At 67.2% G+C, this 113,277-nt stretch carries 100 protein-coding genes (2 of these 100 only partly in view); 44 read left to right on the top strand and 56 right to left on the bottom strand.

Annotation, left to right across the window (positions count from 1 at the left end; translation table 11 throughout):
* Together arfA and BMZ21_RS26110 are read left to right on the top strand one after the other, a co-directional pair.
* Positions 1-1,311 carry the 3' portion of an arabinosylfuranosidase ArfA gene (arfA, locus tag BMZ21_RS26115; protein WP_091841732.1) on the top strand. The gene continues 225 nt to the left of window position 1, outside the view, so the window shows 1,311 of its 1,536 coding nt (coding positions 226-1,536); the start codon falls outside the window, past its left edge; it ends in the stop codon at positions 1,309-1,311.
* A gap of 80 nt (positions 1,312-1,391) precedes the next feature.
* Positions 1,392-2,369, top strand: a complete 978-nt coding sequence (locus BMZ21_RS26110) for an ArsR/SmtB family transcription factor (protein ID WP_425285474.1) — start codon at positions 1,392-1,394, stop codon at positions 2,367-2,369.
* Positions 2,370-2,458: 89 nt separating this feature from the next.
* Here BMZ21_RS26110 and BMZ21_RS26105 read toward each other — a convergent pair whose 3' ends face one another.
* Complete coding sequence (locus BMZ21_RS26105; RefSeq protein ID WP_091841727.1) at positions 2,459-2,878, bottom strand: Lrp/AsnC family transcriptional regulator; 420 nt, start codon at positions 2,876-2,878, stop codon at positions 2,459-2,461.
* A gap of 104 nt (positions 2,879-2,982) precedes the next feature.
* On the opposite strand from BMZ21_RS26105, the gene BMZ21_RS26100 reads away from it, so the two are divergent.
* Both BMZ21_RS26100 and BMZ21_RS26095 read left to right on the top strand, forming a co-directional pair.
* On the top strand, positions 2,983-3,537 hold the full coding sequence (locus BMZ21_RS26100; RefSeq protein WP_091841724.1) for a cysteine hydrolase family protein: 555 nt from the start codon (positions 2,983-2,985) through the stop codon (positions 3,535-3,537).
* A gap of 277 nt (positions 3,538-3,814) precedes the next feature.
* On the top strand, positions 3,815-4,657 hold the full coding sequence (locus tag BMZ21_RS26095; protein ID WP_167561758.1) for an MOSC domain-containing protein: 843 nt from the start codon (positions 3,815-3,817) through the stop codon (positions 4,655-4,657).
* Positions 4,658-4,669: 12 nt separating this feature from the next.
* On the opposite strand, the gene BMZ21_RS26090 is transcribed toward BMZ21_RS26095, so the two are convergent.
* Complete coding sequence (locus tag BMZ21_RS26090; protein ID WP_091841718.1) at positions 4,670-5,263, bottom strand: TetR/AcrR family transcriptional regulator; 594 nt, start codon at positions 5,261-5,263, stop codon at positions 4,670-4,672.
* A 174-nt stretch (positions 5,264-5,437) separates the two neighbouring features.
* Here BMZ21_RS26090 and BMZ21_RS26085 point away from each other — a divergent pair, with 174 nt between their 5' ends.
* Both BMZ21_RS26085 and BMZ21_RS26080 read left to right on the top strand, forming a co-directional pair.
* Positions 5,438-6,115, top strand: coding sequence for a hypothetical protein (locus BMZ21_RS26085; protein WP_208862373.1), 678 nt, complete (start codon positions 5,438-5,440; stop codon positions 6,113-6,115).
* A gap of 286 nt (positions 6,116-6,401) precedes the next feature.
* Complete coding sequence (locus BMZ21_RS26080) at positions 6,402-7,136, top strand: dienelactone hydrolase family protein (RefSeq protein ID WP_091841714.1); 735 nt, start codon at positions 6,402-6,404, stop codon at positions 7,134-7,136.
* 224 nt (positions 7,137-7,360) lie between these two features.
* Here BMZ21_RS26080 and BMZ21_RS26075 read toward each other — a convergent pair whose 3' ends face one another.
* Positions 7,361-7,981 (bottom strand): DUF7002 family protein, encoded by a 621-nt coding sequence (locus tag BMZ21_RS26075; RefSeq protein ID WP_208862372.1) that lies wholly within the window; start codon positions 7,979-7,981, stop codon positions 7,361-7,363.
* A 425-nt stretch (positions 7,982-8,406) separates the two neighbouring features.
* On the opposite strand from BMZ21_RS26075, the gene BMZ21_RS26070 reads away from it, so the two are divergent.
* Positions 8,407-9,027 (top strand): nuclear transport factor 2 family protein, encoded by a 621-nt coding sequence (locus BMZ21_RS26070; protein ID WP_167561757.1) that lies wholly within the window; start codon positions 8,407-8,409, stop codon positions 9,025-9,027.
* Positions 9,028-9,203: 176 nt separating this feature from the next.
* Here the strand turns inward: BMZ21_RS26070 and BMZ21_RS26065 are convergent, their stop codons facing one another.
* The 4 genes from BMZ21_RS26065 to ftrA all read right to left on the bottom strand — a co-directional run bounded on the left by BMZ21_RS26065 (position 9,204) and on the right by ftrA (position 12,782).
* Positions 9,204-9,962, bottom strand: coding sequence for an SDR family NAD(P)-dependent oxidoreductase (locus BMZ21_RS26065; protein WP_091841710.1), 759 nt, complete (start codon positions 9,960-9,962; stop codon positions 9,204-9,206).
* A gap of 117 nt (positions 9,963-10,079) precedes the next feature.
* Positions 10,080-11,123 carry a carbon-nitrogen hydrolase family protein gene (locus tag BMZ21_RS26060; protein WP_091841795.1) on the bottom strand — a complete coding sequence of 348 codons (1,044 nt, stop codon included), beginning with the start codon at positions 11,121-11,123 and terminating at the stop codon, positions 10,080-10,082.
* A gap of 57 nt (positions 11,124-11,180) precedes the next feature.
* A complete protein-coding gene (locus BMZ21_RS26055; protein WP_091841708.1) occupies positions 11,181-11,624 on the bottom strand; it encodes a hypothetical protein in 444 nt (147 codons plus the stop codon).
* A gap of 138 nt (positions 11,625-11,762) precedes the next feature.
* A complete protein-coding gene (gene ftrA / locus BMZ21_RS26050; RefSeq protein ID WP_091841704.1) occupies positions 11,763-12,782 on the bottom strand; it encodes a transcriptional regulator FtrA in 1,020 nt (339 codons plus the stop codon).
* Positions 12,783-12,865: 83 nt separating this feature from the next.
* Between ftrA and BMZ21_RS26045 the strand changes: the two genes are divergently transcribed.
* A complete protein-coding gene (locus BMZ21_RS26045; RefSeq protein ID WP_091841702.1) occupies positions 12,866-13,267 on the top strand; it encodes a rhodanese-like domain-containing protein in 402 nt (133 codons plus the stop codon).
* Between the two features lie 180 nt (positions 13,268-13,447).
* Here BMZ21_RS26045 and BMZ21_RS26040 read toward each other — a convergent pair whose 3' ends face one another.
* Positions 13,448-14,782, bottom strand: a complete 1,335-nt coding sequence (locus tag BMZ21_RS26040) for a dicarboxylate/amino acid:cation symporter (RefSeq protein ID WP_091841699.1) — start codon at positions 14,780-14,782, stop codon at positions 13,448-13,450.
* A gap of 211 nt (positions 14,783-14,993) precedes the next feature.
* Here BMZ21_RS26040 and BMZ21_RS26035 point away from each other — a divergent pair, with 211 nt between their 5' ends.
* Positions 14,994-16,817, top strand: a complete 1,824-nt coding sequence (locus BMZ21_RS26035) for a sensor histidine kinase (RefSeq protein ID WP_091841696.1) — start codon at positions 14,994-14,996, stop codon at positions 16,815-16,817.
* Positions 16,814-18,181, top strand: a complete 1,368-nt coding sequence (locus tag BMZ21_RS26030; protein WP_091841693.1) for a sigma-54-dependent transcriptional regulator — start codon at positions 16,814-16,816, stop codon at positions 18,179-18,181. Before BMZ21_RS26035 ends, BMZ21_RS26030 begins: the two co-directional genes overlap by 4 nt.
* Before the next feature lie 139 nt (positions 18,182-18,320).
* Here the strand turns inward: BMZ21_RS26030 and paoC are convergent, their stop codons facing one another.
* From paoC to hisD, 8 genes are all read right to left on the bottom strand, one after another.
* Positions 18,321-20,528 carry an aldehyde oxidoreductase molybdenum-binding subunit PaoC gene (paoC, locus tag BMZ21_RS26025; protein ID WP_091841691.1) on the bottom strand — a complete coding sequence of 736 codons (2,208 nt, stop codon included), beginning with the start codon at positions 20,526-20,528 and terminating at the stop codon, positions 18,321-18,323.
* 3 nt (positions 20,529-20,531) lie between these two features.
* On the bottom strand, positions 20,532-21,482 hold the full coding sequence (locus BMZ21_RS26020; RefSeq protein ID WP_091841688.1) for an FAD binding domain-containing protein: 951 nt from the start codon (positions 21,480-21,482) through the stop codon (positions 20,532-20,534).
* 1 nt (position 21,483) lies between these two features.
* Positions 21,484-22,113, bottom strand: coding sequence for an aldehyde dehydrogenase iron-sulfur subunit PaoA (gene paoA, locus BMZ21_RS26015; RefSeq protein WP_091841685.1), 630 nt, complete (start codon positions 22,111-22,113; stop codon positions 21,484-21,486).
* Between the two features lie 438 nt (positions 22,114-22,551).
* Positions 22,552-23,397 carry an ABC transporter permease gene (locus BMZ21_RS26010; protein WP_091841682.1) on the bottom strand — a complete coding sequence of 282 codons (846 nt, stop codon included), beginning with the start codon at positions 23,395-23,397 and terminating at the stop codon, positions 22,552-22,554.
* On the bottom strand, positions 23,394-24,566 hold the full coding sequence (locus tag BMZ21_RS26005) for an ABC transporter permease (protein ID WP_091841680.1): 1,173 nt from the start codon (positions 24,564-24,566) through the stop codon (positions 23,394-23,396). The genes BMZ21_RS26010 and BMZ21_RS26005 overlap by 4 nt, the downstream gene beginning before the upstream one ends.
* Positions 24,563-25,636 (bottom strand): ABC transporter ATP-binding protein, encoded by a 1,074-nt coding sequence (locus tag BMZ21_RS26000; protein ID WP_091841793.1) that lies wholly within the window; start codon positions 25,634-25,636, stop codon positions 24,563-24,565. Before BMZ21_RS26000 ends, BMZ21_RS26005 begins: the two co-directional genes overlap by 4 nt.
* A gap of 86 nt (positions 25,637-25,722) precedes the next feature.
* Positions 25,723-26,775 (bottom strand): ABC transporter substrate-binding protein, encoded by a 1,053-nt coding sequence (locus BMZ21_RS25995; protein ID WP_091841678.1) that lies wholly within the window; start codon positions 26,773-26,775, stop codon positions 25,723-25,725.
* A gap of 125 nt (positions 26,776-26,900) precedes the next feature.
* Positions 26,901-28,208 carry a histidinol dehydrogenase gene (hisD, locus tag BMZ21_RS25990; RefSeq protein WP_091841675.1) on the bottom strand — a complete coding sequence of 436 codons (1,308 nt, stop codon included), beginning with the start codon at positions 28,206-28,208 and terminating at the stop codon, positions 26,901-26,903.
* A 146-nt stretch (positions 28,209-28,354) separates the two neighbouring features.
* Here hisD and BMZ21_RS25985 point away from each other — a divergent pair, with 146 nt between their 5' ends.
* Positions 28,355-28,903, top strand: a complete 549-nt coding sequence (locus BMZ21_RS25985) for a cupin domain-containing protein (RefSeq protein ID WP_091841672.1) — start codon at positions 28,355-28,357, stop codon at positions 28,901-28,903.
* A 142-nt stretch (positions 28,904-29,045) separates the two neighbouring features.
* On the opposite strand, the gene BMZ21_RS25980 is transcribed toward BMZ21_RS25985, so the two are convergent.
* Complete coding sequence (locus BMZ21_RS25980; RefSeq protein ID WP_091841669.1) at positions 29,046-29,543, bottom strand: Lrp/AsnC family transcriptional regulator; 498 nt, start codon at positions 29,541-29,543, stop codon at positions 29,046-29,048.
* Between the two features lie 164 nt (positions 29,544-29,707).
* Between BMZ21_RS25980 and ald the strand changes: the two genes are divergently transcribed.
* Together ald and BMZ21_RS25970 are read left to right on the top strand one after the other, a co-directional pair.
* Positions 29,708-30,823 (top strand): alanine dehydrogenase, encoded by a 1,116-nt coding sequence (ald, locus tag BMZ21_RS25975; protein ID WP_091841667.1) that lies wholly within the window; start codon positions 29,708-29,710, stop codon positions 30,821-30,823.
* Between the two features lie 159 nt (positions 30,824-30,982).
* A complete protein-coding gene (locus BMZ21_RS25970; RefSeq protein ID WP_091841664.1) occupies positions 30,983-31,357 on the top strand; it encodes a VOC family protein in 375 nt (124 codons plus the stop codon).
* A gap of 231 nt (positions 31,358-31,588) precedes the next feature.
* On the opposite strand, the gene BMZ21_RS25965 is transcribed toward BMZ21_RS25970, so the two are convergent.
* From BMZ21_RS25965 to BMZ21_RS25950, 4 genes are all read right to left on the bottom strand, one after another.
* Entirely contained in the window at positions 31,589-33,094 is a 1,506-nt protein-coding gene (locus tag BMZ21_RS25965) for a tripartite tricarboxylate transporter permease (protein WP_091841662.1), read from the bottom strand.
* Between the two features lie 6 nt (positions 33,095-33,100).
* Complete coding sequence (locus tag BMZ21_RS25960) at positions 33,101-33,574, bottom strand: tripartite tricarboxylate transporter TctB family protein (protein WP_091841659.1); 474 nt, start codon at positions 33,572-33,574, stop codon at positions 33,101-33,103.
* Between the two features lie 75 nt (positions 33,575-33,649).
* Positions 33,650-34,618 (bottom strand): Bug family tripartite tricarboxylate transporter substrate binding protein, encoded by a 969-nt coding sequence (locus BMZ21_RS25955; RefSeq protein ID WP_091841656.1) that lies wholly within the window; start codon positions 34,616-34,618, stop codon positions 33,650-33,652.
* Positions 34,615-35,328, bottom strand: coding sequence for a FadR/GntR family transcriptional regulator (locus tag BMZ21_RS25950; RefSeq protein WP_244544012.1), 714 nt, complete (start codon positions 35,326-35,328; stop codon positions 34,615-34,617). The genes BMZ21_RS25955 and BMZ21_RS25950 overlap by 4 nt, the downstream gene beginning before the upstream one ends.
* A gap of 133 nt (positions 35,329-35,461) precedes the next feature.
* On the opposite strand from BMZ21_RS25950, the gene BMZ21_RS25945 reads away from it, so the two are divergent.
* Positions 35,462-36,370 (top strand): dihydrodipicolinate synthase family protein, encoded by a 909-nt coding sequence (locus BMZ21_RS25945; protein WP_091841652.1) that lies wholly within the window; start codon positions 35,462-35,464, stop codon positions 36,368-36,370.
* 63 nt (positions 36,371-36,433) lie between these two features.
* Here BMZ21_RS25945 and BMZ21_RS25940 read toward each other — a convergent pair whose 3' ends face one another.
* The 13 genes from BMZ21_RS25940 to BMZ21_RS25880 form a co-directional block, all read right to left on the bottom strand.
* Complete coding sequence (locus tag BMZ21_RS25940) at positions 36,434-37,609, bottom strand: MFS transporter (protein ID WP_167561756.1); 1,176 nt, start codon at positions 37,607-37,609, stop codon at positions 36,434-36,436.
* 220 nt (positions 37,610-37,829) lie between these two features.
* Positions 37,830-38,537 (bottom strand): ABC transporter ATP-binding protein, encoded by a 708-nt coding sequence (locus tag BMZ21_RS25935; protein ID WP_091841646.1) that lies wholly within the window; start codon positions 38,535-38,537, stop codon positions 37,830-37,832.
* Between the two features lies 1 nt (position 38,538).
* Positions 38,539-39,282, bottom strand: coding sequence for an ABC transporter ATP-binding protein (locus tag BMZ21_RS25930; protein WP_091841644.1), 744 nt, complete (start codon positions 39,280-39,282; stop codon positions 38,539-38,541).
* On the bottom strand, positions 39,279-40,322 hold the full coding sequence (locus BMZ21_RS25925) for a branched-chain amino acid ABC transporter permease (protein WP_091841641.1): 1,044 nt from the start codon (positions 40,320-40,322) through the stop codon (positions 39,279-39,281). The genes BMZ21_RS25930 and BMZ21_RS25925 overlap by 4 nt, the downstream gene beginning before the upstream one ends.
* Complete coding sequence (locus tag BMZ21_RS25920) at positions 40,315-41,205, bottom strand: branched-chain amino acid ABC transporter permease (protein ID WP_091841638.1); 891 nt, start codon at positions 41,203-41,205, stop codon at positions 40,315-40,317. The genes BMZ21_RS25925 and BMZ21_RS25920 overlap by 8 nt, the downstream gene beginning before the upstream one ends.
* Before the next feature lie 64 nt (positions 41,206-41,269).
* Positions 41,270-42,451: an ABC transporter substrate-binding protein gene (locus BMZ21_RS25915; protein ID WP_091841636.1), complete on the bottom strand. Its 1,182-nt coding sequence runs from the start codon at positions 42,449-42,451 to the stop codon at positions 41,270-41,272.
* A gap of 85 nt (positions 42,452-42,536) precedes the next feature.
* Complete coding sequence (locus BMZ21_RS25910; RefSeq protein WP_091841634.1) at positions 42,537-43,340, bottom strand: enoyl-CoA hydratase/isomerase family protein; 804 nt, start codon at positions 43,338-43,340, stop codon at positions 42,537-42,539.
* A 29-nt stretch (positions 43,341-43,369) separates the two neighbouring features.
* The gene (locus BMZ21_RS25905) at positions 43,370-44,914 is read right to left on the bottom strand and encodes an AMP-binding protein (protein ID WP_091841632.1); all 1,545 of its coding nucleotides are present in this window, start codon (positions 44,912-44,914) and stop codon (positions 43,370-43,372) included.
* Positions 44,907-45,437, bottom strand: coding sequence for a (2Fe-2S)-binding protein (locus tag BMZ21_RS25900; RefSeq protein ID WP_091841630.1), 531 nt, complete (start codon positions 45,435-45,437; stop codon positions 44,907-44,909). Before BMZ21_RS25900 ends, BMZ21_RS25905 begins: the two co-directional genes overlap by 8 nt.
* The gene (locus BMZ21_RS25895) at positions 45,425-46,252 is read right to left on the bottom strand and encodes an FAD binding domain-containing protein (protein ID WP_091841627.1); all 828 of its coding nucleotides are present in this window, start codon (positions 46,250-46,252) and stop codon (positions 45,425-45,427) included. Before BMZ21_RS25895 ends, BMZ21_RS25900 begins: the two co-directional genes overlap by 13 nt.
* Entirely contained in the window at positions 46,249-49,191 is a 2,943-nt protein-coding gene (locus tag BMZ21_RS25890; protein ID WP_091841624.1) for a xanthine dehydrogenase family protein molybdopterin-binding subunit, read from the bottom strand. The genes BMZ21_RS25895 and BMZ21_RS25890 overlap by 4 nt, the downstream gene beginning before the upstream one ends.
* A 128-nt stretch (positions 49,192-49,319) precedes the next feature.
* Entirely contained in the window at positions 49,320-50,165 is an 846-nt protein-coding gene (locus tag BMZ21_RS25885) for a helix-turn-helix domain-containing protein (protein ID WP_091841621.1), read from the bottom strand.
* A 123-nt stretch (positions 50,166-50,288) separates the two neighbouring features.
* Positions 50,289-51,068: an SDR family NAD(P)-dependent oxidoreductase gene (locus BMZ21_RS25880; protein ID WP_091841618.1), complete on the bottom strand. Its 780-nt coding sequence runs from the start codon at positions 51,066-51,068 to the stop codon at positions 50,289-50,291.
* A gap of 126 nt (positions 51,069-51,194) precedes the next feature.
* Here BMZ21_RS25880 and BMZ21_RS25875 point away from each other — a divergent pair, with 126 nt between their 5' ends.
* The 6 genes from BMZ21_RS25875 (at position 51,195) to BMZ21_RS25850 (ending at position 57,255) form a co-directional block, all read left to right on the top strand.
* Positions 51,195-52,454 (top strand): ABC transporter substrate-binding protein, encoded by a 1,260-nt coding sequence (locus BMZ21_RS25875; RefSeq protein ID WP_091841615.1) that lies wholly within the window; start codon positions 51,195-51,197, stop codon positions 52,452-52,454.
* A 108-nt stretch (positions 52,455-52,562) separates the two neighbouring features.
* Complete coding sequence (locus BMZ21_RS25870; protein WP_091841612.1) at positions 52,563-53,453, top strand: carbohydrate ABC transporter permease; 891 nt, start codon at positions 52,563-52,565, stop codon at positions 53,451-53,453.
* Positions 53,446-54,306 (top strand): carbohydrate ABC transporter permease, encoded by an 861-nt coding sequence (locus BMZ21_RS25865; RefSeq protein ID WP_091841609.1) that lies wholly within the window; start codon positions 53,446-53,448, stop codon positions 54,304-54,306. Before BMZ21_RS25870 ends, BMZ21_RS25865 begins: the two co-directional genes overlap by 8 nt.
* A gap of 25 nt (positions 54,307-54,331) precedes the next feature.
* Positions 54,332-55,429: a Gfo/Idh/MocA family protein gene (locus BMZ21_RS25860; protein WP_091841606.1), complete on the top strand. Its 1,098-nt coding sequence runs from the start codon at positions 54,332-54,334 to the stop codon at positions 55,427-55,429.
* Positions 55,430-55,441: 12 nt separating this feature from the next.
* Positions 55,442-56,086, top strand: a complete 645-nt coding sequence (locus BMZ21_RS25855; RefSeq protein ID WP_091841604.1) for a ThuA domain-containing protein — start codon at positions 55,442-55,444, stop codon at positions 56,084-56,086.
* A gap of 128 nt (positions 56,087-56,214) precedes the next feature.
* Entirely contained in the window at positions 56,215-57,255 is a 1,041-nt protein-coding gene (locus BMZ21_RS25850) for a LacI family DNA-binding transcriptional regulator (RefSeq protein WP_244544011.1), read from the top strand.
* 12 nt (positions 57,256-57,267) lie between these two features.
* Here BMZ21_RS25850 and BMZ21_RS25845 read toward each other — a convergent pair whose 3' ends face one another.
* Both BMZ21_RS25845 and BMZ21_RS25840 read right to left on the bottom strand, forming a co-directional pair.
* Positions 57,268-59,619 (bottom strand): xanthine dehydrogenase family protein molybdopterin-binding subunit, encoded by a 2,352-nt coding sequence (locus BMZ21_RS25845; RefSeq protein WP_208862371.1) that lies wholly within the window; start codon positions 59,617-59,619, stop codon positions 57,268-57,270.
* A gap of 246 nt (positions 59,620-59,865) precedes the next feature.
* Positions 59,866-60,738, bottom strand: coding sequence for a MurR/RpiR family transcriptional regulator (locus BMZ21_RS25840; protein WP_158673455.1), 873 nt, complete (start codon positions 60,736-60,738; stop codon positions 59,866-59,868).
* 97 nt (positions 60,739-60,835) lie between these two features.
* Between BMZ21_RS25840 and BMZ21_RS25835 the strand changes: the two genes are divergently transcribed.
* The 11 genes from BMZ21_RS25835 (at position 60,836) to BMZ21_RS25785 (ending at position 72,968) form a co-directional block, all read left to right on the top strand.
* Positions 60,836-62,461, top strand: coding sequence for an ABC transporter substrate-binding protein (locus BMZ21_RS25835; protein ID WP_091841598.1), 1,626 nt, complete (start codon positions 60,836-60,838; stop codon positions 62,459-62,461).
* 31 nt (positions 62,462-62,492) lie between these two features.
* Positions 62,493-63,470, top strand: coding sequence for an ABC transporter permease (locus tag BMZ21_RS25830; protein WP_091841596.1), 978 nt, complete (start codon positions 62,493-62,495; stop codon positions 63,468-63,470).
* The gene (locus BMZ21_RS25825) at positions 63,467-64,375 is read left to right on the top strand and encodes an ABC transporter permease (RefSeq protein ID WP_091841594.1); all 909 of its coding nucleotides are present in this window, start codon (positions 63,467-63,469) and stop codon (positions 64,373-64,375) included. Before BMZ21_RS25830 ends, BMZ21_RS25825 begins: the two co-directional genes overlap by 4 nt.
* Positions 64,372-65,355 (top strand): ABC transporter ATP-binding protein, encoded by a 984-nt coding sequence (locus BMZ21_RS25820; protein ID WP_091841591.1) that lies wholly within the window; start codon positions 64,372-64,374, stop codon positions 65,353-65,355. The genes BMZ21_RS25825 and BMZ21_RS25820 overlap by 4 nt, the downstream gene beginning before the upstream one ends.
* Complete coding sequence (locus BMZ21_RS25815; RefSeq protein ID WP_091841588.1) at positions 65,352-66,359, top strand: ABC transporter ATP-binding protein; 1,008 nt, start codon at positions 65,352-65,354, stop codon at positions 66,357-66,359. The genes BMZ21_RS25820 and BMZ21_RS25815 overlap by 4 nt, the downstream gene beginning before the upstream one ends.
* Positions 66,356-67,228, top strand: coding sequence for an alpha/beta hydrolase family protein (locus BMZ21_RS25810; RefSeq protein WP_091841585.1), 873 nt, complete (start codon positions 66,356-66,358; stop codon positions 67,226-67,228). The genes BMZ21_RS25815 and BMZ21_RS25810 overlap by 4 nt, the downstream gene beginning before the upstream one ends.
* Positions 67,229-67,292: 64 nt before the next feature.
* A complete protein-coding gene (locus tag BMZ21_RS25805; protein WP_091841583.1) occupies positions 67,293-67,922 on the top strand; it encodes a Rossmann-fold NAD(P)-binding domain-containing protein in 630 nt (209 codons plus the stop codon).
* 13 nt (positions 67,923-67,935) lie between these two features.
* Positions 67,936-69,195, top strand: a complete 1,260-nt coding sequence (locus tag BMZ21_RS25800; protein ID WP_091841581.1) for an NAD(P)/FAD-dependent oxidoreductase — start codon at positions 67,936-67,938, stop codon at positions 69,193-69,195.
* A 257-nt stretch (positions 69,196-69,452) separates the two neighbouring features.
* Entirely contained in the window at positions 69,453-70,478 is a 1,026-nt protein-coding gene (locus BMZ21_RS25795) for an ABC transporter ATP-binding protein (protein ID WP_091841787.1), read from the top strand.
* On the top strand, positions 70,475-71,464 hold the full coding sequence (locus BMZ21_RS25790) for an ABC transporter ATP-binding protein (RefSeq protein ID WP_091841579.1): 990 nt from the start codon (positions 70,475-70,477) through the stop codon (positions 71,462-71,464). The genes BMZ21_RS25795 and BMZ21_RS25790 overlap by 4 nt, the downstream gene beginning before the upstream one ends.
* 25 nt (positions 71,465-71,489) lie before the next feature.
* Positions 71,490-72,968: an alkaline phosphatase family protein gene (locus tag BMZ21_RS25785; RefSeq protein ID WP_167561754.1), complete on the top strand. Its 1,479-nt coding sequence runs from the start codon at positions 71,490-71,492 to the stop codon at positions 72,966-72,968.
* A gap of 66 nt (positions 72,969-73,034) precedes the next feature.
* On the opposite strand, the gene BMZ21_RS25780 is transcribed toward BMZ21_RS25785, so the two are convergent.
* The 4 genes from BMZ21_RS25780 to BMZ21_RS25765 form a co-directional block, all read right to left on the bottom strand.
* Positions 73,035-74,597 carry an ABC transporter substrate-binding protein gene (locus BMZ21_RS25780; RefSeq protein ID WP_091841575.1) on the bottom strand — a complete coding sequence of 521 codons (1,563 nt, stop codon included), beginning with the start codon at positions 74,595-74,597 and terminating at the stop codon, positions 73,035-73,037.
* Positions 74,598-74,661: 64 nt separating this feature from the next.
* Positions 74,662-75,432 carry a glycerophosphodiester phosphodiesterase gene (locus BMZ21_RS25775; RefSeq protein WP_091841572.1) on the bottom strand — a complete coding sequence of 257 codons (771 nt, stop codon included), beginning with the start codon at positions 75,430-75,432 and terminating at the stop codon, positions 74,662-74,664.
* A gap of 4 nt (positions 75,433-75,436) precedes the next feature.
* On the bottom strand, positions 75,437-76,258 hold the full coding sequence (locus BMZ21_RS25770; protein ID WP_244544009.1) for an ABC transporter permease: 822 nt from the start codon (positions 76,256-76,258) through the stop codon (positions 75,437-75,439).
* 53 nt (positions 76,259-76,311) lie between these two features.
* Positions 76,312-77,253, bottom strand: coding sequence for an ABC transporter permease (locus BMZ21_RS25765; protein ID WP_091841568.1), 942 nt, complete (start codon positions 77,251-77,253; stop codon positions 76,312-76,314).
* A 303-nt stretch (positions 77,254-77,556) separates the two neighbouring features.
* On the opposite strand from BMZ21_RS25765, the gene leuA reads away from it, so the two are divergent.
* Positions 77,557-79,224 carry a 2-isopropylmalate synthase gene (leuA, locus tag BMZ21_RS25760; protein ID WP_208862378.1) on the top strand — a complete coding sequence of 556 codons (1,668 nt, stop codon included), beginning with the start codon at positions 77,557-77,559 and terminating at the stop codon, positions 79,222-79,224.
* A gap of 43 nt (positions 79,225-79,267) precedes the next feature.
* Here the strand turns inward: leuA and BMZ21_RS25755 are convergent, their stop codons facing one another.
* The 8 genes from BMZ21_RS25755 to BMZ21_RS25720 all read right to left on the bottom strand — a co-directional run bounded on the left by BMZ21_RS25755 (position 79,268) and on the right by BMZ21_RS25720 (position 87,694).
* Complete coding sequence (locus tag BMZ21_RS25755; RefSeq protein ID WP_091841563.1) at positions 79,268-80,317, bottom strand: LLM class flavin-dependent oxidoreductase; 1,050 nt, start codon at positions 80,315-80,317, stop codon at positions 79,268-79,270.
* A 9-nt stretch (positions 80,318-80,326) separates the two neighbouring features.
* Positions 80,327-81,247: an ABC transporter substrate-binding protein gene (locus BMZ21_RS25750; RefSeq protein WP_244544008.1), complete on the bottom strand. Its 921-nt coding sequence runs from the start codon at positions 81,245-81,247 to the stop codon at positions 80,327-80,329.
* 70 nt (positions 81,248-81,317) lie between these two features.
* Positions 81,318-82,250: an ABC transporter substrate-binding protein gene (locus BMZ21_RS25745; RefSeq protein ID WP_091841559.1), complete on the bottom strand. Its 933-nt coding sequence runs from the start codon at positions 82,248-82,250 to the stop codon at positions 81,318-81,320.
* Between the two features lie 25 nt (positions 82,251-82,275).
* A complete protein-coding gene (locus BMZ21_RS31035; RefSeq protein WP_091841557.1) occupies positions 82,276-84,090 on the bottom strand; it encodes an amino acid ABC transporter permease/ATP-binding protein in 1,815 nt (604 codons plus the stop codon).
* 40 nt (positions 84,091-84,130) lie between these two features.
* A complete protein-coding gene (locus tag BMZ21_RS25735; protein ID WP_091841555.1) occupies positions 84,131-84,664 on the bottom strand; it encodes a GNAT family N-acetyltransferase in 534 nt (177 codons plus the stop codon).
* 50 nt (positions 84,665-84,714) lie between these two features.
* Positions 84,715-86,058 (bottom strand): LLM class flavin-dependent oxidoreductase, encoded by a 1,344-nt coding sequence (locus tag BMZ21_RS25730; protein ID WP_091841552.1) that lies wholly within the window; start codon positions 86,056-86,058, stop codon positions 84,715-84,717.
* Positions 86,059-86,075: 17 nt separating this feature from the next.
* A complete protein-coding gene (locus tag BMZ21_RS25725) occupies positions 86,076-87,080 on the bottom strand; it encodes an MsnO8 family LLM class oxidoreductase (protein ID WP_091841550.1) in 1,005 nt (334 codons plus the stop codon).
* Positions 87,081-87,097: 17 nt separating this feature from the next.
* Complete coding sequence (locus BMZ21_RS25720; RefSeq protein WP_091841548.1) at positions 87,098-87,694, bottom strand: flavin reductase family protein; 597 nt, start codon at positions 87,692-87,694, stop codon at positions 87,098-87,100.
* A gap of 773 nt (positions 87,695-88,467) precedes the next feature.
* Between BMZ21_RS25720 and BMZ21_RS25715 the strand changes: the two genes are divergently transcribed.
* From BMZ21_RS25715 to BMZ21_RS25690, 6 genes are all read left to right on the top strand, one after another.
* Complete coding sequence (locus BMZ21_RS25715) at positions 88,468-89,343, top strand: sugar phosphate isomerase/epimerase family protein (protein WP_091841546.1); 876 nt, start codon at positions 88,468-88,470, stop codon at positions 89,341-89,343.
* Positions 89,340-90,854 carry a sugar ABC transporter ATP-binding protein gene (locus BMZ21_RS25710; RefSeq protein WP_091841544.1) on the top strand — a complete coding sequence of 505 codons (1,515 nt, stop codon included), beginning with the start codon at positions 89,340-89,342 and terminating at the stop codon, positions 90,852-90,854. The genes BMZ21_RS25715 and BMZ21_RS25710 overlap by 4 nt, the downstream gene beginning before the upstream one ends.
* The gene (locus BMZ21_RS25705; protein WP_091841541.1) at positions 90,851-91,828 is read left to right on the top strand and encodes an ABC transporter permease; all 978 of its coding nucleotides are present in this window, start codon (positions 90,851-90,853) and stop codon (positions 91,826-91,828) included. The genes BMZ21_RS25710 and BMZ21_RS25705 overlap by 4 nt, the downstream gene beginning before the upstream one ends.
* Positions 91,825-92,808, top strand: a complete 984-nt coding sequence (locus BMZ21_RS25700; protein WP_208862370.1) for an ABC transporter permease — start codon at positions 91,825-91,827, stop codon at positions 92,806-92,808. The genes BMZ21_RS25705 and BMZ21_RS25700 overlap by 4 nt, the downstream gene beginning before the upstream one ends.
* 80 nt (positions 92,809-92,888) lie before the next feature.
* Positions 92,889-94,013 carry a substrate-binding domain-containing protein gene (locus tag BMZ21_RS25695; RefSeq protein ID WP_091841539.1) on the top strand — a complete coding sequence of 375 codons (1,125 nt, stop codon included), beginning with the start codon at positions 92,889-92,891 and terminating at the stop codon, positions 94,011-94,013.
* 136 nt (positions 94,014-94,149) lie between these two features.
* Positions 94,150-95,184, top strand: coding sequence for a LacI family DNA-binding transcriptional regulator (locus tag BMZ21_RS25690; protein WP_244544007.1), 1,035 nt, complete (start codon positions 94,150-94,152; stop codon positions 95,182-95,184).
* 6 nt (positions 95,185-95,190) lie between these two features.
* Here the strand turns inward: BMZ21_RS25690 and BMZ21_RS25685 are convergent, their stop codons facing one another.
* The 7 genes from BMZ21_RS25685 to BMZ21_RS25655 all read right to left on the bottom strand — a co-directional run bounded on the left by BMZ21_RS25685 (position 95,191) and on the right by BMZ21_RS25655 (position 104,750).
* Positions 95,191-97,146 (bottom strand): hybrid sensor histidine kinase/response regulator, encoded by a 1,956-nt coding sequence (locus tag BMZ21_RS25685; RefSeq protein WP_244544006.1) that lies wholly within the window; start codon positions 97,144-97,146, stop codon positions 95,191-95,193.
* Between the two features lie 91 nt (positions 97,147-97,237).
* Complete coding sequence (locus BMZ21_RS25680; RefSeq protein ID WP_091841532.1) at positions 97,238-98,122, bottom strand: DMT family transporter; 885 nt, start codon at positions 98,120-98,122, stop codon at positions 97,238-97,240.
* A gap of 78 nt (positions 98,123-98,200) precedes the next feature.
* Positions 98,201-99,490: an ArgE/DapE family deacylase gene (locus BMZ21_RS25675; RefSeq protein ID WP_091841530.1), complete on the bottom strand. Its 1,290-nt coding sequence runs from the start codon at positions 99,488-99,490 to the stop codon at positions 98,201-98,203.
* A 140-nt stretch (positions 99,491-99,630) separates the two neighbouring features.
* Entirely contained in the window at positions 99,631-101,238 is a 1,608-nt protein-coding gene (locus tag BMZ21_RS25670; RefSeq protein WP_091841528.1) for an ABC transporter ATP-binding protein, read from the bottom strand.
* On the bottom strand, positions 101,238-102,074 hold the full coding sequence (locus BMZ21_RS25665) for an ABC transporter permease (RefSeq protein WP_091841526.1): 837 nt from the start codon (positions 102,072-102,074) through the stop codon (positions 101,238-101,240). The genes BMZ21_RS25670 and BMZ21_RS25665 overlap by 1 nt, the downstream gene beginning before the upstream one ends.
* Positions 102,071-103,048, bottom strand: coding sequence for an ABC transporter permease (locus BMZ21_RS25660; RefSeq protein ID WP_091841523.1), 978 nt, complete (start codon positions 103,046-103,048; stop codon positions 102,071-102,073). Before BMZ21_RS25660 ends, BMZ21_RS25665 begins: the two co-directional genes overlap by 4 nt.
* Before the next feature lie 145 nt (positions 103,049-103,193).
* Positions 103,194-104,750: an ABC transporter substrate-binding protein gene (locus BMZ21_RS25655; RefSeq protein ID WP_091841520.1), complete on the bottom strand. Its 1,557-nt coding sequence runs from the start codon at positions 104,748-104,750 to the stop codon at positions 103,194-103,196.
* 177 nt (positions 104,751-104,927) lie between these two features.
* Here BMZ21_RS25655 and BMZ21_RS25650 point away from each other — a divergent pair, with 177 nt between their 5' ends.
* The gene (locus BMZ21_RS25650) at positions 104,928-105,731 is read left to right on the top strand and encodes an IclR family transcriptional regulator (protein WP_091841518.1); all 804 of its coding nucleotides are present in this window, start codon (positions 104,928-104,930) and stop codon (positions 105,729-105,731) included.
* 2 nt (positions 105,732-105,733) lie between these two features.
* Here BMZ21_RS25650 and BMZ21_RS25645 read toward each other — a convergent pair whose 3' ends face one another.
* The gene (locus BMZ21_RS25645) at positions 105,734-106,165 is read right to left on the bottom strand and encodes an Lrp/AsnC family transcriptional regulator (protein WP_091841517.1); all 432 of its coding nucleotides are present in this window, start codon (positions 106,163-106,165) and stop codon (positions 105,734-105,736) included.
* 120 nt (positions 106,166-106,285) lie between these two features.
* Here BMZ21_RS25645 and BMZ21_RS25640 point away from each other — a divergent pair, with 120 nt between their 5' ends.
* The 5 genes from BMZ21_RS25640 to BMZ21_RS25620 all read left to right on the top strand — a co-directional run.
* Positions 106,286-107,413: a saccharopine dehydrogenase family protein gene (locus tag BMZ21_RS25640; RefSeq protein WP_091841779.1), complete on the top strand. Its 1,128-nt coding sequence runs from the start codon at positions 106,286-106,288 to the stop codon at positions 107,411-107,413.
* A 153-nt stretch (positions 107,414-107,566) separates the two neighbouring features.
* Positions 107,567-109,054: a M81 family metallopeptidase gene (locus BMZ21_RS25635; RefSeq protein WP_091841515.1), complete on the top strand. Its 1,488-nt coding sequence runs from the start codon at positions 107,567-107,569 to the stop codon at positions 109,052-109,054.
* A gap of 204 nt (positions 109,055-109,258) precedes the next feature.
* Positions 109,259-110,887, top strand: a complete 1,629-nt coding sequence (locus BMZ21_RS25630) for an amidohydrolase (RefSeq protein WP_091841512.1) — start codon at positions 109,259-109,261, stop codon at positions 110,885-110,887.
* A gap of 241 nt (positions 110,888-111,128) precedes the next feature.
* Positions 111,129-112,721, top strand: a complete 1,593-nt coding sequence (locus BMZ21_RS25625; RefSeq protein ID WP_425285475.1) for an ABC transporter substrate-binding protein — start codon at positions 111,129-111,131, stop codon at positions 112,719-112,721.
* A gap of 229 nt (positions 112,722-112,950) precedes the next feature.
* On the top strand, positions 112,951-113,277 hold the start of the coding sequence (locus BMZ21_RS25620; protein ID WP_091841507.1) for an ABC transporter permease. 609 nt of this gene lie beyond the right edge of the window; only the first 327 of its 936 coding nucleotides appear in the window; it begins with the start codon at positions 112,951-112,953; its stop codon lies beyond the right edge, outside the window.

The following is a 113,277-nucleotide window of genomic DNA, read 5'->3' as shown; positions in this document are numbered from 1 at the left end:
GGTTACAACTGGGAAGATGGCGTCGGTCCGGTCAAGGACCGCCCGGCAAGGCTCGACCTCGCCTGGTTCACCACGGAGCCGAACACCTTCGGGACCAACGAGTTCGTCGACTGGTGCCGCGCCGCGAAGATCGAGCCGATGCTCGCCGTCAACCTCGGCACGCGCGACGGCGACGCGGCGCGCAACCTCGTCGAATACTGCAACCATCCCGGCGGCACCGCCTGGTCGGACCTGCGCATCAAGCACGGCTGGAAGAAGCCGCACGACATCAAGTTCTGGTGCCTCGGCAACGAGGTCGACGGTCCCTGGCAGATGGAGCACAAGACCGCGACCGAATACGGCCGCGTCGCCCATGAAGCCGCGAAGATGATGCGCTGGATCGACCCGTCGATCGAGCTGGCCGCCTGCGGCTCATCCGGACGCAACATGCCGACCTATGGCCGCTGGGAGGACGAGGTTCTCGAGCACACCTTCGACCAGGTCGAGTTCATCTCGCTGCACACCTATTTCAACAATTATGCCGCCGACACCAAGGCCTTCCTGGCCAGCCCCGACCTGATGGATCAATTCATCGAGGAGGTCGTCGCGATCTCGGATGCGGTCGCGGCGCGCCGGCGCTCCGACAAGCGGATCATGCTGAGCTTCGACGAATGGAATGTCTGGTACCGGACGCGGCGCGTGCGGGCGGACCGCGTCAAGGAGGGCTGGCCGGTGGCGCCGCCGATCCTGGAGGAGATCTACTCGATGGAGGACGCGCTCGTCTTCGGCGGCGCCTGCATCTCGCTGCTAAACCATGCCGACCGGGTCAAAGCGGCCTGCCTCGCCCAGCTTGTCAACGTCATCGCGCCGATCATGACCGAGACCGGCGGGCCGGCCTGGCGACAGACGATCTTCTGGCCCTTTGCCCAGATGAGCCGGCTCGGCCGCGGCAGCGTGCTGAAGGCGATCGTTAAGTCCGAGAGCTACCAGGCCGACTATTACGACCCGCGCGGCAAGCAGGACCTCTACTACCCGATCGACGCGCCCTATCTGAAAGCCTCGGTCGTCGCCGACGACAAGGGCGTCTCGCTTTTCCTGCTCAACCGCGATCTGGAGCAGCCCGTCACGGTGACGCTCGATGCCCGAGGCTTCGGCAAGCTCAAGGTCGCGGAGGCGACCGAGCTGCGCCATGCCGACCTGAAGGCCGTCAACAGCAAGAAGGAGCCACTCAAGGTCAAGCCCGCGACCTTGAAGGGTGTCTCGGCGAAGGCGAACGCGATCTCGCTGGAGTTGCAGCCGGCTTCGTGGAATGTGATCAGGCTGGAAGGCTAGGAGCACGCGTCTTCACCACGATGGACGAGAGCCCACCAAGATCGCAGCGCGGTCGCCGGGATCCCGGCGGAGGTGGTCCCGTGCCGGGCGCGGAGGCCCGGCGTGACCGCAGCTTCCTCGTCGTCAATGCCGATCGCCAGTATCAGGTGCTGCGCGGCCTGGCCTCCCCGGTTAGGCTGCGCATCCTGCGGCTGCTCAACCGCCACGGCCCCAAGAACATAAACCAGATCGCCGAGGTGCTCGGCCTGCCGCAATCGACGATCGTGACCAATGTCCAGGTGCTCGAGGAAGCCGAGCTGATCTCGACCTCGCTCGGCAAGGCCGCCAAGGGCCAGCAGAAGGTCTGCGCGGCGCGCTATGCCGAGATCGTCGTCAATCTAGACCCGGAGGATCCGAGCCGGGAGCGCAACGTCGTCGAAGTCGAGATGCCGCTCGGGCTCTACACCAGCTCGAACGTCTCGGCGCCCTGCGGGCTCTGCTCGACCGAGCGCATCCTCGGCGTGCTCGACGTCCCCGAGCTCTTCCTCGATCCGCGCCGGGTCCAGGCAGGGCTGATCTGGTTCGGTCGCGGCTATGTCGAGTACAAATTCCCGAACAATGCCAAGGTCCTGAACCAGGCGATCACCGCGCTCGAATTCGAGATGGAGATGTCGTCCGAGGTGCCGGGGACCAATGCCGATTGGCCGTCCGACATCAGCCTCTGGGTCAATGGCCGCAAGATCGGCACCTGGACCTGCCCTGGCGACTACGGCGACCGCCGAGGGATCTACACGCCGCATTGGTGGAAGCTCGAAGGCTCGCAATACGGCATCCTGACGACCTGGCGCATCACGGCGGACGGCACCTATCTCGGCGAGCGTCGGCTTAGCGATGTCGCCACCACGGATCTCGATCTCGACCTCCACCACTCGATCAAGGTGCGCATCGGCATCGACGAAAAGGAGGGCCGCCCGGGGGGAGTCAACATTTTCGGCCGCGGCTTCGGCAACCACAACCAGGACATCAAGATGCGGCTGCATCTGGAAGGGATGAAGGCCTTGCCGCACGTTCCGATCTGAGATGTGCCTTATGCCGGACATCGTCGAGGCCAACCGCTGTGGCCGGATCATGGGCCGATGCATGAAACCGGGTACCGGCCCTACGCGCGTCAACCGATATGGCGGTCGAGCGTCACGAGCGTCACGACCTCGGCAATTTGGGACAGGCCGGCGAGCGCCTTGCGGACAGCCTCGATCGAATCGATCGAATCTCCATCGGCACGAACGATCATGTCGTACTGGCCGGCAATGGAATGCAGGCAGACGATGCCGGGAACGCGCCGCAGCACGGGAAGTAGCTGGCTGCATGTAAGGCCCGGTCGCAGCTTGGCGAGGAAGTGGGCGCTCTGGCGCTGGCTTGGCTCCCCCTCGACAATGGTGAAGCTCTTGATTGCGCCGGACGCGCGCAGGCGCTCGATCCGTTCCTGGACTGTGCTGCGCGACAGCTGCACTTCGCGCGCCAACGCCACCGCCGAGCGACGAGCGTCGCGCCGCAGTGCGGACAGCAGCATGCGGTCCTTGTCGTCCATGTCGTCCCTCGCTCCCAGGCCCGGCAGATCGCTTGTCCGCCCGACATCATGCCGACTGCATCCGGCGCGGTGTCGCGGCATCTCTGCCATGAGGAGGATGCGCGATGACACTCGATCTGGACAATGCCGTATTGCTGCCGGTGGACATGCAGCAGGCTTTCGACTCCGCGCCATGGCCGCGGCGGTGGAATCAGGACCTCGACCGCAATGGCCTGCGTCTTCTGGATATCTTCCGCCAGGCCGGCCGCCCTATCATTCACGTCCGGCATGCCTCGGTCGAGCCGAACTCGACCTTGCGACCCGAAGCACCGGGGCATGCCTATCGCGACGGGTTCGGCCCGCGAGAGGGCGAGGCGGAAATCGTCAAGAGCGTCAACTCCGCTTTCATTGGCACGGACCTGGACCTGCAGCTGCGGCGTCTCGGCGCCCGGAGCGTCGTGACGTTCGGCGTTTCCACCGACATGTGCGTCTCGACCACGATCCGCACAGGCGCCAATATGGGTTGGCGCATGGTCCTGGTCGCCGACGCCTGCGACTGCTTCGATCTTCCCGACGGAAGCGGCGGAACACTGCCGGCCGAAACGGTGCATGCCGTCCATCTGGCGACGCTACGCGCCGAGTTCTGCGAGGAGGTGAGCGTGCAAGACATGGCCGTCTGACCCCAGTCAGCCCGCAGCACCCGAAGCCGGGCCGGCGCGATCATTCGACAGGACGGCCGGCGGGTGGCACGGGCCGCATTGCGGCGATGCGCGCAAGGCGCCGGCGGCTTGTCGAGGTATGCAAGCCCTTGACGGTGGACGACATCGCCGGCCTCATCGCCCATCTGCCGGACCGCGCCGGCGCGCGGAACCTCGGCCGGATCGAGGAGATCGCGATGCGGCAGGGCTTACCTCCGTCGCCATCGCGCGGATGACGAAACAGGCGAATGGAGACCAGATGTCCGAAGGCGCGATAGGCGAACGTGTGCGTGTCAGTGAACTCTGGATCTATCCGGTCAAGGGTCTGCGTGGGATCAGGCTAGAGACGGCCGATCTGGAGCCGTGGGGCCTGCGGGACGACCGCCGTTTCATGATCGTCGATGCGAATGACCGCTTCCTGACCCAGCGCGAGGAGCCGCGGCTCGCCACGATTTCGGCGACGCTCTCCGATGGCAAGCTGCTCCTGCAGTCGGCGGCATCGCAGCAACCGGCCATCGAGGTCGCGAGGCCAACAGCAGGGGCGACACACCGCGTCAGCGTCGTGATCTGGCGTGACATGGTCAGCGCCGTTCATGTCTCTCCGGCGGCCGACCGTTGGCTGAGCGCGGTCGTGGGGCGCGCCTGTCGCCTCGTCTACATGGATCGGCCGGAGCAGGCGCGGCCGGTCGATCTGGCATTCGGACGAGCCGAAGACCGCGTCAGCTTCGCCGACGGCTTTCCGCTGCTCGTGACCAACCGGGCCTCACAACTGGCGCTGGCGGCCATGCCCGGCTGTGCCGATGTGACGATGCAGCGCTTCCGGCCGAACGTCGTCGTCGAGGGGCCGGCGGCCTGGTCGGAAGATCATTGGCGGATGCTGACCGGGGACGGCATCGGTCTGCGCATCGTCAAGCCTTGCGCGCGTTGCGTGGTGACCACCATCGATCAGGAGACCGCTGTCAAATCGCCTGAGGCCGAGCCGTTGCGCAGCATGGCGACCTTTCGCAGGGACGGCAGCGGGAAGGTGATCTTCGGTCAGAATGCAATTCCGGATGGGACCGGGCGCCTCTCCGTCGGCGATGTGTTCGTCGTCGGATCTTGACCGGACCCGCGATCAGCCGCGCTTCAGGTCGGCGAGGACGCGCGCGAAGGCTGCTTGAGCGCGCGCCTTGGCGCGCGGATCGCCAAGCAGCTTGGTTGCATGCTGATAGGCCAGCGCGGCGCCCAGGATCTCGAAGACGGCATGCTGCGGATCGACATCCTCCCGGAAGACACCGGATGCGACACCTTCGCTGATGATGGAGCCCAGGAATTCGCGCCAGTCGAGCTGGGACGCCACCAGCCTGTCGCGGACGAGACCTGGCCGGTCGTCGAACTCCTGCGCCGCCGTCATGAAGAGGCAGCCGCCATCGTCCTGCTCTCCTCTGATCCAGACCAGATAGCGTTCGAACAGCGACCGCAGGCGCCTGTCTGGCGCCTCGCGCCGCGTGCCGGCGGCGATCACCTCGCGCTTGAAGCGCCCGATCGCTTCCTCGAGAATGTTGAGCTGCAGCGCCTCCTTGGATTTGAAGTGCGCGAAAAGCCCGCTTTTCGTCAGCTCGAGCTTTGTCGCCAGGGGGCCGAGCGACAGCCCTTCGAGACCGATCCGCGACGCCTGCCGCAGCCCCTCGTCGACAATCGCCGCGCGCGTCGTTTCACCCTTGCTCATGCCCAAAATTTAGCACGAACGATCATAAAAGAAAATGTTGCCGGAGCGTGCCGTCGATATAATGTGTATCTACACTATAAGCTCCTGCTGTGATCACAGCCTTGGAGCGGCGCCGACCGTATCGGCGGAACACGATGCCGAAGGTACTCCATGATGCTAGACGCCGTATGGACTGTGCTTCTTGTCGCATGCTGGCCGGTCGCCGTCGTACTGATCGTGTCGGGGCTGCCGGAGAGACGTCATAGGGGCATAGCGGTCGCCGGCCTGCTCGCCATCTGGTTCGCGATGACCGCCGCGACGCGCGTACCAGGCATCGCCGCACTACCCGACGGCGCCTTGGGAATATTGCTGCCGGTCCTGATCGGCAGCGTCATGCTGGCGGCGACCCGCGCAGGGCGCGCCATCGTCGCCGAACTGTCGCTGGCGCCGCTGGTAGCGCTTCATGTCGCCCGGTTCGCGGGCGGAGGCTTCCTGCTCCTTCATGAAGCGGGCCGCCTGTCGAACCCGTTCGCGGCCTATGCCGGCTGGGGCGACATCCTGGCGGCAGGCCTGGCCATCCCGACCGCGGTCTTCGCCGCAAGACGCCTACGCGGCTGGCTTCCCCTCACCCTGATCTGGAACATCGTCGGCTTCGCCGACTTCTGCTCTGCGATCTTCCTCGCCACCACCTCGCAGCCGGGCTCGCCCCTGCGCCTCTTCCATGAGCCGCCGGGCACCGCAGTCATCATGGACCTGCCATGGCGTTTCATTCCGGGCTTCTACGTGCCTGTCCTCCTCCTGATCCATGTCGCGATTTTCCTTCATCTGCGGCATGTCTTGCGCAGTCGTCGATCCGCTGAATCATCCCAGTAAAGGCATGGTCGACCAGGCCTCGCGATCAGCCTCGGCTGCACGCACTGGCGCCGGCGATCCATGCCGTCGCGTGGAATGAGGCGGCCCGGTCTGAGATCTCGGCGGCTCCTCGACCAGCGGTGGAAAGCCGTGCTTCGTGCTGCGACACCCTATCGGCCGGCCTGCGGCGACATCGCCTGCCCGCGGCAAACGACATTGGCGGTTTTGAAACGCCTTTTGACGGCCCGCCGGCATCGCGGTGGCTTATGGATTGACGCCCGATCGTGGCGTCTGCAGCGGAGCATCCATGTCGACCGGCAATGGCAGAATATTTGAGTACTTCCACGGCGGTGAACTCTTTGAGGGGTATGTCGTCGAGCCTGACGTGAGCCTGGGCGGCCAAAGACCTTGCGTCCTCGTTCTTCACGACTGGAGCGGCGTCAACAGCGGCATGCACGAGGTCGCCGAGCGCGTGGCCGGCCTCGGCTATGTCGCCTTTGCTGCGGACGTGTACGGCAAGGGCCGGCGCGGCGGTGAAACGGACGACAACAGCAGCCTGATGAACCCGCTTGTCGGCGATCGCGCGTTGCTGCGCCAGCGCCTCCTCGCCAGCCTTCGCGCTGCCTGCCAGCACCCCCGCGTCGATGGCGACCGCATCGCCGCCGTCGGGTACTGTTTCGGCGGACTATGTGCGCTGGATCTCGCCAGGGCTGTTCCGGCTGGCCTTCGTGGCGTCGTGAGCGTCCACGGCGTGCTGGCCCCGCCTCAGCTTGGGCCGCAGGCCGACATCCAGGCGAGCATCCTGCTGCTGCACGGGTGGGAAGATCCGTTTGCTCCCCCGGCTCACATCGAGACGTTCGCCCGTGAATTCACCGATGCCAAGGCTGACTGGCAGGTGCATGCCTATGGGCACGCCATGCACGCATTCTCGTTTGAGCGCGCCGCAAAGCCGGAGCAAGGCATCGCCTATGACGCAGCCGCGGCGCGGCGTTCCTGGCAGGCGATGCAGGACTTCTTCGGGGAAATCTTCGCCGGCTCCTAGGGCGGGGGTTGCTCTCGATAGCGTCAAGGATCGGGCCGAACTGCGAGTTCTGCGGCAAGGACCTGGCGTTCGACGCGACGCATGCCTTCCAAAGCACCTGTCGAATGCGCTGTCTGCGCGGACTGCGGTGTTCGATCGTCCACGCCTGCTCGCGCGCCCATCGCCGCGCAGTCGTGGCGCATCGGGCATATCCCGCCGGAGGCGCAGTGCCTCGCGCCTGCACGCTAGCAATCGAGATGCTGGACCGAGCTGACATAGTGCATACAGTCGGGTATTGCCGACCGGATCACCAGTTCGGCAGGCGGATGCGAGGCGGTTTGCCTGGATGGCGGGCGTGGCTCCTCGGCAATCCAGCCCTTCTCCAGCCAATCGCCATAGGGAACGAACGTCCCTGGCCCGCGCGCCGCAGCCCGCCTCATCGCCGAACCGGTGTTGAATGCGGTGACGAAGGCATCGGCACGATAGGATTGCGCCAGAGCTTCGCCATCAAGCTCGATCAGAACCTGCGGACCTTTCAGGGCCCGCAGATGTCGACGCAGGCGCGCTGGATCGAGCCAGAAATAAACTCCGCGATTGATGAGCGCGTACCAGTCGGAGCTGCTCAGCCCCCCGACCAGGCAGCGATCGAGAGCGGCCGGCGGCATCGGTTCCTGATCGCGCAATCTCACGCCGTAAGGCAGGAGCGTCTCGCCTCGCCTGCGCTGGCTGCGAAGGAGCGCTTCACTGTTGCTGCCATGAGCCCGCCTGACGAGCATATCCGCCGGTAGCAGCCCTTCGGCCTGGACCGCGGCCCAATTGGCGCGATCGACGATGTGGTAGATGCACGCAAGCCGTCGCCTCGTCACCGTAAAAGTCTCCCGGATCTCTCCGTCTCGATATTAGCACGATCGTTCGATTTATAAAATCCAGGCCAGCGACGCTGTATGATTGAAAATACGGGCTTTCAAGACAATTTACAATATGACCGATCGTGCTATTAACGAGTTCAATCATGGTACAGGAGAGGCCGGCATGTGCGAAGTCATCATCATTCTCGCGGGTTTCGCGCTGGAGCCGATCGCCGCGATCATCCCTCCGTCCGAGCCGCCATCACGATCATCGCAGTCGACTGCGGCGCCAGGCAGCAGCCTTTCGGCATACGCGCCGCCGCGCCGCGTACGTGCGTCTCGCCCCTGACCAAGCGGACGGAGGAGGTAGCCAAGATGCTTCCGAGCGGCCGGATGCGCGAGGCGGCAGAGCTGCATCATACCTGCGACGATCACCCCTCTCCATGTTGAAGAACATGACGCAGGCGCGAACGATTTGGGCCCGCCGCCACGCCCTTCAAGGCCGGAAACTCAGCCTTCACCCGCTGTTCGAGAAAGAGAGCTCACGCATCATGACAACCGCAATGGGCATACCAAAAGAACGGACGGTCGGTCCTGTCGGTGGTAGCGAGCACGTCGTCATCGATACCATGACGGGCCAGACCGGGAGCTATGCCGACTGGGTCGCCGCGTTCGCGGAACGATGGGCTGATGGCAAGGCCAATCTGGACCGGTTCATGCAAATCCTCGGTCCGGACATCGTCCTGAAGGCGCCCGGCCTGCGAACCACGCGCGGCCGTGCGGCCGGCTACCGAGCCTTCGCCGGCACCTTCGCGGCGCTGCCCGATCTGACAGGGAAAGTCCTGCGCTGGAGCGCCAGCGAGGATGTCCTGTTCATCGAGATGACCTTCTCGGCGACGATCGGACGCCAGCTCATCTCCTGGAACGACGTCGACCGGATCCGCTTCGAAAACGGAGTCGCCGTCGAGCGCGTCGCCTATTTCGACCCGTCGCGCATCCGGCGCGCTTATCTCGGAAGCTTTGCCGGCTGGCGTCAGCTCTGGCGCATTCGGCGTATCCGGTAAGGCCGCGAGGGCAGTGGTTGCCCGCCGCGATCGCGCAGCGCATACGACCAGCGACCGCGCGATCCCTCGATCCGGCGTTCGCGCGAGACAGGCGCTCCCGACCGAGGCGCCGGAGCGCCGGAAGGCCTCGCATGCACCGTCAGGGGCGGCTTGCCCGATCGGGCGCACGCCTTCGCTCAATGGAAATAGGAGGCGCCATTGATGTCGATCGTCGCACCTGTGGCGTGTCGCGCGAGCCCGGATGCCAGAAATGCGATGACATTCGCGACGGCGTCCGGCGTGCACATCTCTCCGAGAGGCACGTCACGAAGCATGTCTGCCTCGCCGCGCGTCGCGATGACGGCCTCCTGCCGCTCCGTCCGAACGAACCCCGGCGCGACGATATAGGCCGTTATTCCGTCGGCCGCGAAATTCTTGGCGATGCTTCTCGTCAGGGCGACCAGTGCGCCTTTCGACGCGGCGTAGTGCATCAGGTGGGTTTCGTCACCGCGAAACGCCGCGCGGCTGGCGACAGCGACGATCGAGCCGCCCCCGATCAGGAAATGCGGCAGGGCGGCACGGTAGAGATCAGCGATCGCACGCACGTTGACCTGCATCGTATCCGCCCAGACCCGGTCCCATTGCTCGTCGGCCGCGTCCAGCATCAGCGGAGCAACGAGGGCCGCATTGCAGACCAGGAGGTCGATCCTGCCGAATGCCTCGACCGACGCCCTCCACAGCTCGGCTGCGGCACCGCGGCGCCGCAGATCCGCGCGAACCAGGGCGCACGAATCCGAACCGATGTCGGCTGCGAGCCTCTCCGCCTCGGCCTGTCCGCTCGAATAGTGCAAGACGACCTTGGCGCCCGAACGCGCGAGCAGGCGTATGCTGGCGGCGCCTATGCCCTTGGAGCCGCCGGTAACGAGCGCAATCTTGCCGGAGAGGTCGACGAGCATGCTGTCGAAAATCCCTTCGCAAACGAGGGAATGAACCGAGGGCGCCCTCCCAGTTCCTGGCGATGCGCCGACGGGAAGATGCCCGGCCGGGTGATGTCGGCCAGGGCTCGAGGCGGGTCAGCCTGTCTGCGAGCCGGGCCTCGGCCTGTCGGCACCGTGGGATTGCAGCTGTTCGGGCTCGCCACTCTCGTCGCCACCGCCGGAGGCCAGGATCACGCCGGCTTGGCGCGGAGCGCCGCGGTTGAGGCGAAGATCGAAGATATCGGGGCGGGCGTAATGCCCGGCGATGTCGTTGACCGCCTTCGCCGCCCGCACGTTGCGCAGATCGATGCGCGCGGTCAGGACCGTCTCCTCGCCGTTGGGCGCAAGCGCGATGATCTCGCCGCGCGGGTCGATGATCGCGCTGTCGCCGGTATAGGTGAAGTTGACGAGTTCCTTGTAGCGCTCCGGCATATCCGAGGGTTTCAGCAATCCGCCGGCGCAGATCACATAGCAGGCCGCCTGGGCCGCGAAGGCCCGGGAGAGCAGATGCTGCCGCGGCCATTGCGGGTTCGGCGCATCCGGCGCCGCCGCGAGCTCGCGGCCGGGCCAGGCTCCGACGTGAATCTGCGTCCCGCCCGCGACAAGCGCGAAGCCGGGCAGCATCATGTTGTGCTCCCAGCAGTTCAGCCCGCTGATGCGACCGTAGGGGCGCTGATGCACCACCAGGCCTTGGGCGTCGCCCTGCCCCCAGGCGACGCGCTCATAGGCCGTCGGCCGCAGCTTGCGGTGGCGCCCGAGAATGACGCCTTCGCGACCGATGAACAGCAGCGTGGCGTAGACGGTGCCCTGGGTCTGCGTATCCAGTTCGACGACGCCGATCACGACATCGGTGCCAGCCTCCCGTGCTGCCTTGCACAGCCGGTCGGTCTCCGGTCCCGGGATCGCGATCGCCTGATCGAGATACGCCTCGGCGGCATCCCACCAGCCTGGTGTCGATTGCGGCCGCCAGGCGAAGCCTGGATAGCCGGGCAGCCAGGTCTCTCCGAAGCCGGCCAGAACCGCGCCCTGGGCGCCAGCCTCCGCGATCAGCCGGCAGGCCTTGGCAGTCGAGGCCTCGCGATCGAAATAGACGGGGGTGGCCTGGATTGCGGCGACAATGATGGAGCTGGCGCTGGGCATGGGCGTGTCATCCCGATTGAAGGTCATGCGCGCGGGGCGGCGAACTGCGGAACTGCTCTAGCGCGGCAGGAAGCTGCGGATGCGGTCGAGATACCAGCCGGGGAACCCGAGCGCGGTCGCGGGCTCGAGGAGGTTGGTCACGTATTGCGCCTCGGCTTGCCCAGGCTCGAGCTTGGGCAGGAGGTAACAGAGTGCGGCCCGCTCGCGACCCTCGCGATCGCGCGCCAGCACGGGATACGGATAATACTTCGCCTTCAGCTGGCCATAGACGTGCGCGATCTCGTCATGCGTCAGCAAGAGAAGGAGCCCGTACGCCGCCTGCCGGTCGTTGCGGACGAGGTTCATCAGCGGCGAGATCTGCAATTCATAGCCAGGCAGCATGGCAACGTCCTGCGCCGCAGGCGCCATCCCGAGCTGCTGCATAACCTTCGGATTGATGAGGCCGCCATAGTAGAAGCCCCAGACGCGTTCCGGCTTGTCGCCGGCGGATCCGCTCGTCACGTCATCTCTCCTTTCGACGCTCTCGTCCGCAACCGATATGCGCGGCGGGCCTCGATCGGAAAGTGGCAGTACTGACAATGACCGCATGAATCCTGCCACACGCTGGAAGCAGGCGATCAGGGCTCGCGGGAACCGCCGCTACATGATCGATTGCCGGGCGGATGGGAGGCCTGCGAGGTTGCGTCCGGTGCCGAACCGACGCCTGTACTCGGTCGGCCCGATCCCGACCGACTTGCGGAAATGCATCCGCATCGTCGCGGCACTGCCGAATCCGGCTGTCGCTGCAATCTCCTCGACCGGCAGAGACGGCCCTTCCAGCATCTGCTTTGCGGCCGCCAGCCGCTCCTCGAGCAGCCAGGCGGCCGGTGTCAGGCCTGTCATCTCCTTGAAGCGCCGCAGGAAGGTGCGCTCGCTCATCGCGGCTTGCTCGGCCAGATCCGCAACGGTCATGGTCTGGTTCAGCCGCGCCCGCATGGCGTCGAGCAGGAAGGTCAGCTTTCCGTTGGGCCGCCTGGGAACGGGTCGCTCGATGAACTGGGCTTGCCCGCCGTCGCGATGAGCCGGCATGACCAGTCGCCGGGCGACGCTGTTGGCGGCGTCCGCACCGAAATCGCGTCGAACGATGTGCAGGAGAAGGTCGATGCCGGCCGCGCTGCCTGCCGATGTCAGGACGTTGCCTTCGTCGACATAGAGTACTTCCGGGATCAGCGTCACCTTGGGAAATGCCGCCTTGAAAGCATCGGCGTAGCGCCAATGGGTCGTGGCGCTGCGCCCGTCGAGCAGGCCTGCCCCCGCCAGGGCGAAGGCGCCCGAGCAGATCGACACGATCCGCGCGCCCCGTGCGTTCGCCCGCTGCAAGGCCGAGATCAACGCCGGAGGGGGTGCCAGGTGGGTCTTCCAGCCCGGCACGATGATGGTCCCGGCCTCGTCGAGAGCATCGAGCCTGGCAGTGGCGGAAATGAAGATGCCGCCCCCCGCCCGCAGCGGACCATCCTCGATCGCGCATGTCACCATGCGATACCAGTCCTCGCCCATTTCGGGGCGCGCCAGGCCGAAGATCTCGGTCGCTATGCCGTACTCGAAGGTCGCCAGCCCGTCATAGATCAGGACGGCGACGAGGCGATTGGGCTTTTGGTCCGGGTCAGATGCGTTTGGCATGATCGTTACGCTAGTTGGCGATCATGCCAATTGCCACAAGACGACCGCGACTGCAAAACCGGGTTCGCAACAGGGAGAATTCGATGACGACAAACGGTGTGACCCAGATCCCCGCGGCGGCGCCCGAAGATGCCGTCGCACACTTTTCGGCCGAGTTCACGTTCGAGGCCGATTGCTGGGATGTTCATGATGCGCTGAAATCTGCCGAGCCCGGCTTCGTGCTCCTCGACGTCCGGAGCCCCGACCTTTTCAAGCAGGGGCATGTCGCAGGTGCGATCAACCTTCCGCATGGCAAGCTCATTCCGTCGAAGCTTGAACAATGGCCGAAGGACACCCTGTTCGTGACCTATTGCGCCGGCCCGCACTGCAACGGTGCCGCGCGGGGCGCCCTTCGGCTGGCCAAGCTCGGCCGCCCGGTCAAGATCATGGCAGGCGGTGTCACCGGGTGGATCGACGAGGGATTCACACTTGCCCCTGGCGAGTGAGAAACACCCTAAGACAGCATCGTTCGACACGACCTCAAAATTCGATCTTGCCGTCCGGGCGAACGATCGGGCGGCAAGGTTTCTGGTGTGCCGCCCGCTTCCGCGGCGCCAGTGTGCCCTGTCGATCGAAACCGGCTGCACCATTGGGGCAGCCGGTGGCCGTTGCCGCGAGCCGGCCGATCACTCGGCTGGGGTGAGGAGCGGCTCGTCGAGCAGGTCCGGCAGCTTGCCGCTGAGGGCGGCCTGGAGCTGATCCTGGTCGAGCTCACCCTCCCAGCGGGCCACCACGATCGTCGCGACAGCGTTGCCGATGAAGTTGGTGACGGCGCGGCATTCCGACATGAAGCGGTCGATGCCGAGGATCAGCGCCATGCCGGCGACCGGCACAGCGGGGACGACGGAGAGGGTGGCAGCAAGCGTGATGAAGCCCGCACCGGTGATGCCGGCCGCGCCCTTCGAGCTCAGCATGGCGACGAGCAGCAAGAGGATCTGGTCGCCGAGCGGCAGGTGGATGTCCATCGCCTGGGCGATGAACAGCGCCGCCAGCGTCATGTAGATGTTGGTGCCATCGAGATTGAACGAGTAGCCGGTGGGCACCACCAGGCCGACGACCGAGCGCTTGCAGCCTGCGGCCTCCATCTTCTCCATCAGGGTCGGCAGCGCCGCTTCCGACGAGGAGGTGCCGATCACCAGCAGGATCTCCTCCTTGATGTAGCGGATCAGCGCCAGGATCGAGAAGCCGTTATAGCGAGCGACGGCCCCGAGCACGACGAAGACAAAGATCGCCGAGGTCAGGTAGAAGGTGCCGATCAGCATCGCGAGGTTGGCGACGGAGCCGATGCCGTAGCGGCCGATGGTGAAGGCCATGGCGCCGAACGCGCCGAGCGGGGCGGCCTTCATCAAGATCGCGACCAGCTTGAAGATCGGGATCGACAGCGTCTGCAGGAAGTCGGTCACCGGCTTGGCGCGCTCGCCGACCAGCGAGAGCGACAGGCCGAACAGCACCGAGAAGAACAGCACCTGCAGGATGTCGCCGGAGGCGAAGGCGCCGACGATCGTGTTCGGAATGATGTTCTGCAGGAAGCCGACGATGCTGGAGTCATGCGCCTGGGTGGCGTAGCCCTGCACCGACTTGGCATCGAGGCTGGCCGGGTTGATGTGCAGGCCACTACCCGGCTGGACCAGGTTGCCGACCACGAGCCCTACAATGAGCGCCAGCGTCGAGAAGGTCAGGAAATAGATCATCGCCTTGCCGGCGACGCGCCCGACCTTCTGCATGTCGCTCATCCCGGCGATGCCGGTCGAGACGGTCAGGAAGATCACCGGCGCTATGATCATCTTCACCAGCTTGATGAAGGCGTCGCCGAGCGGCTTGAGTGCCGCGCCCTGGTCAGGCCAGAAATGTCCGAGCAGGATGCCGGCCGCGATAGCCGCGAGCACCTGCACATAGAGATGCTGGTAGAATTTCCGGGGACGAGCCGGCTGGGCCGGCGCCTTGTCAAGCGTGATCGCCATGGTTTCCTCCTTGGGGCCTAGCTCGCGGGTTCTTGCTGTTCTCGACGCCGCTGCTGCCAGGTTGGCAATCGCCGTGCCAGCTTCGGAGTTTAGGATTTATCTAGTAATTTCAATAATTTGCGAGGTATTCATGTGGACCGGGCTTGGACGTAGTGGCGATCGTCCGCACGGGGATGGGTTGATTGGTGCGAAAATCCGCACATGATGGCGCATGAGTAACATCCCGTCGGATGAGCGTGATCGCTGGGGCGCCAAGCGCCGCGTCTGGATCGTCTTCGTGCTCATGGTCGTGGCGATTGCCACCGGCGGCTTGCTGGGCGCGGGAGATGCTGGCCGCGCCCGCGCCATCGCGGCGATGCGCAACCGCGCTGCGGATGCCGGCACGCTGGCGCTCGCCATCCTGCGCGGCGAGCTGGAGAAGCAGCGCGCGCTGCCGGTGATCCTGGCGCGGGACCCGGATGTGCGCTCGGCGCTGAGAGGCGGCGACACCCACGCGCTAGACCTCAAGCTGGAGGCGATCGCCCGCGAGACCCGCGCGGCGGTCATCTATGTGCTGGGGAAGGATGGCGTCGCGATCGCGGCCAGCAATTGGCGGGAGCCGACGAGCTTCGTCGGCAACGACTATGCGTTCCGGGACTATTTCAGCGGCGCGGTTTCAGGCGGGACCGCGGAGCAGTTCGCGCTCGGCACGGTCAGCAAGCGTCCCGGCCTCTACATCACCAGCCGCGTCGACGATGGCGGGGACCAGCTCGGCGTCGTCGTGGTCAAAATCGAGTTCGATCAGGTCGAGGCCGACTGGCGAGCGCTGGGTGGCCAGACCTATGCCGTCGACCGACGTGGCGTCGTGCTCATCTCTACCGTGACCGATTGGCGCTTCCAGACGGAGGTCGCGCTCGCACCGCAGACGGCAGCGGAAATCCGACAATCGCTGCAATTCGGCGCAGCGCCGCTGGCGCTGCTGCCGTTGCGGCGGGATGGCGAGATCGTGCGCGGCACGGGCGCTGCGGCGGGCACGCATGTCGCCTCGCGCAGCCCGGTCCCAACCACGAACTGGCAGCTCGAGGTGCTGATGCCGGTCGGCGCAGCGATCCGTGACGAGCAGGTCCGCCTGCAGACACTGGTCGCGCTCGTGCTCATGCCCGGCGCCGCCCTCGGTGCATTTGCGCTGCGGCGGCGCCAGGTCAATCTCGCCCGCCGCAATGCCGAGGCAAAGGTCAAGGCCGAGTTGGAACGGCGCGTCGCGGAGCGTACGCTTGCGCTGGCGGGCGCGAACGACCGGCTCGTCGAGGAGATCGCGGAACGCGCGAGGACGCAGGAACGGCTGTCCGATGCGCGCGAAGAGCTGGCGAAGGCCAATCGCCTGGCGACGCTCGGCCAGGTCACGGCCGGTGTCGCCCATGAGATCAACCAGCCGCTTGCCGCGATGCGCACCTATGCCGAGAACGCCCGCGCCTTCATCGGCAGAGCCGATGCGGCTGGCGCGGATGGCGCGCTGGTCAAGGTCGTGGGGCTGACCGAGCGGATCGGCGCCATCACCGAGACGCTGCGTGGCTTCGCCCGGCGCGGCGGCGGGCCGCATGGGCCGGTCGATCTTGGCGAGGCGATCGACGGCGCGCTGATGATCCTCGACGCCGCGCTGCGCCATGCCGGCGTCGCTCCGAAGCTGCCCGCGCCGGCAGAACCGGTCTTCGTGCTCGCCCGGCTGGTCGAGCTGGAGCAGGTTCTCGTCAACCTGATGCGCAATGCGATCGAGGCCATGGCGGAGGCGCAGCACGGGCGCGCGCCGAAGCTCACCATCGATGTCGCGATCCGGGGAGAGCAGGTCGACATCGCCATCAGCGACAACGGGCCGGGCCTCGACGAGGCCGCGCTCGCCGCGCTCTTCGCGCCGTTCCGTACCACCAAGCCGCGCGGTCTCGGCCTGGGGCTGGTGATCTCGCAGGACATCGTCACCTCCTTCGGCGGCACGCTCTCCGCGACCAGCCGCCCCGGCGAGGGCAGCACCTTCACGATCAGCCTGAAGAGAGCCGCATGAGTGCTCCTGCCAGCGACCAGAGCGCCATCGAGGTCGCCTTCGTCGACGACGATCCGGACCTGCGCGATGCTAACGCCCAGGCGCTGCGCCTTGCCGGCTTCGCCGCGATCCCGCTCGCCTCGGCCCAGGCGGCGCTCGACCGCATCGGCCCGGACTATGCCGGCGTCGTCGTCACCGATGTGCGCATGCCCGGCATGGACGGCATCGCGCTCTTCCGGCGGCTGCGGGCGCTGGATGCCGATATCCCGGTGGTGGTGATCTCCGGCCATGCCGATGTCGCCATGGCGGTCGAGGCGATGAGCGAGGGGGCCTACGACTTTATCGCCAAGCCCTATTCGACCGGCCGCCTGGTCGAGACCCTGAGGCGGGCGGTCGAGAAGCGTGCGCTCGTCCTCGAGAACCGGCGGCTGCGCTCGCTCGCGTCGGCGCCGGAGGAGGAGACCGCCCTGCTCGGCGAGGCGCCGGCGATCGTCCGCCTGCGCCAGACCATTCGCGACCTCGCCGATGTCGATGTCGACGTGCTCGTCCTGGGCGAGACCGGCACCGGCAAGGAGGTCGTCGCCAACCTGCTGCACCAGCAGGGCCGTCGCCGCGGCAGGCCCTTCGTCGCGCTAAATTGCGGGGCGCTGCCGGAAAGCGTGATCGAAAGCGAACTGTTCGGCTACGAGGCCGGCGCCTTCACCGGTGCCCAGAAGAAGCGCGTCGGCCGCATCGAGCATTCCAGCGGCGGCACGCTCTTCCTCGACGAGCTGGAAAGCATGCCGCCGGCGGCGCAGGTCAAGCTGCTGCGGGTGCTCGAGGGGCGTGAGATCTCGCCGCTCGGCTCGAACGAGCGCCGCCGGGTCGATCTGCGCGTCGTCGCCGCAAGCAAGCTCGATCTCGGCGATCCCGCCCAGCGCGGCGATTTCCGCGAAGATCTGTTCTATCGCCTCAACGTCGTCACCTTGCGGATCCCGCCGCTGCGCGAGCGCCGTCGCGACGTGCCCTTGCTCTTCGCCCAGTTCCTCGCCCGTGCGGCGCGCAAATACGGGCGCGGCGTGCCGGCTCTGGATCGCAGCGTCGAGCGCCATCTCGTCGAGAACGCCTGGACCGGCAATGTCCGCGAGCTCGTCCATTTCGCCGAGCGGGTGGCGCTCGGTCTTGTCGCCGACCTGCCGGCGGCTCCCGTCCAGGGCGAGGTGGCGGCGGCGAGCCTGCCCGAGCGCCTGAACATGATCGAGGCCAACCTGATCCGGGAAGCTCTGGAGGCCAATCGCGGCAATGTCCGTGCGACCCTCGAGATGCTCGGCATCCCGCGCAAGACATTCTACGACAAGCTCGCCCGCCACGGCATCGACCGCGCCTCGTATGCCGCCACGGAGTAGAGATTCACGGTAGCTTCGTTTTTGAAGTCCGCTTTCCGGCAATGCGTCGATGTCTGGTTATGGCGCCTGCCACTGCTCGCTCCGGCAACCGTTGCATGCAATGGTTGGCTTGGGAACGGCTGGGAATGACCGAGGTCACTCAGGCAGCATCCGGCATCCGCGCCAGCAGCTTGTCGAGCGTTATAGGATAGTCGCGCACACGTACTCCGGTCGCGTTATAGATGGCATTGGCCACTGCCGCACCAACCCCGCAGATGCCGAGTTCGCCGACGCCTTTTGCCTTCATCGGCGAGGACATCGGGTCGGTCTCGTCCAGGAACACCACGTCCTGATGGGGGATGTCGGCATGCACCGGAACCTCGTAGCCGGCGAGGTCGTGGTTGACGAAGAAGCCGCGGCGCTTGTCGACCGCCAGTTCCTCTATCAGCGCCGCGCCCACCCCCATGGTCATCGCGCCGATGACTTGGCTGCGCGCCGTCTTCGGGTTGAGGATGCGCCCGGCCGCGCAAACCGCCAGCATGCACCGGACCCGCGTCTCAGCCGTGGCCACATCGACGCCGACCTCGACGAAATGCGCGCCAAAGGTGGACTGCTGATGCGTTTCGTCGAGATCGCCATATTCGATCGTGTCCTCGCCGCTCAGCGGCCCGGCCTCCGCGGCGCTCGCCACGGGCAGGCTTCGATTGCCGGCCTTCACTTCACCGCCCGAGAACACCGCCTCGGTAGAGTTGATGCCGAGCTTCTGCGCGATGGCCTCGCGTAGCTTGACACAGGCGGCATAGACGCCGGCGGTCGAGCTGTTGCCACCCCATTGGCCGCCGGACCCCGCCGAGACGGGAAAGTCGGAATCACCAAGCTTGACCACGACCTTGTCGAGCCCGACGCCAAGCATCTCGGCCGCGGTCTGGCCGATGATGGTGTAGCTGCCGGTGCCGATATCGGTCATGTCGGTCTCGACCGTGACGATGCCGTTGGCATCGAGCCTGACGCGTGCGCCGGACTTCATCACCAGATTATTGCGGAAGGCCGCCGCGACGCCGATGCCGATCAGCCAGTTGCCATCGCGAATCCCGCCTGGCCGCGCCGAGCGGCGCGACCAGCCGAAGCGCTCGGCCCCGACTTTGAAGCACTCGTCGAGGCGCCGCATCGAGAACGGCCGCTCCGGCTTTTCAGGATCGACCTGCGTGTCGTTGAGCAGGCGGAAGGCGATCGGGTCCAGCCCGAGCTTCTCCGCCATCTCGTCCATCGCCATTTCGAGCGCCATCAGGCCGGGGGCCTCGCCGGGTGCACGCATGGCGTTGCCTTCCGGAAGGTCGAGCTCGGCCAGGCGCATCGCCGTCATCCGGTTGGCGCCGGCGTAGAGCAGCCGGGTCTGCTGCACCGCGACCTCGGGCCCGCCGCCTTTCAGATCGCCCGACCAGCTCTCGTGGCCGATCGCGGTGATCTTGCCCTCCTTCGTCGCGCCGAGGCGTATACGCTGGATCGTCGCAGGTCGATGGGTGGTATTGTTCATCATCAGCGGGCGCGTCAGAGCGACCTTGACCGGCCGCCTGGCCGCCCGCGCACCCAGCGCCGCCAGCAGCACATCAGCCCGCAGGAACAGCTTGCCGCCGAAGCCCCCGCCGATGAAAGGCGAGACGATGCGGATGTTCTGCTTGGGGATACCGAGGGTCGTCGCCATGTCGGTGACGCCCCAGGCGACCATCTGATTGGCGGTCCAGAGCGTCAGCTTATCGCCCTTCCAGGCGGCAAGCGTCGCATGCGGCTCCATCATCGCATGGCTCTCGTCGGGGGTCGTATAGATCTCGTCGAGCTTCACCGGCGCAGTCGCGAAGGCGCCTGCGAAATCACCGACATGGGTATCGTCGAGGCTGGGATCGTCGCCCTCGGGCTTGACGGCCTTATCCTTTGCCGCCTTGAGGTCGAAAGCACCCTTGGCGGCCGCATACTCCACCCTGATCAGGCTGGCCGCAGCGCGTGCCTGCTCGAAGCTCTCTGCCACCACTAGCGCCACCGCCTGATGGTAATGCTCCACTTCGGGCCCCGCCAGCAGGCGGGCAGTGTTGCGCTTGCCCTTCTTCAGAGCGCCGGCTTCCTTCGCCGTCACTACGGCGAGCACGCCCGGAGCCTTGCGCGCAGCGTCGAGATCGATCGAAGCGATCCGGCCCTTGGCGATGCCGGCGCCCAGCACATAGCCATAGGCCTGGTTCGGCACGACATCGTGCTGCTCATAGGCATAGCGCGCGGTGCCGGTGACCTTGCGGGCGCCGTCGATGCGGTCATGCGGCTGACCGACCACCTGCAGGCGGTCAATCGGATTGTCGGTAGCGGGCTTGTCGAATTTCATGGCCTAGCCCTTTGCTTGCGCCAGCACCGCGTCGAGCGTGCGCTCAACCAGCGGCAGCTTGAATGCGTTCTCATCGGTCGGTTTGGCCCCCGCGAGCATGGCCGCCGCAGCCGCCTTCGCCCCGCGAGGCAATTCGGCTTCCGCCTTCTCGACGCGCCAGGGCTTGGGTGCGACGCCGCCGAGCGCGATCCTGCCGGTGCCATCGCGCTGCACGATGGCAGCGACAGAAATCAGGGCGAAGGCATAGGAAGCCCGGTCGCGCACTTTGCGGTAGATTTGCGTGCCGCCGACAGGCTTGGGCAGCGTCACAGCCGTGATCAGCTCGCCCTTCTCCAGCACCGTCTCGAGATGCGGGGTGTTGCCGGGCAGGCGGTGCAAATCCGCTACGGGGATCGAGCGGGATGAGCGATCCGGCTTCACCGTTTCGACCGTGGCGTCGAGCGCGCGCATCGCAACGGCCATGTCGGAGGGATGCGTCGCGATGCAGGCATCACTGACGCCGATCACTCCCAGCTGTCGCGAGAACCCGCCGATCGCCGAGCAGCCGCTGCCCGGCTGGCGTTTGTTGCAGGGCTGCGCCGTGTCGTAGAAATAGGGGCAGCGTGTCCGCTGCAGCAGGTTACCGGCCGTGGTGGCCCGATTGCGCAATTGCCCGGACGCACCAGCCAGCAGAGCGCGCGGCAGGACAGCATAGTCGCGCCGCACCCGCTCATCTGCCGCAAGAGCGGTGTTGCGCACGAGCGCGCCGATGCGCAGGCCGCCATCCGAGGTTGGCTCGATCTTGTCGAGGCCGAGCCCGTTGACGTCGATCAGATGAGTCGGAACCTCGATCTGGAGCTTCATGAGGTCCAGCAGATTCGTGCCACCCGCGATAAACTTGGCGCCGGGGCTCTCCGCCGCAGCCGCTGCGGCCTCGGCCGGCGAGCCTGCCTTTTCGTAGGAGAATGCCCTCATCCTAGCCTCCCGCCACTTCGATCATCGCTTCGACGATGTTCGAATACGCGCCGCAGCGGCAGATATTGCCGCTCATCCGCTCACGGATTTCGGCCTCGGTCGCCGTCATGGCGCCGGTCAGATCGGCGCTGACATGGCTGGGAATGCCTGCCTTGATCTCTTCCAGGACAGCGACGCCGGAGCAGATCTGGCCGGGCGTGCAGTAACCGCACTGGAAGCCGTCATGCTTCACGAAAGCCGCCTGCATCGGGTGCAAGTTATCGACGCCGCCCAGCCCTTCGATGGTGGTGACCTCAGCGCCCTGGTTCATGATCGCCAGCGTCAAACAGGAATTGACCCGCTGTCCGTCGACCAGCACCGTACAAGCGCCGCATTGACCGTGATCGCAGCCCTTCTTGGTGCCCGTCAGGTGAAGATGCTCGCGCAGCGCATCCAGCAGCGTCGTGCGCGTATCGAGTTCGAGCTGGTGGCGTCGGCCATTCACGCTGAACGAGACCTCGCTCAGCACCGGCTTTCCGACTGGTGCCGGCTGCGCCCGGGTGCCTGTAGCAGCGGCCGAAATGGCGGCGCAGGCGCCGGCGACGACCATCAGATCACGCCGGTTCATTTCCAATTCTCTGGGAGTTGGCATATCCGCCTCCGATTTCGACAAGTCGCAGTTGGTACCCGCTCCCGAGCCAGCTGCATCTGCAAAGGAGAACGGCCGAAGCGGCGGGTAGTTCATTCTCATTCTAAAATGCCGCAAACACGAGATCGTCAGCGCTTGTGAATCGTTCGATCAAAGGATTGGTGTGCGAGACTCACCCCATTGAGAACGTCTGCTGTCCTGCACGGGTTGAATGTCAGCTTGGGCGCTTCGCAACAGCGCGACTGTCCCGCGTCAAGGACGATTGGGTTGATCAGCTTCGCAATTGGGCGCAGGACGAAACTCACCAACCCTGGCCGGATTCCTTCCGCTCGCCCTCCTGGCCGTGATCAGGCTCGGAACGGCAGTGTTGCCTCCCTGACGGCGTCTCAAACATCGGCAATGGGCGCATTTGCACCCCAGCTGAGATGGTTCCTCGGCAATCTAGGTTTGCTGAGGTCGTTGCTTGTTGCGCTGCGGCCGGAACAGCGAAGCGCCCTTCACGACAAGAAGCAGCGCGAAGGTCAGGACGATGATGACGAACGCGGCGGCCGCGATGGCGGGGCTGATGTTCTCGCGCAGCGAGGCGAACATCTGGCGCGCCATGGTCGTCTGGTTTGGCCCGGCGACGAAAAGCGTGATCACGACCTCGTCGAGCGAGGTCGCGAAGGCGAAGACCGCGCCGGTGAGAATGCCGGGCATCGCCAGCGGAAGAGTGACATTGCGGAAGACCGCCGTTGGCGGCGCACCCAGGCTCGAGGCCGCCTTCTCCAGAGCCGGGTCGATACTCGCAAGCGAGCCTGAGACGTTGACCAGCACGAACGGCACGCAGAGCACCGCATGGGCGACGATCACGCCGAGATAGCTGCTCGCCAGGCCCATGCGGGCGTAGAGGATCTGCATGCCGACGCCGAGCACGACGGCCGGCACCACCATCGGCAGCAGGAAGATCGAACGCAGCACGCCGGAAAACGGCACGAGCTCGCGCCGCAGGCCGAGCGCCGCGAGCGTTCCAACCACCGTGGAGAGAACCGTCGCGCCGGAGCCGATGATCAGCGAATTGACGATCGAGCGCTTCCAGGCATCGCTCGTCGCCAGCGTCTCGAACCAGCGCAGTGAGGGACCACTCATCGGATAGGTCAGAAAGACGCTGTCGGTGAAGGCGAGCGGCAGGATCGCGACCAGAGGCAGCAGCAGGAACGCCACCACCAGCGCCCCGAAAGCCAGCCGCACCGCGCCGAAGGCGAGCGCGCCGGGCGTACCCGGAAGGTTTGGCGAAGCTGCGCTCATGCCTGCCCCAGGGGCGTGCGCGAGAGCCGGCCATAGACGATGTAGAGCAGGGTCGTCGGCACCAGCAGGAAGAGGCCGAGCGCGCCGGCCATGCCCCAATTGGCGGTGCCGGTCGCGTAGAAGGCGATGACGGAGGAGATCATCTGGTCGCCGGCGCCGCCGGTCAGCGCCGGCGTGATGTAGTAGCCGAGCGCCACCATGAAGACGAGCAGCGAGCCCGAGAGCAGGCCGGGCATCGCCAGCGGCAGCAGGACATGGCGGAAAGCCTGCCAGGGGCGGGCTCCGAGCGCGGCCGCCGCCGGCATCAGGTTGCGCGGGATCGCGATCAGGCTGGCATAGATCGGCAGCACCATGAAGGGCAGCAGCACATGCGTCATGGCGATCAGCACGCCGGTGCGGTTGTAGATCAGCGGCAGCGAGGCATCGATCAGGCCGAGCGCCTTCAGGATCTGGTTGATCAGCCCCTGGTCCTGCAGGAGGATCATCCAGGCGGCGGTGCGGACCAGCAACGAGGTCCAGAGCGGCAGCAGAACCGCCAGCAGCAGAAAGTTGCGCTTCCAGCCGCCAAGGCTCGCCGCCAGCATGGCGAAGGGCAGCCCGATCGCGGCGCAGGCCAAAGTCACCTGGGCGGCGATGATGAAGGTCCGCAGCATGATCGCACGGTTGACCGCCATGTCCGGCGCGACATGCGCGATCGTGCCGTCATCGCCGCGCTTCAGATCGACGGCCGCGAGCAGGTTGGCGTCCGTATAGGCCGGCATGCCGCGCTTCAGCGCGAGCCAGAAGGACGGCTGGCTCCAGCGCGGATCGATGCGCTCGAGCTTCGGGGTGGCGTCGGCACCGGCATTGCGCAGTGCCGTCATGGTGCGAGGCAGCAAGGTGCGGAAGCCGGCCTGCTGGCTGTTCAGGCTGCGCACGGCGTCGCCGAACACCTCCTGCACGACCTCGGCGCGCAGATCCTGGATCAGCGCCGCCTGAACGTCCGGAGACGGCAGGCCGTCGCCGTTCCACTGCGCGATCGCGACGGCCGTGGCCGGGAAGGCCAGGCGCACCGTGCCGCCCTGCACAGACGTCGCGATCATCATCCAGAGCGGCCAGATGAAGAACAGGCCGAGGAAGACGATCAGCGGCAGGACGAGGAGCGACGCCTTCAGGCGCGCAATGGTCATGGCGCCACCAGCGTGCAATCGTCGCGGTTGAAGCTGGCGAAAGCCTGTGAGCCGACCGGCAGCACGACATCGCGGCGCCCGGCCTTGGCGACGAGCCGCTGGCCCTGGCAGGAGAGATGCACGCGGACATGGTCGCCATGGTAGACGTCATCCTCGACCGTGACCGGCAGCGCGTTCAGGACTGCCGGGTCGTTGCCGAGATGCAGCATTTCCGGCCGGATCGAGACGAGGGCCGGGCTGCCGATGGCAAAGCCGTCCGGCGCCGCACAGGAGATCGAGCCACCATTGGCAAGGACGACCGTGGCAACGCCGTCCGTCCGGGCTGAGACGGTGCCTGCGAGCAGGTTGGTCTCGCCGATGAATTCGGCGACGAAGCGCGTGCGTGGACGGTCATAGAGGCCCGACGGCGTATCGAGCTGCTCGATCTTGCCGCGATTCAGCACCGCGACGCGATCGGACATGGTGAGCGCCTCCCCCTGGTCATGGGTCACGAAGATGACGGTCAGGCCGAGCTTGCGGTGCAGCTCGCGGATCTCGAGCTGCATGTGCTCGCGCAGCTGCTTGTCGAGCGCGCTCAGCGGCTCGTCCATCAGCACGACTTTCGGCTCGTAGACGATCGAGCGCGAGAGAGCGATGCGCTGCTGCTGGCCGCCTGATAGCTGCGCGGGCTTGCGATCCTGGAGATGGCCGAGCTGGACGAGATCGAGCGCGCGTGTCACCCGCGCCTCGCGCTCAGCCTTGCCGACACCGCGCATCTTCAGCGGGAAAGCGATGTTCTCCGCCACGGTCATATGCGGGAAGAGCGCGTAATTCTGGAACACCACGCCCATGTCGCGCTTGTAGGGCGGCAGCCGTTCGACGCGCTTGCCATCGACATGGATCGCGCCGCCCGTCGGCGCCTCGAACCCGGCCAGCATCATCAGCAGCGTGGTCTTGCCCGAGCCGGACGGGCCGAGCAGGCTGACGAATTCGCCCTGGCCGACATGAAGGTCGAGCGCGTCGACGACCTTGGCTGTTCCGAACGCCTTGCTGACGTTCTCGAACTGGATGAACGCTGCCGAACCGGGCAAATGGAAGTCCTTCACCTGAATGGCTGGCGCGCAGCGCCAGCCATTGTGACCACAGGTCTCGGTTGCGCCAAGCCTTAGGGCCCGGACTACTTGCCGAGCCAAGCGTTGAAGCGCTTGGTCAGGTCCTCGATGTTGTCGTTCCAGAAGTCGATGTCGATCGAGATCGCGCCCGAGAGATTGGCGGGTGAGGTCGGCAGATCAGCGGCAAGATCGGCCGGCACTGCTGCGGCAGCAGCCTTGTTGGGCAGGCCATAGGCGATGTCCTGCGGCAGCTTCGACTGGTTTTCCGGCAGGCTGGCGAAGGCGATGAAATCCATCGCCGCATCCTTGTTCGGGCTGCCCTTCAGGATGACCCAGCTGTCGACGGCATAGATGCTGCCGGGCCAGACGGTCTTGAACTTGGTGCCCTCGGTCTTGTTGATGCCGGTGATGCGGCCGTTATAGGCCGAAGTCATCACGACCTGGCCGGATTTCAGGAGCTGCAGCGGCTGGGCGCCGGACTCCCACCAGATCATGTCGCCCTTGATCTCGTCGAGCTTCTTGAAGGCGCGATCGATGCCGCCGGCGGCCCGCAGGGTCGCGTAGACGTCCTTGGCAGCGACGCCATCGGCCATCAGGGCGAATTCCAGGGCGTATTTGGGGCCGCGGCGCAGGGCGCGCTTGCCCGGAAACTTCTTGGTGTCCCAGAAATCGGCCCAGGAGGTCGGCGCGGTCTTCAGCTTGTCGGAATCATAGGACAGCATCGTCGACCAGACGATGGCGCCGACGCCGCAATCACTGACCGCACTGTCAAGGAACTTGTCCTTGCCGCCGAGCTTGGCCCAGTCGATCTTCTCGTAGATGCCGTCGGCGCAGCCGATCGCGAGCTCGTCGGCCTCGACCTGCACGGCATCCCAGTTCGGCACGCCAGCCTTGACCTTGGCCTGCACGACGCCGACGCCGCCATCCCAGGATTCGTCGAGCACGGGCTTGCCGGTCTTCTCGGCAAAAGGCTTGAAGTAGATCTTGCGCTGGGCGTCCTGATAGTTGCCGCCCCAGGACACGACGGTGAGGTCACGCGCGGAGGCTGCCCCCAAAGCCGACAGCACCAACCCCGCCGCAAGACCGGCGGAGCCTATCACCTGTTTGAAACTGGCCATGTTGGTCTCCCTTGTGTTTGCCGCCCCGGAATTCGCCCCTCGCGAACGCCGAACCAGTCCTTGCCGATCATTGGAACCTCGATCGCATTGTCGCGCCAGAGGCCCTGCAGACCTGTCGGTCGAATTCAGGCACCGATCTCCTGCAGCAATTGCGCGGGAGCCAGCCGCAGGGCGGCGGCGCGACGATGGCCCTCCAGCCCCTCGCTGGCGCTCTGGCGCATGGCAGGCGGCGCGACGGCCGCGACACCGCGCTCGTCCAGCCATTGATGCGTGCAGGTCTTGAGATAGGAGCCCACCCAGAGGCCGCCGGTATAGCGCCCCGCAGCCATCGTCGGCAGCGTGTGATTGGTGCCGCAGCACTTGTCGGAATAGACCACGCTGGCGGCGACACCGATGAAGATCGAGCCGTAATTGCGCAGTTTCCCGGCAGTGGCCCGGGCGTCGCTTGTGTGGACCTCGAGATGCTCGGCAGCGATGTGGTCGGAATAGGCCAGCATCGCGGCCTCGTCTGCGCAGAGGACGATCTCGCCATAGTCGCGCCAGGCCTCGGCCGCCACGCCGGCGGTCGAAAGGTTGCCGAGTTGGCGCTCGACCTCGGCCAGCGTCGCCTCCGCGAGCGCCCGGTCGGTCGTGATCAGGCCGACGCGGGTGCGCACATCATGCTCCGCTTGGGCCAGAAGGTCGACCGCGATGGTGATGGCGTCGCCTGTCTCGTCTGCGACGACGAAGATCTCGCTGGGGCCGGCGAGCTGGTCGATGCCGACGAGCCCGAAGACCTGGCGCTTGGCCTCGTTCACATAGGCGTTGCCGGGCCCGACGATCTTGTCGACCGCCGGGATGCTCTCGGTGCCGAAGGCCATGGCAGCGATCGCCTGCGCACCGCCGACGCGGAAGATGCGGTCGGCGCCGGAAAGATGGCAGCCGGCGATCATCGCCTGGTGCGCTCCCGGCGGCAGGCAGGCGATGACCTCGTCGCATCCGGCGACCTTGGCCGGAACGATCGTCATGATCGGCGCCGACAGCAGCGGGTAGCGTCCGCCGGGCACATAGGCGCCGACGCGGGCGATCGGAATGATGCGATGCCCGAGATGCAGGCCGGGCAGCGGCTCGACATCGAGCGGCAGGATCGTATCGCGCTGCGCCTGGGCGAACGATCGCACGCGTTCGATCGCGAATTCAGTGTCGGCGCGGGTCTGTGGGTCCAGCGCCGCGACGGCCTCTTCGCGCTCCCGGGTACTAACCTCGAACGTCTCGATCTCGACCTTGTCGAACTGGCGGGAATAGTCGCGCAGCGCCGCGTCCCCGGATTGGCGGACTGCGTCGAGGATCTGCTTCACCGTCGCCTCGACCGGGGCATTGTCGCTCCATGCGCTGCGGCCGGGCTGCTTGATGTATGTCAGCCGGCTTGCAAGCTGTGGGTCGAGTTTCGTCATGAAGGTCCGCCTGGGTCTTGGGGAAGCGCTGACATTGACGGCGCTTCCGGTACAGCACGCAAGACGGCGCGGCACTCGTGTTGAGGATATTCACCGTTCGCTCTAGATGTGCGGGCTGACAAAGGGGCATTCGGAGGCGAAGGGCGATCATGAAAATCGGCGACAGGCTGCGCGAATTGCGCTCGCGCCGCAAATTGAGCGTGCGTGCGGTCGCGCTGCGGTCCGGGATCTCGCATTCCTCGATTTCGCTGATCGAGCGCGATCTGATCAGCCCGTCGCTCGACACGCTGCACGCCGTCCTCGACGCGCTCGGCACGACTCTGTCGGGCTTTTTTCTGGATTTTCAGACTGTGTCGCCGCCGAATCCCTTCTGCCGCGCAGCAGACATGACAGAGATCGGCCGGGTCGACGCCATATCCTATCGCGTCATCGGATCGGGCTTTCCCAACCGATCAATGCTGATGCTGCACGAAACCTATGCTCCGGGGGCCGACACAGGCGAGGCCTTCTCCCATTCGGCCCAGGAAGGCGGCATGGTCATCCGCGGAGCGGTCGAGGTGACCGTTGCCGGCCGGACATCGATCCTGGAGCCCGGAGATGGTTATTATTTCGACAGCCGGGAACCACACCGTTTCCGCAATGCCTCGAAGGAGCAGAGCGAAATCGTAAGCGCGATCACGCCCCCCACCTACTAGGGAGGCTGGCTCCAACCCGCTGATGCAGCGGGGGCCTACGGCATCGCTGCTTTCCCACATCCAGGCGCAAGCCTTCTCAAAACCCAGCTCAGCGCGTTCGTGCACCGATGGCCTATCGCGTCGTCTGCCGGGGGGCCCTTCGCTAACGGTCCGCCTGGCCAACGCGTCCGTCTGCTGACCGAAACGGAGGCAGCACGGGCCGCTCTATGACCTGACGGAGTGCGAAGCTTGATTGGATCCGCGCGACGTGCGGCAGTCGGGACAATTGCGTCTTGTGAACATGCTCGAAGTCCTCGACGTCTCGGGCGACGACAGTGAGCAGATAATCGTCCTCTCCCGACATCAGGAAGCACCTCAGAACCGAGGGGCATTTTGCAACGGCCTTTTCGAACGCAGACAGGGCGTCTTCACTCTGGCTGTTCAGAGCCAATCTGACGATGACGGTTACCCCTAGACCGAGCACCTTCTGGCTCAATCGTGCGTGATAGCCGACGATCACGCCTTCCTCCTCCAGGGCGCGTTGTCGTCGGGCGACTGCTGTGGCGGACAAGCCGATGCACTCGGCGAGCTTGATATGGCTTGCACGGCCATCTTCCACGAGTTCGGACAAAAGGATGCGCGACAGATTATCGAGAGTCATGTTGCTGCGTTCCTGCGGCCACGGTCGATCTTACGCACGATACTAGCGTCATATCCATAATTGTCGCTTGAATCCGATGAACTTGGTGGGAATTACACCGCAATTCGTCGAAATCCGATCAAGCTCCTGCGCTACTATCGCCTCTCCAAACGCGGGAGGATCGGATGCGCGTCGGCGTTCCCAAGGAAATCAAGGTTCATGAATACCGGGTCGGCCTAACCCCGGAAGCCGTGCGAGAATATGTGTCGGCGGGGCACGAGGTGCTTGTCGAGACGAATGCCGGCGCTGGCATCTCCGCCTCAGATCAGGCTTACGAAACGGCCGGCGCACGCATCGTGGCGACCGCGGCCGAGATTTTCGCCAAGGCCGAGATGATCGTGAAGGTCAAGGAGCCCCAGCCGTCGGAATGGACCCAGCTCCGCGAAGGACAAATTCTGTTCACGTACCTGCACTTGGCTCCGGATCCGGAGCAGACGGCAGGCCTGCTGAAGTCCGGCGTCACCGCGGTCGCCTATGAAACGGTGACGGATCGCTTTGGCGGCCTCCCGCTGCTCGCTCCCATGAGCGAAGTTGCCGGTCGACTTTCGATCGAAGCGGCGGGATTGTGCCTGCAGCGGCATTCGGGTGGCCGGGGCATGCTGATCGGAGGCGTGCCGGGCGTAGCGCCTGCGCGCGTTGCCATCATTGGCGGTGGCGTGGTTGGGACGCACGCCGCCCGGATGGCGGCTGGGCTTGGAGCTGACCTTGTCATTCTCGATCGGTCTCTCCCCCGCCTCAGGCAGCTGGACGAGCATTTCGGCGGTCGCGTGAAGACGCGCTTTTCCACCCAGCAGGCCATCGAAGAAGAGGTGCTCGCGGCCGATGTGGTGATCGGGGCCGTCCTCATTCCGGGGGCCGCGGCCCCCCGTCTGGTGTCCCGCGAACAGCTTTCCGGGATGAAGCGCGGAGCGGTGCTCGTCGATGTTGCGATCGATCAGGGCGGCTGTTTCGAAACATCTCGCCCGACGACGCACGCTTCGCCCACCTTCGAGATCGAAGGGGTCATTCATTATTGCGTCGCCAACATGCCCGGAGCTGTCCCGCTTACATCGAGTTACGCCTTGAACAACGCCACGCTGCCGTTCGGCCTGGCATTGGCGGCACGTGGCCTGAAGGCGATTGAAGAAGACCCGCACCTCGCCGCCGGCCTGAATGTGCATCGAGGGCGGATCACAAATCCGCAGGTCGCCGAGAGCCTCGGCAAGCCATACGAGCCGGCTCAAAAGGCGATTGCCGCCTGATGATGGGGCTCCAGCTTCAAAGGACGGCAGGGGGCGGAAGCGCACTGTGACCCTGCCCATCCCGTGTCCCCGCAAGGTCTGAAACGCCTCTTTCGGACCGCACTGGGGCATGCGAACACAGGCAGACAGTCCGGATCGGCCCATTTCGGAGACGAAGGCATGTTCACTCACGTCATGATCGGCAGCAACGACTTGGAGCGGGCCAGAGCTTTTTACGACGCCACGTTCGCTGCGTTGGGAGGCGAGCCGGGCGAGATGGATGCCAGGGGCAGGCTGATCTATGCGCACAACGACGGCCGGTTGATGATCACGAAGCCGATCGACGGCAATCCAGCGACCGCAGCCAACGGTGGGACTATCGGTATCGCCGCTGCGAGCCGCGACCATGTCCTCGCATGGCACAAAGCGGGCACGACGCATGGCGGAACGGCGATCGAGAGCCCACCCAGCGAGCGCCCGAATGGAGCGTTCGTCGCCTACCTTCGTGATCCCGACGGAAACAAGCTGACCGCGCGCTCTCGGCCGACGAAGTAACGTAATCGGCAGCAGCCGCGCCGGAGATCATCCCGGATTTCTGGAAATCCGCCGGCAAGCTGCCGGCCCCGATCTCGGCCTCTCCTTTCGAATCTTTTTCGCGGCCCTGGCGAGCAGTCTGTAGATCGCCTGGCGCAGCTGACCCTGACTTGGCGAGGCGACGAGGCCGGCTCTGCTCCAGACTCAAACCCGCTGGAGAGTTCCCTTCAGTGCCCGCGCCGGGCGCGCAGCTCACTCGCCGGCGAGTTTCTCCGTTCGGCTGGACGCTCGTATCGAGGCGATGATCGTCCAGCCGATGATGCCGATCGTGATCGCGGCGAGGACGGCGGCGATCGGCCGGTCGACCAGCCCGATCAGCCGGCCGTCGGACTTGATCATCGAGTTGATGAAGTACTCCTCCAGCAATGGCCCGAGCACGACGCCGAGGATCACCGGCGCCACCGGAAAATCGTTCTCCTCGAGCACGAAGGCCAGGACGCCGAAGGCGAGCATGACGCCGACATCGAACAGCGAATTGTTGATCGCGTAGGAGCCGACGATGGCGAAGAGCAGGATGATCGGCATCAGCACGCGCCGCGGCACGGAGAGCACGCGCGTCGCGATCTTGATGATCGCCCAGCCGAGCGGCAGCATCAGAAGGTTGGCGATGACGAAGACCAGGAAGAGCGCATAAACATTCTCGGGATTGTTGACGAAGATCGTCGGCCCCGGCGCCATGTTCTTCATCATCAACACGCCGATGGCGATCGCGGTGATCGAGTCGCCGGGGATACCGAAGACCAGGGCCGGGATCCAGGCGCCCGCCAGCGAGGAGTTGTTGGAGGCGCCGGCCTCGATCAGCCCTTCCGGATGGCCGGTGCCGAACTTCTCCGGCTCCTTCGAGAAGCGCTTGCTCATCGCATAGGACATCCAGGCCGCCATGTCGGCGCCGCTGCCGGGCTGGATGCCGATGATCGTGCCGAGCGCGCTGCCGCGGATGAGCTGCCAGGGATACTGCTTGGTCAGTCGCCACATATTGGCGAAGATCGGCCCGATCTTCTGGACCACGGCGTGCGGGGCGCTGCCGTCGGAGACCATGTGCCGCATCACCTCCGAGCAGGCGAACATGCCGACCATCATCGGGATCAGCGAGACGCCGCCGAGCATCTCGGTCGACTCGAAGGTGAAGCGCGGCTGGCCGGCCGGGTTGTTCATGCCGACCATCGCGATCAGCAGGCCGATCAGCAGCGAGATGCAGGCTTTCAGCGGCGTCGAGGAGCCGATGAAGACGGCGCCGCCCAGGCCGAGCATGACGATCCAGAAGAACTCGACCGAGCCGAAACCGAGTGCGAAATCGGCGATGGCCGGCGAGGCCACCATCATCACCGCCGTACCGAACAGCCCGCCGAGCACCGAGAACCACAGGCCGATGCCGAGCGCCAGCTCAGGCCTGCCCTTCAGCGTCATCTGGTAGGAATCGTCGACATAGGCCGCCGAGGCCGGCGTGCCGGGGATGCGCAGGAGGCAGCCGGGAATGTCGCCGGAGAAGATCGCCATGGTCGAGGTCGTGACGATCGCGGCGATCGCCGGCACCGGCGGCATGAAGAAAGTCAGCGGCACCAGCAGCGCCGTCGCCATGGTTGCCGAGAGGCCGGGGATGCAGCCGACGACGAGGCCGTAGATCGCCGAAGCGGTGATGACGAAGAGCACATAGGGATCGAGCACCATCCCCAGCGCGGTGACATAGGCGTCGAGCATGGCGGCTTACCAGCGCAAGGGTTCGAGCGGACCCCAGGGCAATTGCACCCCGAGGGCCAGATAGAAGATCGAGTGGATGACGAGCGCGGCCGCGAGCGAGAGCCCGACCGCGTGCAGCGGCTTCGTGTGGCCGGCGAGGAACAGGACGACGAGGATCGCCGTCGCGCAGATCAGGAAGCCGAGGGTCTCGGCGAAGAGCATGTAGAAGATCACCGCTGCCGGGACGAGCAACAGGCGCAGCAGCGCGCCGCCGCTGCGGGCCCAGTCCGAGAGGCCGATCAATGGGCCGGCCTGCGTGGCCCGGGCGCCGCTGATGGCGAGAAGCGCGGCGCAGAGCGCCAGCAGGCCGGACAGGATCAGCGGGAAGGCCGACGGACCGAGCGGCTGCTGCGACGGGTTCGGCAGGTTCCACGAGGCGAACGCGACCAGGCCCGCGAGGGCGAGGAAGGCGAAGCCTCCGAAGAGATCGTTGAACTTCATGACGGGCTCGGTGTGCGCGATGGAAACGGGCGCGGCGTAGGCCGCCGCGCCCCGGTCATTGCGAAGAGCGACCGACTACTGGCGCAGGCGCAGGCCGAGCGCGCCCATGATCTCGCCGTTGTTCTTGTGCTGGGTGGCGAGGAAGGTGCCGAAGGCCGGCCCCTTGGCAAAGGCATAGCCGAAGCCGCGCTCGGCCAGGAAGGACCTGTAGGCCTCGGAGTTGGCGACCTTTTCAGTCGCCTCGACCAGGCGGGCCGTCACATCCGCCGGCAGGCCGGCCGGGGCGGCAAGGCCGCGCCAGGTGCCGCCCTCATACTCCTTGCCGATCGCGTCCTTGACGGTCGGCACGCTCGGGAAGGCGCCGATCTTCTCCTTCGACATCACCGCCAGAGACTTGACGCGGCCGGCATCGAACATCGCCTTGCCTTCCGGCAGGGAGGACGGGACGATCTGGACGCCGCCGGACGCCAATTCCTGGAAGCCGGGGGCCGCGCCTTGGCTCGGCACCACCGTGACGCTCTTGGGATTGATGCCCTCGAGCTGAAGCAGGCCGGCGAAGGCGAGATGATAGGCGGCGCCGGCCGCCATGCCGGAGAGCTTGTAGTGGCCGACGGGCTGCTTCTTGATGTCGTCGAGCGCGGCGCGCAGGTCCGCCCAGGGCGAGTTCGTGGCGACGTTGAAGGCGGCCGAGTCGAAGTTCACCAGCGCGACCGGCGTGAGCTTCTCATAGGTGAAGGGAGCGGTGTTCGACCAGTAGTAGGTCGTGACCTCCGCCGTCGCGAGGCCGATCGTGTAGCCGTCGGGCTTGGCGTTGACCATCTCGGTATGGCCGACCACGCCGCCGCCGCCGGTGCGGTTGACGACGTTGACCGGCTTGCCGAGTTCCTTCTCCAGCCCGGCCGCGAGGATGCGGGCGACCGCATCGGTGCCGCCGCCGGCGGCCCAGGGCACGACCAGCGTGATCGGGCGCTCGGGCCAGGCGGCGAAGGCGGGCAGCGACACAGCCGCCACGGCGGCAGAGAGCAGCAATTTCGTGAGTTTCATGGCGTTTCTCCCGGAACGGTTTTCTTGTTTGGGCTGGCTCCATCCGCCAGCGCGGCGCTGGAGAGCATGTGGCCGCGCGTGTAGCCGAGCACCTGTCGCATCGCCTGGCGGGCCTGTTCGGGCTCGCCGGCGGCGATCGCCTCGACGACTGCGGCGTGGTTGGCGAGGTTGCCGGCGAAGACATCGACGGTGAAGTCGAACATCGCGCTCAGAATCGTATCGATCGCGCCGCGGAAGCTGCGCAGGATCGGGTTGTTGGTGGCGTCGAGGATCGCAAGATGGAAACGCTTGTCGGCGGCGATGGCGGCCTGCGGATCGTCCTGACCGATTTCCATCTCGGACAGTGCCGCGCGGATGCGCGCGAGATCCTCCGGGGTGGCGCGGGTCGCGGCCAATGCCGCTGCCTCCGGCTCGATGATCTCGCGCGTCTCTTCAAGAGCGAGCAGCAGGCCGCGGTCGAGCCCATCCTCGCTGCGCATCCAGCCGAGCACTTCGCGGTCGAGCAGCGTCCAGTCGTGCTGCGGGCGGACCTGCGTGCCGTGCCGAGGCCGCACCGTGAGCAGGCCCTTGGCGACGAGGGTCTTCACGGCTTCGCGGACGACACTGCGGCCGACGCCATAGCGTTCGGCGAGATCAGGCTCGGCCGGCAGCACGGTACCCGAAGCGATCTCGCCGCGCACGATCGCGGCGCCGAGCGCTGCGACCATCATGCCGATCTTTCCTGGCTTGCTGCCTCGCGCCATGACCCGTTTTCTCTCCCGCGGCGGGAAACTGTCACGTCCGGGGCTTGCGCGCAAGCATTCATCTGATGTTTAACATCTGATCATTGAAGCGAGGCACGCCATGACCACTGAGACCGCGTTCACCGGCATCCATGCGATCCTCTACGCGCTGTTCGACACGCAGGAGCGGCTCGATCGGCAAGCGATGCGACGGCAGGTCGAGATCTGCCTGGAGCACGGCGCCCATGGCATCGCCGCGCTCGGTCTTGCGACGGAAGTCTCCAAGCTGACCGTGCCGGAGCGGCGCACGGTGATGGAGTGGACCTCGGAGGATGTCGGGGGCGTTAAGCCGCTCGGCTTCACCATCTATGGCACCTCGGTGGCCGAGCAGGTCGAGCTGGTTCGAGCGGCGGAGGAAGCCAAGGCCGATTGGGTGATCCTGCAGCCGCCCATGGTCGGCAGTTTCGCTGCAACCGAATACATCCGCTTCTTCGGCCGCATCGCGGATGCCACACACCTGCCGGTCGCGATCCAGAACGCCCCCGCCTATATGGGCCGCGGCCTGTCGGCGGAGGATATCCGCAGCCTCGTCGCGCAGCATCCGAACATCCGGCTGGTCAAGGGCGAGGGGCCGGCGACGGAGATTCGGCAGCTGATCGACACGACCGAGGGCCGCCTGCCTGTGATGAACGGCCGCGGTGGGCTCGAGCTGATCGAGAACCTGCGCGCCGGCTGCGTCGGCATGATCCTCGCGCCCGAACTGATCGACCTCACCGTGGCGATCTATGAGTGCTTCGTCTCGGGCGACGAGGTCACGGCCGAGGCCAGCTATCGCGAGGTACTGCCGACGATCGTCTTCATCATGCAATCGTTGGAAAGCCTGATCTGCTACGGCAAGCGCCTCTTCGGCGTGCGTGCAGGCATCGAGATCCATGATCGCGCGCCGGCCATGCGGCCGACGGCCTTCGGACTGGAGCTCGTTCGCGGCCATGCCCGGCGGGCTGGATTGTTCGAAGCCAGCCGTCGCTAGGAGAGGCCCTCGTCGACCATGCGGGCGGCAACGAGGAGACGAGCCCCCGCAGTGGCTGGAGCCTCAACGCCAGCTGCGGCGCCAGAGCACGAAGATGCCGCAGGCGGCCAATTGCGCGGCGACCAGCAGATAAGGCCAGTCGAAGCTCGCCGTCCGGCTGGCGATGAAGGCGAAGATCAGGGGCCCGCAGAACGAGCCGGTGAAGCCGAAAAGATTTGCGGCGGAGGTGACGTCGCCGATCTGCGTCGGCGGCGCCAACCGCGCCAGCTCGGCCATGTAGACCCCGTTCCAGCCCAGCGACGTCGCACCGATAAATGCGACCGAGCAGTACAGGGCCCATGACGGACCCGCTGCCGACCAGACGAGCAGGACGACCGCAGCGCTCGCGGCGAACAGAAGCAGGCCGAGCAGGAGCAGGCCCCGGCGCCAGCGATCCGCCAGCCAGCCCAGGGCGATCCGCGAGACCGTGCTGGCGGCGAGCAGGACGGCCATGAAGTAGCCGGCCTCCGCCAGGCTCTTGCCGTGCTGCGTCACCAGATAGGTCGCCGTGAAGGCCTGGACGCTGGTCTGGGCGACCGAAAACGAGATGCCCATGCCGGTGAGCAGCGGCAATGTCGGGTGCGTGCGGATGACTTCCGCCGCGCGGCGCAGGGCCGAGGGCGACAGGAACGTCCGGGCCCATTGCCGATTGGTAGGCCCCCTCTCCACATCGAGCCGCTTCTGGAACGGCTGCACAGCCAGCAGGCTGAGCAGGACGATGGCCGCGATCAGCCAGATCGTATGGGTAAAGCCCAGCCCGATGACGGCCGGAGCCACCGAAAGACCGGCGATCGTTCCGCCAAGCGGGACGCCGGCCTGTCGGATCGAGAAGATCAGGTTGCGATGCGTGGGCGGCGCCGTCCGCATCAGCATCGTGCTGCCCGCCGGATTGTTGGGCGCGGTACCAAGGCCGAGCACGAGCGCGCCGGCGAAGCCGAGGATGGCGATCGGTTGCGACAGCAGGATCAGGCCGAGGCACATTGCTGCGAGGCCGATCTGCAAGGTCCGGATCGGGCCGTGATGGTCGAGCATCGGGCCGCCGCAGGCCAGGCACCAGCAGATGCCAATCGAGACAGCGGAGGACACATAGCCAATGCTCTCCGGCGGCAGGTTCCAGCGCTGTGTCAGGATCGGACCGAGAAGGGGAACTGCTGCGGCAGCGAAGGAGCTTACGATCTGCACGAGGAGCGTGGCGCTCAAGGCGCTCCCCCACAAAGGCAGCTTCAACGCGATCTCCTCCCGACGCCGTCACCACATTTCCCGGCCAGCAAACCGCCTTTCGGCGGCGCTGTGCACGATGTCGGCTTGCGTTGGTCTTCCGTGAATCCGCCGTTGCGGTCGAGGGCCAGGCACGCCTTGCCTGACCTGCAGGATTTGCATGCAACCGCCTCACCACGGCCGAGATGGCTAGCGCCAGGCGTCAGACCGCCAGAGCCGTCAGCAGGCGCGCGCGGTCCGTTTCGTCCTCGGCGTCGCCGCTGAGGACGATCCGTCCGCGCTCGATGACGACGAAGCGATCTGTCACCGACAGCGCCTCGTGCACGTTCTGCTCGACCAGAAGCACGATGCAGCCGCGCTCGCGCAGTTCGCGCACGATGGCGAAGACCTCGGCGACGATCATCGGCGCCAGCCCTTCGCTGGGTTCGTCGACCAGCACGAGCCTGGGCTCGCCGACCAGCACGCGCGCCATGGCGAGCATCTGCTGCTCGCCGCCCGACAGCGTCGTGCCGAGCTGGCGGCGGCGCTCGCCGAGGCGGGGAAAGCGGTCGTAGATCTGGTCGATGGCGGCGCGCTCGGCTTTGGCTGCCCGGCCCCGTACCTGCAGCAGGCCGAGCTGCAGGTTCTCCTCGACCGTCAGGCCGGGGAAGATGCGCCTGTCTTCCGGCACCAGCCCAACGCCGGAGAGGCAGATCCGGTCGGGCGCGAGCCCGTTCAGGGATTGCCCGCCGAGCGTGATCGCGCCCTCGCTCGGTTTCACCCAGCCGGCGATCGTCTTGAGCAGCGTCGTCTTGCCGACGCCGTTGCGGCCGAATATGCCGATCACCTCGCCGGGCGCCGCCGAGAGGTCGATGCCCTGGATGACGTGGCTCAAGCCGTAATGGCTGTGTAGTCCGTTGATCGCGAGCATGTCAGTGATGTCCGAAATAGGCGGCCTGCACGGCCGGATCGGCCCGCACCATGGCGGGCGGCCCCTCGGCGAGCTTGCGGCCCTGATGCATGACGACGACATGGTCCGAGAGGTCCATGACGAGCCCGATATCGTGCTCGATCAGCAGCACGCTGACATCGCGGCTGAGCTCGCGCACCAGCTTGGCGGTGTCGGCCGTGTCGGCATGGCTCATGCCCTGCGTCGGCTCGTCGAGCAGCAGGATCTTCGGCTCCGACGCCAGGCAGACCGCGATCTCGAGCCGGCGCTGGTCACCGTGCGAGAGATTGCCGGCGAGCTCATCGCGCTTGTGACCGAGCTGGAAGCGCTCGAGCATCTCGTCGGTCTTGGCGAGCGCCCGGGTCGAGCGGGCGAGCGGCAGGAAGGCGCGGGCCTTGGGCTCCAGCACCTGCGCCGCCATGCGCAGATTCTCCGCCACCGTCAGCTCGAAAAACAGGTTGGTGATCTGGAACGAGCGCGACAGCCCGGCCGCCTTGGTGCGCGACGGCGAGGCGCCGGTCATGTCGACGCCGTCGATCAGGAGCTGGCCGGATTTCGGCTTGAGCGCGCCGCTGATCAGGTTGAACAGCGTCGACTTGCCGGCGCCGTTCGGCCCGATCACCGTGGTGATCCGGTTGCGCTCTGCGCTGACGCTGACCTTGTCGACCGCCTTCAGGCCGCCGAAGGCGATGCCGAGCTCGCGGGTTTCGAGGACGGGACCGGTCATGGCTTGGCACTCCCCGCTTCGAGCCGGGCCGGGGCAAAGGACGGCGCGACCGGCTTTCGCGCACCGGCGAGCAGGCGCGCCTCGATGCGCGGCCGGATGAACCCGACCAGCCCCTTGGGCAGGAACATCACGCAGACCATGAAGATCAGGCCGATCACGATGAGATGGTGCTCGGTCCAGCTGCCGATGATCGACTTCAGCAGGACGAGCAGGACCGAACCGTAGATCGCGCCGATCAGCGTGCCGACGCCGCCGAGGATGACCGAGATCACCGCATTGCCGGAGGTCGCGAAGAACATAAGCTCGGGCGAGACGAAGCCGCGCAGCATCGGGTAGAGCGCGCCCGAGAGCCCGGCGATCAGCCCGGCCAGCACATAGGAGAACATCCGCGCCCGCCAGACCGAATAGCCGAGGAAGGGCACGCGCTTCTCATTGGCCTTGAGCGCGGTCAGCACCCGGCCGAACGGCGTGTCGAGCAGATAGGCGGTGAGCCCGTACAGCCCCATGATGATCGCGAGCACGATCAGGAAGAAGCCGACCGGGTTGCCGGCCGAGACCGAAACCGGGCCGAAGCCGATCTCGATGACGGGAATGCCGATCATGCCGTCGGAAGCGCCGAGCTCGCGGGTGTTGTAGACGACCTTGGCGACGACCTGCGCGAGGCCGAAGGTGATCAGCGCGAAATAGACGCCGCGCACCCGGTTGGCGATCAGGCCGCCGATGATCGAGGCGACGAGCGTCGCCCCGCCTGCCGCCGCCATGGCGAGCCAGAAGGACGGCACCTTCAGCAGGGTCAGCGCCGAGACATAGGCGCCGATGCCGAAATAGAGCGCCTGCCCCAGCGAGAGCGCGCCGGAATAGCCGAGCAGCAGGTCGACCGAGAGGGCGAGCCCCGCAAAGATCAGCGCCTCCGTGCCGAGGCGAAGATAGAAGGTGTCGCCGCTGGCGGCGCCGATCGCGGCGAGCGCGAGCGCGGCAGCGACGAAGACCAGGGCGAGCAGATGGCTCGCGCGCATCGACAAAGTCAGCCGGTCACGCATGGCCGAGCCTCCCGAACAGGCCCTGCGGGCGGAAAACGAGGAAGGCGACCATGGTCCCGAACACGATCGGATCGGTCCAGACCGGCGAGATCACCAGGCTGGCCAACGCCTGCACCTGCGTCAGGAGCAGGCCGGCGACGACGGCGCCCCAGATCGAGCCCATGCCGCCGACGATGACGACGGTGAAGGCGAGCAGGATGAAATCGCGCCCCATGGTGGGGAACACCGAATAGATCGGCGCGAGCAGGACGCCGGCGAGGCCGGCGAGCGCGACGCCGAAGGCGAAGGTGCCGGCATAGACCAGCGCTACCGGCACGCCGAGCGAAGCCGCCATGTTGCGGTCGAAGGCGGCTGCCCGGACCATCGCGCCGAGACGGGTGCGATAAACGACATAGGCGACGGCGCTGACGATCGCCGCGCCGACCACGATCAGGAAGAGCCGGTAGTTCGGCACGATGATGCCGGCGAGCTCGGTCGCGCCGGGGATCGGCGTCGGCGGCCGCTGGGTGTTGGGCCCGAAGGCGACCTTGAGCAGATCCTCGACCACGAGCGCGAGGCCGAAGGTGACGAGCAGCGTGGTGACGTGCCGATCCCGGCTGTCGAAGACCGGCCGGATCAGCAGGCGCTCTGCCGCCATGCCGAGCGGCACCATCAGGACCGGCACCAGCACGAGCAGGAACCAGAAACTGATCCCGGCTGCGCCCAGAGCGAGAGCGGCATAGGCGCCGATGGCGTAGAACTCGCCATGGCTCATGTTGATGACGTCGAGCATGCCGAAGATGATCGTCAGCCCGAGGGCGACCAGCACCACGGCGACCCCGAGCGCGAGCCCGTTGACGACCTGCGGCGCCAGCACGAATTGGAGGTAGTCGAGGGCATTCATGTCATGTGCTTTCGCGAGGGCGGTGTGACCCCTCCCCTGTGAAGGGAGGGGTCGGCGCCTGTCCTCAGAACCTTGTGCAGGCGTCGGGGCCGATCGCCTTGTCGGCGTCGACCTTGTCGATGATGTCGAACTTGCCCTTGGCGACGCGCACCACATACATCGGCTGCATCGCCTGATGATCGCCGGCGCGGATGGTCTTGGCGCCCTGCGGCGTCTGCCAGCTCAGCCCGCGCAGCGCCTCCCGCACCTTGTCGGTCTCGGTCGAGCCCGCCTTCTCGACAGCGGCCTTATAGGCGAAGAGCAGGCCGTAGCTGTCGGCGCCGTAAAGATCGGGATCGGCCTTGTTGGCCGCGCGGAAGGCTGCGACGAACGCCTTGTTCTCCGGTGTGTCGATCTGCGGGGAATAGCCGACGCCGGTGGCGAAGCCCTCGGCCGCCTGGCCGATCGCGCCGATGTTCTGCGAAGTCACGGTGCCGGAAGCGCCGACGACCTGCAGATTGGTGAGCAGGCCGAAATCCTGCAGCTGGGTCAGCAGCCTGACCGTGTCGTTGCCGGCGACGGAGGTGTAGAGCACCTGCGGCCGCGAAGCGCGAATCTGGCCGAAATACTGGGTGTAGTCCTTGGAATCGAGCGGCGCGAACACCTCGCCGCCGGTCGGCGCACCGGATTTCTCGGCGCTGCTCTTGAAAGCGGCGACGGTCGAGCGGCCCATCTCATAGTCGGGGCCAAGATAATAGACCTTGGCCTTCGGCTTCTCCTTGGCGAGCCAGGCGGCGAGCGCGACCGATTGCTGCTCGGCGCGCGCGTTCACGCGGAACATGTTCGGCGAGCATTTGTCGGTGGTGATCGAGTCGGCGAAGGAGACCGTCGTCGCCGCGAGCTTGGCGTTGCGCTCGGCCAGCTGGGCGACGGCGAGCGTCGAGCCGGAATTGACCGTGCCGGTGAGGAAGTCGACCTTCTCGACCTGGAACAGCTTCTCGGCCTTCTGCACGGCGACGGCCGGGTTAGCCTCCTCGTCCTCGAAGACCAGGCTGACCTGCCTGCCGGCGATGCCGCCCCCTGCGTTGATCTCCTTGGTGGCGAGCTCCAGGCCCCAGCGCACCTGCTGGCCGATCGGGGTATAGGTGCCCGAGAGCGGCGTGACGACGCCGATCTTGATCGGGCCGCTCTGAGCGAGCGCACCGTCGGTGAGCGCCGTCGCAGCGAGCAGCCCGGCGGCGACAGTGAGATATCCGGTCGTCTTCATGATCGTTCCCTCGGTTCTGGTTGTTGTTCTGCGGTGTCGATCGGGCGAACCCGCGCGGGCATGCCCGTGCAGGTCATTTGCCGGCTCAGCGGCCAGTGAACTGCGGCGCGCGCTTAGCGTGGAAGGCCTCGACGCCTTCGCGGAAATCGTCGGACTGGCGCAGGCGGCTATAGCAGTGCCCTTCCAGCTCGATCGCGATCGCCAGCGTCGAATCCTCGGTGTCGTTGAGCAGCTTCTTGGCCGTGCGCTGGGCGATCGGCGAGAACGAGCGCAGCTCGTCGACCAGGCGGTCGGTCGCGGCCTCGAGCTCCCCGTCCGGAACGCATTCGGTGGCGATGCCCCAGTCGAGCGCCTGCTGGCCCGAGATGCGCTTGGAGCGCATCACGATGTCCTTGGTCCGGGTGATGCCGACGATCTTCTGCAGGCGGGCCGAGCCGCCCGAGCCGGGAATCTGTCCGAGCTTCTGCTCCGGCAGCGCGTATTGGCAGGTTTCCGAGACGATGCGGAAGTCGCAGGCGAGCGAGATCTCGAAGCCGACGCCGAAGGTGTAGCCGCGGTTGGCGACGATCACCGGCTTGGCGCAGCGCGCCGGGGCGGCGATGTTCCAGGCGAGCTTGGAGACGTGCTCGGGCGAAGCCTCCAGGAAGCCCTTGATATAGCCGCCGGAGGAGAAGTGCTCGCCGACGGCGCGCAGCACGATGATGCGCACGCGATCGTCCTCGTCGAGCGCCTCGAACACCTTGCGCAGCTGGTCGCGCTGGGCCATCGCCACCGTGTTCATCGGCGGCCGGTCGAGGATGACGTCGGCGCGTTCGCGGGCGGAATCGATCTCGACGCGGAAACCGTCGAGACCGGTGAGGCTGGCGTGGATCGGGGTGACTGCGTTCATGGCTTTGGCTCTCGGTTTCAGAGTTGGGATCATTCGGCGGCGAGATCGGGTCGCTCGGGCTCGTACTCGCCGGCGACGAGCTGGCGGCGCAGCAGCTTGCCGACCGGCGATTTCGGGATCGCCTTGACGAACTCGTAGCAGCGCGGACGCTTGAAATTGGCGAGGCCGGAGACCTTGCAGTGCCGGTCGAGCTCCTCGGCTGATACGGCCGAGGCGCGCTGCACGAAGGCGACGACGATCTTGCCCCAGCGCTCGTCGGGGAGGCCGACCACGGCCACCTCCGACACGGCCGGATGCAGCGACAGGCAGCTCTCGATGTCGACCGGCGAGACGTTCTCGCCGCCGGTGATGATCATGTCGTCGACGCGGCCGGTGACGAAGAGGTCGCCGTCCTCGTCGAAATAGCCGGTGTCGCCGGTGAAGTACCAACCGTCGCGCAGCGACTTGGCGTCGGCCTCGGGCCGGCGCCAGTAGCCTTCGAAGGCCTCGTCGCTGGCGGCAAGCGCGATGATCTCGCCTTCCTCGCCGGGCCGGGCCAGCTCCGCGGCCGAGGCCGCTCCGAGACGGACCACGCGGATGAGCTGGTTGAGCCCCGCCTTGCCGGCGCAGCCCGGCTTCGCCGCGGCATTCTGGTCGATGGTGAAGGTGTAGATTTCCGACGAGCCGTAGTGGTTGACGAAGAGCTCGGGCCTGAACGCCTCGGTCAGCTTGCCGAGCAGACCGTCGGTCATCGGCGCGCCGGCGAAGCCAAGCTTGCGGACCGAGGAGACGTCGCTCACGGCAAAGCGCGGGTGATGGACGACGTCGTGATAGAGCGTCGGCACGAGATAGAGATTGCTGACGCGCTCGGCCTCGATGAGCTCCAGCGCCCGCGCCGCATCGAAGCGCGGCAGGCAGACGAAGCTGCCGCCGATCAGCGACATCGCCAGCAGCGAGCGCACCCCCATCGTGTGATAGAGCGGCATGACGCCGAGCGTGCATTCGCCGCTGCCGTAGAGGTTCTGCGCGACATGGGCGAGCGCGGCCATGCGCTCGGCGCGGTGCCGCCGCGGCACGCCCTTGGGCTTGGCCGTGGTGCCGGAGGTGTAGAGCATCAGCGACCAGTCTCCGGCGCCGGCGCGGGGCGTCGCGGTCGGCGCCTCCACGGCGATCATCTCACCGAAGCTGAAGTCTGCAGGCCCGGCATCGCTGCCGACCGCGATCAGCGGCAAGCCGGCGGCAAGCGCGCTCTCGGCCATGGCGTCGGCGGAGACGGCTTCGAAGGCGATCGCTTTGGCGCCGGCATTCTCCAGCACGAAGTCGATCTCATCCGGCTTCGCCCGCCAGTTGATCGGCGTCATGATCAGACCGGCGAACTGGCAGGCCCAATGCAGGCTCGCCGCCTCCCAGCGGTTCTGCATGATGGTGACGAAATGGTCGCCGGGCTTGAGCCCGATGCCGTCGAAGGCGGCGACGAGCGAGGAGATCCGCGCCAGCCATTGTGAATAGCTCAGGCGGACCTCGCCATCGACGATGGCGAGTGCGTCGGGGGTACGCGCCACGCTGGCGGTGAAGCTGGTCCCGAGGTCAAACATCGAGGGGCTCCGCGGCAGTGGACTGAGATGCCTGGCGCAGCAGGGCAGCGGCCTCGCGCCCGGCGGCGATGATCGGGGTGTAGCCGGTGCAGCGGCAGAGATGCCCGCCGACGACCTCGCGCAGCGCGTGCTCGCTCGGCTCCGGCTGCTCGCGCAGGAAGGCCTCGAGCGAGATCAGGATGCCGGCGGTGCAGAAGCCGCACTGCAATGCGTGGTGGCGCCGGAAGGCGGCCTGCAGCACCGAGAGGCGGTCCTGTGCGGGCGCCAGCCCCTCGATCGTGGTGACCTCCCGGCCTTCGAGCTGGACGGCGAGCGTCAGGCAGGCGCGCGCCGGCGCCCCGTCGATCAGGACGGTGCAGGCGCCGCAGGCGCCGTGCTCGCAGCCGACATGGGTGCCGGTCGCGCCGAGGCCGTGGCGCAGCGCGTCGGTCGCGAGCAGGCGTGGCTCGGCCTCGACCACGACGGGCTTGCCGTTCAGCGTGAAGCCGACGCGGTGGCGGTTGGCGGCGCTCAGGCGAGGCATCGGCCGGCCTCCTCGATCGTGCGGCGGCCGAGCGTGCGGACGAGGTCGCGGCGCAGCCTGGCGCTGGCGTGCAGGTCCTCGCGGGCGTCGAGCTCCCAGGCGAAGGCGTTGAGCGCGTCGTCGAGCGCCGAACCGTCCAGGCGCGGCCAGCTCCGGCGCTCAGGCTTGTCGGCGACACCGGCGACCGCGAGATGAATCTGCGCGGCCTCGACCATCGCCGCACAGCCGACGATGGCGAAGTCGCCATGCCGGCGCGCCACCTCCTCGAAGGCATAGCCGGTGCCGGGCCGGGCAGCCGGAAAGGCGACGGCCTCAATCAGCTCGTCATCGGCCCTCTGCGTCACCATCATGCCGGAGAAGAAGTCGGCCGCCTTGAGCACCCGGCGCTTGCGGCGCGAGCGCAGGCGGATCTCACCATCGAGCGCGACCAGGCAGAGCGGGATTTCGGCGCTGGGATCGGCATGGGCGGCCGAGCCGCAGACCGTTCCGCGCGCCCGGGTCTGGTAGTGACCGAGCCAGGGCAAGGCGGCGGCCAGCAGCGGCTGTTCGCTCGCCAGGCCCGGCCGCTGCAACAGCGCCGCCTGCCGAACGCCACCCGGCACCACGATCATCCCGCCCTCACGCCGGACCTCACCGAGCCCGGCGACGCCCATGATGTCGACGAGCAGAGCGGGCTTGGCGAGGCGCATGTTCAGCATCGGCAATAGCGACTGGCCGCCGGCGATGATGCGCGCCTCGGAGCCATGCTCGGCGAGCGCCGCCAGCGCCTCGTCGAGGCTGCCAGCGCGCAGATAGTCGAAGGGCGCGGGCTTCATGCGCGCCTCCCGAACAGGCGGGCGAGCAGGCCGGGTTTGCCGGGCGACGCCTTGCGCGCCAGCGCCGCGAAGAACTGGCCGATGATCGCCTTCGCCGCGCCGTCGAGCAGGCGCCCGCCGATCGCCGCGACCTTGCCGCCGACCGCTGCCTCATAGGCATAGGCGATCACGGTGCCACCTTTGCCGTCCGGCGTCAGCGTCACGCGGCCGAAGCCGCCACCGGTGCCGAGCGCTCCCGAGATCGAGCCGGTCAATGTCGCGGCCTGGGGCTCATCGAGGTCTTCGAGCCTGATCTCGGCCTTGTAGCGTCCCTTCACCGGGCCGACACCGAGCGTGACATCGGCCTTGAAATGCGTCTCGGAGAGCTTCTGCACGCCATGGCAGCCGGGAGTGATCGAGGCCAGCGTGTCGACGTCGAGCAGCATCGCCCAGATCGCCTCGGGCGCGGCACCAACCCTGGCCTCGCCTTCGCCGCGCAGGCTGCGGTCGCCCGGCCTGGCGGCAGGCGCTGCGGCGCGGCTCGTCGCCGGCCGGGTCGGTTCGGGTTCGGCGGCGAGTGCCGCAAGCCTGGCGGGTGTCAGCGGCAGGGCGATGTCGGAGACCCCGAGCGCATCAGCGACCGCATTTGCCAGGCAGACCGGCGTCGACATGCAGTTGCCCTCGCCGACACCCTTGGTTCCGAGCGGCGTGAAGGGCGACGGCGTCTCGATGTGCAGGATCTCGATATCCGGCGTCTCGGTCGCGGTCGGCAGCAGGTAGTCGGCGAAGGTGCCGGTCAGGAAGGCGCCGTCCTCGGCATAGGCGAGCTCCTCGTAGAAGGTCGCGCCGAGAGCCTGGGCGAAGCCTCCGCGGATCTGGCCCTCGACCATGCCGGGATGCAGCACCCGCCCGCAATCATGCATGGTGACGTAGCGGTCGATCCGGACCTTGCCGCTGCTCGGATCGACCTCGACGCCGGCCATGTCGAAGATGAAGCCATGGCAGAGCGAGGAATTGATCTCGTCGCCCTCGCTCGGCGCAGTGAGCTGCGGCGGCGTCCAGAAGGCGGTGTCGCGGATCGTCTGGTCGACGCCATCGGGCAACAGCGCCGGCGACCAATGGCAGAGCGCCGCGATCCGGCCGAACGGGATGGTCTTGTCCGGGTTGCCCTTGGCGAAGACCGCGCCGCCAGCAAAGCCGATCTGCCCGGGCTCGGCCTTGAGCTGGTCCGCAGCGATCAAGGCGAGCTTGTCGCGCAGGCGGGTCGCAGCGAGATGGGCGGCGCCGGCCACCGCCGCGGCAAAGCGGCTGGAATAGTTGCCGGAGGCGATCGACCAGGCGTCCTTGCCGGTGTCGAGATCGGCGACGACCCTGATGTCGCGATGCGGCAGGCCGAAGATGTCGGCGACGACCTGCGCCAGCACGGTGCGATGGCCCTGGCCCTGCGGCGTCGAGGCGACATGGACGCTGACCGAGCCGACCGGGTCGATCGAGACCGTCGCCGTCGCCTGCGCGCCGTTCTTCGGCCCGGCCTTGCGCCGCTCCTCGGCGGTCAGCACGGTGGTGATGTAGCCCATGTTCGAGACGCTGGGCTCGACAACAGCGGCTAAGCCGATGCCGTAGCGCCTGCCGGCGGCCCGCGCTGCGTTGCGGCGCTGCTCGAGCTCGGCGAGACGGCCGGCGACGGCCTGCTCGATAGCCGCCTGATAGTCGCCGGAATCGTAGAGCGCGCCGGTCGCGGTGCGATACGGGAAGGCGCCGGCCGGGATCAGGTTCCGACGGATGACGTCGAGCGGATCGAGCTGCAGTTCGACGGCGATGCGCTGCATCAGCCGCTCCAGCGCGAAATAGACCTGCGGGCCGCCGAAACCGCGCACCAGCCCGGTCGGTGCCTTGTTGGTCAGCACCACGCGGTTGCGCATCGCGACATGCCGGATGTCGTAGGCGCCGGTCATGTTGCCGTGCATCCGGTAGAGCGTGGCCGGCTCCGGCGCACGAGGATAGGCGCCGCAATCCTCGATCTGGTCCCAGTCGAGCGCGCTGATCCGCCCCTGCGCCGACACGGCCGCCTTGAGCGTGGTGACACGGTTGGTCGCCGCCACCGCCGCGCCGAGATGCTCGAGCCGGTCCTCGATCCATTTCACCGGTCGCCCGGCGATCCGCGCGGCGACGCCGATCAGGACGGCATAGGGCGCGACGCCCTGCTTGACGCCGAAGCTGCCGCCGGAGTCCGGCGGCATGCGCAAACGCAGGCGGTTGCCGGGAACCTTCAGCGCGCGCGCCAGCACGGTGTGGATGCTGAACGGGCCCTGGAAATTGGCGAGGATGTCGTAGACGCCCTCATGCGGATCGTACTCGGCGACGACGCCGAAGGTCTCCATCGGCGCGCCGGTATTGCGCGGATAGGCGATGCTGACCGAGATCGTGTGCGCGGCTGCGGCGAAGGCGGGCTCGGGCTCGCCATAGCGGAAGCGGCGATCGCTGACGAGGTTGGCGCCGGCCTTCTCGTGGAGGATGGGCGCCTCCTCCGCCATGCTGGCGACGGGATCGACGACCGCTTGCAGCGGCTGGTACGTCACCTCGATCGCGTCCAGCGCATCCTCGGCGAGATAGCGGTTCTCGGCGACCGCGATCGCGACGGGCTCGCCGACATAGCGCACGCGCTCGACCGCCATCGGCCAGTTCTCCGCGGCGATCTTCAGTCCGGCGACCATCGGCGTGGTCAGCCTGGCAAGATCGCGTCCCGTGACGATCGCCACCACGCCCGGCAGCGCGGCGGCGGCCCCGGTCCCGATCGAGAGGATGTCCGCATGGGCGTGCGGCGAGCGCAGGATCGCGGCGTGCAGCGTGCCTGGCCTGATGCCGAGGTCATCGATGAAACGTCCGCGACCGGTCAGCAGGGCGGCGTCCTCGACGCGCTCCACGGACTGGCCCGTCCAGGAAATGGTTTCAGCCTTCACCGGCGTTCGGCTCCCGTGAGGCGCTCTTACGGAGGCGCCTCACGGGAAGGTTCGGTCATCGGCCGGCCAGGTTCGATCCCGCTCAGTCTCGGGACTTACCGAATAGTCTCAAATTCGAAGAAAATGCCTCAGCGACCGAGGCGCGCCACGCTGCGGAACTCGCTCGGCGCCACCGAGCAATGGTCGCGGAAGAAGCGCGTGAAGTGCGCCGGCGCGCTGAAGCCGAGCCGGTCGCCGATCGCGCTGAAGCTCTCCTCGCCGTCGACGACGGCGCCGACCGCGAGCTCGACCTTCAGTACGTTGAGGAAGACATGCGGCGTCACGCCGGTCGAGGTCTCGAACATCCGAAAGAAATGCGCCCGCGACAGGCCGGCCTCGCTCGCCAGCCGCTCGATCGAGAGCGGCGCGGCCGGATTGGAGCGCATCAGCAGAATCGCCCGACGCACCCGGAAATCGACCGCACTGGAACGCGCGATCTCGCGCAGCGAGGCGCCGATCGAGCGCCAGGGCGTGAAGCGCTCGATCACGGCGATCATCAGTTCCGACAGCAACTCCTCCTGACGGCGGCTGGCGCCGGGCTCGTGCACCATCTCGGCGGCAAGATCGAGCGCGGTCTGGCGGATATGGGCGCTGACTTCGCCCGCCGAGTGCTCGAAGAAGCCGGGCGAACCGCTCGCCGCCCAGTTCGGCCGAAAGCTGCGCAGCCACTCCGGCTCGATATAGAGCGCCAGGATCAGGGCGTTCCTGCGCGAGGGGTCATGGACATAGGCATGCGTCTCCCAGGCATTGACCAGCACGGCGAGATCGTCGGTCAGCGGGGCGACATGATCCCCGACCAGGAACTGCGTATCGTCGCCGTCGACCTTGAGCAGCACATGGCAATGCGGATGCGCGTGCCGGACGAGGCTGCGATCCATGTCGAGCAGCGCCACCCGGCCGAAAGCTCCGTGCGCGATGCGCAGGGCATCCGACATGCCGTTTCCTCACCCGGTATCGTGTCGTAGGGCGGCCAGCCGCCAGAGGCCGGGATATTGGACGGCAGCCGGCCGTCTTTCAAGGCGGACCCGACCAACCGCATTGTCGCGGGTGGCGTAGCCTCACACCCAGCCGCCGTCGACGACATAATGCTGGTTGGTGCAGGCGCCCGCTTCTTCCGAAGCGAAGAACAGCGTCGCGCGCGCAATGTCCTCCGGCACCAGCCGGCGCTTCAGGCACTGGCGCCGCATCAGCTCGGCCTCGCTCTCCGGCGTCAGCCACAGGTCGATCTGGCGCTGCGTCATGATCCAGCCCGGCGCGATCGCGTTGACGCGGATATTGTGCTCGCCGAAATCGCGCGCCAGCGAGCGCGTCAGCCCGAGCACGGCCGATTTCGCCGCCGTATAGGCCGGCATGCCGCCCTGGCCTATCATCCAGGAGGTCGAGCCGAAATTGACGATCGCGCCGCCCTTCTTCGCGATCATGTCGGGCAGGACCGCCTGCGCCGCGAAGAACTGGTGCTTCAGGTTCACCGCCATGCGCTCGTCCCAGTATTCGGGCGTCACGTCCAGCGCATCATGGCGCTCGTCATGGGCGGCATTGTTGATGAGGATGTCGACCGGACCGAGCGTCTCCCGGATCGCGCCGATCGCCTGGCGCAGCGCGGCGATATCGGTCAGGTCCGCACGCTCGAAATGGACGCTCGCACCAGCGGCAGCGAGTTCCGCCGCAATGGCGCGGGACTCAGCCTCCTTCAGGTCGATGAAGCCGACCTTCGCGCCCTGCCGGACGAAGGCGCGAACGATTGCCTCGCCGATGCCGGAGCCACCGCCCGTGACCAGCACCACCTTGCCCTCGAGATCGGGATAAATCGCACCCGCCAAGACCGCCTCCTTCGTCATCGCCGCATCAAGGTCGCAGCGTCCGGCTCCGAATAACATCAAAATTTGAGTTGCGCACCTCAAATCCTGAGCTTACGGTTCGAACCATCAACGGCCCGTCAGCGGCCGACACACGGGAGGACCCTCATGGCTCGTTTCAAAGCCCTGCTCGTCGGCGCCGTCGCCCTCGCCGTCAGCGCAGGCTCTGTCTTCGCCCAGACTACGGTCAAATGGCTGCACATCGAGGCCAATCCCGTCGTCGTGAAGCTCTGGGAAGAGGTGGCGCGCGATTTCGAGGCGAAGAACCCCGGCGTGAAGGTCGAGATGCAATATCTCGAAAACGAGGCCTACAAGGCCAAGGCGCCGACGCTGCTGCAGTCCAGGGACCGGCCCCACATCATCTACAGCTGGGCCGGCGGCGTGCTGAAGTCGCAGGCCGAGGCCGGGGTCCTTGAGGATATCACCCCGGCGATGCAGGGCTACAAGGACAATCTCTCCGCGAGTGCGGTCGACGCCTTCACGGTCGACGGCAAGATCTACGGCGTCCCCTACGGCGTCTCGCAGGTCGGCTTCATGGCCAACAAGGACCTGCTGGCCAAGGCCGGCGTCGATGCCGGCAAGATCGTGACCTATGACGACCTCCTCGACGCGGTGAAGAAGCTCAAGGCCGCCGGCATCACGCCGCTCGCGGTCGGCGGCGCCGACAAATGGCCTGTGCATTTCTACTGGACCAACCTGGCCATGCGCCTCGGCGGCAAGGCTGCGATCCAGGCGGCGCTGAAGGGGCAGGACGGCGGCTTCGAGGGCGAAACCTTCCAGAAGTCGGGCGAGCTCTTCAAGCAGCTCGTCGATCTCCAGCCTTTCCAGAACGGTTTCCTCGGCTTCAAGAGCCAGCAGGCGATCGGCCATTTCGGCGATGGCAAGGCGGCGATGCTGCTCGCCATCTCCAGCTTCTACCACACTCAGAAGGTCTTCGCGGTCGACAAGGCCGGCATCCCCGACGACAAGCTCGCCTGGATCAACTTCCCCACCGTCCCGGGCGGCAAAGGACAGCCGAGCGACACGCTGGGCGGCATCAATGGCTGGCTCGTCACCAAGGGCGCCCCGAAGGAGGCCGTCGCCTTCCTGAAGCACTTCGTCAGCGCCGAGCCGCAGAAGCGCCTCGCGGCCGGCAACTTTATCGTGCCTGTCTACAAGGGCGCCGAAGCGGGACTGGGCAGCGCCTTCATGCGCAACATCGCCCAGAACATCGCCAGTTCGAGCTATCACCAGAACTTCTACGACCAGGATCTCGGCCCCTCCGTCGGCCGCGTCGTCAACGACGCGACCACCGAGATCGCCGCCGGCACGATGACGCCGAAGCAGGCGGCCAAGGCGATCCAGGACGCCTTCCGCCAGGGCAACTGACGACCAGCCAGTCGGGGGACATCGCTCGTCCCCCATCGATCGAAGCGCGAGACGGCGGGTCGATCCCGCCGGCCGACCTCTCCTGCCCGTTCACATCGCGAGGTGATCATGGCTGCGCTCGCCGGACGCAGAGTCGCCGATATCGGCAAGCTCTCGACGATCCTGCTGTTCCTGCCGCCGGCGCTCCTGCTGTTCACGCTGTTCGTGGTGCTGCCGGTCGGCGAGGCCGCCTGGTATTCGGGCTTCAACTGGAACGGCTTCGGCAGGCCCACCAACTGGATCGGCCTCGACAATTACCGCTTCGTCTTCGACAACCGCGCTTTCGGCACCGCCTTCAAGAACAACCTGCTGATCATCGTCGTCTCGCTGGTGATCCAGCTGCCGCTGGCGCTCTCGCTCGCGATCATCCTGGCCGACCGCTTCCGCGGCTCGGTGGCGCTCAGGATGGTGTTCTTCCTGCCCTATATCCTGGCGGAGATCGCCACCGGCCTGATCTTCAGCTTCGTCTATGACGGCGATTACGGCCTGCTGGCGGCGATCTACAAGAGCTTCGGGGCAGAAGCGCCGCATCTGCTGGCGAGCCCGCAGACCGCCTTCGCCGCCATCCTCGTCGTCGTCGTATGGAAATATTTCGGCTTCCACATGATGCTGTTCATCGCGGCATTGCAGACCATCGACCGCTCCATGCTGGAGGCGGCGCGGATCGACGGCGCCAGCCGCTGGCAGAGCCTGCGCTATGTCGTCATCCCCGCCCTGGCGCCGACCATTCGCCTCTCGGTCTTCTTCGCCATCGTCGGCTCGCTGCAGCTCTTCGACCTGGTGATGCCGCTGACGCGCGGCGGCCCCTCCGACTCCTCCCACACCATGGTGAGCTTCCTCTACACCTTCGGCATCACCCGCATGCGCGTCGGCTTCGGCAGCGCCGTCGGCGTGATCCTGTTCCTGATCTGCGTGGTGTTCGCCTTCACCTACAAGCGCTGGATCATGCGCGATGAGTGAGCCCGCCTCCTCCGCCCCCTTCAGCGACGACGGTTTCAGCCCGGCGGCGGTCGGCAAGGCGCTCTATCTGGCGGCCATCGTCCTGTTCGTGATGACGCCGCTCATCGCCACGGTCCTCGGCGGCTTCAAGTCGCTCGGCGAATTGCGCACCAACCCGTTTGGCCTGCCGAGCGTCTGGGAATGGAGCAACTACGCCGACATCCTGCTCTCGCGGCGCTACTGGCAGCTCCTCGGCAACTCCTTCGTCATCGCGACATTGACGGTGGTGCTGACGCTGATCTGCGCGTCGATGGCCGCCTTCGTCTTCGCCCATCTGCACTTCTTCGGCCGCGACATGCTGCTGAACTACCTGACGATGGGCCTGCTCTTCCCGGCCGCCACCGCGATCCTGCCGATGTTCATCAAGGTGCGCGATCTCGGCCTGCTCGACAGCCATATGGGCGTCGTCCTGCCCCAGGTCGCCTTCGCGCTGGCAATGAGCATCCTCTTGCTGCGGCGCTTCTTCAAGGACCTGCCGACCGAGCTGCTGGAGGCCGCGCTGGTCGACGGCTGCTCCTATCCGAAGTTCTTCCGCTACGTGACGCTGCCGCTGTCGCGCCCGATCCTGGCGACGGTCGGCACCATCACCTTCGTGCACAGCTGGAACGCCTATCTGATCCCGCTGGTCATGCTGAACAGCGACCGCCTCTACCCATGGCCGCTCGGCATCATGGTCTACCAGGGCGAATACTCGACCGAGTGGCACCTGATCCTCGCCTTCATCACCCTCACCATCCTGCCCACCATCATCCTTTTCCTCTTCGCCCAGAAGCACATCGTCGCCGGCCTGACCGCCGGCGCGGTGAAGGGCTGAGCATCCGGCTATCAAGGAGCGTCACATGCGAAAGATCGGCGTCGGCATCATCGGATGCGGCAACATCTCGACGAAATACATGACGGCGATGCAGCAGTTCTCGACCATCGAATTGCGCGCCGTCGCCGACATGCGCACCGCCCCGGCCGAAGCGCGCGGCGCCGAGTTCGGCGTGCCGGCGATGCGGGTCGACCAGCTCCTGAAGCGCGACGATGTCGAGATCGTCGTCAACCTGACCGTGCCGCTGGCGCATACCGATGTCAGCCTCGCGGCCCTGCGGGCCGGCAAGCACGTCCACTCCGAGAAGCCGCTCGGCGTCAACGTGGCCGAGGCCCGCAAGGTGATGGATCTTGCGGAGGAGAAGGGCGTGCGCGTCGGCTCGGCCCCCGACACCTTCCTCGGCGGTGGCCACCAGACCGCCCGCAAGCTGATCGACGACGGCGCCATCGGCAAGGTCGTCGCCGGCAACGCCTTCTTCGGCTGCCCTGGCCATGAGCGCTGGCACCCGGCGCCCGGCTTCTACTATCTGCGCGGCGGCGGCCCGATGCTCGACATGGGCCCTTATTACATCACCGACCTCGTCAACCTGCTCGGGCCGATCGCCTCCGTCGTCGGCTTCGCGACGCGGCCCAAGGCCGAGCGCCTCGTCACCAGCCAGCCGATGAACGGCACGCTGATCCCGGTCGAGGTCGCGACCCATGTCACCGGCGTGCTCGAATTCGTCTCGGGCGCAGTGGTCTCGATCACCATGAGCTTCGACGTGCCCAAGCACCGCCACAGCCCGATCGAAATCTACGGCTCGGAGGGCAGCCTGTCCGTGCCCGACCCCAACCGCTTCGGCGGCGAAGTCCTGGTCGCCAAGGCCGGCGGCGACTGGCAGGCGCAGGCCCTCAGCCATGGCAACAGCGAGGGCGAGTTCCGCTCGATCGGCGTCGCCGACATGGCAGCGGCCCTGATCTCGGGCCGGCCGCACCGTGCCAGCGGCGCGCTGGCACTGCATGTGCTCGAAGCCATGGAAGCCTTCCAGACCGCCTCCGACGAAGGGCGGCGCGTCACGCTTGCAACCACGGTCGAGCGGCCGGCGATGCTGCCGCCCGGCCTGCCCACCGGCACTCTGGATTGAACGGGGATCGACATGACAAGGACTGCGCTCATCGTCTGGGGCGGCTGGAGCGGCCATGACCCCGACCTCTGCAGCTCGATGATCCGGGGCTGGCTGAAGGCGGAAGGCTTCGACGTGCGGGTCGAGACCGCGACCTCCGTCTTCCTCGATCCCGCGATCCGGGACTACTCGCTGATCGTGCCGATCTACACCATGTCGAAGATCGAGAAGCCGGAGGCGGCCGCCCTGTGCGAGGCGGTCGCCGGCGGCGTCGGGCTCGCCGGCCATCACGGCGGCATGGGCGACGCCTTCCGCGACGCGGTCGACTACCAGTTCATGTGCGGCGGCCAATGGGTCGCCCATCCCGGCGGCATCATCGACTACACCGTCGACATCACCCGGCCCGACGATCCGCTGATGCAGGGCATCGCCAGCTTCGAGCACCGCTCGGAGCAGTATTACATGCATGTCGACCCCGCCAACGAGGTGCTGGCGACCACGACCTTCACCGGCGAGCACGCGCCCTGGATCGACGGGGTGGTGATGCCGGTGGTCTGGCGCAAACGCTATGGCAAGGGGCGAGTGTTCTACTCCTCGCTCGGCCACCGCGCCTATGAGCTCGACGTGCCGGAGATCCGCACGATCATGACGCGGGGGCTGCTTTGGGCGGCGCGCTGATGGCTGAGGCATCGGGCTGGCCGAACGGCTGGACTTGAGGCCCCCGCCAATGCCAAAGGCCTGCGTCGCGGGCGAAGCTTGACGCCGATCCCATGGCGCAGATGCGAGGAGAGGTCGTGGAGGACGCGGTGGATCGAAGCCGGATCCCGGTCAGGCGAGCGACGCTGGAGGATGTGGCGCGCGAGGCCGGGGTCTCGCTCGCCACGGCCGACCGGGTCGTCAACCAGCGCGAGGGGGTCCGCGCCAAGACCGTCGAAAGCGTCAGGCGCGCCATCGCCAAGCTCGACTACCGGGCCAACCCGGCGGCGGCGCGGCTGGCGCGCGGCCAGTCCTTCCGCTTCGCCTTCATCCTCCCGTCCAGCACCAACGCGTTCATGGCCGGGCTGATGCAGCAGGTGCGCCGGATCAGCGACTGGCTGGAGCCGCAGAACGCCTTCGTCGACATCCTGCAGCTCGACGTCTTCGATCCCGAGGCACTGGCGAGCGGGCTTGCCGGCCTCGCCGACCATTTCCACGGCGTCGCCACGGTGGCACTCGACCATCCCAAGGTCCGCGCCGCGATCGACGATCTCGTCGCGCGCGGCGTGGCCGTGGTGACCTTGGTCTCGGACGCCCCGACCTCCCGCCGCGCCCATTATGTCGGCATCGACAATCCGGCGGCGGGGCGCACCAGTGCCTCGCTGATGGGCCGCTTCCTCGGCGGCCGCAGCGGCAAGGTCGGCGTCATCCTCGGCTCGATGTCGCTGCGCGACCATGTCGAGCGGCTCTATGGCTTCCAGCAGGTGCTCTCCGGCGACTATCCCGGGCTGACTCTCCTCCCGGTGCTGGAGGGACGCGACGAGAGCGAGCGCAACGAGGCGGCGGTCGCCGGGCTCCTCGCGGATCATCCCGACCTGATCGGGCTCTACAATATCGGCGCCGGCAACGAGGGTATCGTCACCGCCCTGGAAACCGCCGGCCGGCCGCTCGTCTTCATCGCGCATGAGCTGACCGAGGCGACACGGCGCGGGCTGCTGTCGGGCACCGTCGCGGCCGTGATCAACCAGGATCCCGGCCACGAGGCGCGCTCGGCGGCGCGCCTGCTGATGGCGGAGGTCACCGGCGAGCCGATCCTGCTCGACCAGGAACGCATCCGCATCGAGATCTTCCTGCGCGACAACATGAGCTAAGGCGACGCAGCCTCAGTCGCGGGCGTGGATGCTCTTCCAGATCGCCAGCGGCGTCGCCGGCATGTCGAGATGGCGCACGCCATGCGGCGCGAGCGCATCGACCACCGCATTCATCACCGAAGGCAGCGAGCCCGCGCAACCGGCCTCGCCGCAGCCCTTGGCGCCGACGCGGTTGGTCGCGGTCGGGACGCCCCGGCTGGCGAAGGAGAAGAACGGCACGTCCGCCGCGCGCGGCAATGCATAGTCCATGAACGAACCGGTCATCAGCTGGCCGGCCTCGTCATAGACGGTCATCTCGTAGAGCGCCTGGCCGATCCCCTGGACGACGCCGCCATGCAGCTGGCCCTCGACGATCAGCGGGTTCACCACCACCCCAAAATCGTTGACCATGACATAGCTGGCGATCTCGACCTGGCCGGTCTCAGGGTCGATCTCGACCTCGGCGATGTGACAGCCATTCGGGTAGGCCGAGGGCGCCGCCTTGAAGACATGGTCGACATCGAGGCTCTGCGGCAGGTCGGCAGGGAAGGGCGTGCCCGTCCGCAGCCGCTCGGCGAGCGCCATGATGCCGATGCTGCGGTCGGTGCCTGCGATCCTGAACTCGCCGCCGGCGAACTCGATGTCGACCGGGGCGGCCTCGAGGACATGGGCGGCGAGCAGCTTGCCCTTCTCGATCACGAGTTCGCTCGCCTCGATGATCGCCGAGCCGCTCGCCATCACCGATTTGGAGCCGCCGGTGCCGCCGCCGGCAATCAGGCGGTCGCTATCGCCCTGGACCAGGCGGATCTTGTCGAAGGGTACGCCGAGCTGGCTCGACAGGATCTGGGCGAAGGGCGTCCAGTGACCCTGCCCGTAGTCGAGCGTCCCGGTGACGATGGTGACGCTGCCATCGGCCTCGAAATGCAGGCCGCCCATCTCGTTGGTCGGCGGCGCCGTCACCTCGAGATAGCAGCCGATGCCGCGGCCGCGCAGCTTGCCGGCCTTGCGGCTCTGGCGCTGCCGCGCAGCGTAGCCCTTCCAGTCGGCGGCTTCGAGCGCCTGCGCGAAGAGGGCCGGGAAATCGCCGCTGTCATAGACGGTGCCGATCGGCGTCGTCCAAGGCAGCTGCGCCGGCTTGACCAGGTTGCGGCGCCGGAGTTCGGCGCTGTCGATCCCCATCTCCCGGGCGGCGGTATCGATCAGCCGCTCCATGAAATAATTGCCTTCGGGCCGTCCGGCACCGCGATAGGCGCCGATCGGCGGGGTGTTGGTCACGGCGCATTTCGCGAGAACCTCGACCAGCGGCGTGCGGTACATCCCGACGCTGTTCTTGCCGATGTTCAGGCTCGCCATCATCGGCCCGACCGGCGAGAGATAGCCGCCCATATTGCCGATGCCGGTGAAGCGCGTCGCCAGGAAGCGCCCGCGCGCGTCGAGCGCGAGCTCGGCCTCGAACACCATGTCGCGGCCGTGATGATCGGCGACGAAGCTCTCGGAGCGATGGTCGGTCCATTTCACCGGCTTCTTCAGCAGGCGGGCCGCGTGCAGCAGCGCGATATGCTCGGGGAAGACCGAGGCCTTCATGCCGAAGGAGCCGCCGACATGGCCGGTGACCAGCCGCATCTTCGCCGCCGGCACGCCCATCGCCGCGGCGAGATTGTTGCGCAGGCCGAAAACACCCTGGCTCGGCGCATGCAGCGTGTAGCGGCCGGCCTTGCGGTCATAGCTCGCGATCGCCGAGCGCGGCTCGATCGGGTTGACCACGACGCGGTTGTTGACGATCCGCAGCCGGGCGACATGGGCCGCCCCGGCAAAGGCAGCGGCGACCTTCCCGGCATCGCCGGACTGGTAGTCGAGGACGAGATTGCCCGGCACCTCGTCATAGAGAAGCGGCGCGCCGGGGGCGAGCGCCTCCTCGCCGGAGGTGACCGCCGGCAGGACCTCGATATCGAGCAGGACGGCCTCGGCGGCGTCCCGCGCCTGCACCGCGGTGCGGGCGACGACGATGGCCACGGGGTCGCCGGCGAAGCGGACCTTGCCGGTCGCAAGCGCCATGCGGACCGGCTTGCGCATCGGCGAGCCGTCGCGGTTGGGCAGGTCGATCTGGCAGCGCAGCGGGCCATAGCCCTGCCCTTCAAGGTCGGCGCCCGTATAGATCGCGACCACGCCCTTCATCGCCGTCGCCGCCGACGTATCGATGCCGTTGAGCAGGCCATGCGCATGCGGGCTGCGCACGAAGGCGGCGTAGAGCTGCCTGTCCAGCGACAGATCGTCGGTGTAGCGCCCCTCGCCGCGCACCAGGACAGGGTCCTCCTTGCGCGGCACCGGCTGGCCGATTCCGAACGGCGTCGAGGAAAGCTCGGCGGGAGCTGCGCGCATATTCATGACGAGGCACCACGATGGGAGGTTGGGCCGATCGACGAGCGATCCCCGCTGCAGAGCGCAGACCGGTTTGCCTGCCTGATTGTCACATGGAAGGCGGCGTGTTTGTCAAATGCGCCCGCGTAGGGGCCGACCCGCGCCATCGGCGCGCCGATCCCTGGCGAAGGCGAGACGCAGAGCCGCTGCGCTGTGCCGGAAACACGTCTCTCTCGAACTATTGTCGCCGAGGTGGCAGGGGCAGCGAACTGTTCAGTAATGGAAGGTCCAGAGCAGGCTCTCGCTCAGGCCCTTCAGCGCCTCGACCGCATCTGGGCGCTCGCGCGCCAGCGTGGTGATCAGCGCATCGGCAACGGCGAAGGCGGCAGTCGGCGAGTTCGGCAGGAAACTGTTGCGGGCGGGGGCGAAGAAGGTCATGTCCGCCAGCGGCACCAGCGGCGATGACGGGCTGTCGGTCAGGGCGACCAGGACGGCGCCGCGTTTCTTGGCGAATCTGGCGAGCTCAAGCGTGGCGCGCGAATAGCGCGGCAGCGAGATCGCGATGACGACGTCCTGGGGCCCGGCCGACAGCATGTGGCGGACGGCGCGCTCGGGCCCGCCACGCGAGGACGCAAAGACGACCTCGGCGTCGAGATAAAGCGCCAGCCCATCCTCGAGGAAGGCTCCGACATAGTGACTCGCGCCGGAGCCGGCGATGAAGATGCGGCGTGCCTTCAGCATCAGGCCGATGGCGCGGTTGACCGTCGCCTCATCGAGCGTCGCGATCGCCTCGTCGAGATTGGCGGCCTCGCCTTTCAGCGTCGTCGCCATGGTGGCGAAGACCGATCCGGCCGTGGCACGTGCGTCGGCGAGCCCCTCGACCGGACCGAGCGCAACCTTGAGCGCCGTCGACAGCGCCGTGCGGAAGTCGCCGTAGTTGCGGTAGCCGAGCGCCCGGACGAAGCGGGTCACGGTCGCGGTCGAGGTGCCGCTCTTCTCGGCCAGGCCCTCGATCGTCACCGTCGCCGAGTCGAGCGGGCTCTGCAGCACGAAGTCGGCCGCCTTGCGATGGCCCTCGCTCAAAGAGGGATAGATCCGGGCGATGCGGTTGGCGAGATCCGTCGTCGGCTTCAGGGCGCGTGACATGGCTCTTCCGGTGATTGACGTCGGATCATTTTCATGTTTGCTACCGCGTGAAAATAAAGCTGTCAAAACCATCAGCTACGGGAACGGAGACCGACCGATGCGTCAGCGCGCATTCATCACCCTTGTGCTCGGCGCCAGCATGCTAAGCGCCAGTCTGCTAAGCACTTCTGCCACGGCGCAGACGCTGCGCATCGCGCTCGCCTCCGAGCCGACCGCTGTCGATCCGCATTATCACGAGCTGACGCCCAACAATGCGCTCGCGGCCCACATCTTCGACAATCTCGTCTTGCAGGACGAAAACCAGGCGCTGAAGCCGGGCCTCGCCACCTCCTGGGAGAACGACGGCAAGAACCGCTGGACCTTCAAGCTGCGCCAGGGCGTCAAGTTCACCAACGGCCAGTCCTTCGGCGCGCAGGACGTGGTTTTCACCTTCTGCCGCACGCTGAAGAACGAGACCAAGGTCTCCGACTCCTTCGCCGACGTCACCAGCAATTTCGCCAAGGTCGAGACACCCGACGCCAGCACGCTGGTGATCGAGACCAAGGTGCCGGAACCGCTGCTGCCCAATCTGCTCTCCAGCCTGCCGATCCTCTCGGCTTCGATCGTCCAGCACGGCGAGATCAGCTACGATGTCGCCAAGAACTGCGGCGTCACCGGTCCCTGGCCGGCAGTCAGCAATTTCAACGACGGCACGATGGCGATCGGCACCGGGCCGTACAAGCTGAAGTCCTATGTCCGGGGCTCGGCGATCGAGCTCGAGCGCAACCCCGACTACTGGGGCGGCGCCCAGCCCTGGGCCACCGTGCGCTTCCTGCCGGTGACCAATGCCGGCCCGCGCCTCGCCGGCCTGCTCGCGGGCGACTATGACGTGATCGAGAACCCGGCGGCGCGCGACCTTGCCCGCATCAAGAGCGACAAGCGCTTCGGCTCGGTCATCACGCCCTCGACCCGCATCGTCTACTTCCAGCTCGACGTCGCCCGCGACGAGAGCCCCTTCGTCAAGGCCCCGGACGGCAAGAACCCGCTGAAGGATGCGCGCGTGCGCAAGGCGATGTCGCTCGCCATCGACCGCGAGGCGATCGTCAAGCGCATCATGGACGGCGCGGCCGAGCCGGCCTACCAGTACCTGCCGACCGGCATGTTCGGCACGCTGCCGAACCCGCCCAAGCTCGCCTATGACCCGGCCGCCGCCAAGAAGCTGCTGGCCGAGGCCGGCTATCCCAACGGCTTCCAGCTGACGCTGTCCTCGACCAATGACCGCTACATCAACGACAGCCAGATCACCCAGGCGGTCGCGCAGTACCTGACCCAGATCGGCATCAAGGCCGAGGTCGACGCGATGACCCGCGCGATCTACTTCCCGCGCCGCGCCAAGAAGGAATTCAGCGTCGCGATCGGCGGCTGGGGCTCGGCGACCGGCGAGGCCGCCTCCTTCCTGCGCCAGTGGCCGCCGACCCCGAACGAGGCCAAGACCCTCGGCGGCTCGAACTATGGCGGCTACAAGAACGACGAGTTCGACAAGGTGATCCGCGCCGCGGTCTCGGAGCTCGACGACAAGAAGCGCGCGGAACTGCTGCAGCAGGGGATGAAGCTGGTCCTCGACGACGGCGCCTTCATCCCGCTCCATTTCGAAAGCGGCATCTGGGCCTTCAAGTCGGAGCTTTCGGTCGCGGGCCGCGCCGACCAGTACATGCTCGCCATGTCGGTGAAGCCGGCGAAGTAAGCCGGCAAGCGCTCGCCCGAGGCTCGGTGCCATGACCGCCTATGTCCTGCAGCGGCTGATCCAGAGCGTGCTCGTGCTGCTCGCGGTCTCGGTCGTGGTCTTCTTCGCCGTCTACGGCATCGGCGATCCCGTCGAGCTCCTGGTCTCGCCCTCGGCCAGCGCGGCCGAGCGCGAGGCGCTGATCCGCCGGCTCGGGCTCGACCTGCCGGTCTGGCAGCAATACCTGACCTTCATGGCCAATGCGCTGAAGGGCGATCTCGGCCGCTCCTTCGTGCATGGGGTGCCGGCGCTGCAGCTGATCCTGCAGCGGCTGCCGGCGACCTTCGAGCTCGTGCTGCTCTCGATGATCCTGGCGCTCGCCGCCGGCATCCCGCTGGGGCTGATGGCGGGCCTGAATCCCGACAGCCGGCGCGCCCGCATCGTCATGGCCGGCACCGTGCTCGGCTTCTCGCTGCCGAGCTTCTGGAAGGGCATGATGCTGATCCTGCTCTTCGCCGTCTGGCTCGGCTGGCTGCCGACCGCCGGGCGCGGCGAGACGGTCTCGCTCCTTGGCGTCCAGACCAGTCTGTTGACACTGGACGGGCTGCAGCACATCGCCCTGCCCGCGCTCAACCTCGCCATCCCGAACCTTGCGCTGATCATCCGGCTCGTCGCTGCCGGCACCACCGAGACGATGACGCAGGACTACGTCAAATACGCCCGTGCCAAGGGCGTCCGCCCGAGGCGCATCGTCAACCGGCACATCCTGCGCAACATCCTGATCCCGGTCGTCACCGTGGTCGGCGTCGAGTTCGGCAGCCTCGTCGCCTTCTCGACCATCACCGAGACGGTCTTCGCCTGGCCGGGCATGGGCAAGCTCCTGATCGACTCGGTCTACCAGCTCGATCGCCCGGTGGTGGTCGCCTATGTCCTCCTGGCGACGCTGCTCTTCGTCACCGTCAACTTCCTGGTCGACGTGCTCTATGCCGCGCTCGACCCGCGGGTGAAGCTCGCCGGAGAGCAGGCATGAGCCCAGGCGCCTCCCGCCTCGCCGGCCCCATCCAGGCCGACACGCCCCTGCGCGAAAAAGTGCTGCGCCATCTGCGCAACCGCCCGACCACGCGCGGTGCCGCGATCCTGCTGGGGATCATGGTAGCGCTCGCTCTGCTGGCTCCGTTCATCACGCCGCAGAATCCGCATGATCTCGGCTCGCTCAGCGTGATGGACAACCGGCTGGCTCCGGGCGAGCGCGGCATGGGCGGCTTCACCTACTGGCTCGGCAGCGACGCGCAAGGCCGCGACATGCTGAGCGCCATCCTCTACGGACTGCGCACCAGCCTGCTCGTCGGGCTCGCCTCGACCGTCGGGGCGCTCTCGATCGGCATCCTCGCCGGCCTCGCCGCGGCGCAATTCGGCGGCGTGGTCGACGCCATCATCATGCGCATCGTCGACTTCATGCTCGGCTTCCCTTCGATCCTGGTCGCGCTCGTGCTGCTCGCCTCGATCGGGCGCGGCGTCGACAAGGTCATCCTTGCCATCGTGCTGGTGCAATGGGCGCAGTACGCCAGGCTGATGCGGGCGGCGGCGCTGGTCGAGCGGCGCAAGGAATACATCGAGGCGGCCGTGAATTTCGGCCTGCCGACCCGCCACATCATGCTGGCGCATCTCCTGCCGAACTCGGTCGGCGCGGTGCTCGTCGTCGCATCGATCAGCATCGCCTCGGCGATCACGCTGGAGGCGACGCTGTCCTTCCTCGGCGTCGGCGTGCCTGTGACGCAGCCATCGCTCGGCCTGCTGATCGCCAACGGCTTCGAGTTCCTGCTCTCCGGCGAATACTGGATCGCCGTCTTCCCGGGTATCGCGCTCGTGCTCCTGATCATGTCGCTCAATCTCGTCGGCGATCGCCTGCGCCGCAGCTTCAACGTGCGCGCATGAGCGAGACTCCTCTCCTCTCCGTGCGCGGCCTCAAGACCGTGTTCCATGCGCAGGACGGCGCCTGGCCGGCCGTCGACGGCGTCGATTTCAGTGTCGCCAAGGGCGAGGTCCTCGGCCTCGTCGGCGAATCCGGTTCCGGCAAGTCGGTCACTGGCTTCTCACTGGTGCAGCTGATCGACCCGCCGGGCGAGGTCGTCGCCGGCGAGGTGCTGTTCGACGGCGATGATCTGCGCGCCGCCTCGCCGGAGCGCCTGCGCCAGCTGCGCGGCGACCGGATCGCAATGATCTTCCAGGATCCGCTGATGACGCTGAACCCGGTGCTCAGCATCGGCGAGCAGATGAGCGAGGCGATCCTCGAGCATCGCGACTGCAGCCGGCAGGAGGCGTTGGACAAGGCGGCGAAGGCGCTTGCGCGCGTTGGCATCTCCTCGCCGGAGACCCGGCTGAAGCAGTACCCGCACGAATTCTCCGGCGGTATGCGCCAGCGCGTCGCGATCGCGACCGCCCTCCTGAACGATCCCGACCTGATCATCGCCGACGAGCCGACCACCGCGCTCGATGTCACCATCCAGGCGCAGATCCTCTACGAGGTGCAGAAGCTTTCGCGCGAGACCGGCGCGGCGGTCATCTGGATCACCCACGACCTCGCCGTGGTCGCCGAGCTAGCCGACCGGGTGGCGGTGATGTATGCCGGCCGCATCGTCGAGATCGGCGACGTGATGACCGTGCTCGACCGGCCGCGCCATCCCTATACGCTCGGCCTGCTCAATTCCTCGGCGACGATGGTCGAGCCGGGCCAGCGCCTGCACCAGATCGACGGCATGGCGCCGCGCATCGACTCGCGCCCCTCCGGCTGCCCGTTCCGGCCGCGCTGCGAGCGGACGTTGCCCGTCTGCGCCGACGCCGATCCGCAGCCGCAGGCCCATGACGGGCGCACCCTGCGTTGCCACAACCCCGTGCCCGACCAGGTGGCGGCATGAGCGAAACCCTGTTCGAGCTGCGCGGCGTCCGCAAATATTTCCGCGGCAAGGCCAATATCGCCGAGCGCATCCTGACCGCAATCGGCCGGCATGCGCCGCCTGCGACACTGAAGGCGGTCGACGGCGTCGATCTCAGCGTCCGGAAGGGCGAGGTGCTCGGCCTCGTCGGCGAATCCGGCTGCGGCAAGTCGACCCTGGCGCGCATCGCGACCGGCATCCTGCCGCCGACGGAAGGGCAGGTGTTCTACAAAGGGCGCTCGGCCGCGGCGCTGAAGGGCAAGGACCGGCTGGATTATCTGCTCAAGGTGCAGATGATCTTCCAGGACCCTTACGCCTCGCTCGATCCGCGCATGCGGGTGAGCCGCATCGTCGGCGAGGCGCTTGCGGTCCACAAGCTCGTGCCGAAGGCCGAGCTCGACGGCGCGGTCGACCGGGCGCTCAGCGAGGTCGGACTCGATCTCGCCTATCGCGAGCGCTACCCGCACCAGTTCTCCGGCGGCCAGCGCCAGCGCATCGGCATCGCCCGGGCGCTCGCGGTGAAGCCCGATTTCCTGGTCTGCGACGAGCCGGTCTCGGCCCTCGACGTCTCGATCCAGGCGCAGGTGATCAACCTGTTCATGGATGTGCGCGAGCGGCACGGGCTGACCTATCTCTTCGTCAGCCACGATCTCGGCCTCGTCCGCCATATCAGCGACCGCGTCGCGATCATGTATCTCGGCCGCATCGTCGAGATCGGCAGCGCCACCGCGATCTTCGCCGAGCCGGCGCACCCCTATAGCGCTGCCCTGATCAAGGCGATCCCCTCTGCGGCGCGGCGCAAGAGCAGCTTCCAGCCGCTCAAGGGCGAACTGCCCTCGCCATTGGCGCCGCCACCTGGCTGCCCCTTCCACCCGCGCTGCGAGCACGCCATGGCGGTTTGCCGCGAGGTCCGCCCGGACCTTGCGGAGATCGCGCCCGGCCGCAGCGCCGCCTGCCACCTGCATACGACTGCGAAGGCCGCATGAGCACGCTCACACTCGATCCGCCGCAGGGCCGCAGCACCCTGCACTTCCTCGATGCGCGCCATCCGCAACGGCCGCTGGAGGTCAATTTCTACCGGCCGGCGCGTCATCGCCCGGACGACGAAGTCGTCGTCGTCCAGCACGGCATGCTGCGCAATGGCGACGACTATCGCGATTTCTGGATCGAGGCGGCCGAGACGCACAACCTGCTGATCGTCGCGCCGACTTTCGGCAACGCGCACTTCCCCAAGGCAGAGGGCTACAATAACGGCCTCGTTGTCGGCGAGGACGGCACGCCCGCCGCGCAGGACGATTGGCTCTACGCCGTGCCGGCCCGCGTGCTGGCGGCTTTGCGCCAGGCCGGCGTTACCACGCGCGACAAGGTCAGGCTGTTCGGCCATTCCGCTGGCGGCCAGTTCGTCCACCGCCTGCTGGCGACGCAAAGCGAGACGCCCTTCGAGACCGCTTTCGCCGCCAATTCCGGCTGGTACACGCTTCCGACGCTGGAGCGTCGCTTCCCGGAAGGGCTCGGCGGGCTCGGCCTCGGCGAGGCGGACCTCGCGCGCTGGCTCGCCTGGCCGATGGTGATCTTCGCCGGCGACCGGGATATCGTCACGGATGATCCCAACCTGCCGGCTCAGGCGGAGGCGCTCGCGCAGGGGCCGATGCGCTATGCCCGCGCCCATTTCGTGCTCGATTTCGCCAAGGCGGAAGCCGCCAGGCGCGGCCTGCCCTGCAACTGGTCGCTGATCACCGTGCCCGGCATTGGCCATGACGGAGCGGCGATGTCGCGCGCTGCGGCGGCGTGCTGGTTCGAGGGCCGTATCCCCTCGATCGAGGAGCTGAAGCCGGAGGCGACCGCAGTCGCCTGAGGCTCGACCGGGCGAGCCCGATCTGCGACATCTGGCGTCAGGTTCTGGTTGGAGGCCGATCGCGATGAAGCTGCTGCTGGCGGGTGCGACGGGACTGGTCGGCGGCCATGTGCTGGCGCAGGCGCTCGCCGACCCACGCATCGATGCGGTGATCGCCCCGACGCGCCGCGCCTTGGCGGCCCATCCGAAGCTGCTCGCACCGGCCGTCGATTTCGAGGCTCTGCCCGAGGATGCGCCCTGGTGGGCGGCGGATGCGGCGATCTCGGCGCTCGGCACGACCATCGGCAAGGCGGGCTCGCAGGACGCCTTCCGGCGGGTCGATCACGGTTACCAGCTCGCTGTCGCTCGGCTCGCTCACCAGCATGGCACCCCGGCCTTCCTCCTGAACTCGGCGCTCGGTGCCGATCCAGCCTCGCGCATCTTCTACAACCGGGTGAAGGGCGAGCTGGAGCGTGACCTCGCCGGCCTCGACTTCGCCTCGCTCACCTTTGTCAGGCCGGGCCTGATTGGCGGGGAGCGGAGCGAAGTTCGAACCGCCGAACGCGCGGCCCTCATCCTGCTCGGCATTCTCGGTCCGGTGCTGCCGCGCGCCTGGCGCATCAATCCGGCTGGGCGCATCGCCGCCGCGATGATCGAGGCCGCCATAGCGGCGAAACCCGGCAGGCATGTCGTCAGCTCCGCGGCGCTCGTCTGAGCGAACGCGAGCGATGACGACGACGGCGCGACAGACCGATGCGATCGTGCTCGGGGCCGGCATCGTCGGCGTCAGCATCGCGCTGCATCTGCAGGAGCGCGGCCGCACCGTCCTGCTGGTCGACCGCGGCGAGCCCGGCGCCGAGACCAGCCATGGTAATGCCGGGCTGATCGAGCGCGCCTCGGTCATTCCCTATGCCTTCCCGCGCAGCCTCGCGACGCTTTTCGCCTTCGCCTCGAACCGCTCGATCGCGGTGCGCTATCGGCCCGCGACACTGCTGCGGATGGCGCCCTGGCTGGCGCGCTATTGGTGGAACTCGGCGCCCGGCCGGCTCGATCGGTCGGGGCAGGCCATCCTGCCGCTGATCGAGCGCTGCCTCGACGAGCACCGGCACTGGACCAAGGCCGCCGGGACCGAGGCGCTGATGCGCGACGAGGGCTGGATCGAGCTCTATCGCAGCCGGCACGGGTTGCAGCAGGCCGTCAAGGCGGCAGAGGACCTCGCAGCCTACCGTCTCGCCTACGATGTCCTCGACGAGGCGGCGCTGCAGGCGCGGGAGCCCGGCTTGCTGCCGGGTATCGTCGCGGGCGCCGTGCACTGGCGCGATCCGGCGACCGTCAGCGATCCCGGCGCGGTGACGCGCGCCTATGCCGCCCTCTTCGCCGCGCGCGGCGGCGAGTTGCGACGCGCCGACGCGGCCGGCCTGCACCAGGAGGGCACGGGCTGGCGCCTATCGGCCGGCGCCGAGGATTGGCGTGCGCCCGAAGCCGTCCTTGCTCTGGGCCCCTGGTCGAACGACCTCTGCGATCGGCTCGGCTATCGCTTTCCGCTCGGCTTCAAGCGCGGCTACCACATGCATTACGCAGCCGCGGACGATACCGCCCCGCGACATCCGCTCTGCGATGTCGAGGCCGGCTTCGTAATCACTCCGATGGCGCGCGGCATCCGCCTGACCACCGGCATCGAACTCGCCGCCCGCGACGCACCCTCCGATCCCTGGCAGCTCGACCGGGCCGAGGCCATCGCCCGCCGGATCATGCCGCTGGGCCAGCGCCTCGAGGCAGAGCCCTGGCGCGGTGCCCGCCCCTGCCTGCCCGACATGCTGCCGATCATCGGCCCGGCGCCGCGGCATAACGGCCTCTGGCTCGCCTTCGGCCATGCCCATCACGGCTTCACGCTTGGCCCCGCGACCGGGCGGCTCCTGGCCGAGATGATGACCGGGCAGGCGCCGTTCTGCGATCCCGCGCCCTTCGCGGCCGCCCGCTTCGCTTAGGCCGCCTTGCGCTTCTCCGCCGCATGCTGCTCCTCCGAGACGCTAGCGCGCCAGTAGCTGACGACGAGGTGCGTGCGAGCGACAGGCGAGGATGACAAGATCGGGCGCCAGCGCCCCCCAAATGAGCGCGATAGCCGTAAAAGCTGGCCGGCTTTCCCCGTCGCGTCACACCACGGTCATCGAAGCGCGTCTATCCCGCTGCGATGACGCTCCCGACCCCAGGCGACGGCCCCGGCATGGCCGCATTGCTGCCCGGCATGCAAGCCCCCACCACACCGCTGCTGGCGCTGGATCGCTTTTCCGTCGCTTTCCCAGGCGCCAACGGGCCGGTCCCGGTCGTATGCGGCATCGAGCTCTCGCTCGCGCCCGGCGAGGCGCTCGGCATCGTCGGGGAATCCGGCTGCGGCAAGAGCGTGACCTGGCTCGCGGCGCTGCGCCTGCTCGGCCGCGGGGTCGTGACCTCCGGCGAGGTCCGGCTTGGCGGCGAGGACATCACTCGCCTGCCGGAACGCACGCTCGCAAGGGTTCGCGGCGGGTGGATCGGACTGATCTTCCAGGATCCGACCAGCTCGCTCAATCCGGTCCAGCGCATCGGCACCCAGCTCATCGAAGTGCTGCGCTTGCATCGCGGCCTGCGCGGCGATGCCGCCCGGCGCGAGGCGTTGCGCCTGCTCGATCGCGTCGGCATCGCCGATGCGCCGCGGCGGCTGCGGCAATATCCGCATGAATTCTCCGGCGGCATGAACCAGCGCGTGATGATCGCGCTGGCGCTGGCCGGGGAGCCCGAGGTCCTGATCGCCGACGAGCCGACTACGGCGCTCGACGCGACGATCCAGGCGCAGATCCTCGACTTGATCCGCGACATCCGTCGCGACAGCGGCATGGGGCTGGTGCTGATCTCGCATGATATCGGCGTCGTCGCGGATCTCTGCGACCGCGTTGCGGTGATGTATGCCGGCCGTGTCGTCGAGACTGCAGCGACGCAGGATCTGCTCGGCCGCCCGCGCCATCCCTATACGCGCGGCCTGCTCGCTGCCATGCCGACGCTCGGCGGCCCTCGTCAACGGCTGACGCCGATCGCCGGCACCGTTCCCGCGCCTGACAGGATGCCGCCGGGATGCGCTTTCGCGCCACGCTGTTCGCTGGCGATCGACGCATGCCGGACACAGACGCCCGCGCTAGTACTGGCGGCACAGGACCAGCGCGCCGCCTGCCTGCGCCTCTCGGAGACGGCGATAGCCCCGGCTGCCGCTGCCACGGCTCCGGTCGGAGCCTTCGCATGAACCCGCTGCTTCGCGTCGACGATCTCGCCCGCCACTATCCGGTCGCGACTGCGACCGGGCAGAAGCGCATGCTCCATGCCGTCGACGGCGTCAGCTTTTCCCTCGCCGCCGGCAAAACCCTCGGCCTCGTCGGCGAATCCGGTTGCGGCAAGTCGACTACCGCGCGCCTCGTGCTCGGCGTGCTACCGGCGACGTGCGGGCGGATCACGTTCGCGGGCGCGGAGGTCAGCGCGACGCGCGATCGTCATTGGCGAGCCCTGCGCCGGCGGATGCAGCTGGTGCATCAGGACCCGCTCGCGGCGCTCGACCGGCGCCTGCCCGTCGGCGAGCAGATCGTCGAGCCGCTCGTCATCCACGGGCTCGAAGCCGGCGCCGAGGCTCGCCGGCAGAAGGCGCTCCAGCTGTTCGAGGCGGTCGGCCTGCGGCCGGACCTGTTCGAGCGCTATCCGCACGAGCTCTCCGGCGGGCAGCGCCAACGCGTCGTGCTCGCCCGGGCGCTGATCCTCGGCCCTGAGTTGCTCGTCTGCGACGAGCCGATCTCGGCGCTCGACGTCTCGGTCGCGGCCCAGGTCATCAACCTGCTGCAGGACCTGCAGGGGCGCCTCGGCATGGCCTATCTCTTCATCAGTCACGATCTGAAGGTCGTCCGGCAGATCGCCGACGAGGTCGCAGTGATGTATCTCGGCAGGATCGTCGAGCAGGGCCCGCCGGAGGCGCTGTTCCATGCGCCGGCCCATCCCTACACCGAGGCGCTGGTCTCGGCCGTGCCGACGCTCCAGCGCGGCACGCGCGAACGCATCATCCTGCGCGGCGACCCGCCCAATCCGGTCGACCGGCCGGCGGGTTGTGCCTTCCATCCGCGCTGCCCGCGCGCCGTCGCCCGCTGCCGCGAGGAGGAACCTGTTCTGCGTCCCGCCAGCGACGGGCGACTCGCCGCCTGCCATCTGGTACCGCTGGCGACCGATGCCCAGGCGGCAGCCGCCTGACCCTATCGACCGACCGGATACCGACATGGCCCAAAACTTGGCTGACCACGATCGCTCCCCAGCCACGCGCGTCATCGTCGCGGTCTTCGACGGGCTGCGGCCCGACTTCGTCACGCCCGAGCTGACCCCCAACATCCTGCGCCTCGCGGCGCGCGGCACATGGTTCCGCCGGGCGCGCAGCGTCTTCCCCTCGGTGACCCGCGTCGCGACCAGCGCCATTGCCACCGGCGCGCCGCCCGCCGTACACGGCATCGTCGGCAACGCCTTCTACCTCGAAGGCGCCATTCCCGAGCGCATCTTCGACACCAGCGACATCGGCATGCTGCGCCGGGCGGAAGCCCATCATGGCGGCCGGCTGATCGCGGTCGATACCTTCGGCGACGTGCTGGCGCGGGCGGGCAAGCGACTCGCCGTGGTCCATACCGGCTCGGCCGGCTCGGCGCATTTCATCAATCCGCGCGCCCGCGCCAACGGGCATTGGACCTTCACGATGCTCGGGACCGAGGCGACGCAGACGCCGGAGGCAGTCGAGGACGTCATCGCCAGGCTTGGCCCGCTGCCGGAGCGCCAGCTGCCGCGCCTCGACGAGCTCGCCTATGGCGGCCGGGTGATGGTCGAGCACGTCCTGCCGGTGCTGAAGCCCGATGTCGCGCTGATCTGGTTCAACGAGCCCGACACCACCTTCCATTATCGCGGTCTCGGCTCGCAGGAGGCCAAGGCCGGCCTGCAGCAGGCCGACCGCGCCTTCGGCACCATCCTCGACTGGGTCGAGGCCCAGCCCGACGGCGAGCGCATCGCGGTGATCGCCGCCTCCGACCATGGCCAGATCTCGACCGGCTCGGTCGAGCCGCTGTTCGAAGCGGCGCGCCAGGCCGGCTTCGACGTCAGCAACGCCAAGGCCGTCGACGGCGCCGCCTTCCTGGCGACCGGCGGCATCAGCGGCGAGATCCGGCTGCGCGGCAACGACCGCAGCCAGATCGAGCGCATCGCCGCCTGGCTGATGGAGCAGCCGACGATCGGTCATGTCTTCTCGCGCGGCAGCGGCGAAGAAGGCGACATCGCCGGCACCCTGTCGCTCGACCTGATCGGCGCCGGCTATGCCGGTCGCCAGCCCGACCTGATGTTCATCCTGAAATCGTCGCTGCAGGCCGACCGGTACGGCCTCCCCGGCCTCGGCGCGATGACGCCGGGCGATGTCCCGCTCGGTGGCGGCATGCATGGGGGCATCAACCCGCATGAGCTCAACACCGTGCTGATCGTCGGTACGGGCACCGGCGAAGTCGGCAGCGTCTCGCAGGAGCCGGCCGGGATCATCGACATCGGCCCGACCGTGCTCGGCCTCTCCGGCCTGGCCAAGGCGCCGAGCATGGTCGGCCGCGACCTCTCCCGTCCGGCGAGGGAGGAAGCGCGCATCCGGCGCGTCGCGACCGGGCGCGGCGCCTTCACGCAGCAGGTCGAGTTCGCCGAGCAGGACGGCCGCCGCTTCATTCTCGGCGGGCACTGATCCGAGGGAACGAATGCAAAAAAGGGGTGGCCGAGCCGCCCCTTTTTCAGTCCGACCTCTGCTCTTTCAGCTGCGGCCGAAGGACAGGTTGCCCGGCCGCAGGTCCATGAAATAGAAGGTCGTCGGCCGCCAGGCGATCGCCTTCTTGATCGCGTAGGCCTCGCTCGGCTGGTAGAGGATCGTCGCCGGCGCCTCGTCCTCCCAGATGTCGAGCATCTCGGTGAACAGCGCCTTGCGCTTCACCGGATCGACCTCCGCCTCCAGCGCCGTGCCGGCCTTGTTGAAGCCGTCGGCCGAGGTCCAGAACTTCGAGACCTGGTGCTCGCCGGCCGGCCCCCAGGCGACCCAGATCGCGCCGAGCGGATCGGGCAGGCGCGTCGAGTTCGACCAGTTGAAGATCTGCGCACCGGCGCCGCGCATCTGGGTCGAGTTCTCGACCACCTGCAGCGAGGCGTTGATGCCGACGGCCTTCCACTGCTCGACCAGGATCTGCGCCGCCTCGAGCGCATTGGTGTAGTAGTTCGCCATGGTGCGGTAGACGATCGGCTCGCCCTTGTAGCCGGCCTGCTGCAGCAGCGCCTTGGCCCTGGCGGGGTCGTAAGGCAGCTTGCGGCCCTCGACGAACATCTGGCCGTATTCGGGGAAGTTGTGGCTCGGCGGCACCTGCGCCGTGCCCTGCCAGAGCGCATCGACCAGCTTCTGCCGGTCGATCGCAAGGTTCAGCGCCTGCCGCACCCGCTTGTCGGCCAAGACTTTGTCCTGCTCGTTATAGGCGAGGACATGGACGTTCGCGAGCACGACCGAGCGGACATCGATGTCCTTGTAGGCGCCGACCACGCTCATCTGGTCGGGCGGGATATTGGTGATCAGGTCGTAATCGCCAGCGACGAGCCCGGCGACGCGGGCCGCCAGTTCCGGCACGCGCCGGAAGGTGACGCGCCTCGCGGTCGGCTTGCCCATGAAATAGTCGTCGAAGGCTTCCAGCACGGTGGCTTCGGCCGCCGAATGCGAGACGACGCGATAGGGGCCGGTCGCCACCGGCTTGCGCGAATAGGCCTCGAAGCCCATCGCCTCATAAGCGCGCTTGTTGACGATCCAGGCGCACCAGGAGGCGAGCCGCTGCTCGAGCAGCACGTCGGCGACCTTGGTGCGGAAACGGACGGTGTAGCGGTCGATCGGCTCGACGCTGGCGAGGATGCCGAAATAGGGCTTGCCGCCGGGGATCTGGGCCTTGTCGCCCCAGAGGCGGCCGTCGCGGAAGGTGTAGGCGACGTCCTCCGAGGTCAGCTCGTCGCCATTGTGGAATTTGACGCCCTGGCGCAGCGTGACGACCAGTTCCTGCGGCGACACCCGCTCCCACTTGGTCGCCAGATGCGGCTTCAGCTCCGAGCCGCCGCCATCGGCGGCGCCGAGGAAATCGCGGCGGATCAGCGTGTCGAAGATCGAATAGGTGACGCGCGTGCCGACATTGGAAAGCTCGCGCGCCGGCTCCAGCGTTGCCGGCAGGTCGGCGACCGCGACGGTGAAAGTCGGGCGCGTTTCGCCGGCGGCGAAGGCTTGCGGGGCGGCGAGCAGCGCCGAGGTGGCGGAGGCGCCTTCGAGAAAGCGCCGGCGGGAAAGGGTGATCATGGCATGTCTCGCATCTGTCGGCGGCGAGGCCGAACCGGTCCGCGCGCAATCGCGCTGCCATGCCTCAGCTTGACGACAGGGCCGTGACGGAGCGCGCGGACAGCAGCTGGCGGGGGTCGTCGAGCATCACCGCATCGGGCCCGAGGGAAAGGACGCGGTCGATCCCCTGCGCATCGATCCGCCCGACCGGGAAAGGCGGATAGCCGGGCTCGGCAACCGAGCGCGGCTGGCCGACCATGATCACCGTCCGCAGGCCAAGGCTGCGTGCGGCGGCGATGCGCTCCACTGTGGTCTCGCCTTGCCAGAAGCGGAACCAGTTCGCACCAAGGGCCTTCGCCTGCCGGAAGGAGTCCGGATCGGGGACCAAAGCGAGGATCGCGATCGCCTCGGACACAGCCCGAGCGGCGGCGATGAGGTCGAGCGACCGCACACCGAGCAGCACGCGCTCGGTCGCCCCGGCCACCGCAACGGCGTCGAGAATGCGTGGCAGCACCAGGGGGTGGCTGAGCTTCACATCGAGCAGCAGGCCGAGCGGCGCGGAGGCGGCGACCGCCTCGTCCAGCGTCAGCAGGCGGGGCAGGATCGCCCGCAGTTCGGAGAGCCCGATCTCCGCGACGAGGCGCGGATCACCGGCGATGCGCTGGAGATCCGCATCGTGCAGGCAGACCAGCGCATCGTCAGCGCTCAAGCGCACGTCGGTTTCGACCATCTCGGCGCCGACAGCCTTCGCCTGCGCGAAGGCCTCAGCGGTGTTTTCGGGACCGAGCAGAGCCCCGCCACGATGGGCGATGGCAAGCGGGAGAGGCCCTGCAATGCTGCGGACGGCGAAGCCCATCGTCTCAATGCCGCTCGCTGGTGGGGTCGAAGCGATCACGCAGCCAGTCGCCGAACAGGCTCATCGACAGCGTCGTCAGGAAGATGACGAGCCCGGGAAAAACCGCAATCCACCAGGCATTGAGGAGATAGCGCCGACCCTCGCCGAGCATCAGGCCGAGCGAGGTGCCGGGCGGCTGCACGCCGAGTCCGAGAAAGGAGAGCGAGGTCTCGAGCAGGATCGTGCCCGGGAAGTTGAGCGTCGCCTGCACCACCAGCGCCGCGACGATGTTGGGCAGGAGATGGCGCAGGATCACGCGTGGCGTGCTGGCGCCGAGCGCCTCGACCGCGTTGATATAGTCGCTCTCCTGCTCGGAAGCGACGAGGCCGCGGGCGAGGCGGGTATAGCGGTCCCAGCCGTCGATGCTGACCAGTATGACGAACAGCACGATGGTGTTGCCGAAGAAGGCGAGCATGGTCAGCGCCAGGAACAGCGCCGGGATCGCCGCCTGTGCGTCGACCAGCATCATGATCGCCTGGTCGACGACGCCGCGCATCCGCGCCGCGATGAAGCCGAGCAGCGTGCCGAACACAGCCCCGATCAGCGTGCCCATCACCGCGATCAGGATCGAGGTGCGGACCGCGTAGATCATGCGGCTGAGGATATCGCGGCCGAGCTGGTCGGTGCCCAGCCAATAGGTCGTGCCGCCGCTCTGCGTCAGCGGTGGCTTCAGCCGGGCCAGCAGATTCTGGGTGGTGTAGTGGATCGGCGCCAGCCAGTCGGCGGCGATAGCGACGAGCACGACTAGGATCAGGAAGCCGGCCGAGAGTTTTACGACTGGCGACATGGACCGGCGACGCGGCCGAGCGACCGGAACCGCGCCGATTTCGAGGCTCGCGCTCATGCCGGCTTGCCCAGGCTGCGCGAGAAGCCGCCGAGGCGCGGATCGAGCAGGATGTGCAGGATGTCGACCAGCAGATTGGCGGCGACCATGACCACGGTGACCGTCAGGATCACCGCCTGAACCACGGCAAGATCGCGCGTCGAGACGGAATCGACCAATAGGCGGCCGATGCCGGGCCAGGCGAAGATCGTCTCGACCACGGCGCTGCCGGCGAGGATATGGCCGATCTCGATGCCGATGAACATCAGCAATGGCACGGCGGCATTGGGCAGCGCGTGGCGCAGGATGACGGAAAGCGGCATCACCCCGCGGGCGCGGGCGGCGCGGATGAACGGCTTGCCGAGCACTTCCAGCGTCGCGGTGCGCGCGAAGCGCGCGAGGCGCCCAGCGAGCGGCAAAGCCAGCGTCACCACAGGCAGGATCAAATGCCAGGGCGTCTCGGACCCTGCCGAGGGCAGGACGCGTAGCTTCAGCGCGAAGAGCAGGATCAGCAGGATGCCGAGGAAGAAGATCGGGATGGCATAGCCGAGCACGGCGACTGCCATGGCGAAGCGGTCGATTGCACTGTTGTGGCGCAGCGCCGCCAGGACGCCGAGCGGCATGCCGATCAGCAGCGCCAGCATGAGCGCGCAGGCGCCGAGCAGGACGGTCTTCGGCAGGGCGTCGACCACCGCGGCGAAGGCGGGCCGGTCATCGGCGAAGGAGAGGCCGAAATCGCCCCGGACGACGCTGGCGAGATAGCGCAGATACTGCTCGGGCAGCGGCCGATCGAGCCCCCAGAGCTCGCGGTAGTGCGCGCGCACATCCGGCGGGGTCTCGATCGAGAGCATGATGTCGGCGGGGTCGCCGGCCAGCCGCAGCGCCAGGAACACCGCCGAGACGCAGATCGCGACCGTCAGCAGCGCACGCAGGATGCGGAAGGCCAGGAAACGCAGCATCGCCAAGGGCTCGTGAATCGAAGGCCGTGCTTGTGCCGATGCTTACGCGACAAAGGAATGACAGTTTGCCATCAGCCCGCGCGACGGAAACCGGCTGGCGCGGCACGGTTGATCTTCCTCTCCCGGGGTGGTTATGTCCGGCCATGCGATTTCGGTCCGCCATCCGGGGCCTGACCCTGCGACTTAGCCGCCCGGCGCTGTGAGCGCGCCGGGGTTCGAAGGCCTGTCCATCGCATGACGGCGTAGCAGAGCCCCGAGCAGGGCTGACGCCGCATCCTTCGCAAGGGTTGTCCCATGACCACGATGCCGATTTCCAAATACCGCGCCTATGCGCCGGTCAACCTGCCGGACCGCAAATGGCCGTCGCAGGTCCTGACCAAGGCGCCGATCTGGTGCTCGGTCGACCTGCGCGACGGCAACCAGGCGCTGATCGAGCCGATGGGCGTCGATCGCAAGAACCGCATGTTCAACCTTCTGGTGAAGCTGGGGTTCAAAGAGATCGAGGTCGCCTTCCCTGCGGCGTCGCAGACCGATTTCGATTTCGTTCGTTCGATCATCGAGAGCGGCGCGATCCCGGATGACGTCGCGATCCAGGTGCTGACCCAGTGCCGCTCCGAACTGATCGAGCGCACCTTCGAGGCGGTGAAGGGCGCCAAGAACGTCATCCTGCACTTCTACAACTCGACCTCGACGCTGCAGCGCGAGGTGGTCTTCCGCTCCGACAAGGCCGGAATCATCAGGATCGCGACCGATGCGGCCGCCCAGATCAAGGCGCTGGCCGCCAAGGCGCCCGAGACCAATTTCACCTTCGAATACTCGCCGGAGAGCTTCACCGGCACCGAGCTCGACTACGCCCTGGAGATCTGCGAGGCGGTCAAGGCGGTGATCCAGCCCACGCCGCAGAAGAAGCTGATCCTCAACCTGCCGGCGACCGTCGAGATGGCGACGCCGAACGTCCATGCCGACCAGTTCGAATGGTTCGGCCGCAACATCTCCGACCGCGACAGCGTGCTGCTCTCGATCCACCCGCACAATGACCGCGGCACGGCGGTCGCCGCCGCCGAGCTCGCGCTGATGGCCGGCGCCGACCGCGTCGAGGGCACGCTGTTCGGCAATGGCGAGCGCACCGGCAATGTCGACATCGTCACCATGGCGCTGAACCTGTTCACGCAAGGGGTCGATCCCGAGCTCGACCTGCGCGATGTCAACGAAATCCGCAGCGTCGCCGAATACTGCACGCAGCTGCCGGTGCACGAACGCCACCCTTATGTCGGCGAGCTCGTCTACACCGCCTTCTCCGGCTCGCATCAGGACGCGATCAAGAAGGGCTTCGACGCGCAGGAGAAGCGCAACGATCCGCTCTTCCAGGTGCCCTACCTCCCGATCGATCCCAAGGATGTCGGCCGCGACTACGAGGCGGTGATCCGGATCAACTCGCAGTCGGGCAAGGGCGGCATCGCCTATATCCTGCAGGCCGATCACGGCCTCGACCTGCCGCGCCCGCTGCAGATAGCCTTCTCCAAGATCGCCCAGGAGCAGATGGATGAGGAAGGCAAGGAGCTGACCAGCGCGGTGCTCTGGTCCCTGTTCAGCAGGACTTACCTCCTGAGCGACGCCCCGCTGGAACTGCTGTCCCACAAGACCTTCCCGGGCGCGGAGGGCTCGCGCACGCTGACGGCGGAGCTGAAGCAGGACGGCAGGGTCCGCACGATCGAGGGCGTCGGCAATGGCCCGATCGACGCCTTCGTCGATGCGCTGAAGACGACCTATGGCATCGAATTCTCCTTCCTCGACTATCACGAGCACGCGGTCGGACGCGGCGCCAACGCGACCGCCGCCTGTTATGTTCAGCTCCAGGACGAGAAGGGCCGCATCGTCCACGGCGTCGGCATCGACCCGAACATCGTCATGGCCTCGCTGAAAGCCGTGCTCAGCGGCATGCAGCGGGTCATGGCCGGCCAGCAGGGCTGAGCCATTGCAGAAAAGGCGGCGGGCTTGCCCGCCGCTTTCGTGCTTATTCCCCGACGGCCCTGCGGCGCTGAACTGGCTTCGCTTCCTGCCAGCCGAGCGCCGGCGCGATCAGCGCGGCGAAGTCGGCAATGATCTGGCGGTAGTCCGCGATCGAGAAGTTGTAAGGCAACTCCAGCCGCAGCGTATCGACCAGCGGCAGGACCGAGTCGGCCTGAAGCAGCTCGACGATCTCGTTCGCCGTGCCGACGAGATCGGGCGTGAACAGCGTCCGGCGCTCGCCTTGCGGCGTGAGCGTGCGGGCATGGCGGCTTTGCGCATAGTCGCGATAGCGCTGGCGCGTCGCGGCGTCGGCGCTGTCGAGCGGCACGATCACGCGGCCGACCGCGATCTTCGGCTCGCCCTCGCCACGCCAGTGAGCACGGAAGGTCTCGATATGGCGGCTTTGCGCGACGAAGAAATCGTCGGTCTCCTCGCCGGTATTGAGATTGCCGACGAGCAGATGGAAGCCGTTCTCGGCCGCCCAGCGGGCCGAGCGCAACGAGCCACCGCCATACCAGAGCCGTTGCCGCAAGCCCGGCGCATGCGGGCGCAGGCGCGGACGATGCTCGCCGGCAGCCGAGCTGATGCGCCCGTCGGCGGCGCCGAGCCAGTCGCCGGCGAGGTTGCTGGCGAGCCGGGCGACGCGGGCATGCGAGAAATCGTATGTTGCCGGGTCGGCGTCGAAGAAGCGCTCGCCGAGGAGCTTGCCGAAGGGCGGCGGGCCGGCGCTCAGCCCGACATTGAGCCGCCCGCCGGAGAGCACGTCGACCAGCGAGAGGTCCTCGGCGAGCCGGAACGGGTTCTCGTAGCCGATCTGGATCACCGCGGTGCCGAGCCCGATCCGGCTGGTGCGCTGGCTCGCCGCGGCGAGGAAGGTCGCGGCGGAGGAGACACCGGGCTCGAGATGCCGCTGACGCACCCAGGCGCTGTCGAAGCCGAGCGCCTCGCCATGCTCGAAGAGCGCCAGCGTCTCCTCCAGCCCGGCGCGCGGATCGGCATCGTCGTAATTGCCTGGCGTCAGGAAGGCGATGTGCCGGATGGCGAGCTTGGACATGGCGCGTCTTCAGTATTTCGGCAGGCCGGGCGGGTTGGTCTCGGAGCGGTCGAGCGCTTCCTCCTCCAGGTTCCAGCGCGCCAGCGAGGCCCGGAACTTGCCGTTGGCGATCAGGCCGTTGGTGGCGTTTGTCAGCGCATCGACCAGGCCGCTGCCCTTGCGCGTGGTGATCGCGACATCGGATTTCAGCGGCCAGCCGGCGCTGAGCGTGCCGACGCGCCTGATGTCCTTGTCGCGCGCCGCGATGAAGACGAGCTGCGCATGCGGCTGGACGATGACGTCGACCCGGCCCGAGCGCAGGGCGACGAGCCGCCCGGCCTCGTCGTCGAAGAGCTGCAGCTCGATCGGCTTCAGGCCGGCGGCGACGTTCTGCTTGCTCCACTCGACCAGGATGCGCTCCTGGTTGGTGCCTCCGCCGACGCTGATCTTGAGCCCGGCGGCGTCCTTCGGCTCGCTGATCGCGGTGACCTTGCTGTCGGCCCTGACGAAGAAGCCGTGCAGGCCCTTGCGATAGGTCGAGAAGTCGAACTTCTCCTTGCGCTGCTCGGTGACGCCGACATTGGAGATGACCGCGTCATACTTTCCCGAAGCGAGCCCGAGCGGCCAGTCGGCCCAGGCGATCGGCTGCAGGTCGAGCCTGAGGCCGAGGCTGTCGGCGATCAGCTGGGCGAAATCGGCATCGGCGCCGACCACGGTCTTGGCGTCGGTGGCGTAGGTGGCGAGCGGCGGCCCGCCCGGGCTGACCGCCACGGTGAACACGCCGGGCTCGACGAACTTGAAGCCCTTCGGCAGGGCGGCGATGGCCTCCGGCTGCTTGTCCGCCCTCACGCGCCCGGGCTGCTCCGGGCCGAGATCGAAGGGTGCCTGCGCCACGGCTGGGCCCTGAGTTGGGCCGAAGATGGCCCAGCTGCCTAGGATAAGCGCCAACATGGCACGCGCTCGCAACATCATCGTCTTCCGTCTTTGCTGATGGATCAGGTCGCAGCGACGCCCGCTACGCTCACTTCGCCGGCAGGCCGGGCGGGTTGGTGTGCGACTGCTCGATCGCCTCGGAGGCGAGGTTCCAGCGCCCGAGTGCCTTCGCGTAGTTGCCGTTGCCGATCTGGGTATTGATGGCGTGGGTGATCGCCTCGGCGAGACCCGCGCCCTTGCGGGTCGTCACGGCGATCTCGGCCAGCACCGGCCAGCCGCCGGAGAAATTACCGGCGAGGCGGGTCTTGTTCTCCTGTGCCGCCTTGAAGCTGAGCAGTGCGTTCGGGCCGAGATAGGCGTCGGCGCGCCCGGTCTCCAGCGCGAGATAGAGCACGACGTCGTCGTCATAATACTGGACCTCGGCCGGCTTCAGCCCGTCCTTCACGTTTTGCTCGTTCCAGCGCAGCAGGATCTGCTCCTGATTGGTGCCGGACCCGACGATGACCTTGAGCCCGGCGATGTCGCGCGGCTCGCGGATCTGGATCTCGTTGTCCTTCTTCACATAGAAGCCGAGCAGGTCCTTGCGATAGGTCGAGAAGTCGAACTTCTCCTTGCGCTGCTCGGTGACGGTGATGTTCGAAATCGCCGCATCGTATTTGCCGGAGGCGACGCCGAGCGGCCAGTCGGCCCAAGAGACCGGGACGATCTCGAGCTTGCGGCCGAGCGCATCCGCCACGAGCTGGGCGATGTCAGGCTCGGAACCGACAATGGTCTTGGCATCGGCGGTGTAGCCGGCGAAGGGCAGGCGGCCAGTGGCGTTGGCGACGGTGAAGACACCCTCCTTCACGAACTTCGTGTCCTTGCCGATCAGCTTGACCGCAGCTTCGTCGCGCTGCGCCCGCGGCCGGCCCGGCTGCTCGGGCGAGAGGTCGATCGCCTGCTGGGCGAGGCCGAGGGAAGGCAGCAGCGCGCCGGCCGAGGCGGCGCCGAGCAGAGCGAGCGTGTTGCGTCTGGTGATCATGACTTAGCTCCTTGAGAAATGGCGGTCAGAGGACCTTGGCTAGGAATTCGCGGGTGCGGGGATGGTCGGGCTCGGCGAAGACGCGGGCCGGCGGGCCGACTTCGAGGATACGGCCGGCTTCCATGAAGACGACCTCGTCGGCGACCTCGCGGGCAAAGCCGATCTCATGGGTGACGATGACCAGCGTCGTGCCGGAGCGGGCGAGCTCCTTGATGACGTCGAGCACCTCGTTGACGAGCTCGGGGTCGAGCGCCGAGGTCGGCTCGTCGAAGAGCAGGACCTTGGGCTTCAGCGCCAGAGCCCGGGCGATGGCGACGCGCTGCTGCTGGCCGCCGGAGAGCTGGCGCGGATAGGCATCGACCTTGTCGGCGAGGCCGACGCGGGCGAGCAGCTCGCGCGCCTCAGCCAGGGCCTGCTCGCGGGAGACCCCGCGCACCGACAGCGGCGCCTCGATGACGTTCTCGATCGCGGTCAGGTGCGGGAACAGGTTGAAGCTCTGGAAGACCATGCCGACATCGACGCGGCGCTTCAGGATCTCGCGCTCCTTGAGTTCGTAGAGCGTGTCGCCGTCCTGACGGTAGCCGATCAGCTCGCCGTCGATGGCGATGAAGCCTTCGTCGACGCGCTCGAGATGATTGATCGAGCGCAGCAGCGTCGACTTGCCGGATCCGGACTGGCCGATGATCGCGGTGACGCTGCCGGGCCGCAGCACCAGGCTGACATCGTCGAGCACCTTGAGCGGGCCGAAGCTCTTCGAGACGTTGCTGATCCGGATCTCGCCACCGCTGCGCTGCAGGCTCGCCAGCGACGGAGCCGCCACGGCGGACGAACCGGCCTGGTATGAACCGGCCTGGGCGAGTGCGGCCTCGGTCCGACGCGCCGCGGCGGCATCGCGCGAGCGGCCTAAGCGCGCCAACGCCAGGCCTATCAGCGAGGGCGGCGGATTGCGCAGCGCGCCCCGCGAGTAATAGCGCTCGATATGGTGCTGGACGAAGGACAGCACGCTCAGGATGACGAGGTACCAGACCGTCGCCACCATCAGGAGCGGGATCACCTCGAGATTGCGCCGATAGATGATCTGGATTGTGTAGAACAGCTCGGGCAGCGCCAGGATGTAGACCTGAGAGGTGCCCTTCGCCAGCAGGATGATCTCGTTGAAGCCGTTGGGCAGGATCGTGCGCATCGCCTGCGGCAGCACGATCCGCGAGAACTGGCGTCGCCGCGGCAGGCCGAGCGCGGCCGCAGCCTCGTGCTGCCCCTGGTCGACCGAGAGGATGCCGCCGCGCACGATCTCGGAGGAGAAGGCGCCGGCGTGCAGGGTGAGCCCGAGCACCGCCGCGAAGAAAGGCGTGATGAACTGCGTCGTCGACCAGGAGGCGAAGGTGATCTCGGTGAAGGGGATGCCGAGCCATACGGTCGAATAGAGATAGCCGAGATTGTTGAGGATCAGCAGCAGCACGATCAGGGGAATCGATCGGAACAGCCAGACATAGGCCCAGGACAGCGAGGCCAGCAGCGGCGAGCCGGAAACGCGCGCCAGAGCAAGGCCGGTCCCGAGCAGGAAGCCGAGAACGGTGCCGAACAAGGTCAGCAGCAAGGTTCGGCCGAGCCCTGCCAGCACCGGCTCGGAGAAGAACCATTCGGCGAAGACGTCCCAGCCCCAGCGCGGGTTGGAGAGGACCGAGTTTGCGATCGCGAAGATCACGACGACCGCGAACACGGTGCCGATGGTGCGGGCCGGATAGCGCGCCGGCACGATGCGGTAGCGGCTGAAATCGCGGGTCGGCGGAGTGCTATGGGCGCGCGTCGGCAGGCCCGCGAAATCGCTGGCGAGACTCATGGCTGGAATTCGTCCCCTTGAAACTCAGGAAGCGGCGCGCTCAGGCCGCGCTGGCAGGCAATTGCTCGGCCGGTGGCCGCAGCTTGTAGGCCGCGACGGCGAGGTCCTTTTCGAAGGCGAGCTTCTTGTAGACCTCGGGATCGACGGCGGGATCGAACAGTGGCGTGTAGCCGGTGCTGAGGTAGAGGTCCCGCGCCTCGGGCTGCCGAAAGCCGGTGGTCAGAAAGATCTTGCCATAGCCCTGGCGCACGGCCTGCGCCTCCAGCTCCTCGACGACGCGGCGGGCCAGGCCCTGGCGGCGAAAGGCGCTGTCCGTCCACATCCGCTTCAGCTCCGCCGTCTGTTCGTCATAGCGCTTGAAGGCACCGCCGGCGATGGCGCGGCCGTCGCGCAAGAGCAGGACGAAATTGCCCTCGGGCGGCGCGAACAGCGATGCCGGATAGCGGCTCATCTCGGCGCCCGGCGGCTCGCCAAAATAGCTCCCATAGCGGCTGGCGTATTCCCAGGTGAGCTGCTCGACCAGGGGTTGGGCGAGCGGATCGAGCGGGGTGGTGTAGACGAATTCGTCGGCCATGGGACAGCCTCTCGGAGCGTGAGGTTCTGGAAACGGGTTCTGTGGAGCGCTCAGCCGGCCTTGCGCGGCGCCGATGCCGGAGCAGAGCGCGCATAGCGGCTCTCGCGGCGCGGCAGGCCGAGATGGTCGCGCAGCGTTTCGCCCGGCAGGGTGCGGTCGTAGACACCGCGCGCCTCGAGCTCCGGGATGACCAGCTCGACGAAATCATCGAGCCCCTGGCCGATCACCGGGAAGCCGAGGATGAAGCCATCCGCCGCCTGCTTCTCGACGCGCTCCACCAGGATGTCGGCGATCTCCTGCACCGAGCCGATCAGGTCGGCGCGCGGGGTCGCAGCTTCCAGCGCCGCCTCGCGCAAGGTCTGGCGCTTCAGTGCGGCAGTGCGCTTGATCCGGTCGGTGGTCGAGCGGAAGCTGTTCTTGCCGATCTCGCCGAGCTCCGGGAACGGGGCGTCAAGCGGATAGGCGCTGAAATCGTGATGGTCGAAGAAGCGGCCGAGATAGGCGAGCGCGTCATCGATCGAGACGAGATCGCGGATCGCCTGGTACTTGTCCTCGGCCTCCTGCCGGGTGCGCCCGACGATCGGCCCGGCGCTCGGGAAGATCTTGACGTCGTCCGCCAGCCGCCCCTGCGCGATCGCGCTGGTCTTGATGCTGCGATAGAAGGCCTGGCCCTCTTCCAGCGAGACATGGTTGGCGAAGACCGCATCGGCATGGCGACCGGCGAGGCCGATGCCGGCATCCGAGGCGCCGGCCTGGAACAGCACCGGCTGGCCCTGCGGCGAGCGCTGGATGTTGAGCGGGCCCTCGACCTGGAAGAAGCGGCCCTTGTAGCCGAGCGTATGCAGCTTCTCGCGGTCGAAGAAGCGGCCGGTCTCGCGGTCGCGGACGAAGGCGTCGTCGTCCCAGGAATCCCAGAGCCCCTTGGCGATGTCGAGGTATTCATGCGCGATCTCGTAGCGCAGGGAATGCTCGGGATGCGGGCGGCCATAATTGCGGCCGGAACCCTCCAGCGGCGAGGTCACCGCATTCCAGCCCGCGCGCCCGCCGGAGATCAGGTCGAGCGAGGCGAATTGCCGGGCGATGGTGAAAGGGTCGCTATAGGAGGTCGAGACCGTGCCGACGAGGCCGAGCTTCTTCGTCACGGTCGCCAGCGCCGAGAGGATGGTCAGCGGCTCGAACCGGTTGAGGAAATGCGGGATCGACTTTTCGTTGATGTAGAGGCCATCGGCGACGAAGGCGAAGGCGATGCCGTTCTCTTCGGCCTTGCGGGCGTTGCGGATGAAGAAATCGAGATTGACGCTGGCATCGGGCGGATTGCTCGGGTGGCGCCAGGCGTTCATGTGGCTGCCGGGGCCCTGCAGCATCAGGCCGAAGGTGAGACGGGTCTTGCTCATCGGTGTCTCCTGTCGGCTCAGGCGGCGAGCGCCGGCGCGTCGCCGGCCAGCAGCGTGACCGAGGCGAGGCGCTGGGCGGTCGCGGCAGCCGGTGTGTCGATGACGAATTCGGCGATGCCGAAGCGGGCCGAGAGCACATCAAGCTCGCGCCGGACGTCCTCGGCGGTGCCGGAGAGAATGCTCGGGCGTCGGATCTCGGTCGTGTACGAGGCGGCTCCCGCCTGGCGGGCGAACTCGGCCGCCTGCTCCTCGCTGCCGAGATTGACGCTCTGGCCATTGTCGAGCGTCAACCGGACCACGCGCAAAGGCTCGGTCAGCGCGCGCGCCTCCTCCGCCGTCGCGGCGGCGAGGGCAGCGAGGCCGAACAGCGGCGGTTGCTTCGCGCCGGCCTTGGCATATGCGTTGAGGCTGGCCTCGATCGCCTTCGGGTCGCCATTGAGCTGGCCGGCGAAAACGAAGCGCCAGCCGCGCTCCGCCGCGAGCCTTGCGCTATCCGGGCTGGCACCGAGCAGGAAACGCTCAGCTGGCGCAGGCGGCTTCGGCAGGGCCTGCGCGCCGGCGAGCGGCTCATCCGCATCGAGCGAACCCGAAAGGAAACCATCGAGTTCCGCCAGCAGCGCTTCGAAGGAGCGGGCGCCCTTGGAAGCATGCTGGACGCGCAGCGCCTTGGTCGAGAGCGGCAGGCCGCCCGGCGCCTTGCCGATGCCGAGATCGATGCGATCGGGCGCCAGCGCGGCGAGCAGGTTGAAGGTCTCGGCGACCTTGTAGGGGCTGTAGTGCTGCAGCAGCACCCCGCCGGAACCGATCCGGATCCGGCGCGTGCGCGCGATCAGATGCGCCACCAGGATTTCCGGTGCCGAGCTGGCGAGTCCGGCAAAGCCATGATGCTCGGCAAGCCAGAAGCGGCGATAGCCCAGTCGCTCGGCAGCCTGCGCCAGAGCGATCGTGCGCTGCAGGGCATCGACCGCGCTCTCGCCGTCGAGGATCGGGCTCTTGTCGAGCAGGCTGAGGGAATAGGCCATGGGATGTCTCGCCTGGATCAGATGCCGCGCAGGCCGAGCGCCGTACGGGCTTCCTCGGCCATCCAGCCGAGGCGCTCGTAATCGCCGCGCCAGTAGAGCAGCGCCGCATCGTCGCCACCGAGCCGGACCTCACGGACGCGGCCGATGACGATGGCGTGCGAATGCCGCTCGATCAGCTCCTCGACCTCGCAGTCGAGCGCAGCCAGCGCGCCTTCGAGCAGCGGGGCGCCGGTGACACCTTGCGTCCAGCTCGCGCCGGCATAGCGCGCCTCGCCCTTCTCGCCATTGCGGCCGGCGAAGCGGTCGGCGATCTGCTTTTGCGTGGCGTTGAGGAAATTGACGCCGAAGCTGCCATGGCGGGCGAGCACCGGAAAGCTCGACGAGCCCAGGTTGAGCCCGAACATCACCGTCGGCGGCTCGGCCGAGAGCGACGCGAGCGAGGTCACGGTCAACCCGGTACGATCCTCGCCCTGCCCGGTCGTGATCACGCTGACACCGCCGGCGAGATGGCGCAGCGCCGCACGGAAGTTGGGCGCCTCGGCTGGTGCCGGCGCAGCCCGACCGACGTGGCGGGGTGCCGCAGATGTTGAAGTGACGAGCGAGACGACAGTCATGAAGGCCTCGGCTGGCGGGAGGACGCAGCGAGGCCAAGCGTCGCCAGGGAACGACGCTCCGGCCGGGCAAGCCGGCACGCGGACGCTGCTAGGGAATGGCGAGCCCGGCGATCAGGCCGCAGGGCGAGGGATCAGGAACATCGCGGCTGGCCGTCCGATCGCTCAGGATCCAAAGTATTACGCGGCTTCATCGACGTGTCTCCGGACTCGGAGCCCACGATTTCATCGTGGTGCTTTTAGCATTGTTGACGCGGTGCAAGCTGCTCCAGCAAATCCCGCGATCGAGCGCAGTTATCGGCGCTCGATACTGACATTCTTCATGCGAACACAGGCACGGTCAATGGAATGTCTTTTCAAAGATGTCCCGGGCAGGAGGCGGAAGCGCCTGCGGCCGGCACCTGCCATGGGAGAATTCCGTTCCGCCAGCGAGCCTGTCACAGGCAGGTGCCATCGACCGGCTATCAATAGGGGCTCCGTGGCGGCAACCACCTTAGCCGGTGGTTCAAACCCACCCGTATCGCCGCAACCGCGCAGTCCGCTGACGAAGCAGTGCGCCCCGGTCGGATCGCCGCCTTTGATGTGACGGAGCGCCGCAAAGGAGCCGGTTGACAGTTTTGCAATCGATTACATAATCCGATCCGAAGCGGTTCCGCAGAATGAACCGCCCCAGGGAGGAATGCCGGTCATGCATGCCAGCATCGTCGTTTCATCGGCTTTCTGCAGCCGCGCGACCGCACCGCGGCTGCGCTGAACGCGGCTCGAAAGCCAAGGCAATGGTCCAGATCGGCTTCAACCTGCTGACGGTCGGCGGCTTCATCGACGAAGCGCACCTGCCCTTGTGCGAGCGCATCCGCGATATCGGCTATGACGGCGTCGAGATCCCGGTCTTCGAGGGCGATGTCGGCCATTACGAGCGGCTCGGCCACCGGCTCGATGCGGTCGGCCTGAAGCGCACCATCGTCACCATCGTCGCCGAGGACAGCAACCCGCTCTCGCCCGATGCTGCCATCCGCCGGAAGGCGCGCGAGCGCCATCGCTGGGCGGTCGACTGCGCCGCGGCGCTCGGTGCCTCCGTCATCGCCGGCCCCTATCATTCGCCGGTCGGCGTCTTCACCGGCGAAGGCCCGCGCGAGGACGAACTCGCTCATCTCGCCGAAGCGCTGCATGCGATGGCGGACGAGGCCGGCAAGGCCGGAATCGCGCTCTCGCTCGAGGCGATCAACCGCTTCGAATGCTACGCGCTGAACACGATGGAAGCCGCGAGCGCGCTGAAGGCCGAGGTCGCGCATCCGAACTTTGGCTACATGTACGACACCTTCCACGCCAATATCGAGGAGCGCGATCCCGTAGGCGCCTACAGCCGCTACGCTCCCGAGATCAATCACATCCATCTCTCAGAGAACGATCGCGGCATCGTCGGACGCGGCCATGTGCCGTGGGCGCAGACGTTCCGCGCCATCCGCGCTACCGGCTATGACGGCTGGCTGACGGTCGAGGCTTTCGGCCGGGCGCTGCCCTCGCTCGCGGCGGCGACACGGGTCTGGCGCGACCTCTTCCCCGATCTCGACACGCTCCTCGTCGAGAGCCACGATTTCATCCGGCGCGGCTGGGCCGAAGCCGCTGAACCCAACAAGACAGGTGCGGCATGAGCGCCGATACGCCGGTCCTTTCGATGCGCGGCATCGGCAAGAGCTTCACCGGCGTGCGGGCGCTCGACGATGTCAGCCTCGATTGCCATTCCGGCGAGGTCCACGCCATCTGCGGCGAGAACGGCGCCGGCAAGTCGACGCTGATGAAAGTGCTGGGCGGCGTCTATCGCCCCGACGAAGGCGAAATCCTCCTGAACGGGGAGCCGATCGCCTTCCGGCATCCGGTCCAGGCGCGCCGGGCCGGGATCAGCATCATCCACCAGGAGCTGAGCCTGCTGCCCGAGCGCAGTGTCGCCGACAACATCTTCCTTGGCCTTGAGCCGACCCGTGGCGGGCTGCTCGACCGCGCCGCGATGCAGGAGGGCGCGCGCAAGCTGCTGGAGCGTGTCGGCGCCAGGGTCCAGCCCGATGCGCTGGTGAAATCTCTGTCGATCGCCGAGCAGCAGCTGGTCGAGATCGCCAAGGCGCTGGCGCTCGATGCCCAGATCATCGTCATGGACGAGCCGACCGCAGCGCTCGATGAGCGCGATGCCGGCCGACTTCTGGGACTGGTCGGGACGCTCCGGCGCGAGGGCGCGGCGATCCTCTACATCTCCCACCGCATGGCCGAATTGAAGGCGATCGCCGACCGCATCACCGTGCTGAAGGACGGCAAGTTGGTCGCGACACACCGGGCCGCCGCGCTGACGCCGGCGACGATCGTCAGGCTGATGGTCGGGCGCGACCTCGCCGATTTCTTTCCGCCGCCGGGTGATCCGGCCAGGCTCGGCCCGGTCGTGCTGTCGGTGCAGGGTGCCGGCAACGCCATCCTCTCCGATATCGCGCTCGACCTGCGCGCCGGCGAGATCGTCGGCGTCGCCGGGCTCGAAGGCTCCGGCAAGGGCGCGCTGGGGCGAGCTCTCTTCGGCGACGAGCCGTTCACCCGCGGCCGGATGACCGTCGATGGGCTGGACGGCCTGATCCAATCGCCGCGAGCGGCCATAATCGCCGGCATCGGCTTCCTCTCCGACGATCGCAAGAAGGAGGGCATCGCCCCGCAGCAATCGCTGCGCGACAATGTCCTGATGACGCTGCGCGCCTTTGCGCGTCGCCTGCGTCCACCGGCTTCTGGCGCGATGGCGCGCGCCGCCGCCGACCGGCAACTCGCCGAGGTCGATGTCCGGGCCGCCGGCTTCACCCAGGAGATCCGCGAGCTCTCCGGCGGCAACCAGCAGAAGGTCGTGATCGGCCGCTGGCTGGCGCGCGATCCCAGGGTGCTGATCTTCCTCGAGCCGACCCGCGGCATCGACGTCGCCGCCAAGGCGGCGATCTACCAGCTGATGCGAGGTCTCGCCGATCGCGGCCGCGCCATCCTGATGATCTCCTCCGACCTGCCGGAGATCATCGGCGTCAGCGACCGCATCCTGGTCATGCATGAAGGCCGCATCGCCGGAGAACTCAAGCGCGGCGCCAGCGAGGAAGACGTGATGCACCTTGCCCTCGGCACCGGGACGGCGGAGGTCGCGGCATGAGCGTCGCTGATATCGCCGCCCCTCGCCCGGCGCGCGACGTGCCGGTGGCGCCGCTGCTCTTCGCCGGCTCGCTCGTGCTCTATGTCGCAACCGCGCTCGCGACCGGCCAGCACGCCTATCTCAGCGGCGAGGGGCTCATTGGCCTGACCCAGCGCATGGTCGGCCTCGGCATCGTCGCGCTCGGGCAGACGCTGACCATCCTGGTCGGTTCGATCGACCTGTCCGTCGCCAATCTGATCAGCGTCTCGGCCGTGCTCGCCTCCTTCATCATGAAAGGCGAGCCGGCAATGATCGCGCCGGCCGTACTGGCGGTGCTGGCGCTCTCGGCAGCGGTCGGCCTCGTCAACGGGCTGATCATCGCGCGGCTCGACGTCAACCCGCTGATCGCGACGCTCGGCGTCGGTTTGATCCTGCAGGGGCTGCTCTCGGCCAGCTTTTCCAATTTCGCCGGCTCGGTTCCGGCAGCCTTCCAGGCCTTCGCCTATGGCCGGATCGGGCCGCTGCCCTGGTCGGTGCTGCTGCTGTTCGTGCTCGCGCTCGCGATCTGGCTGCTGCTGAGCCGCACGCGCTTCGGCGCCCATCTCTACGCCACCGGCGGCAATCGCGACGGCGCCCGCCTTGCCGGCATCCGCACTGAGCGCGTCATCATCGGCGCGCATGTTTTGTGCTCGCTGATGGCCGGCCTCACCGGGCTCTATCTCGCCAGCCGCCTGCGCGCCGGGGCGCCCTGGGTCGGCCGCGACGGCGTCTACGATCTTGAATCGATCGCGGTCGTGGTGATCGGCGGCACCTTGCTCGCCGGCGGGCGCGGTGGCGTCTGGGGCACGCTCGCGGGCGTCTTCCTCTTCGCCACGCTCGACGCCGTCTTCAACATGACCGGCATCGACGCCTTCCCGAAGCAGGTATTGCGCGGCGCCATCGTCATCCTCGCGGTCGCCGTCTACGCCGTGCGCAGCAAGGGGCATGTCGCATGAGCGCCGTGGCCAGCCATACCGCCCCCTCGGCGGCGCTGCGCTTCGCCCGCGGCATCAATGTCGGCCTCGCCATCTTCCTCGTGCTCTACGGCACTATCGCCGTGATGCAGCCGAGCTATTTCGAGGTCGAGGGCTTCCTCAACTTCCTGCGCCGGGCCGCGCCGCTGATCATCCTCGCCTGCGGCCAGCTCTTCGTCATCGCCGGCGGCGGCTTCGATCTCTCGATGGGATCGCTGGTGACGCTGACCGTGCTCGGCGGCTCGATGCTGGCCGGCGGCAACCCCGAGAACACCTGGTGGACGATCGGCGTGCTCTATCTGATCGGGCTCGGCGTCGGCCTCGTCAACGGGCTCGTCGTCACCCTGCTCAAGGTGCCCTCGATCATCGCGACGCTCGGCATGCTGCTCTCACTGAATGGCGCGGCGCTGATGTGGTCGGGCGGGGCGCCGCGCGGCTATCTGCCGGAGAATTTCCGGGCGCTAGGCCGCCTCGTCTATCGCGACGTTCCCGTAACCGGGATCATGCCGCTCTCGGTGCTCATCCTCATCGGCTCCGTCGGGATCGCCGCCTGGCTGTTGCACGCGACAGTCTTCGGCCGGCAGGTGCTGGCGGTCGGCGACAATCCGCGCGCGGCGGAGCTTTCCGGCGTGCCGGTCGGCGCGACGCGGGTTCTGGTCTTCGTGATCTCGGCGCTGTCGGCGGTGACCGCGGGCATCCTGCTCGGCGGCTTCGCCGGCGTCTCGACCGCGGTCGGACAGGGGCTCGAACTACAGGCGATCGCCGCCTGCGTCATCGGCGGGGCGCAATTGCTCGGCGGGCGCGCCAGCGTGACCGGCGCGGTCGCCGGCGCGCTCAGCCTGTTCGCCCTGTTCACCTTGCTCAACCTGATGGGCCTGCCGCAGCCGCTGCGTGAGACCGTTCAGGGCCTGATCCTGATCGCAGCTGTGGCATCGAGCGCCTGGCGCATGCGACGCGCCTGAAAACGAGTTTTCGGAGGCGCGTGATCCCACGCGCTCCGCCAGAGGCCGCCGGCAAGGCGGCGCGACAGAGGGAGGTGAACATGAAGACGCAGATCGGTTTGACGGCGCTGCTGGCGGCACTGTCGACGGGCGCCATCGCCCAGAACTTCAACGATCCCGCCGAATTCGAGCGCCAGAAGGCGCTGCTGACGGTCGCCCCGCAGGGTCCCGACGGCAAGCCATGGGAGCAGAACCTCGGCGGCGAGAAGGTCGACACCGCCAAGTACAAGAAGCCCGGCCCCTATAAGCTCTGCTTCTCCAATGCGGGCGTGAACAACCCCTGGCGCGTCGTCGGCTTCACCAACATGCAGGCCGAGGTCGACGCCAACAAGGCCGATATCGCCTCGTTCACCCATGCCGACGCCGAGGGCAAGGACGACAAGCAGATTTCGGACATCAACGCCTTCGTCAACAGCGGCCAGTGCGATGCGCTGATCGTCTCGCCGAACACCACGGCAGCGCTGACGCCGGCGGTCGAGGCGGCCGCTAAGAAGCTGCCCGTCGTGGTCTTCGATCGCGGCGTCGACAGCAAGGCGCCGGTCACCTTCATCAACCCGATCGGCGGCTACGGCTTCGGCATCCAGGGCGCGAGCTTCATCGCCGAGAAGATCCCGGCCGGCGGCGCTGTACTGGCGCTGCGCATCCTGCCGGGCGTCGACGTGCTGGAGAACCGCTGGGCCGCGGCCGAGCGCATCTTCAAGGAGAAAGGCATCAAAGTCGTCGGCGCCGAGTTCACCAATGGCGACAACGCCAAGACCAAGGCGATCGTCGAGGACTACATCAACCGCTTCGGCAAGATCGACGGCGTCTGGATGGATGCCGGCGCGACCGCGGTCGCGGCGCTCGAGGCCTTCGAGGACGCCGGCAAGCCCTATCCGGTGATCAACGGCGAGGACCAGCAGGACTTCCTGCAGAAGTGGAAGAAGAACAAGCTCACCGCGATCGCGCCGACCTATCCGACCTATCAGTGGCGCACCCCGGTAATCGCGGCGATCCGCATCCTCAAGGGCGAGCCAGTGGTGGGCCCGACCTGGAAGCTGCCGCAGCCGGCGATCACGGCCGAGACCCTCGACAAGTTCGTCAACGACAAGATGCCGCCGCTGCACTATGCGCTCTGCGGCTGCGAGCAGATGACGAACTATCCGGCCCGTTGGGGCGGGAAGTAATACGGCGCGTGAACCCCCACACCGGGCGCCCGCACCATATGGGCGCCCGGCCCTGCCTTATCGGCAACGATTGCGGCATGATGGGGCTCCTGCCTCCGTCGCGCCGATTCGCCGCCGCCGTTCCAGATCATCGACCTTGCAAGACGCCCCCATAGCCGCCCCGACCATCGCCGAAGTCGCGCGCCTCGCCGGCGTCTCGACGGCGACGGTGTCGCGCGCTTTGGCTCAGCCGGAGAGGGTCAAGGCGCGGACCCGCGAGCGCGTCATCGCGGCGGTCGCGGCGACCGGCTTCATTCCCAACGCCCAGGCGCGCAATCTCCGCCTCCAGGCGACGCGCACCGTGATCCTGCTGGTGCGCGACATCAGCAACCCGTTCTATCTCGAGATCTACAAGGGCGTCGAAGAAGCCGCAGTCGACGCCGGCTACAAGGTGCTGATGGGCGATGCCCGCGACGATGACGAGCGCATCCTGCGCTATGTCGACATGGTCAGGGAGCGCCATGCCGACGGACTGATCCTGATGGTCGGCCGCTTCCCCGAGGCCCTCGCCAAACGCAGCCGCCTGCCGCCCATCGTCGTTGCGCTCGAGATGCTGCCTGGGCTCAATCTGCCGACAGTCAAGGTCGACAACCATGCTGCGGCACGCGCAGCAGTTGCCCACCTCGCCAGGCTCGGCCATCGCCGGATCGCCCATATCGCCGGCCCGATGCCGGATCCGATGAGCCTCGACCGTCGCGACGGCTATCTCGCCGGCCTCGCCGATGCCGGCATTCCGGCCGACCCGGACCTCGTCGTCGAGGGCGATTTCGGCCTCGCCGCCGGGCGCGCCGCGATCCGCATGCTCGCTGCGAGAGGCGTCGATTACAGCGCCATATTCGCCGCCAGCGACCAGATGGCGGTCGGCGCCATGGGCGAGCTGCGCGCCCGCGGCCGCAACGTCCCTGACGATGTCTCGGTGGTCGGCTTCGACGACATCGTGCTGGCGGAGGCCGTCGAGCCGCAGCTCACCACCATCCACCAGCCACGCCGCGAGATCGGCCAGGCGGCGATGAAACTGCTGATCGAACAGCTCTCGGGAGGCGGTGCCCCTCCCGATCTCGTGCTGCCGACCCGACTGGTCGAACGCGGCTCGGCGGCCGCGCCGACCCGGCGAACCGATCAAGGCTGGTGACAGCCCTCAGGCCGCGGCTGCAGCCGTCGTGCGCCGCGCCATCGCCGCATTGACCGCCTTTTCCAGATCGGCCTGCCAGAACGGCTTGTTCAGCCGCAACACGCCCGCTCCGGCGCCCGCCGGCAGATCGGCATAGCCTGTAGCGAGGATGACCGGCACATTGGGCCAGCGCTGTCCGACTTCCGTGATCAATTGCGCACCGGTCATCTGCGGCATGGCATGATCGGTGATCAGCAGATCGATCTCGTTGTTCTCCAGCACGGACAGCGCCTCCCGCCCCGAGCTCGCCTCGATGACCTTGTGGCCGAGGTCCTCCAGCAGTGCGGTTGTGTTCATCAGCACGAGCGCATCGTCATCGACCGCGAGCACAGTCAGCGGGCGCGGCTCCATGGCGGTCTCCATTTTCGTCTCGACAGGCAACTGGACAGGCTCGGCCGTTATGATTGCGGAAGCCACGGGCAGCCAGATTTCCACGGTCGTGCCTCGTCCCACATGGCTGGTCAGCTGCAGACGGCCACCGAGCTGCTCGGCCATGCCGTGCACCATCGAGAGGCCGAGCCCGGTGCCCTTGCCGACACCCTTGGTGGTGAAGAAGGGCTCGGTCGCCTGGGCCAGTGTCTTTGCATCCATTCCGCTACCGGTATCGGCCACCGAGAGGCGGATATAGTCGCCGTCGGGCAGGCCACTGCGATGGCCTCGGCCGACGGATTCGTTCTTGGCCCCGACGCGCAATACGCCGCCTTCCGGCATCGCGTCCCGCGCATTGACGGCAAGGTTGAGGACCGCGGCTTCGAGCTGGTTCGAATCGGCCGCTGCGGTCGCGAGATCGGCGGGAAAATCCGTCTCGATCCGGATCAGCGGCCCCAGCGAACGCTGCAGCAGGTCGCCCATCTCCGCGACGAGCACGTCGACCGCCACCGGCTGCAGCGCCAGTTCCTGCTTGCGGGCGAAGGAGAGCATGCGCTGGGTCAGGGAGATGCCCCGGCTCGCCCCCTTGATCGCATTGTCGATCAGGTTGAGCTGGCGCTCATCGCCGATCTGGCGACGCACGAGCTCGAGGCTGCCCAGCACGGCGGTCAGCAGATTGTTGAAGTCATGCGCAACGCCGCCGGTGAGTTGGCCGAGGGCCTCGATCTTCTGCGCCTGGAACAAGGCCTCGCGCGCCGCATCGAGCTCGGCTTGGACCTTACGCTGCTCGGTCAGGTCTCGCGTAACCTTGGCAAAGCCGATGACCTCGCCAGCATCGTCGCGGATCGGGTCGATGACGACACTCGCCCAGAAGGTCTCGCCGTTCTTGCGGATGCGCCAGCCTTCCTTTTCGGCGCTGCCATTGTCGATCGCAGCCTGGAGCGTCCTTTGCGGCTCGCCCTTCTCGCGATCCTCCGGCGTGTAGAACAGCGAGAAATGCCGGCCGATGATCTCGTCCGGCGCATAGCCTTTGATCCGCTGCGCACCGGCGTTCCAGTTGGTCACGATGCCGTCGGCATCGAGCATGTAGATCGCGTAGTCGGTGACGCCCTGCACCAGCAGGCGGAACTTCTCCTCCGACCGCCGCAGCGCCTCATCCGCCTGGCGCCGCTCGGTCAGGTCGCGCGTGACCTTGGCATAGCCGAGCACCCGGCCGGTCGCCGGGTTTATGATCGCATCGATGACAGCATTGGCCCAGAAGCGGGTGCCGTCCTTGCGGACGCGCCAGCCCTCGCTCTCGAAGCGCCCTGTTTCGGCGGCCTGGCCCAGAGCTCGCTCCGGCAAGCCGGCAGCGCGATCCTCCTCGGTGTAGAAGCGCGAGAACGGCTGGCCGATGATCTCGTGGTCCTCATAGCCCTTGAAACGCCGGGCGCCGGGGTTCCAGCTGATCACGGTCCCCTGCGGATCGAGCATGTAGATCGCGTAGTCCGTGACGGATTCCACCAGCAAGCGGTAGCGCTCGGCGGTCACCGGACCTTCCGCGATCTGAAGCACGTTTGGAACCTTGATATTTGACATGTCCAACGCGCTAAACGCGGCATTGCGCAAAAGGTTCCGGACGGGACGAAGAAAAAATGACCTAGGGTCAAGGACCCGGTTTTGGCGAGACAAGGATCGCACCCGAAGCGGCAACCACGAGGACGAGGCCGAGCCAGTCGCTCGCCGCCGGCCGCTCGCCGAGCAGGAGGACCGAGCCGAGCGCCCCGACCGCCGGAACCATCAAGGTGCCGAGGCTGGCGATCCCCGCAGGAAGCCGGGCGATCACGGTGAACCAGAGGAAATAGGCGAGCGCCTGCGCGCCGAGGATATGGAAGGTCAGTGCCGCCGCAACCGGCGGCGACAGGGTCCTCGGGACCGGAATGCCCTCGAAAATCAGCATGCCGATACCGGCCGCCGCGCCGCCGATCAGCAATTGCCAGGCGGCGATCGACAGCGTCGGCGCCGCGACCGGCCAGCGCTTGGTGACGATGGTGCCGAGCGCCCAGCTGATGCTCGCAAGCAAAGCGAGAGCAAGCCCCGGCGAGAGCTGGCCCGCGCGGATCAGCGGCAGACCGAGGCAGAGCAATCCGGCGATGCCGAGCCCCAGGCCGATCAGCCGCGGGCGGTCGACGTGCTCGCCCAATACCGGCCAGGCCATCAGCGTTGCCCAGACCGGCATGGTGAAGGTCAGGATCGCGGCCCGAGAGGTCGGCGCCATCAACTGCGCGAAGGCGAGCAGGATATTGAAGGCGGCGATCGACAGGATGCCGGCGACGATCAGCCTGGGCCAATGCGCGGCCGGCACCTTGAGACTGATGTCCCGCGCCAGCGCGACCGCGACGAGAGCAAGCCCGGCGAAGGTCATGCCGCCGGCTCGCAAGGTCCATGGCGCGATCTCGGTCAGTGAGATCCGGACCGCCGGCCAGTTGAAGCCCCAGAGCAGCCCGAGCAGCGGGACGAGCAGGAGCGAGCGGGCGGACACGGTCGGCATGATCGGACTATGCGTGAGGAGGAGCCTGCACCGTCATGTCATTTCGCTGCAGGCTCGATGCACGGCAGGCGCGCGTCATCACTCCGCGATCGCCTCCACCCCGCACCATTCGGCGACGAAGAGCGCCATGGTGCCGGTGATCCGCTTCAGGGAGGCCAGGCTGACGCGCTCGTCGAAGGCATGGATGTTCTCCGAGATCGGGCCGTAGCAGAGTGCCGGCACCTTGTCGTAGAGGGCGTAGACCCGGGTATCGAGATAGCCGGGGGTCATGAAGCTCTTCAGCGCCTTGCCGGTCGAGCCCTGATGGGCACGGCCGAGCACGGCCTCGGCCTCGCTGCCGGGCTCGAGCACATACCCTTCCGACCAGAAGCCGTTGAAGACGACCTGGGGCGGGTTGTTCGAGAGGAACGCATCGGCGCGCGCGAAGGCGAGCACCTTCGCCTCGATGCGCTTGCCGAGCTCTTCGGCCGACATGCCGGGATAGAGGCCGATGCGACAGTCGACCTTGCACCAGCACGGCACCGACGAAGCCCAGTCGCCGCCCTCGATCTTGCCGATGTTGAGGTTGATCGGATGGGCGACATCCTCGAAATGCGGCCGGCCGATCTTCTCGCGGTTGAGCGCCGCCTCGAGTTCGCGCAGCGCGCCGATGACGCGATAGGCCGCGTCGATCGCATTCGCCCCCGCCGCCATCTCGCGCACATGCATCGGCACGCCGCGGACCTCGAACTGGAACCAGAGCACACCGGTATTGGCGCGCACCAACATCTCTTCCTCGGGCTCGGGGATCAGCACCGCATCGGCCGCGTAGCCGCGCAAATGAGTCATCAACGCGCCGTTGCCGGTCGATTCCTCCTCGACCACCGACTGGACATAGACGGTTCCCGCCGGCTGCAGGCCGATGCGCCGGAGCGCATCGAGGCAATAGAGATTCGCAGCGCCGCCCGCCTTCATGTCGGCACCGCCACGGCCATAGAGCCAGTCGCCCTCGATCACGGGATCGAAGGGCGGATGCGTCCAGAGCTCGGCCGGGCCGGTCGGCACCACGTCGACATGGGACTGCAGGATCAGCGAGCGACCCGTCTCCTCGCGCGGGTGGTGGATGCCGACCACAATCGGCGCGTCCGAATGCGTGTCAGAGAACGGCGCCCCGCCCGGATGGCGACCGATCGCCTCGCGATCCATGGCAAAGCGGTCCATGGTGAAGCCGCGCTGCCTCAAGGCCCGGAAGATGAAGTCCTGGACGGTGTGCTCGTCGCCGCGTGTCGACGGAAAGCGGATCATCTCCCGGGTGAAGGCGATCTGCTCGGCAAAGCCCGCTTCGACGGAGCTGAGGATACGGTCGCGCAGGGCGGGGTCGAGCGGCATGGCTGGGGTCTCCGGTAGATAGGCAGGCATTCGGCCGGCTCGTCATGGTCGGGCTTGACCCGACCATCTCGGAAACCAGCCATCTGGTCCTGAGATTCTCGGGTCTGCGCTTCGCTACGCCCGAGAATGACGAATGGAACTCACCGCCCGAACCGCTCGCCGCCGGGCACGGCGGCGAGCAGCTGGCGGGTGTAGGCGTGCTGGGGGGCGGAAAAGAGCGCGGCGGTCGGGCCGGCCTCGACGATCCTGCCGCGCTGCATCACCGCGATCTTGTCGCAGATCTGCGCGGCGACGCGCAGATCGTGGGTGACGAACAGGATGGCGAGGCCGAGCCGCTGCTGGATGTCCTTGATCAGCTTGAGGATCTGCGCCTGCACGGAGACGTCGAGCGCCGAAACCGCCTCGTCGGCGACGAGGACGTCCGGCTCGAGCGCGAGGGCCCGGGCGATGCCGATGCGCTGGCGCTGGCCGCCGGAGAATTCATGCGGGTAGCGGTCGATCGCATTGGCGGAGAGCCCGACCAGTTCGAGCAGCTCCTTCGCCCGCGCCAGCGCGTTCTTGCGTGACGTGCCGTGCGCGACCGGCCCGTCCGAGATGATCCGCCCGACGGTCTGGCGCGGATTGAGCGAGGCGAACGGATCCTGGAACACCATCTGGATCCGCTTGCGATGCGGGCGGAGCGCCGCGACGCTGAGGTCGGTGATGGTGAGGTCGCCGAGGGTGATGCGCCCTGAATCCGGCTCGATCAGGCGCAGGCAGCAGCGCCCGACCGTCGACTTGCCCGAGCCGGACTCGCCGACGAGCCCCAGCGTCTCGCCGCGCGCCAGCGTGAAGCTGACATCGTCGGCTGCCCTGACTTCGCGGCCCGGGCGGAAGAAGGCGCGCTTGCGATAGACCTTGCCGAGCTTCTCGACGGTGAGCACCGGCTTGCTTTCCGGCAGCGCCGGCCGCTCCGGCGGCGTCAGCGAGGGCACGGCGGCGAGCAGCTTCTGCGTATAGGGGTGGCGGGGAGAGCCGAGCACCTGGTCGACCGTACCTTCCTCGACCAGTACGCCCTTCTCCAGCACGGCGATGCGGTCGGCGATCTCGGCGACGACGCCCATGTCGTGGGTGATGAACAAGACCGCGGTGCCGTGCTTGTGGCGGAGATTGTCGATCAGCTTGAGGATTTGCGCCTGCGTGGTCACGTCGAGCGCGGTGGTCGGCTCGTCGGCGATCAGCAGCTTCGGTTCGAGAGCCAGCGCCATCGCGATCATCACGCGCTGGCGCTGGCCGCCCGAGAGCTCATGCGGATAGGCCCGCGCCAGCCGCTCCGGCTCGGGTAGGCCGACCTCTGTCAGCAGCGCGACGGCACGGGCGTAGCGCTCCGGCTTGGTCAGCAGCTTATGCGCCTCGAAGGTCTCGACGATCTGGTCGGCGACGCGCATGACCGGGTTGAGCGAGGTCATCGGCTCCTGGAAGATCATGCCGACCTCGCGGCCGCGCACGTCCTGCATCGCCTCTTCCGACAGCGCCAGGAGGTCGCGGCCGGCGAGCCTGATCGCGCCGGCGACCGGCTTCACCGCCTTGGGCAGGAGCCCCATCACCGCATGGGCGATCATCGACTTGCCGGAGCCGGATTCGCCGACGACGCAGAGCGTCTCGCCCGCGGCGATGCGAAGCGTCGCATCCTCGACCGCATAGGGGCGGTCGGCCATCACGGGCAGTGCGAGCTTCAGGCCTTCGATCGAGAGGACGGGCTCGGCCATCATTCTCTCTCCCGGGCGAGGCGCGGGTTCATCGCATCGTTCAGCCCTTCGCCGGCAAGGTTGAGGGCCAGCACGGTCAGGAAGATCGCAACGCCCGGGAAGAAGCTGATCCACCAGGCGTCGAGCAGGCGCGTGCGGCCGGCGCCAACCATGTAGCCCCAGCTCATCAGGTTGGGATCGCCGAGGCCGAGGAAGGAGAGCGAGGATTCGAGCAGGATCGCCGAGCCGATCATCAGCGAGCCCATTACGATGATCGGCGCGATCGTGTTGGGCAGCACCTGGCTCCAGATGATCCGCGCCGTCGGCTGGCCGATGGTGATCGCCGCCTGGACATATTCGCGGGTCTTTAGCGAGAGCACCTCGCCGCGCACCAGCCGCGCCACCGGCGGCCAACTGACCACGCCGATGGCGAGCACGATCGAGCCGAGCTTGGGCTGCAGGATCGCGACCAGCACAATGGCGAGCGCGAAGGAGGGGATGGTCTGGAAGAACTCGGTGAAGCGCATCAGCGCATCGTCGATGAAGCCGCCGGCATAGCCGGCGATGGCGCCCAGCGGCACGCCGATCAGCAGCGCGACAATCGTCGAGACCAGCCCGATCGTCAGCGAGACACGGGCGCCGTGCGCCAGGCCCGAGGCGATGTCGCGCCCGAGCGTATCGGTGCCGAGCGGGAAGCGCTCCATCACGAAGGGCGCAAGGAAGGGCCGCGCCACCGTCCGCCAAGGCGATTGCGGATAAAGCGAGGGCGCGAGGATGGCAAAGAGCACCACCGCGATCAGGATAGCAAGGCCGATCAGGGCGCCGCGATTGCGGGAAAAACGCTTGAGGAAGCTCATGACACCGCCTCGATGCGCGGATCGGCGAGCCGGTAGACGATATCGGTCAGGATGTTGAAGCCGACGACCATGGCCGAGGAGATGAAGAAGACGCCGAGCAGCACCGAATAGTCGCGCTGCACCAGGGCATCGAACATCAGGCGCCCGATGCCCGGCCAGGCGAAGACGGTCTCGGTGAGCACGGCGCCGCCGACCAGTTGGCCTGCCTGCAGGCCCGCCAGCGTCACCACCGGCAGGATCGCGTTGCGGGCGACATGCCGACGCGAGATCACGCCGGGGCTGAGCCCCTTGGCGCGGGCTGTCTTGACGAAATCGGCGCCCGCGACCTCAAGCATCGAGGCCCGCATCATCCGGGCATAGAGGGCGGTGAAGAACAGGCCGAGCGTCAGGGCCGGCAGGACGAGATGGCTGGCGATGTCGAGCGCACGGGCGAGCCCGGTATAGTTCGCGCCGATGCTCTCGTAGCCGACATTGGGGACGAGGCCGAGTTTCAGCGCGAAGACGATCTGGCTCATCAGCGCGACCCAGAACAGCGGCGTCGCATAGAAGACCAGCGCCAGCGTTGTGATGACGCTGTCCTGCCAGCGGCCGGCGCGGCGGGCGGCGAGCGCGCCCATCAGCGTGCCCAGCCCAAGCGAGACGATGAAGGCGGCGCCGGTCAGCAGCAGCGTCGCAGGCAGGCGGTCGAGGATCAGGCTGAGCACGCTCTGCTGCTGGCGGTAGCTGAAGCCGAGATCGAAGCTGAGATAGCCCTTGAGATAGACCCAGAGCTGGGTCAGCAGCGGCTGGTCGAGGCCGAAGCGCTCGCGCAACTGGATCAGCAATTGCTCGTCGGCAGCGCCGGCTTCGCCAGCCAGCACCTGCGCCGGATCGCCCGGCGCGGCCCGGATCAGGAAGAAGTTCAGCACCGCGATGGCGAAGAGGACGACGATCCCCTTTGCGAGCCGGCCGGCGAGGAATTGCGCGAGGTTCATTCAGACCCGTCTTTGCTTGCCGTCATCCCGGGCGACCGGAGGGAGACCCGGGACCCATGCCGGAACGGTTCAGGCATGGGTCCCGGATCGGCACCGCTGACGCGGCTTGTCCGAGACGACATTGCCCAAGCGATCAGCTCCGAACTCACTCCTTCCAGGCGTCGCGGAAGCCGTCGTTCACGCCAACGCCGGTGGTGACGAGGTTCTTGACGTTGCAGCGATAGATCGTCGGGAAATCCATCTCGAGCAGCCACAGCACCGGCAGTTCGTCGGCCAGGAGCTTCTGCACCTTGGTGTAGAGCTCCTGCCGCGCGCTGTCCGTCGGCGCGATCGCCGCCTCGGCGAAGAGCTTGTCGACCTCGGGATTGGAGTAGCCGCCGACATTGGCGAAGGGATTGCCCTTGGCGATGTTGGAGGTGATGTAGCTGCGCGCAACGCCCATGGCGGGGTCGCCGAGCTGGTAGAGGAAGTTGAAGTTGAGGTCGAAGTCCCAGTTGCTGGCCTTCTGGGTCCAGCCGGGCACGTCGGTGTTTTCGACCTGCACCTTGACGCCGACATCTTCGAGATTCTGCTTGATCGCCTCGGTCCAGCGCGTCCAGGTCTCGCCATAGGGCAGGTTGAGCAGGCGGATCGTCTCGCCCTTGTAGCCGGAAGCCTTGATCAGCTCCTTCGCCTTGGCGGGATCGAAGGCGTATTTCGGCACGTCGGCCGAATAGAACTTGGTCTTCGACGAGATCGGGCCGGTCGGCAGCTTGCCGAGCCCGCCCCAGACCACCTCGCGGCCGAACTCGCGGTCGATCGCGTAGATCAGCCCCTGGCGGAACTGCTTGTTGCCCAAAATGCCGGTGCGGACGTTCGGCGTCAGCCAGGCATGGGGGGCGAACATCTCCCAGCCCTTGGTGGTGACGCAGGTGTTGGGCAGCTTGGAAAGCCGCGCCACGTCGTAGACGTCGACCGAGCCGCCGGTCAGCACGTCGACTTTGCCGGTCTCGTAGGCGACGGCGCGGGCCGCCGCATCGGGGATGATCTGCCAGTAGATCTCGTCGAGGTTCGGCTTGCCCTTGAGCCAGTAGTTCTCGTTCTTGACGAGGTGGATGTAGGAGCCCTTCTTCCACTCCTTCAGCTTGAATGGGCCGGTGCCGATCGGCGTATTGTTGGCCGGGTTGGCGCGATAATCGGTACCGTCATAGATGTGCTTGGGGATCATCGGCGCGGAGGCGACTTCCTGCGTCATGATCAGCGGGCCGAAGGGCTGCTTCAGCGTGATCTTGACGGTGAGGTCGTCGACCTTCTCGATCTTGTCGACCTGGGCGTTGACGATCGGGCGCCAGCGCGGATGGACCTCGCGCAGGAACTTGTCGAGGGTGAAGACGACGTCATCGGCCGTGAACGGCTTGCCGTCATGCCAGGTCACGCCCTCCTGCAGCTTGAAGGTGTAGACCTTCGCGTCAGGCGAGATCTCCCAGCTCTTGGCCAACGAGGGCTGCGGCTCCAGCTTCTCGTTATAGCGCAGCAGCGACTCGTAGATGTTGCCGGCGACCATGTTGGTCGGGCCGTTCTGGTTGAGCCCCTGCATCAGCATCGGCGGCTCGGGCTGGACGACGACGTGGACCGTGCCGCCCTTCTTCGGTTCCTGCGCCTGCGCCACGCCGAGCGCCAGGACGGAGGCGGCGAGCGCCAGGCCAAATCTCAATCCGGTCATCGTCGTTCTCCCCCGTTCTTTCATTGGCAGCCGGTTCAGGCCGATCGCACCCGATCACGCGTCTGTTGGCAAGCTCGGCAGCCATGAAAGCGAGAGACAAAATCCGTGTCAATGGTTGACATGGCGTGTTATTAGGCGACACGCTCAGCAAACGAACATGGCGTATCCACATTTGCGATGAACGACAAAGACGAGGACAGGGCCGCGCAACTGCCGCCGGGCGTGCCGATCGTCCGGGCCGTCGACCGCGCGATAGCGCTGCTGCGGGCTTTCCGGCCGGAGCAGCCGCGGCTCGGCCTGAGCGAGCTCGCCCGGCAGGTCGGCCTCGACAAGGGCACGACGCGGCGTCTGCTGCTGACGTTGCAGCTCAATGAGCTCGTCGAATATGACGAGCATTCCCAGAGCTATGCGCTGGCCGTCGGGCTGATCGAGCTCGGCAGCGCAGTGACGACCGGCCGCGAATTGCGCGACATCGCCGGCCCCTATCTGACCGAGATAGCCGAGAAGACCGGCGCGACTGCCTTCCTCTGGGTCCATATCGCCGGGCGCGGGCTCTGCGTCGATCGCGTGCGCGCCTCGCTGCCGCATGTCGATGCGACCTGGTTCGCGGTCGGCGCACAGGCACCGTTGAACTGCGGCGGCGGCCCGCGCGTACTGCTGGCCTATCTCGACGACGAGCAGCGCCGGCTGGCTCTTTCGCTCGATCTGCCCAAACGCGCCCCTGCGAGCCAGACCGATCCAGACCTGCTCTGGCGCGAGGCCGACCGCATCCGGGCGCAGGGCTGGGAGCTGGCCGCCGACGATTTCTTCATCGGCCTGACCGGTGTCGGTGTGCCGATCTTCGACCGCTCCGGCGCGCTCGCCGGGGCGCTCAGCATCTCCTCGCTGACCTCGATCGTCGCGCCACAGGGGCGCCCGGTGCATCTCGACGCGCTGCGCGACGCTGCGGCGCGGATCGGAGGACGCGTCCTGCCGGATTGAGGCTAACGCTCGATCCTTGTCGAGAGGATGATGGAGGACATCGTGCGCTCAACGCCTTCGAGCGCGCCGATCCGGTCGATCAAACCGTCGAGCTCGCCGATCGAGGGCGCGACCACCACGGCGATCATGTCGAACTGGCCGCTGATCGAATGCAGCGTCCTGATTTCGGGGATGCGCCGCAGCTCCGTCTCGACGCGCACCGCAAGCTTCGGCAACGCCGTGATCAGCACATGCGCCTTGACCTGGCCCTTCTCGTAATCCTCCGAAAGCCGTGCCGTGTAACCGGCGATGACGCCACGGCGCTCCAGCCGCTCGATCCGGCTCTGCACCGTCGTGCGTGACAGGCCGAGCTTGCGGCCGAGCTCGGCCACCGGAGCGCGGGCGTTCTCGGTGAGCAGGGTCAGGAGATGGCGATCGGTCGGGTCTATCGGCATAGCGCCGAAAGCTTACGGCGTTTCGCTGAAAAATCCCATATGAATCGTCGCGTCGCCGGCTTCTATCCGACGAAGCCAGGAGCGAATCTCTCTGACAGAAACAGATTCATCGGGGGAACCATGAAAAACGTGGTCGTCATCGGCGCCGGCAAGATCGGCGCGACCATCGCCGACCTGCTCGGCGCTACCGGGGATTACCGCGTGGTGATCGCCGACCGCTCCAACGAACAGCTCGCCGCGATCAGGACCAGTTCGACGATCTCCACCCGCCGGGTCGACATCACCGACGCCAACGAGCTCGCCGACGTCCTGAACGGCGCCTTCGCCGTGCTCTCGGCGGCGCCCTACGATCTGACGACGCGCATCGCCGAGGCCGCCGACACCCAAGGCGTGCACTATCTCGATTTGACCGAGGACGTCGCCTCGACCCGCCGGGTGAAGGAGCTGGCGCTGACCGCCAAGGCGGCGCTGATCCCGCAATGCGGGCTGGCGCCGGGCTTCATCTCGATCGTCGCCGCCGATCTCGCCCGCGACTTCGACCAGCTGGACAGCCTCAAGCTTCGCGTCGGCGCGCTGCCGCAGTACCCGTCGAACGCGCTGAACTACAACCTGACCTGGAGCACGGACGGCGTCATCAACGAGTATTGCGAGCCCTGCGAGGCCGTCGTCAACGGCGAGCGCACTCTGGTGCCGGCGATGGAAGAGCGCGAGGAGTTCTCGCTCGACGGCATCACCTACGAGGCCTTCAACACCTCGGGCGGGCTCGGCACGCTCTGCGACACGCTCGCCGGCAAGGTGCGCACGCTGAACTATCGCACCATCCGCTATCCCGGCCATTGCGCGATCATGAAGGCGCTGCTGCAGGACCTGCGCCTGTCCGAGCGCCGCGACGTGCTGAAGGACATCTTCGAGAACGCCCTGCCGAGCACGCTGCAGGATGTAGTCGTGATCTTCGTCACCGCCAGCGGCCGGCTGAACGGCCGGCTGACCCAGCAGACCTATGCCAACAAGGTCTACAGCGCCGTGGTCGGCGGCGTGATGCGCAGCGCCATCCAGATCACCACGGCGTCGGGCATCTGCGCCGTGCTCGACCTGCTGGCAGAGGGCAAGCTGCCGCAGAAGGGCTTCGTCAAGCAGGAGGATATCGGCCTCGATGCTTTCCTCGCCAACCGCTTCGGCCGCGCCTATGCGCGGCCCGAGGATCTCGGCCACGCCCCCGGCGAGACCCATGCGGCCCGCGCCGCCTGAGCATTCGGCGGCGCCAAGCATATTCGCCCCTGTCCCGCAAGCGGGCCGATGTCAGGGGACGCATGACCGGGTCCGGGCTGGCAAACGCCCGCACCCACGCTACAAAACAAAAAATAGTTCCATAGGGAACGTTTTCGGGGAAACGACCGCACGATGGCCAGACGCGTCCTGATCGCGGAATTCATGCACGAGACGAACACGTTCAGTGTTCAGCTCACCGATGAGGCGGTGTTCCGCCATCACGGCGTCTTCCGCGACAATGAGGTGCCCGCCGCCTTCCAGGGCACGCGGACATCGATGGGCGCCGCCTTCGAGGCGGCCGAAAAGTTCGGCTGGAGCCTCGTCCACCCGCTTGTCACCGGAGCCAACCCCTCGGGCCGCGTCACCGACGCGGCCTTCGATGTCTTCGCCGGCTTGATCCTTTCCGCCTGCGAGCGGCTCGACGGCGTGCTGCTGCATCTGCACGGCGCGATGGCCACCGAAAGCTCCGACGATGGCGAAGGCGAGCTGCTGCAGCGCATCCGCGCCAAGGTCGGGCCGGATGTTCCGGTCGTCGCGATCCTCGATTTGCACGCGACGCTGACGCAAGCCATGGCCGACAACGCGAATGCGCTGATCTCGTATCGGACCTATCCGCATATCGACCAGTATGAGCGGACCTGGCAGGGCGCCGAACTGCTTGAGCGGGCGATGAAAGGCGAGATCAGGCCGCGCGTCGCGGTCGCCCGCCGGCCGATCCTCTACGCGCTCGATGGCGGACGCACGACTTCGCCGCCCTTCATGGAGCTGCTGCGCCGCGGCGATGCGCTGGAAGCGTCGTGCGATGCGCTCGTGGTCAGCGTCCAGGCCGGCTTTTCCTCGGCCGACGTCCACGATATCGGCCCCTCCATCGCCGTCACCCATGACGATCGCGACAAGGCGCAGGCCATCGCCGAGGAGCTGATGGACTATGCCTGGGAGCAGCGGCACTACTCCTCGATCCACTTCACCCCGCTGAAGGAGGCGATGGCCAGGGCCAAGGCGGGCGAAGGCACGCTCGGGCCGGAGGCCGGCGGCAAGCCGCTGGTGATCTCCGACTATTCCGACAATCCGGGCTCGGGCGCCTATGGCGATGCGACTAACCTCTTGCGCGCGGTGCTTGAAGCCGGCCTGAGGAATGTCGGCTTCCATGCGATCCGCGATCCCGAGGCTGCGCTCGCGGCGCAGGCGGCCGGCGTCGGCAACCGCGTCAGGCTCAAGCTCGGCGGCAAGGTGGATCCCAACACCGGCGGCGGCCCGCTCGAGCTCGACGCCCATGTCGTGGCACTCACCGACGGGCATTTCATCTGCTACGGGCCGATGGGCGGCGGCGTCTGGCGCAATTACGGCCTCTCGGCCCTGCTGCGGGTCGCCGATGTCGAGATCATCGTCATCACCCATAACGGCCAGGCGACCGACCTTGCCCAGTTCACCTCGCTCGGCGTCGACCCGACGCGGAAATCGACCGTGATCGTCAAGTCGATGCAGCATTTCCGCGCCGCATTCGAGCCGATCGCCCGCGAAGTGATCGAGGTCGACACCGGCGCGCTCTCGACCAGGAACTTCAAGGAGCGGCCTTACCAGAAGGTACGCCGCCCGATCTTCCCGCTCGACGATATCTGAGCGGTGACGTGCACACCCACAGCCCTCATACTGAGGAGCCGCAAAGCGGCGTCTCGAAGGATGTTTCAGGAGGCTCCGGAACCAACTGGAGCATCCTTCGAGACGCAAGCTGCGCTTGCTCCTCAGGATGAGGGCTGAAGGTGTTCCACCGAATTCTGAGCCCTTAGGACAACAGGAAGCGACGATGACGACGGAGCAAGCGGCATGAGCGTCAAGGCCGATATCGTGCTGCGCGGCGGGCCGATCTGGTGCGGCCGGCAGGAGGGCGTGGTCGAGGCGCTGGCGCTCTGGGGCGACAAGGTGCTCGCGGCCGGCAAGGACGCCGAGATCGCCAGCCTGATCGGGCCCTCGACCAGGGTCATCGACCTCGCCGGCCGACTGGCGACGCCGGGGCTGAACGATTCCCATCTCCATTTGATTTCGGTCGGCCTGACCATGGACTGGGTCGATGCCCGTCCTGCAGCGGCACCGACGCTGGACGCGCTGCTCGGCCAGATCGCCGCGCGCGCCGCGAAGTCGAAGCCGGGCGAGTGGGTGCTGGCGCGCGGCTACGACCAGACCAAGCTCGACACCGGCCGGCACCCGTTCCGCGAGGAGCTCGACCGCGCCGCGCCGAACAACCCGGTGATGCTGGTCAGGACCTGTGGTCACATCTCGATCGTCAATTCCCTGGCGCTCGCGCTCGGGGGCATCGACGAGACCTCGCCGACCCCGCCGGGTGGATTGATCGAGCAGCAGAACGGCCGGCTCACCGGCCTGCTCGCGGAGAACGCCCGCGCCCCGGTCAAGGCCGCGATCCCGGCACCGAACGAAGAGCAGCTCATCGCCGCGATCGAGCGCGGCGGCCAGTACCTGCTCTCGCTCGGGATCACCAGCTGCATGGATGCGGCGGTCGGCATGGTCACCGGTTTCAACGAGATCGCGGCCTATCACAAGGCCAAGCGCGATGGCCGCCTGCCGGTGCGGACCTGGCTCGCTCTGCTCGGCGACGAGGGCCGCTCGATCGTGCCGCAATGCCATGACGCCGGGCTGCTCTCCGGCACCGGCGACGAGATGCTGATGATCGGCGCGGTCAAGATCTTCCTCGACGGCTCGGCCGGCGGCCGCACTGCCTGGATGAGCGAGCCCTATCTCGGCGAGGACAAGACCACCGGGGTGCAGATGCTCTCGGACGAGGATCTGGAGCGGCAGGTGCTGGACGCTCATGCCAAGGGCTACCAGCTCGCCTGCCACGCCATCGGCGATGCCGCGATCGAGCAGTTGATCACCGCCTATGAGAAGGCGCTCGCCGCTCACCCCGATCCCAACCGGCGCCACCGCATCGAGCATTGCGGCTTCTCGACGCCGCAGCAGCACGAGCGGATGGTCAAGGCCGGGATCTATCCCTGCCCGCAGCAGGTCTTCATCCATGATTTCGGCGACGCCTATATCAAGGTGCTCGGCGAGGAGCGGGCGCTGCCGAGCTATCCATTCCGGACCTGGTTCGATCTTGGCCTGAAGCCGGCGACCGGCAGCGACGCGCCGGTCTGCGATCCCGATCCGTTCCCGAACTTCCACACCATGCTGACGCGCCAGACCTGGCGCGGCACGGTGATGGATGAACGCCAGCGCGTCTCGATCGAGGAGGCGCTGCAGGCCTATACCGAATACGGCGCCTTCTCGCAGAAGCAGGAAGCGGTGAAGGGCAAGCTTGTGCCTGGCTTCCTCGCCGATGTCGCCGTGTTCTCGCGCGACCTGCTTTCGGCCTCGCCGGAGGAGATCCTCAGGGATACCCGCTGCGACATCACCATTCGCGGCGGCCAGGTCGTCTACGAGCGTTCAGGGACGGCCTGAACGCGCTGCACAATGGAAACAAGAAGACAGGGCGTGAAAGCCCGCTATGGTTTCAAATGGAACGAATATCGGCGCCGGCCAACGGCGCCGACCTGGAGCCGGATCCGATCAGGCCGAAAGCCTGATCGGTGAATCCGTCTCCAAACATGAGAACAGAGGCCGTTTTCCCGGTCGGCTTGCTGCGCAAGCTGACCGGAACGGGCTCTGGGAGTTTACCGGCATAATGGGAGGTTTCGACGTGTTGAAAAAGCTTGCCTTCACGACCGCGCTGACAGTCGCGGCCGCCTTTACCCTGCAGGCGCAGGCCCAGGAGCCGCGCCGCGGCGGCACGATCCGCTTCACCGCGCCCTATGGCGCCTCCTTCGTCAGCAATGACAGCCATGTCTCGAACCAGATCCAGGACGAGATCTACGGCTACGCGCTGCACGGCATGCTCTACAAATGGGACGCCAAGAACGGCAAGCCGGTGCTCGACATCGCCGAGAGCGTCCAGGTCTCGGCCGACGGCAAGACTTATACCTACAAGCTGCGCGACAACGCGCTCTTCCATAACGGCCGCAAGCTGACCTCCGACGACGTCATCTGGTCCTATACCCGCATCATGGATGGTTCGAAGAACTATCCGGGCGCGCGCTATGTCGCCCGCATCGTCGGCGCGACCGACGTCCAGAAGGGCCAGGCCAAGGAGATCTCAGGCCTGAAGAAGATCGACGAGTCCAGCTTCTCGATGACGCTGACCGACAAGGCCGATCCCGGCTACTTCCTGTTCCAGGCGCAGACCGCGATCCTGCCGGCCAAGGAAGCACAGGCCGCCGGCTTCTTCGACAAGCCGATCGGCCTCGGCCCCTTCAAGTTCGTTGAGCATGTGCCGGGCTCGCGCATGGCCTTCGAGCGCTGGGACAAGTACTACCTCGCCGGCAAGCCCTATGCCGACAAGCTCGTGATCTCGCCGATGGGCGAGGCGGCGGCGCGCGACGTCGCCTTCCGCAACAAGGAGGTCGACGTCTCGATCCTGGGTTCGACCCAGTACGTCGCCTACAAGGCGGACCCGAACCTGTCGAAGGGCATCCTGGAGGTCGCCGAGGTCTTCACCCGCAATATGGGCATGAACCCGACCTTCAAGCCCTTCTCCGACAAGCGCGTCCGCCAGGCGATCAACTATGCCATCGACAGCGAGCTGATCATCAAGCGCCTCGTCCGCGACAAGGCCTACCGCGCCGTGAGCTGGCTGCCGCTGTCCTCGCCCGCCTTCGACAAGGACGCCAAGCCCTACGCCTTCGACCCTGAGAAGGCCAAGAAGCTTCTGGTCGAGGCCGGCTATCCCGACGGCTTCGAGTTCGAATGGACCGCGACGCCGAACGAGAGCTGGGGCGTGCCGATCGTCGAAGCGACGATCCCGATGCTCGCCAAGGTCGGCATCAAGGTGAAGGTCAAGCCGGTCGAGACCTCGGCGCTCGGTGGCGTCGTCGTCGGCGGCGACTTCCAGGCCTATATCTGGTCGAACACCTCGGGCCCGGACTCCCTGACGGCGCTGAAGTGCTTCCACTCCTCGACGCCGCGCTCGTCCTGCAACTACACCACTTTCAAGAACCCGGCCTATGACAAGCTGATCGACGACGCCTCGAACGAGGCCGATGCGGCCAAGCAGCTCGACCTGCTGAAGAAGGCCAACGCCATGCTGCAGGACGAGGCGCCCGTCTGGTTCTTCAACTACAACAAGGCGGTGCTGGCCTATCAGCCCTGGCTGCACGGCCTCCAGCCGAATGCGACCGAGCTGGCGCTGCAGCGCTACGAGGAGCTCTGGGTCGACAGCACCTCGCCTGCGGCGAAGTAAGCCTCGTCCCATCGGATGTAACGAGAAACGCGCGGTCATCCCGGACAAGCCGCGCGAGCGGCGCCGATCCGGGATCCATTCCTGAACTGCTCCGGAATGGATCCCGGGTCTCCCGGAGCCTGTCTTCGGGCCGACCTAAGGTCGGACCCGATGGGTCGCCCGGGATGACCGCGAACTTCATGTTTCCGATCGCGACACGCAGCCAAGTCGCAATCAGGAGCCCTCCATCATGTTGCCTTACGTCTTTCGCCGGCTGCTGCAGGCCATCCCGATCCTGCTTGCGGTCGCCGCGCTGATCTTCGTACTGTTCAGCGTCATTCCCGGTAATTTCGCCACCAGCCAGATGGCCGACGGACGCAGCAATATCGACGCTGCGACGATCGAGCGGATGAACCAGCAGTTTGGCCTCAACGACCCGCTGCCGCTGCGCTTCGCCAAATATGTCGGCGGGCTCGCGACCTTCGATCTCGGCGATTCCTTCCGCACCCGCCAGCCCGTCACCGCGCTCATCGGCGAGCGGCTCTGGCCGAGCCTGCAGCTCGCGCTCGCGGCGATG

It is taken from the genome of Allobosea lupini (genome assembly GCF_900109525.1).
In the GTDB taxonomy this organism is placed as follows: domain Bacteria; phylum Pseudomonadota; class Alphaproteobacteria; order Rhizobiales; family Beijerinckiaceae; genus Allobosea; species Allobosea lupini.
This window is presented reverse-complemented; position numbering and strand designations above follow the sequence as displayed.

Excerpts from the sequence above, each read along its gene's own strand:
- BMZ21_RS26105 (WP_091841727.1), bottom strand. The coding sequence starts at position 2,878 with ATGGACGACAAGGACCGCATGCTGCTGTCCGCACTGCGGCGCGACGCT.
- BMZ21_RS26100 (WP_091841724.1), top strand. The coding sequence starts at position 2,983 with ATGACACTCGATCTGGACAATGCCGTATTGCTGCCGGTGGACATGCAG.
- BMZ21_RS26095 (WP_167561758.1), top strand. The coding sequence starts at position 3,815 with ATGTCCGAAGGCGCGATAGGCGAACGTGTGCGTGTCAGTGAACTCTGG.
- BMZ21_RS26090 (WP_091841718.1), bottom strand. The coding sequence starts at position 5,263 with ATGAGCAAGGGTGAAACGACGCGCGCGGCGATTGTCGACGAGGGGCTG.
- BMZ21_RS26080 (WP_091841714.1), top strand. The coding sequence starts at position 6,402 with ATGTCGACCGGCAATGGCAGAATATTTGAGTACTTCCACGGCGGTGAA.
- BMZ21_RS26070 (WP_167561757.1), top strand. The coding sequence starts at position 8,407 with ATGTTGAAGAACATGACGCAGGCGCGAACGATTTGGGCCCGCCGCCAC.
- BMZ21_RS26065 (WP_091841710.1), bottom strand. The coding sequence starts at position 9,962 with ATGCTCGTCGACCTCTCCGGCAAGATTGCGCTCGTTACCGGCGGCTCC.
- BMZ21_RS26060 (WP_091841795.1), bottom strand. The coding sequence starts at position 11,123 with ATGCCCAGCGCCAGCTCCATCATTGTCGCCGCAATCCAGGCCACCCCC.
- ftrA (WP_091841704.1), bottom strand. The coding sequence starts at position 12,782 with ATGCCAAACGCATCTGACCCGGACCAAAAGCCCAATCGCCTCGTCGCC.
- BMZ21_RS26045 (WP_091841702.1), top strand. The coding sequence starts at position 12,866 with ATGACGACAAACGGTGTGACCCAGATCCCCGCGGCGGCGCCCGAAGAT.
- BMZ21_RS26040 (WP_091841699.1), bottom strand. The coding sequence starts at position 14,782 with ATGGCGATCACGCTTGACAAGGCGCCGGCCCAGCCGGCTCGTCCCCGG.
- BMZ21_RS26035 (WP_091841696.1), top strand. The coding sequence starts at position 14,994 with ATGAGTAACATCCCGTCGGATGAGCGTGATCGCTGGGGCGCCAAGCGC.
- BMZ21_RS26030 (WP_091841693.1), top strand. The coding sequence starts at position 16,814 with ATGAGTGCTCCTGCCAGCGACCAGAGCGCCATCGAGGTCGCCTTCGTC.
- paoC (WP_091841691.1), bottom strand. The coding sequence starts at position 20,528 with ATGAAATTCGACAAGCCCGCTACCGACAATCCGATTGACCGCCTGCAG.
- BMZ21_RS26020 (WP_091841688.1), bottom strand. The coding sequence starts at position 21,482 with ATGAGGGCATTCTCCTACGAAAAGGCAGGCTCGCCGGCCGAGGCCGCA.
- paoA (WP_091841685.1), bottom strand. The coding sequence starts at position 22,113 with ATGCCAACTCCCAGAGAATTGGAAATGAACCGGCGTGATCTGATGGTC.
- BMZ21_RS26010 (WP_091841682.1), bottom strand. The coding sequence starts at position 23,397 with ATGAGCGCAGCTTCGCCAAACCTTCCGGGTACGCCCGGCGCGCTCGCC.
- BMZ21_RS26005 (WP_091841680.1), bottom strand. The coding sequence starts at position 24,566 with ATGACCATTGCGCGCCTGAAGGCGTCGCTCCTCGTCCTGCCGCTGATC.
- BMZ21_RS25995 (WP_091841678.1), bottom strand. The coding sequence starts at position 26,775 with ATGGCCAGTTTCAAACAGGTGATAGGCTCCGCCGGTCTTGCGGCGGGG.
- hisD (WP_091841675.1), bottom strand. The coding sequence starts at position 28,208 with ATGACGAAACTCGACCCACAGCTTGCAAGCCGGCTGACATACATCAAG.
- BMZ21_RS25980 (WP_091841669.1), bottom strand. The coding sequence starts at position 29,543 with ATGACTCTCGATAATCTGTCGCGCATCCTTTTGTCCGAACTCGTGGAA.
- ald (WP_091841667.1), top strand. The coding sequence starts at position 29,708 with ATGCGCGTCGGCGTTCCCAAGGAAATCAAGGTTCATGAATACCGGGTC.
- BMZ21_RS25970 (WP_091841664.1), top strand. The coding sequence starts at position 30,983 with ATGTTCACTCACGTCATGATCGGCAGCAACGACTTGGAGCGGGCCAGA.
- BMZ21_RS25965 (WP_091841662.1), bottom strand. The coding sequence starts at position 33,094 with ATGCTCGACGCCTATGTCACCGCGCTGGGGATGGTGCTCGATCCCTAT.
- BMZ21_RS25960 (WP_091841659.1), bottom strand. The coding sequence starts at position 33,574 with ATGAAGTTCAACGATCTCTTCGGAGGCTTCGCCTTCCTCGCCCTCGCG.
- BMZ21_RS25955 (WP_091841656.1), bottom strand. The coding sequence starts at position 34,618 with ATGAAACTCACGAAATTGCTGCTCTCTGCCGCCGTGGCGGCTGTGTCG.
- BMZ21_RS25950 (WP_244544012.1), bottom strand. The coding sequence starts at position 35,328 with ATGATGGTCGCAGCGCTCGGCGCCGCGATCGTGCGCGGCGAGATCGCT.
- BMZ21_RS25945 (WP_091841652.1), top strand. The coding sequence starts at position 35,462 with ATGACCACTGAGACCGCGTTCACCGGCATCCATGCGATCCTCTACGCG.
- BMZ21_RS25935 (WP_091841646.1), bottom strand. The coding sequence starts at position 38,537 with ATGCTCGCGATCAACGGACTACACAGCCATTACGGCTTGAGCCACGTC.
- BMZ21_RS25930 (WP_091841644.1), bottom strand. The coding sequence starts at position 39,282 with ATGACCGGTCCCGTCCTCGAAACCCGCGAGCTCGGCATCGCCTTCGGC.
- BMZ21_RS25925 (WP_091841641.1), bottom strand. The coding sequence starts at position 40,322 with ATGCGTGACCGGCTGACTTTGTCGATGCGCGCGAGCCATCTGCTCGCC.
- BMZ21_RS25920 (WP_091841638.1), bottom strand. The coding sequence starts at position 41,205 with ATGAATGCCCTCGACTACCTCCAATTCGTGCTGGCGCCGCAGGTCGTC.
- BMZ21_RS25915 (WP_091841636.1), bottom strand. The coding sequence starts at position 42,451 with ATGAAGACGACCGGATATCTCACTGTCGCCGCCGGGCTGCTCGCTGCG.
- BMZ21_RS25910 (WP_091841634.1), bottom strand. The coding sequence starts at position 43,340 with ATGAACGCAGTCACCCCGATCCACGCCAGCCTCACCGGTCTCGACGGT.
- BMZ21_RS25905 (WP_091841632.1), bottom strand. The coding sequence starts at position 44,914 with ATGTTTGACCTCGGGACCAGCTTCACCGCCAGCGTGGCGCGTACCCCC.
- BMZ21_RS25900 (WP_091841630.1), bottom strand. The coding sequence starts at position 45,437 with ATGCCTCGCCTGAGCGCCGCCAACCGCCACCGCGTCGGCTTCACGCTG.
- BMZ21_RS25895 (WP_091841627.1), bottom strand. The coding sequence starts at position 46,252 with ATGAAGCCCGCGCCCTTCGACTATCTGCGCGCTGGCAGCCTCGACGAG.
- BMZ21_RS25885 (WP_091841621.1), bottom strand. The coding sequence starts at position 50,165 with ATGTCGGATGCCCTGCGCATCGCGCACGGAGCTTTCGGCCGGGTGGCG.
- BMZ21_RS25880 (WP_091841618.1), bottom strand. The coding sequence starts at position 51,068 with ATGACGAAGGAGGCGGTCTTGGCGGGTGCGATTTATCCCGATCTCGAG.
- BMZ21_RS25875 (WP_091841615.1), top strand. The coding sequence starts at position 51,195 with ATGGCTCGTTTCAAAGCCCTGCTCGTCGGCGCCGTCGCCCTCGCCGTC.
- BMZ21_RS25870 (WP_091841612.1), top strand. The coding sequence starts at position 52,563 with ATGGCTGCGCTCGCCGGACGCAGAGTCGCCGATATCGGCAAGCTCTCG.
- BMZ21_RS25865 (WP_091841609.1), top strand. The coding sequence starts at position 53,446 with ATGAGTGAGCCCGCCTCCTCCGCCCCCTTCAGCGACGACGGTTTCAGC.
- BMZ21_RS25860 (WP_091841606.1), top strand. The coding sequence starts at position 54,332 with ATGCGAAAGATCGGCGTCGGCATCATCGGATGCGGCAACATCTCGACG.
- BMZ21_RS25855 (WP_091841604.1), top strand. The coding sequence starts at position 55,442 with ATGACAAGGACTGCGCTCATCGTCTGGGGCGGCTGGAGCGGCCATGAC.
- BMZ21_RS25845 (WP_208862371.1), bottom strand. The coding sequence starts at position 59,619 with ATGAATATGCGCGCAGCTCCCGCCGAGCTTTCCTCGACGCCGTTCGGA.
- BMZ21_RS25840 (WP_158673455.1), bottom strand. The coding sequence starts at position 60,738 with ATGTCACGCGCCCTGAAGCCGACGACGGATCTCGCCAACCGCATCGCC.
- BMZ21_RS25835 (WP_091841598.1), top strand. The coding sequence starts at position 60,836 with ATGCGTCAGCGCGCATTCATCACCCTTGTGCTCGGCGCCAGCATGCTA.
- BMZ21_RS25830 (WP_091841596.1), top strand. The coding sequence starts at position 62,493 with ATGACCGCCTATGTCCTGCAGCGGCTGATCCAGAGCGTGCTCGTGCTG.
- BMZ21_RS25825 (WP_091841594.1), top strand. The coding sequence starts at position 63,467 with ATGAGCCCAGGCGCCTCCCGCCTCGCCGGCCCCATCCAGGCCGACACG.
- BMZ21_RS25820 (WP_091841591.1), top strand. The coding sequence starts at position 64,372 with ATGAGCGAGACTCCTCTCCTCTCCGTGCGCGGCCTCAAGACCGTGTTC.
- BMZ21_RS25815 (WP_091841588.1), top strand. The coding sequence starts at position 65,352 with ATGAGCGAAACCCTGTTCGAGCTGCGCGGCGTCCGCAAATATTTCCGC.
- BMZ21_RS25810 (WP_091841585.1), top strand. The coding sequence starts at position 66,356 with ATGAGCACGCTCACACTCGATCCGCCGCAGGGCCGCAGCACCCTGCAC.
- BMZ21_RS25805 (WP_091841583.1), top strand. The coding sequence starts at position 67,293 with ATGAAGCTGCTGCTGGCGGGTGCGACGGGACTGGTCGGCGGCCATGTG.
- BMZ21_RS25800 (WP_091841581.1), top strand. The coding sequence starts at position 67,936 with ATGACGACGACGGCGCGACAGACCGATGCGATCGTGCTCGGGGCCGGC.
- BMZ21_RS25795 (WP_091841787.1), top strand. The coding sequence starts at position 69,453 with ATGCAAGCCCCCACCACACCGCTGCTGGCGCTGGATCGCTTTTCCGTC.
- BMZ21_RS25790 (WP_091841579.1), top strand. The coding sequence starts at position 70,475 with ATGAACCCGCTGCTTCGCGTCGACGATCTCGCCCGCCACTATCCGGTC.
- BMZ21_RS25785 (WP_167561754.1), top strand. The coding sequence starts at position 71,490 with ATGGCCCAAAACTTGGCTGACCACGATCGCTCCCCAGCCACGCGCGTC.
- BMZ21_RS25780 (WP_091841575.1), bottom strand. The coding sequence starts at position 74,597 with ATGATCACCCTTTCCCGCCGGCGCTTTCTCGAAGGCGCCTCCGCCACC.
- BMZ21_RS25775 (WP_091841572.1), bottom strand. The coding sequence starts at position 75,432 with ATGGGCTTCGCCGTCCGCAGCATTGCAGGGCCTCTCCCGCTTGCCATC.
- BMZ21_RS25770 (WP_244544009.1), bottom strand. The coding sequence starts at position 76,258 with ATGTCGCCAGTCGTAAAACTCTCGGCCGGCTTCCTGATCCTAGTCGTG.
- BMZ21_RS25765 (WP_091841568.1), bottom strand. The coding sequence starts at position 77,253 with ATGCTGCGTTTCCTGGCCTTCCGCATCCTGCGTGCGCTGCTGACGGTC.
- leuA (WP_208862378.1), top strand. The coding sequence starts at position 77,557 with ATGCCGATTTCCAAATACCGCGCCTATGCGCCGGTCAACCTGCCGGAC.
- BMZ21_RS25755 (WP_091841563.1), bottom strand. The coding sequence starts at position 80,317 with ATGTCCAAGCTCGCCATCCGGCACATCGCCTTCCTGACGCCAGGCAAT.
- BMZ21_RS25750 (WP_244544008.1), bottom strand. The coding sequence starts at position 81,247 with ATGTTGGCGCTTATCCTAGGCAGCTGGGCCATCTTCGGCCCAACTCAG.
- BMZ21_RS25745 (WP_091841559.1), bottom strand. The coding sequence starts at position 82,250 with ATGATCACCAGACGCAACACGCTCGCTCTGCTCGGCGCCGCCTCGGCC.
- BMZ21_RS31035 (WP_091841557.1), bottom strand. The coding sequence starts at position 84,090 with ATGAGTCTCGCCAGCGATTTCGCGGGCCTGCCGACGCGCGCCCATAGC.
- BMZ21_RS25735 (WP_091841555.1), bottom strand. The coding sequence starts at position 84,664 with ATGGCCGACGAATTCGTCTACACCACCCCGCTCGATCCGCTCGCCCAA.
- BMZ21_RS25730 (WP_091841552.1), bottom strand. The coding sequence starts at position 86,058 with ATGAGCAAGACCCGTCTCACCTTCGGCCTGATGCTGCAGGGCCCCGGC.
- BMZ21_RS25725 (WP_091841550.1), bottom strand. The coding sequence starts at position 87,080 with ATGGCCTATTCCCTCAGCCTGCTCGACAAGAGCCCGATCCTCGACGGC.
- BMZ21_RS25720 (WP_091841548.1), bottom strand. The coding sequence starts at position 87,694 with ATGACTGTCGTCTCGCTCGTCACTTCAACATCTGCGGCACCCCGCCAC.
- BMZ21_RS25715 (WP_091841546.1), top strand. The coding sequence starts at position 88,468 with ATGGTCCAGATCGGCTTCAACCTGCTGACGGTCGGCGGCTTCATCGAC.
- BMZ21_RS25710 (WP_091841544.1), top strand. The coding sequence starts at position 89,340 with ATGAGCGCCGATACGCCGGTCCTTTCGATGCGCGGCATCGGCAAGAGC.
- BMZ21_RS25705 (WP_091841541.1), top strand. The coding sequence starts at position 90,851 with ATGAGCGTCGCTGATATCGCCGCCCCTCGCCCGGCGCGCGACGTGCCG.
- BMZ21_RS25700 (WP_208862370.1), top strand. The coding sequence starts at position 91,825 with ATGAGCGCCGTGGCCAGCCATACCGCCCCCTCGGCGGCGCTGCGCTTC.
- BMZ21_RS25695 (WP_091841539.1), top strand. The coding sequence starts at position 92,889 with ATGAAGACGCAGATCGGTTTGACGGCGCTGCTGGCGGCACTGTCGACG.
- BMZ21_RS25680 (WP_091841532.1), bottom strand. The coding sequence starts at position 98,122 with ATGCCGACCGTGTCCGCCCGCTCGCTCCTGCTCGTCCCGCTGCTCGGG.
- BMZ21_RS25675 (WP_091841530.1), bottom strand. The coding sequence starts at position 99,490 with ATGCCGCTCGACCCCGCCCTGCGCGACCGTATCCTCAGCTCCGTCGAA.
- BMZ21_RS25670 (WP_091841528.1), bottom strand. The coding sequence starts at position 101,238 with ATGGCCGAGCCCGTCCTCTCGATCGAAGGCCTGAAGCTCGCACTGCCC.
- BMZ21_RS25665 (WP_091841526.1), bottom strand. The coding sequence starts at position 102,074 with ATGAGCTTCCTCAAGCGTTTTTCCCGCAATCGCGGCGCCCTGATCGGC.
- BMZ21_RS25660 (WP_091841523.1), bottom strand. The coding sequence starts at position 103,048 with ATGAACCTCGCGCAATTCCTCGCCGGCCGGCTCGCAAAGGGGATCGTC.
- BMZ21_RS25655 (WP_091841520.1), bottom strand. The coding sequence starts at position 104,750 with ATGACCGGATTGAGATTTGGCCTGGCGCTCGCCGCCTCCGTCCTGGCG.
- BMZ21_RS25650 (WP_091841518.1), top strand. The coding sequence starts at position 104,928 with ATGAACGACAAAGACGAGGACAGGGCCGCGCAACTGCCGCCGGGCGTG.
- BMZ21_RS25645 (WP_091841517.1), bottom strand. The coding sequence starts at position 106,165 with ATGCCGATAGACCCGACCGATCGCCATCTCCTGACCCTGCTCACCGAG.
- BMZ21_RS25640 (WP_091841779.1), top strand. The coding sequence starts at position 106,286 with ATGAAAAACGTGGTCGTCATCGGCGCCGGCAAGATCGGCGCGACCATC.
- BMZ21_RS25635 (WP_091841515.1), top strand. The coding sequence starts at position 107,567 with ATGGCCAGACGCGTCCTGATCGCGGAATTCATGCACGAGACGAACACG.
- BMZ21_RS25630 (WP_091841512.1), top strand. The coding sequence starts at position 109,259 with ATGAGCGTCAAGGCCGATATCGTGCTGCGCGGCGGGCCGATCTGGTGC.